This window comes from Mesorhizobium sp. CC13, from assembly GCF_039907765.1.
GTDB lineage: Bacteria > Pseudomonadota > Alphaproteobacteria > Rhizobiales > Rhizobiaceae > Aminobacter.
Genome location: NZ_JARDJI010000013.1, coordinates 1 through 115,343, shown reverse-complemented (window position 1 = coordinate 115,343; position 115,343 = coordinate 1). Strand labels below are relative to the sequence as shown.

Annotated in this window: 101 protein-coding genes; 53 read left to right on the top strand and 48 right to left on the bottom strand. The window is 65.4% G+C overall.

What is annotated here, in order from left to right; translation table 11 throughout:
- The first annotated feature begins 258 nt into the window (after positions 1-258).
- The 16 genes from PV773_RS17460 to PV773_RS17385 all read left to right on the top strand — a co-directional run bounded on the left by PV773_RS17460 (position 259) and on the right by PV773_RS17385 (position 19,434).
- Entirely contained in the window at positions 259-936 is a 678-nt protein-coding gene (locus tag PV773_RS17460) for a sugar transferase (protein WP_347967579.1), read from the top strand.
- 98 nt (positions 937-1,034) lie between these two features.
- Positions 1,035-2,294 (top strand): polysaccharide biosynthesis/export family protein, encoded by a 1,260-nt coding sequence (locus tag PV773_RS17455; RefSeq protein ID WP_347967578.1) that lies wholly within the window; start codon positions 1,035-1,037, stop codon positions 2,292-2,294.
- 22 nt (positions 2,295-2,316) lie between these two features.
- Positions 2,317-3,603, top strand: coding sequence for an O-antigen ligase (locus PV773_RS17450; RefSeq protein WP_347967577.1), 1,287 nt, complete (start codon positions 2,317-2,319; stop codon positions 3,601-3,603).
- Positions 3,604-3,714: 111 nt separating this feature from the next.
- Positions 3,715-3,957 (top strand): hypothetical protein, encoded by a 243-nt coding sequence (locus PV773_RS17445; protein WP_347967576.1) that lies wholly within the window; start codon positions 3,715-3,717, stop codon positions 3,955-3,957.
- An 8-nt stretch (positions 3,958-3,965) separates the two neighbouring features.
- Positions 3,966-6,422, top strand: coding sequence for a DNA ligase D (gene ligD / locus PV773_RS17440; RefSeq protein WP_347967575.1), 2,457 nt, complete (start codon positions 3,966-3,968; stop codon positions 6,420-6,422).
- Between the two features lie 25 nt (positions 6,423-6,447).
- Positions 6,448-7,317 carry a Ku protein gene (locus PV773_RS17435; protein WP_347967574.1) on the top strand — a complete coding sequence of 290 codons (870 nt, stop codon included), beginning with the start codon at positions 6,448-6,450 and terminating at the stop codon, positions 7,315-7,317.
- Positions 7,314-8,399, top strand: coding sequence for a tetratricopeptide repeat protein (locus PV773_RS17430; protein ID WP_347967573.1), 1,086 nt, complete (start codon positions 7,314-7,316; stop codon positions 8,397-8,399). The genes PV773_RS17435 and PV773_RS17430 overlap by 4 nt, the downstream gene beginning before the upstream one ends.
- The gene (locus tag PV773_RS17425; protein ID WP_347967572.1) at positions 8,400-9,041 is read left to right on the top strand and encodes an alpha/beta family hydrolase; all 642 of its coding nucleotides are present in this window, start codon (positions 8,400-8,402) and stop codon (positions 9,039-9,041) included.
- Between the two features lie 9 nt (positions 9,042-9,050).
- Positions 9,051-9,821 carry an exodeoxyribonuclease III gene (locus PV773_RS17420; RefSeq protein ID WP_347967571.1) on the top strand — a complete coding sequence of 257 codons (771 nt, stop codon included), beginning with the start codon at positions 9,051-9,053 and terminating at the stop codon, positions 9,819-9,821.
- Between the two features lie 105 nt (positions 9,822-9,926).
- Positions 9,927-10,415, top strand: a complete 489-nt coding sequence (locus PV773_RS17415) for a peptide deformylase (protein WP_347967601.1) — start codon at positions 9,927-9,929, stop codon at positions 10,413-10,415.
- 80 nt (positions 10,416-10,495) lie between these two features.
- Positions 10,496-11,092, top strand: a complete 597-nt coding sequence (locus PV773_RS17410; RefSeq protein WP_347967570.1) for an ANTAR domain-containing response regulator — start codon at positions 10,496-10,498, stop codon at positions 11,090-11,092.
- Positions 11,089-12,324, top strand: a complete 1,236-nt coding sequence (locus tag PV773_RS17405; protein ID WP_347967569.1) for a CmpA/NrtA family ABC transporter substrate-binding protein — start codon at positions 11,089-11,091, stop codon at positions 12,322-12,324. The genes PV773_RS17410 and PV773_RS17405 overlap by 4 nt, the downstream gene beginning before the upstream one ends.
- A 344-nt stretch (positions 12,325-12,668) precedes the next feature.
- Positions 12,669-13,958 carry a nitrate/nitrite transporter gene (locus PV773_RS17400; RefSeq protein WP_347967568.1) on the top strand — a complete coding sequence of 430 codons (1,290 nt, stop codon included), beginning with the start codon at positions 12,669-12,671 and terminating at the stop codon, positions 13,956-13,958.
- 18 nt (positions 13,959-13,976) lie between these two features.
- On the top strand, positions 13,977-16,427 hold the full coding sequence (nirB, locus tag PV773_RS17395; RefSeq protein ID WP_347967567.1) for a nitrite reductase large subunit NirB: 2,451 nt from the start codon (positions 13,977-13,979) through the stop codon (positions 16,425-16,427).
- Positions 16,424-16,762, top strand: a complete 339-nt coding sequence (gene nirD / locus PV773_RS17390; RefSeq protein WP_347967566.1) for a nitrite reductase small subunit NirD — start codon at positions 16,424-16,426, stop codon at positions 16,760-16,762. Before nirB ends, nirD begins: the two co-directional genes overlap by 4 nt.
- A 2-nt stretch (positions 16,763-16,764) precedes the next feature.
- Positions 16,765-19,434 carry a molybdopterin-dependent oxidoreductase gene (locus PV773_RS17385; RefSeq protein ID WP_347967565.1) on the top strand — a complete coding sequence of 890 codons (2,670 nt, stop codon included), beginning with the start codon at positions 16,765-16,767 and terminating at the stop codon, positions 19,432-19,434.
- 31 nt (positions 19,435-19,465) lie between these two features.
- Here PV773_RS17385 and nagA read toward each other — a convergent pair whose 3' ends face one another.
- From nagA to PV773_RS17340, 9 genes are all read right to left on the bottom strand, one after another.
- Positions 19,466-20,659, bottom strand: coding sequence for an N-acetylglucosamine-6-phosphate deacetylase (gene nagA / locus PV773_RS17380; RefSeq protein ID WP_347967564.1), 1,194 nt, complete (start codon positions 20,657-20,659; stop codon positions 19,466-19,468).
- Positions 20,656-21,948 (bottom strand): class II D-tagatose-bisphosphate aldolase, non-catalytic subunit, encoded by a 1,293-nt coding sequence (locus PV773_RS17375; protein ID WP_347967563.1) that lies wholly within the window; start codon positions 21,946-21,948, stop codon positions 20,656-20,658. Before PV773_RS17375 ends, nagA begins: the two co-directional genes overlap by 4 nt.
- The gene (locus PV773_RS17370) at positions 21,945-24,011 is read right to left on the bottom strand and encodes an ROK family protein (protein WP_347967562.1); all 2,067 of its coding nucleotides are present in this window, start codon (positions 24,009-24,011) and stop codon (positions 21,945-21,947) included. Before PV773_RS17370 ends, PV773_RS17375 begins: the two co-directional genes overlap by 4 nt.
- A complete protein-coding gene (locus PV773_RS17365) occupies positions 24,008-24,877 on the bottom strand; it encodes a transcriptional regulator (protein ID WP_347967561.1) in 870 nt (289 codons plus the stop codon). Before PV773_RS17365 ends, PV773_RS17370 begins: the two co-directional genes overlap by 4 nt.
- Positions 24,878-24,992: 115 nt before the next feature.
- A complete protein-coding gene (locus PV773_RS17360) occupies positions 24,993-26,093 on the bottom strand; it encodes an ABC transporter ATP-binding protein (protein ID WP_347967560.1) in 1,101 nt (366 codons plus the stop codon).
- Positions 26,094-28,130 (bottom strand): DUF5107 domain-containing protein, encoded by a 2,037-nt coding sequence (locus tag PV773_RS17355; protein ID WP_347967559.1) that lies wholly within the window; start codon positions 28,128-28,130, stop codon positions 26,094-26,096.
- On the bottom strand, positions 28,127-28,972 hold the full coding sequence (locus PV773_RS17350; RefSeq protein ID WP_347967558.1) for a carbohydrate ABC transporter permease: 846 nt from the start codon (positions 28,970-28,972) through the stop codon (positions 28,127-28,129). The genes PV773_RS17355 and PV773_RS17350 overlap by 4 nt, the downstream gene beginning before the upstream one ends.
- Before the next feature lie 2 nt (positions 28,973-28,974).
- Entirely contained in the window at positions 28,975-29,844 is an 870-nt protein-coding gene (locus tag PV773_RS17345) for a sugar ABC transporter permease (protein ID WP_347967557.1), read from the bottom strand.
- 121 nt (positions 29,845-29,965) lie between these two features.
- A complete protein-coding gene (locus PV773_RS17340; RefSeq protein WP_347967556.1) occupies positions 29,966-31,243 on the bottom strand; it encodes an ABC transporter substrate-binding protein in 1,278 nt (425 codons plus the stop codon).
- A 206-nt stretch (positions 31,244-31,449) separates the two neighbouring features.
- Here PV773_RS17340 and PV773_RS17335 point away from each other — a divergent pair, with 206 nt between their 5' ends.
- The 6 genes from PV773_RS17335 to ugpC all read left to right on the top strand — a co-directional run bounded on the left by PV773_RS17335 (position 31,450) and on the right by ugpC (position 37,700).
- On the top strand, positions 31,450-32,178 hold the full coding sequence (locus PV773_RS17335) for a FadR/GntR family transcriptional regulator (RefSeq protein WP_347967555.1): 729 nt from the start codon (positions 31,450-31,452) through the stop codon (positions 32,176-32,178).
- A complete protein-coding gene (locus PV773_RS17330; RefSeq protein WP_347967554.1) occupies positions 32,175-33,362 on the top strand; it encodes a PLP-dependent transferase in 1,188 nt (395 codons plus the stop codon). Before PV773_RS17335 ends, PV773_RS17330 begins: the two co-directional genes overlap by 4 nt.
- A gap of 36 nt (positions 33,363-33,398) precedes the next feature.
- Positions 33,399-34,676, top strand: coding sequence for a sugar ABC transporter substrate-binding protein (locus PV773_RS17325; protein WP_347967553.1), 1,278 nt, complete (start codon positions 33,399-33,401; stop codon positions 34,674-34,676).
- Positions 34,677-34,853: 177 nt separating this feature from the next.
- Complete coding sequence (locus PV773_RS17320) at positions 34,854-35,777, top strand: sugar ABC transporter permease (protein ID WP_347967552.1); 924 nt, start codon at positions 34,854-34,856, stop codon at positions 35,775-35,777.
- A complete protein-coding gene (locus tag PV773_RS17315; protein WP_347967600.1) occupies positions 35,777-36,625 on the top strand; it encodes a carbohydrate ABC transporter permease in 849 nt (282 codons plus the stop codon). Before PV773_RS17320 ends, PV773_RS17315 begins: the two co-directional genes overlap by 1 nt.
- 4 nt (positions 36,626-36,629) lie before the next feature.
- Positions 36,630-37,700: a sn-glycerol-3-phosphate ABC transporter ATP-binding protein UgpC gene (ugpC, locus tag PV773_RS17310; RefSeq protein WP_347967551.1), complete on the top strand. Its 1,071-nt coding sequence runs from the start codon at positions 36,630-36,632 to the stop codon at positions 37,698-37,700.
- 69 nt (positions 37,701-37,769) lie between these two features.
- Here the strand turns inward: ugpC and PV773_RS17305 are convergent, their stop codons facing one another.
- Positions 37,770-38,687 carry a LysR substrate-binding domain-containing protein gene (locus PV773_RS17305; RefSeq protein ID WP_347967599.1) on the bottom strand — a complete coding sequence of 306 codons (918 nt, stop codon included), beginning with the start codon at positions 38,685-38,687 and terminating at the stop codon, positions 37,770-37,772.
- Between the two features lie 142 nt (positions 38,688-38,829).
- Here PV773_RS17305 and PV773_RS17300 point away from each other — a divergent pair, with 142 nt between their 5' ends.
- The 8 genes from PV773_RS17300 (at position 38,830) to PV773_RS17265 (ending at position 48,002) form a co-directional block, all read left to right on the top strand.
- Positions 38,830-39,870, top strand: a complete 1,041-nt coding sequence (locus PV773_RS17300) for an aromatic ring-hydroxylating dioxygenase subunit alpha (RefSeq protein ID WP_347967550.1) — start codon at positions 38,830-38,832, stop codon at positions 39,868-39,870.
- Complete coding sequence (locus PV773_RS17295; RefSeq protein WP_347967549.1) at positions 39,867-40,988, top strand: 2Fe-2S iron-sulfur cluster-binding protein; 1,122 nt, start codon at positions 39,867-39,869, stop codon at positions 40,986-40,988. The genes PV773_RS17300 and PV773_RS17295 overlap by 4 nt, the downstream gene beginning before the upstream one ends.
- A 90-nt stretch (positions 40,989-41,078) precedes the next feature.
- Complete coding sequence (gene hisC / locus PV773_RS17290) at positions 41,079-42,179, top strand: histidinol-phosphate transaminase (protein ID WP_347967598.1); 1,101 nt, start codon at positions 41,079-41,081, stop codon at positions 42,177-42,179.
- Complete coding sequence (locus PV773_RS17285) at positions 42,176-43,666, top strand: FAD-binding oxidoreductase (RefSeq protein ID WP_347967548.1); 1,491 nt, start codon at positions 42,176-42,178, stop codon at positions 43,664-43,666. Before hisC ends, PV773_RS17285 begins: the two co-directional genes overlap by 4 nt.
- Positions 43,659-45,617, top strand: coding sequence for a DUF2817 domain-containing protein (locus PV773_RS17280; RefSeq protein ID WP_347967547.1), 1,959 nt, complete (start codon positions 43,659-43,661; stop codon positions 45,615-45,617). The genes PV773_RS17285 and PV773_RS17280 overlap by 8 nt, the downstream gene beginning before the upstream one ends.
- Positions 45,618-45,695: 78 nt before the next feature.
- Positions 45,696-46,493 (top strand): transporter substrate-binding domain-containing protein, encoded by a 798-nt coding sequence (locus PV773_RS17275; RefSeq protein ID WP_347967546.1) that lies wholly within the window; start codon positions 45,696-45,698, stop codon positions 46,491-46,493.
- A 110-nt stretch (positions 46,494-46,603) separates the two neighbouring features.
- Positions 46,604-47,311 (top strand): ABC transporter permease subunit, encoded by a 708-nt coding sequence (locus tag PV773_RS17270; RefSeq protein ID WP_347967545.1) that lies wholly within the window; start codon positions 46,604-46,606, stop codon positions 47,309-47,311.
- A gap of 4 nt (positions 47,312-47,315) precedes the next feature.
- Positions 47,316-48,002 (top strand): ABC transporter permease, encoded by a 687-nt coding sequence (locus tag PV773_RS17265; protein WP_347967544.1) that lies wholly within the window; start codon positions 47,316-47,318, stop codon positions 48,000-48,002.
- Positions 48,003-48,022: 20 nt separating this feature from the next.
- On the opposite strand, the gene PV773_RS17260 is transcribed toward PV773_RS17265, so the two are convergent.
- The 7 genes from PV773_RS17260 to PV773_RS17230 form a co-directional block, all read right to left on the bottom strand.
- Positions 48,023-48,943 (bottom strand): dihydrodipicolinate synthase family protein, encoded by a 921-nt coding sequence (locus PV773_RS17260; protein WP_347967543.1) that lies wholly within the window; start codon positions 48,941-48,943, stop codon positions 48,023-48,025.
- Positions 48,944-48,951: 8 nt separating this feature from the next.
- Positions 48,952-50,667 carry an L-arabinonate dehydratase gene (gene araD, locus PV773_RS17255; protein ID WP_347967542.1) on the bottom strand — a complete coding sequence of 572 codons (1,716 nt, stop codon included), beginning with the start codon at positions 50,665-50,667 and terminating at the stop codon, positions 48,952-48,954.
- A 31-nt stretch (positions 50,668-50,698) separates the two neighbouring features.
- The gene (locus tag PV773_RS17250) at positions 50,699-51,478 is read right to left on the bottom strand and encodes an SDR family oxidoreductase (protein WP_347967541.1); all 780 of its coding nucleotides are present in this window, start codon (positions 51,476-51,478) and stop codon (positions 50,699-50,701) included.
- Complete coding sequence (locus PV773_RS17245; RefSeq protein WP_347967540.1) at positions 51,475-52,353, bottom strand: aldose 1-epimerase; 879 nt, start codon at positions 52,351-52,353, stop codon at positions 51,475-51,477. The genes PV773_RS17250 and PV773_RS17245 overlap by 4 nt, the downstream gene beginning before the upstream one ends.
- Position 52,354: 1 nt before the next feature.
- Positions 52,355-53,305, bottom strand: coding sequence for an L-arabinose ABC transporter permease AraH (araH, locus tag PV773_RS17240; RefSeq protein WP_347967539.1), 951 nt, complete (start codon positions 53,303-53,305; stop codon positions 52,355-52,357).
- A gap of 11 nt (positions 53,306-53,316) precedes the next feature.
- Positions 53,317-54,828, bottom strand: a complete 1,512-nt coding sequence (araG, locus tag PV773_RS17235; RefSeq protein WP_347967538.1) for an L-arabinose ABC transporter ATP-binding protein AraG — start codon at positions 54,826-54,828, stop codon at positions 53,317-53,319.
- Between the two features lie 69 nt (positions 54,829-54,897).
- Positions 54,898-55,890, bottom strand: a complete 993-nt coding sequence (locus PV773_RS17230) for an arabinose ABC transporter substrate-binding protein (RefSeq protein ID WP_347967537.1) — start codon at positions 55,888-55,890, stop codon at positions 54,898-54,900.
- Positions 55,891-56,098: 208 nt separating this feature from the next.
- On the opposite strand from PV773_RS17230, the gene PV773_RS17225 reads away from it, so the two are divergent.
- From PV773_RS17225 to PV773_RS17205, 5 genes are all read left to right on the top strand, one after another.
- On the top strand, positions 56,099-56,848 hold the full coding sequence (locus PV773_RS17225; protein WP_347967536.1) for a FadR/GntR family transcriptional regulator: 750 nt from the start codon (positions 56,099-56,101) through the stop codon (positions 56,846-56,848).
- Between the two features lie 35 nt (positions 56,849-56,883).
- Positions 56,884-58,032: a galactonate dehydratase gene (dgoD, locus tag PV773_RS17220; protein WP_347967535.1), complete on the top strand. Its 1,149-nt coding sequence runs from the start codon at positions 56,884-56,886 to the stop codon at positions 58,030-58,032.
- A 111-nt stretch (positions 58,033-58,143) separates the two neighbouring features.
- Positions 58,144-59,112: a helix-turn-helix domain-containing protein gene (locus PV773_RS17215; RefSeq protein WP_347967534.1), complete on the top strand. Its 969-nt coding sequence runs from the start codon at positions 58,144-58,146 to the stop codon at positions 59,110-59,112.
- 137 nt (positions 59,113-59,249) lie between these two features.
- Positions 59,250-60,767 (top strand): aldehyde dehydrogenase, encoded by a 1,518-nt coding sequence (adh, locus tag PV773_RS17210; RefSeq protein WP_347967533.1) that lies wholly within the window; start codon positions 59,250-59,252, stop codon positions 60,765-60,767.
- Between the two features lie 157 nt (positions 60,768-60,924).
- Complete coding sequence (locus PV773_RS17205; RefSeq protein ID WP_347967532.1) at positions 60,925-61,281, top strand: DUF779 domain-containing protein; 357 nt, start codon at positions 60,925-60,927, stop codon at positions 61,279-61,281.
- Between the two features lie 18 nt (positions 61,282-61,299).
- On the opposite strand, the gene PV773_RS17200 is transcribed toward PV773_RS17205, so the two are convergent.
- Both PV773_RS17200 and PV773_RS17195 read right to left on the bottom strand, forming a co-directional pair.
- Positions 61,300-61,818: an RES domain-containing protein gene (locus PV773_RS17200; protein WP_347967531.1), complete on the bottom strand. Its 519-nt coding sequence runs from the start codon at positions 61,816-61,818 to the stop codon at positions 61,300-61,302.
- Positions 61,811-62,182, bottom strand: coding sequence for an antitoxin Xre-like helix-turn-helix domain-containing protein (locus PV773_RS17195; protein ID WP_347967530.1), 372 nt, complete (start codon positions 62,180-62,182; stop codon positions 61,811-61,813). Before PV773_RS17195 ends, PV773_RS17200 begins: the two co-directional genes overlap by 8 nt.
- A gap of 307 nt (positions 62,183-62,489) precedes the next feature.
- Here PV773_RS17195 and PV773_RS17190 point away from each other — a divergent pair, with 307 nt between their 5' ends.
- The 8 genes from PV773_RS17190 (at position 62,490) to PV773_RS17155 (ending at position 72,355) form a co-directional block, all read left to right on the top strand.
- The gene (locus tag PV773_RS17190; RefSeq protein ID WP_347967529.1) at positions 62,490-64,055 is read left to right on the top strand and encodes an ABC transporter substrate-binding protein; all 1,566 of its coding nucleotides are present in this window, start codon (positions 62,490-62,492) and stop codon (positions 64,053-64,055) included.
- Between the two features lie 89 nt (positions 64,056-64,144).
- Entirely contained in the window at positions 64,145-65,704 is a 1,560-nt protein-coding gene (locus PV773_RS17185) for an ABC transporter substrate-binding protein (protein WP_347967528.1), read from the top strand.
- A 59-nt stretch (positions 65,705-65,763) separates the two neighbouring features.
- Positions 65,764-66,732, top strand: a complete 969-nt coding sequence (locus tag PV773_RS17180; protein ID WP_347967527.1) for an ABC transporter permease — start codon at positions 65,764-65,766, stop codon at positions 66,730-66,732.
- Between the two features lie 19 nt (positions 66,733-66,751).
- Complete coding sequence (locus PV773_RS17175; RefSeq protein WP_347967526.1) at positions 66,752-67,711, top strand: ABC transporter permease; 960 nt, start codon at positions 66,752-66,754, stop codon at positions 67,709-67,711.
- Between the two features lie 7 nt (positions 67,712-67,718).
- Complete coding sequence (locus PV773_RS17170; RefSeq protein ID WP_347967525.1) at positions 67,719-68,912, top strand: amidohydrolase family protein; 1,194 nt, start codon at positions 67,719-67,721, stop codon at positions 68,910-68,912.
- Entirely contained in the window at positions 68,909-70,405 is a 1,497-nt protein-coding gene (locus PV773_RS17165) for an amidohydrolase family protein (RefSeq protein WP_347967524.1), read from the top strand. The genes PV773_RS17170 and PV773_RS17165 overlap by 4 nt, the downstream gene beginning before the upstream one ends.
- Positions 70,398-71,381, top strand: coding sequence for an ABC transporter ATP-binding protein (locus tag PV773_RS17160; RefSeq protein WP_347967523.1), 984 nt, complete (start codon positions 70,398-70,400; stop codon positions 71,379-71,381). The genes PV773_RS17165 and PV773_RS17160 overlap by 8 nt, the downstream gene beginning before the upstream one ends.
- A complete protein-coding gene (locus PV773_RS17155) occupies positions 71,378-72,355 on the top strand; it encodes an oligopeptide/dipeptide ABC transporter ATP-binding protein (protein ID WP_347967522.1) in 978 nt (325 codons plus the stop codon). Before PV773_RS17160 ends, PV773_RS17155 begins: the two co-directional genes overlap by 4 nt.
- A 19-nt stretch (positions 72,356-72,374) precedes the next feature.
- Here PV773_RS17155 and PV773_RS17150 read toward each other — a convergent pair whose 3' ends face one another.
- Positions 72,375-73,052 carry a GntR family transcriptional regulator gene (locus PV773_RS17150; RefSeq protein WP_347967521.1) on the bottom strand — a complete coding sequence of 226 codons (678 nt, stop codon included), beginning with the start codon at positions 73,050-73,052 and terminating at the stop codon, positions 72,375-72,377.
- Positions 73,053-73,197: 145 nt separating this feature from the next.
- On the opposite strand from PV773_RS17150, the gene PV773_RS17145 reads away from it, so the two are divergent.
- A complete protein-coding gene (locus PV773_RS17145; protein WP_347967520.1) occupies positions 73,198-73,929 on the top strand; it encodes an aspartate/glutamate racemase family protein in 732 nt (243 codons plus the stop codon).
- A gap of 82 nt (positions 73,930-74,011) precedes the next feature.
- Here the strand turns inward: PV773_RS17145 and PV773_RS17140 are convergent, their stop codons facing one another.
- The 21 genes from PV773_RS17140 to PV773_RS17040 form a co-directional block, all read right to left on the bottom strand.
- Positions 74,012-75,619 carry a GMC family oxidoreductase gene (locus PV773_RS17140; RefSeq protein ID WP_347967519.1) on the bottom strand — a complete coding sequence of 536 codons (1,608 nt, stop codon included), beginning with the start codon at positions 75,617-75,619 and terminating at the stop codon, positions 74,012-74,014.
- Positions 75,616-77,130, bottom strand: a complete 1,515-nt coding sequence (locus PV773_RS17135) for an FGGY-family carbohydrate kinase (protein ID WP_347967518.1) — start codon at positions 77,128-77,130, stop codon at positions 75,616-75,618. The genes PV773_RS17140 and PV773_RS17135 overlap by 4 nt, the downstream gene beginning before the upstream one ends.
- Positions 77,131-77,242: 112 nt before the next feature.
- Positions 77,243-78,088 carry an aldolase gene (locus PV773_RS17130; RefSeq protein WP_347967517.1) on the bottom strand — a complete coding sequence of 282 codons (846 nt, stop codon included), beginning with the start codon at positions 78,086-78,088 and terminating at the stop codon, positions 77,243-77,245.
- Positions 78,061-79,788, bottom strand: a complete 1,728-nt coding sequence (locus PV773_RS17125) for a glycerol-3-phosphate dehydrogenase/oxidase (protein ID WP_347967516.1) — start codon at positions 79,786-79,788, stop codon at positions 78,061-78,063. The genes PV773_RS17130 and PV773_RS17125 overlap by 28 nt, the downstream gene beginning before the upstream one ends.
- 21 nt (positions 79,789-79,809) lie before the next feature.
- Positions 79,810-80,799: an aldo/keto reductase gene (locus PV773_RS17120; protein ID WP_347967515.1), complete on the bottom strand. Its 990-nt coding sequence runs from the start codon at positions 80,797-80,799 to the stop codon at positions 79,810-79,812.
- Positions 80,796-81,776, bottom strand: a complete 981-nt coding sequence (locus tag PV773_RS17115; RefSeq protein WP_347967514.1) for a sugar-binding transcriptional regulator — start codon at positions 81,774-81,776, stop codon at positions 80,796-80,798. Before PV773_RS17115 ends, PV773_RS17120 begins: the two co-directional genes overlap by 4 nt.
- Positions 81,777-81,787: 11 nt before the next feature.
- Positions 81,788-82,774: an ABC transporter permease gene (locus PV773_RS17110; protein ID WP_347967513.1), complete on the bottom strand. Its 987-nt coding sequence runs from the start codon at positions 82,772-82,774 to the stop codon at positions 81,788-81,790.
- Positions 82,775-82,793: 19 nt separating this feature from the next.
- A complete protein-coding gene (locus PV773_RS17105) occupies positions 82,794-84,344 on the bottom strand; it encodes a sugar ABC transporter ATP-binding protein (RefSeq protein ID WP_347967512.1) in 1,551 nt (516 codons plus the stop codon).
- Between the two features lie 91 nt (positions 84,345-84,435).
- The gene (locus tag PV773_RS17100) at positions 84,436-85,464 is read right to left on the bottom strand and encodes a substrate-binding domain-containing protein (protein WP_347967511.1); all 1,029 of its coding nucleotides are present in this window, start codon (positions 85,462-85,464) and stop codon (positions 84,436-84,438) included.
- A gap of 248 nt (positions 85,465-85,712) precedes the next feature.
- Positions 85,713-86,396 carry a class II aldolase/adducin family protein gene (locus PV773_RS17095; RefSeq protein WP_347967510.1) on the bottom strand — a complete coding sequence of 228 codons (684 nt, stop codon included), beginning with the start codon at positions 86,394-86,396 and terminating at the stop codon, positions 85,713-85,715.
- A 3-nt stretch (positions 86,397-86,399) separates the two neighbouring features.
- Positions 86,400-86,717, bottom strand: a complete 318-nt coding sequence (gene rhaM, locus PV773_RS17090) for an L-rhamnose mutarotase (protein WP_347967509.1) — start codon at positions 86,715-86,717, stop codon at positions 86,400-86,402.
- Positions 86,718-86,731: 14 nt separating this feature from the next.
- Positions 86,732-88,021 (bottom strand): L-rhamnose catabolism isomerase, encoded by a 1,290-nt coding sequence (gene rhaI, locus PV773_RS17085; RefSeq protein WP_347967508.1) that lies wholly within the window; start codon positions 88,019-88,021, stop codon positions 86,732-86,734.
- 22 nt (positions 88,022-88,043) lie between these two features.
- On the bottom strand, positions 88,044-88,877 hold the full coding sequence (locus tag PV773_RS17080) for a TIGR01459 family HAD-type hydrolase (RefSeq protein ID WP_347967507.1): 834 nt from the start codon (positions 88,875-88,877) through the stop codon (positions 88,044-88,046).
- Positions 88,877-90,151, bottom strand: a complete 1,275-nt coding sequence (locus tag PV773_RS17075) for an FGGY-family carbohydrate kinase (RefSeq protein WP_347967506.1) — start codon at positions 90,149-90,151, stop codon at positions 88,877-88,879. The genes PV773_RS17080 and PV773_RS17075 overlap by 1 nt, the downstream gene beginning before the upstream one ends.
- A 211-nt stretch (positions 90,152-90,362) precedes the next feature.
- Positions 90,363-91,424, bottom strand: coding sequence for a class II aldolase/adducin family protein (locus PV773_RS17070; RefSeq protein ID WP_347967505.1), 1,062 nt, complete (start codon positions 91,422-91,424; stop codon positions 90,363-90,365).
- Positions 91,425-91,526: 102 nt separating this feature from the next.
- The gene (locus tag PV773_RS17065; RefSeq protein WP_347967504.1) at positions 91,527-92,633 is read right to left on the bottom strand and encodes a substrate-binding domain-containing protein; all 1,107 of its coding nucleotides are present in this window, start codon (positions 92,631-92,633) and stop codon (positions 91,527-91,529) included.
- Positions 92,634-92,692: 59 nt separating this feature from the next.
- Complete coding sequence (locus PV773_RS17060) at positions 92,693-93,640, bottom strand: ABC transporter permease (RefSeq protein WP_347967503.1); 948 nt, start codon at positions 93,638-93,640, stop codon at positions 92,693-92,695.
- 10 nt (positions 93,641-93,650) lie between these two features.
- Positions 93,651-94,649, bottom strand: a complete 999-nt coding sequence (locus PV773_RS17055; RefSeq protein WP_347967502.1) for an ABC transporter permease — start codon at positions 94,647-94,649, stop codon at positions 93,651-93,653.
- The gene (locus PV773_RS17050) at positions 94,649-96,163 is read right to left on the bottom strand and encodes a sugar ABC transporter ATP-binding protein (RefSeq protein ID WP_347967501.1); all 1,515 of its coding nucleotides are present in this window, start codon (positions 96,161-96,163) and stop codon (positions 94,649-94,651) included. Before PV773_RS17050 ends, PV773_RS17055 begins: the two co-directional genes overlap by 1 nt.
- Entirely contained in the window at positions 96,160-97,569 is a 1,410-nt protein-coding gene (locus PV773_RS17045) for a carbohydrate kinase (protein WP_347967500.1), read from the bottom strand. Before PV773_RS17045 ends, PV773_RS17050 begins: the two co-directional genes overlap by 4 nt.
- Positions 97,566-98,342 carry a DeoR/GlpR family DNA-binding transcription regulator gene (locus PV773_RS17040; protein WP_347967499.1) on the bottom strand — a complete coding sequence of 259 codons (777 nt, stop codon included), beginning with the start codon at positions 98,340-98,342 and terminating at the stop codon, positions 97,566-97,568. The genes PV773_RS17045 and PV773_RS17040 overlap by 4 nt, the downstream gene beginning before the upstream one ends.
- A 236-nt stretch (positions 98,343-98,578) precedes the next feature.
- Here PV773_RS17040 and PV773_RS17035 point away from each other — a divergent pair, with 236 nt between their 5' ends.
- Both PV773_RS17035 and PV773_RS17030 read left to right on the top strand, forming a co-directional pair.
- A complete protein-coding gene (locus tag PV773_RS17035; RefSeq protein WP_347967498.1) occupies positions 98,579-100,681 on the top strand; it encodes a bifunctional rhamnulose-1-phosphate aldolase/short-chain dehydrogenase in 2,103 nt (700 codons plus the stop codon).
- Between the two features lie 169 nt (positions 100,682-100,850).
- A complete protein-coding gene (locus PV773_RS17030) occupies positions 100,851-101,342 on the top strand; it encodes an acyl-CoA thioesterase (RefSeq protein ID WP_347967497.1) in 492 nt (163 codons plus the stop codon).
- A gap of 20 nt (positions 101,343-101,362) precedes the next feature.
- Here PV773_RS17030 and PV773_RS17025 read toward each other — a convergent pair whose 3' ends face one another.
- Entirely contained in the window at positions 101,363-102,295 is a 933-nt protein-coding gene (locus PV773_RS17025) for a LysR substrate-binding domain-containing protein (RefSeq protein WP_347967496.1), read from the bottom strand.
- A gap of 301 nt (positions 102,296-102,596) precedes the next feature.
- Here PV773_RS17025 and katG point away from each other — a divergent pair, with 301 nt between their 5' ends.
- Positions 102,597-104,789, top strand: coding sequence for a catalase/peroxidase HPI (gene katG, locus PV773_RS17020; RefSeq protein ID WP_347967495.1), 2,193 nt, complete (start codon positions 102,597-102,599; stop codon positions 104,787-104,789).
- A gap of 119 nt (positions 104,790-104,908) precedes the next feature.
- Here katG and PV773_RS17015 read toward each other — a convergent pair whose 3' ends face one another.
- A complete protein-coding gene (locus PV773_RS17015) occupies positions 104,909-105,211 on the bottom strand; it encodes a hypothetical protein (protein WP_340037083.1) in 303 nt (100 codons plus the stop codon).
- Between the two features lie 295 nt (positions 105,212-105,506).
- On the opposite strand from PV773_RS17015, the gene PV773_RS17010 reads away from it, so the two are divergent.
- A complete protein-coding gene (locus PV773_RS17010) occupies positions 105,507-105,941 on the top strand; it encodes a MucR family transcriptional regulator (RefSeq protein ID WP_347967494.1) in 435 nt (144 codons plus the stop codon).
- Positions 105,942-106,069: 128 nt separating this feature from the next.
- Here PV773_RS17010 and PV773_RS17005 read toward each other — a convergent pair whose 3' ends face one another.
- A complete protein-coding gene (locus PV773_RS17005) occupies positions 106,070-107,380 on the bottom strand; it encodes a helix-turn-helix domain-containing protein (protein WP_347967493.1) in 1,311 nt (436 codons plus the stop codon).
- Between the two features lie 122 nt (positions 107,381-107,502).
- On the opposite strand from PV773_RS17005, the gene PV773_RS17000 reads away from it, so the two are divergent.
- Positions 107,503-107,970: a hypothetical protein gene (locus PV773_RS17000; protein ID WP_347967492.1), complete on the top strand. Its 468-nt coding sequence runs from the start codon at positions 107,503-107,505 to the stop codon at positions 107,968-107,970.
- A gap of 133 nt (positions 107,971-108,103) precedes the next feature.
- On the opposite strand, the gene PV773_RS16995 is transcribed toward PV773_RS17000, so the two are convergent.
- Positions 108,104-108,382, bottom strand: a complete 279-nt coding sequence (locus PV773_RS16995) for a hypothetical protein (protein WP_347967491.1) — start codon at positions 108,380-108,382, stop codon at positions 108,104-108,106.
- Positions 108,379-109,173 carry a DUF899 domain-containing protein gene (locus PV773_RS16990; RefSeq protein WP_347967490.1) on the bottom strand — a complete coding sequence of 265 codons (795 nt, stop codon included), beginning with the start codon at positions 109,171-109,173 and terminating at the stop codon, positions 108,379-108,381. Before PV773_RS16990 ends, PV773_RS16995 begins: the two co-directional genes overlap by 4 nt.
- A gap of 151 nt (positions 109,174-109,324) precedes the next feature.
- Between PV773_RS16990 and PV773_RS16985 the strand changes: the two genes are divergently transcribed.
- The gene (locus PV773_RS16985) at positions 109,325-110,545 is read left to right on the top strand and encodes a helix-turn-helix domain-containing protein (protein ID WP_347967489.1); all 1,221 of its coding nucleotides are present in this window, start codon (positions 109,325-109,327) and stop codon (positions 110,543-110,545) included.
- Positions 110,546-110,582: 37 nt separating this feature from the next.
- On the top strand, positions 110,583-111,224 hold the full coding sequence (locus tag PV773_RS16980; protein ID WP_347967488.1) for a glutamine cyclotransferase: 642 nt from the start codon (positions 110,583-110,585) through the stop codon (positions 111,222-111,224).
- Positions 111,225-111,297: 73 nt separating this feature from the next.
- Here PV773_RS16980 and PV773_RS16975 read toward each other — a convergent pair whose 3' ends face one another.
- A complete protein-coding gene (locus tag PV773_RS16975) occupies positions 111,298-112,248 on the bottom strand; it encodes an alpha/beta hydrolase (protein ID WP_347967487.1) in 951 nt (316 codons plus the stop codon).
- A 221-nt stretch (positions 112,249-112,469) separates the two neighbouring features.
- Between PV773_RS16975 and PV773_RS16970 the strand changes: the two genes are divergently transcribed.
- Complete coding sequence (locus PV773_RS16970) at positions 112,470-113,618, top strand: LLM class flavin-dependent oxidoreductase (protein ID WP_347967486.1); 1,149 nt, start codon at positions 112,470-112,472, stop codon at positions 113,616-113,618.
- Positions 113,619-113,889: 271 nt separating this feature from the next.
- On the top strand, positions 113,890-114,525 hold the full coding sequence (locus PV773_RS16965) for an outer membrane protein (RefSeq protein ID WP_347967485.1): 636 nt from the start codon (positions 113,890-113,892) through the stop codon (positions 114,523-114,525).
- Positions 114,526-114,680: 155 nt separating this feature from the next.
- Here the strand turns inward: PV773_RS16965 and PV773_RS16960 are convergent, their stop codons facing one another.
- Entirely contained in the window at positions 114,681-115,178 is a 498-nt protein-coding gene (locus PV773_RS16960; RefSeq protein ID WP_347967484.1) for a flavin reductase family protein, read from the bottom strand.
- Between the last annotated feature and the right edge of the window lie 165 nt (positions 115,179-115,343).

Sequence of the window (115,343 nt, the reverse complement as noted above, 5' to 3'; positions counted from 1 at the left end):
TCAATCCAGACCGTCGTGCCAAATATCTCGTATATATTCTTAAAAAGCCATCGTGCCTGTCGCCATATAAGACGTTTCTTAAATGTTTTGTTATTGGCCACAAAACTGTCACATTGCGCATTATTTGTGCACGCCATGGTCAACATGCCGTTGTTGATCGGCGCTATTGTTTCAAACGCCAAGAAATCGTGTGTTGCGACGCAACATAACGTTGGTATCGTCGCCCGCGGCAATTCATCGGCCAACTGGAGTTGCAGCATGAGGGATACAGCCAAGTCGACCAGCTTGGACCTCCAATATATGGACGCGGAGACAGCACCTCCCCTGGGTGGTGCCATCAAACGCGCATTCGACATCGCCTGCGCCGCGGCTGCGATCATCATCCTCGGCCCGCTGTTCCTGCTGATAGCACTGCTGGTGAAGGTCTCGGACGGCGGGGCGGTCCTTTACGGCCACCGGCGCGTCGGGCGCGGCGGAAGCGTCTTCCACTGCCTGAAGTTCCGGACCATGGTGCCTGACGGCGATGCGGTGCTCGCCGCGCACTTCCGCGACAACCCCGACGCCAGGAGCGAATGGGAAGCGACCCGCAAGCTCAAGGACGACCCGCGCGTCACGCGGGTCGGAACGGTGCTGCGCAAGCTGAGCCTCGACGAGCTGCCGCAGATCATCAATATCCTGCTCGGCGACATGAGCATCGTCGGGCCGAGGCCCGTGGTGCGCGACGAACTCGAATATTACGGCAAGGCCGCCGTCTTCTACCTGAAGTCTCGGCCCGGCCTCACCGGCCTGTGGCAGGTCAGCGGCCGCAATGACGTGTCATACGACAGCCGCGTGGCGTTCGACCGCCACTATGTGGAGAACTGGTCCCTGGTCCAGGACATCCGCATCATCCTGAAGACGGTTCCGGCCGTCTGCCTGTCCCGCGGCAGCTACTGAGCCGCGGCGCTAGAAGTCGTGCCCTGGGTTGGGGGCTGGCACGGCATTCCCCACCCCGCCACGGTCCAGGCGACCGGGCAAAGGAACGGACGAACGACTTGATTTCGCACCACATCACCCGCCGCCGCTTCGCGGCGAAAGTCCCGGCTTGGCTCGGCGGCGTCCTCGCTGCAGCGCTGCTTGCCTCCCCTGCTCTCGCCGCGGAATACCTGCTTGGCAGTCAGGACAAGCTTACGATCCGCGTCGTCGAATGGCAGACGGTAGAGGGTGCGTTCCGTGACTGGTCCTCGGTCAGCGGCGACTACACGGTCGGGCCGACAGGCAACCTTTCGCTGCCGTTCGTCGGCGAAACGGCGGCCGCCGGCAAGACGACAGCCGACATCGCCGAGACCATCGGCAAGACGCTGCAGGAAAAATTCGGCCTTCCCGACCGGCCCGAGGCATCGGTCGAGGTGGCACAGTTCCGCCCGTTCTACATCTCCGGTGACATCCAGACGCCCGGCCAGTACGCCTACGCGCCGGACCTTACCGTACTCAAGGCGATCAGCATTGCCGGCGGCCTGCGCCGCGCCGCCGACGCCGGCGCCCGCATCGAGCGCGACGTCATCGCCGCCAGGGGCAGCTACGACGTGCTGACCGACGAGCAGCTGCGGCTGCTGGTGACAAAGGCGCGGATCGAAGCCGAGCTCGCCGGCAAGGCCGAGGTCTTCGCGCCCGAGGACATCGCGTCCAACCCTCTGGTGCCGGCGATGATCGCCGACGAAACGGCGATCATGACCGCCCGGCAGAAGAAGGTTTCGCTCAGGCTCGCGGCGCTCGACAACCTCAAGAAGCTGCTGCAGAGCGAGATCGAATCCCTCGGGCAGAAGTCGGAGACCCAGAAGCGCCAGGTCGAATTGGCCAAGAAGGAACTCAGTGGTATCGGGTCGCTCGCCCAGAAGGGCCTTGTCGTGAACACGCGCGTGCTTTCCACCGAGCGTTCCATTGCCGAGATGGAGGGCAAGATCCTCGACCTGGAAACGGCAGCGCTGCGCGCCAAGCAGGATATCAGCAAGGCGGAGCAGGACGCGATCGATCTCCGCAACGATACCGAGTCGGAGTTGGCGGTCGAGCGGCAGAAAGTGGTGGCGGAACTCAACGCCGTGACGCTCAAGGCGCGCATGCAGAAAGGCCTGATTTCCGAAGCGGTTGGCCTCGCGCCTGCCGCCGTGACGGCCGCAGGCGGCGAGCAGTCCATATCCTATGTGCTTGTCCGCAACGAGGGCGGCAAGGCAAAGGAGGTCACCGCGGCGGAGGACACCCCCGTCCTGCCGGGCGACGTGGTGAAGGTGCAGCGCGTCGACGTACCGGTGCGCTAGGCCAGCGCGATCGGCGCCCCAGATGCGCATCAGAAAATCATTCCTGATCCGGCCCGGCGACAACACGCTCTATGGGGCCCTTGCGGTCGCCGTGTCGCTGTTCGTCTTCGCCTACTCCTTCCGCCTCGGCCAGGTTTCGATTCTGGCCTATTACGCAGTGTGGCTGCCGCTGATCCTGGTCGACTACCGCTTCACGCTCGACAGACTGGTCCGCTCCCCGCAGTTGCTGGCATTTTCGCTCATCGCCTGCCTGTCCTACTTCTGGTCGGACGCGCCGGACGTGACCGCTCGCGCCGCGGTGCAATACCTGACGCATGTCGTCTGTGCGGTGATCGCCGCTCGCGTCATCGACGCACGCACGCTCGCCATCGGCGCGCTGGCGGGTATCGCGATCGTCCTCGTCTATTCGATCCTGTTCGGCGGGTCGGTCTACGATGCCCTGGACGGCACCTACAGCTTCGTCGGCGCCTTCGGCTCCAAGAACCAGCTCGGCTTCTACGCGTCGCTGGGCATCGTCTTCGGCTGTTACTTCGCGATCTTCCTGACACGCGGCCGCGCGGCCCGTCTCGGCGCACTCGGTGTTGTCGTGCTCTCGGCCGTGCTCCTGGTCATGTCGCAGTCGGCAACGTCGATGCTCGCCACGCCGGCGGTCGTAGCCATGATCGTCGCGCTGGCCGGGCTGGACGCCTTTTCGCCTACCCACCGCAAGGTCTTCTTCGCCGCCGGGACGGCGATAGGGCTGGCAGCAGCAATGGTCGCGCTGAATGCCGGTGCCGTCGACATGGTGCTTGGCGCCTTCGGCAAGGATTCGACCCTGACGGGCCGGACGTATCTTTGGCAGGAGGGCCTGAAGGCAGCGGCCTTCGCCCCCTATCTCGGCGTGGGCTACCAAGCCTACTGGGTGCAGGGTTTTTCGGAAGCCGAGCGGCTGTGGAGCGAATTTTACATCGCTTCGCGCACCGGCTTCCACTTCCACAACACCTATGTCGAAGCGCTGGTCGAACTCGGCTATGTCGGGGCGGCGGCAATCGTCCTGCCGCTGCTCGCGATCCTGCGCCTCTGCATCCAGCGGCTGCTCGGCGAGCGCGACCGGACGGAAGCGCTGCTGCAGACGGGGCTGCTCGCGCTGCTTGTGATCCGGTCCTTCTTCGAGGTCGACATCCTGCAGCCCTACGCCATCGGCTCGTTCCTTTTGTACTACTGCTGGGCCCGCGCCAAGGAATCCGCGGCGAGGCCGAGGATTCCGGCGGGCCGCGGCACGTCACGGGACGAAGCGACAACCAGAAAACTCTACGCCACGGGACGGTAAGGTCCCCCGAACCGGCATGAAAGCCGCCGGCCGAAATCCGGCAGTATTGCGCATTGATCCCGGGCATGGATTGAACGATAGTTTCCCAGCGTTGTTGAGGACCGCTGGACTATGCGTACACGGGTCGCCGACCAAATCAGGAAACGCAAGGCGGTCGCTGCGGCGCTCGACCGCCAGAAGGTGTTCATCAGTTCCAGACGGTTCCGCGGCGACGGCCAGCCCATTTCGCGGGTGCTGGTCTCCGGCCAGTATTATGATGTCGGCGACGACCTGCTCGAGCGTCTCATGGCGGGTGCAACGCCGAAAGACCTGGAGCTCGAGAGGGTTGCGGACGACACCACGGGTCCGCGTTAGTTCGGGCCATGGCGGCTGAAAAACTCCGCAGCTACCGGCAGAAACGGGATTTCTCGAAGACGAGCGAACCCCGCGGCCGCGCGGAAGCGACGCAAGGCAACCGTTTCGTCGTGCACAAGCATCACGCCACGGCCGATCACTATGATCTGCGCCTCGAACTCGACGGCGTGCTCAAAAGCTGGGCGGTGCCGCGCGGCCCCTCGCTCAACCCTGCCGACCGGCGACTCGCAGTCGAGACCGAGGATCATCCGCTCGAATACATCGACTTCGAAGGCCTGATCCCCGAGGGCGAGTATGGCGGCGGGCCGATGATCGTCTGGGACACTGGCACCTGGGCCCCCATGGAGGAGGCCCATCCGGCACTGGAAAAGGGCGCCTTCAAGTTCCGGCTGTGGGGCGAGAAGCTGAGGGGCGGCTGGATGCTCGCCCGGCTCAAGCCGCGGGCCGACGAGGAGAAGCGCAACTGGCTGCTGTTCAAGGAGCACGACCCGGCTGCCGATGCCGAACTCGATGTCCTCGCCTCAAGGCCGGAAAGCGTGAAGTCGGGCCGGCTGATCGAGGAGCTTGCCCCATCCCGCAAACCGCCGACGAAGCCAGAGGACCTGAAACCCGAAAAGCTCGCCGGCGCGGTCCGCTCGGCCATGCCCGTCCGCATCGAGCCGCAGCTCGCGACCGCAATCGAAAGTCCGGTCTCCAGCACGGACTGGCTGCACGAGATCAAGCTGGACGGCTACCGGACCATGGCGCATGTCGCCGACGGCGCGACCAGGCTGATCACCCGCAGCGGGCTGGACTGGACCAAGCGCTACGGCAAGCTGCCGATGGCCTTCCGCCGCCTGCCATGCAGCGAAGCCATCATCGACGGCGAGATCGTGGTCCTCGACGACCGCGGCATCAGCCGCTTCGCCGCTCTTCAGGACGCGCTCGCGAGCGGCCATGACAGGCAGCTGGTGTTCTATGCCTTCGATCTCCTCTATCTCAACGGCTGGGACCTGACGAAAGTCCAGCTCGACCAGCGCAAGACGCTTCTGGAAAGGCTGCTCGCCGGCCACGTCGATGCGCGCAGCGCCCTGCAATTCAGCGACCACGTCATCGGCGACGGCAAGGCACTCTATGACAGGGTCACTGAGATGGGGCTGGAGGGCATAGTCTCCAAGCGTCTGGCCGCCCAATATGTTTCCGGACGGACGCACAGCTGGACGAAGACCAAGGCGCTGCAGCGCGGCGACTTCGTCATCGCCGGCTACACGACATCCCAAGCGGCCGAGGGGCTGGCAGCGCTGGCGCTCGGGGAGTGGGTGGACGGCGAACTCCAATATCGCGGAAAGGTGGGAACCGGCTTCGACGCCGGGACGTTGGAAACCCTGCTGCACCGGCTCGAAGGTCTCCGCGAGGGCGCGGCGAAGCTCGACGGGGCGCCAAAGGAGGTCATTCCCGTGCGGCCAGTGCTTAACGCCCGCATCCACTATGCGAACCGCACCACGGACAACGCGTTGCGCCATGCCGTGTTCAAGGGGCTGCGCGAGGCGGAGCTCACCGCTTCGCCACAGGTCGAGCGCAAGCGGCTCATCACCGACGCGGACCTCGCGGGCATAACGATCACCAATCCGGAGCGTCGGATCCTCGGCAAGTCCGGGCCCACCAAGCTCGACATCGCCGTTTACTACGCGGCGGTCGGCGATTTCATGTTGCCGCACATCCTCGGCCGGCCGGTATCGCTGTTCCGTTGCCCGAGCGTGAGGCTGCAGGACTGCTTTTTCCAGCGCCACGCATTCTCCGGCATGCCGCCGACCATCGCCTCCTTCGACACCAAGAATTCAGACGACGAGACAAAGACCTACATATCGGTCGAGGATGCCAAGGCTTACCTGGCGCTCGCCCAGTTCGGCGTGGTCGAATTCCATGTCTGGGGCGCCCTGCGCAAACATCTCGACAAGCCGGACAGGATCGTCTTCGACCTCGACCCCGGCGAGGGCATCGCCTGGCGCGATGTGGTCGAGGCCGCCCTGCATGTGAGGGGCGAACTCGAAAAGCTCGGCCTCGTCTCCTTCGCCAAGACCTCGGGAGGCCGCGGCATCCATGTCGTGGCACCGCTCAAGCGCAAGCTCGGCTGGAAACAGGTACACCAGGCGACGAGCGCCATCTCTTCGCAGATCGCCGCCACCGCGCCCTCGACCTTCACCACGGTGATGGGCAAGGAGAACCGCAAGAAGCGCATCTTCATCGACTTCCATCGCAACGCCCGCAGTGCCACGGCGGCGGCGCCCTATTCGCTGCGGGCGCGGACCGGAATGCCGGCCTCGACGCCGCTGAGCTGGAGCGATCTCGAGTCCATCGACGCTCCGGAAGATTTGAACTATTCTTCGCTGCCGGGTCTTTTGGCCAAGTCCGGCGATCCCTGGGCAGATATCGCAGACCATGCCCGAGATGTTCCGGCCTCGGTCAGTGCCAGAAGTCAGTCTTGATCATGTAATCGCGTAGGAGACGAGCATGGCCCCCAGGGCGACTTGGAAAGGATACCTGAAGCTGAGCCTGGTGAGTTGCCCGGTTCGGCTATACCCCGCCGCCAGTTCGAGCGAGCGCATCAGCTTCAACCAGCTGCACAAGGACACCCACAACCGGATCAACATGAAACCCGTCGATCCGGAAATCGGGCTTGTCGACCGCTCCGACCTCGTCAAGGGCTATGAATACGAGGACAAGAAGTACGTCATCATCGAGGAAACAGACCTCGAAAGCGTGCGCATCGAGTCCAATCACACGATGAACATCGAGGCATTCGTCGACGAAGACGACGTCGACGTCATCTACCAGGACTCGCCCTACTATCTCGCACCCGACGGGGCGATGGCCGAAGAGACCTTCATCGTGCTGCGCGAGGCCATGCGCAAGTCCGGCAAGCTCGCCATCGCGAGGCTGGTGCTGTCGAGCCGCGAGAGGGTGGTGACCATCGGCTCGCGCGACAACGGCATGTTCGTCTGCACGCTGCGTAATCCGAGCGAGGTGCGGGGCACAGCCGAATATTTCGGCAACATTCCCGCCGGCAAGCCGGAGCCTGAAATGCTCCAGCTCGCCGAGGCGCTCATCAAGCAGAAGCTCACCAAATTCGATCCGAAGAACTACGAGGATCGCTACGAGATCGCCTTGATGAAGATGATCAAGGAGAAGCTGAAGGGCCACAAGCCGATCATCGCGGCAGCACCCGAGCGTGGCAACGTCATCAACCTGATGGACGCGCTGAAGGCGAGCCTCGGCCAGTCGAAGCCGCCGGCCAAGAGCAAGGCCAAGACCGAGGCGACCGAGAAACCGGCGGCGAAGCTGACCGCGGTCGCGGGCGGTAAATCGAAAGCCAAGAAGTGACGGCAGCCGCTGGCCAGGTCTTCGGGCTCGTCGGCGCGCTCGCCGCATTTCCGCGTCGCCTCGCCGCGCGCGAGGTCGAGCGGCAGGGCGGCGAATTGCAGCACGGCTCGACGCGGCGCACCACCCATGTCGTGTTCGGGCGGCGGTTGCTCGACAGGGCGAGCGAGGCCAAGCTCGAAACGCGCCTCGACATGCTGGCGGCGGGCGTGACGCCGCTCAGCGAAAACGGCTTCCTGCGCATGCTCGGGCTGCTCGGTGCGCCGGAACAGTCGGCGATGACCCGGCAGTCGCTGATCGAGCAGTCGAAGATCCCGCCGCGCGCGCTCGACATGCTTTCGCTGTTCGACGCCTTCGAGCACCAGGCCGAGCCCTACTCGTTTCGCGACCTGATCCTGGCGCGCAAATATACAGGGCTGCTCGCATCCGGCGCCGGCTGGAGCGCCATCGCGCGCTCTGTCCATCGTTCCGGTGCGGTCGCCTCGCTGACGGCTTTGTCGCTGCACGCGGATGGCCGGGACGCCATCTATGCCCGGCTCGGCGAAGGCCTGTCCGAGCTCGACGGGCAAGGACTTCTGCCGCTCGGCCGGGCGGAAGACGTCGAGGCAGACGAGTTGTTCGCCCTTGCCGAGGATGCCGAGGAGGACGGCCACTTCACCGAAGCGGCAGCGCTCTACGGCCGTTGCCTCGCGGCCGACCCGGTTGACAGCGTGGCCGCGTTCAACCGCGCCAACTGCCTGCGCGCCGACGGCCTGGAGGCGGAAGCCGCGCAGGGCTATATGCGGGCGATCAAGCTCGATCCCAGGTTCATCGAAGCCTGGTTCAACCTTGCGGGCCTGCTTGCAGCGCAAGGCAAGGCGGGTGCTGCCCGCCGCCACCTCCGCAAGGCGATTACGCTCGACCCCACTTATGCCGACGCGATGTTCAATCTCGCCAAGCTGGAATACGAGGCGGACAATCTGCTCGAAGCGCGCCGCTGGTGGTCGGCCTATCTTGAACTCGACGCCACCTCCGAATGGGCCCAGACCGCCGCCCGGGGCGTGCAGTATGCCGACCTTCATCTCAAGCAACGCACGGCAGGCTGAATGAGCACCGCATTCCTCTACGATGGCGCCGAGGATGCCCGAGCCACCATCCTGCTCGCACATGGCGCAGGCGCGCCGATGGACTCCGCTTCTATGGCCGCCGCCGCAAAGGCCCTGGCGGGCGCCGGTTTCCGCGTCGCCCGCTTTGAGTTCGGCTACATGGCGGCGCGGCGCACGGAGCGCGCGCGCAAGCCGCCGCCCCGCGCCGAAACTCTCAATCCCGAATACCGGGCGGTAGTGGAACAGCTCGGCGCCAAGGGCCCGCTAGTCATCGGCGGCAAGTCGATGGGCGGTCGTGTCGCCAGCATGGTCGCCGACGATCTTCTCGCGCAAGGCAAGATCGCCGGCCTGCTCTGCCTGGGATATCCGTTCCATCCGCCGGCGAAGCCGGAGCAACTCCGCACCAGGCATCTCGCCACGCTGCAGACGCCGACGCTCATCGTCCAGGGTACGCGCGACGAATTCGGTACGCGCGAGGAGGTAGAAGGCTACGCGCTCTCCGAGCGCATCGAGCTGCTCTGGCTGGAAGACGGCGACCACGACCTCAAGCCGCGCAAGACGATCTCCGGCTTCTCCGCCGCCGATCACCTCAAGACCATGGCCGAGAAGGTCGCGGCGTGGGCGGACGCCCTGTCGCGCTAGGATGCCGGCGTGAAGATCGCGACCTTCAACATCAACAACATCAAGCGGCGGCTGCCGAACCTGCTCGACTGGCTGGGCGACGCGAAACCGGACATCGTCTGCCTTCAGGAACTCAAGGCACCCGATGCGGATTTCCCGATATCCGCCATCGAAGGCGCGGGCTACGGCGCAGCCTGGCGCGGACAGTCCACCTGGAACGGAGTGGCGATCCTCGCGCGCGACACCGAGCCGATCGTAACCCGTTGGGATCTACCCGGCGGCGACGACGATCGCCAGGCACGCTACATCGAAGCGGCCGTCGGCGGCGTGTTGATCGCCTCGCTCTATGCGCCGAACGGCAACCCACAGCCTGGTCCAAAATTCGACTACAAGCTTGCCTGGCATGAGCGGCTCAACGCCCATGCCCAGGGCCTCCTCGCTGCCGGCGTGCCGGTCGTCCTCGCCGGCGACTACAATGTCGCTCCCGAGCCGCGCGACGTGTACGAGACCCATTCCTACGACGACAATGCGCTGGTGCAGCCTGAAAGCCGCGCCAGTTTCCGCCAACTGCTCGACCAGGGTTGGACGGACGCCGTGCGCGAGGCGTTTCCGCAGGATGGGGTCTACACATTCTGGGACTATCGCCGAAACCGGTGGCAACGCAATGCCGGCCTCAGGCTCGACCACCTGCTGCTCGACCGCCAGATGGCGAAGCGTCTGCGGGGCGTCGGCGTCGACCGTGACGTGCGCGGCCGCGACGACGCCAGCGATCACGCACCGGTGTGGGTAGAGGTCGAGTGATCGGCCAGGACGGCAGCCGGCGGGCCGAGCATCTCCCGATGACCCTTGCCTGACGGCGCATGGCATGTGATCCGCTCCAAGCGAACGTTCTATATGGGGGAAAAAGTGGCGGTCCGGCAGATTGTGAAATTTCCCGATGTGCGCCTGCGCGCGGTGGCCGAGCCCGTGGTCGCGTTCGACGACGGCTTGCGCGCTCTGGCCAGCGATCTCATCGACACGATGCGGGCCGCGCCCGGGGTCGGCATCACCGCTCCGCATATTGGAGTTGCCAGGCGGCTCGTCGTGCTCGAACTGTCGCCGCAGGACGTCCGCATCTACGTCAATCCGAGGATCACCTGGGCGTCGCAGGAGAAGATCCGGCATACGGAAGGCAGCGTTTCGATGCCCGGCGTCGTCGAGGAGGTCGAGCGCCACGCCGGCGTCGAGATCACTTACCAGGACATGCACGGCCGGTGGCAAACGGAAATGGCCGACGGGTTCCTGGCTGTCTGCCACCAGCATGAGATCGACCAGCTGGACGGCATCTTCTGGATCCATCGGCTCTCCAAGCTGAAGCGCGACCGACTGATCAAGCGCTACGGAAAAATCGGCTGACGACCCGCAGCCACGTGCTGAGCGACGAAATTCGCTCTGCTGCATTGCACAATGCGCGGATGCGCGCAAAATAGCGGGCGATGACCGCCAAGCCACTCGCCGTGCTCGTGATCGATGAAAACCGAATCCGCGCCTCGATCATCGAGGCCGGGCTGCGGGAGGCCGGGCATGAGGACGTGACGCTGGTGCACGACGTCTCCGGCATCGCCAGGCGTATCGCCGAGATCAATCCCGACGTCATCGTCATCGACCTGGAAAACCCCAATCGCGACATGCTGGAGAACATGTTCCAGCTGTCGCGCGCGGTGAAGCGGCCGATCGCCATGTTCGTTGACCGCTCCGACAGCGCCTCGATCGAGGCGGCGGTCGAGGCCGGCGTTTCGGCCTATATCGTCGACGGCCTCAAGCGCGAGCGGGTCAAGCCGATCCTCGACATGGCGGTGAGCCGCTTCAATGCCTTTGCGCGGCTGACGCGCGAACTCGAGGCGGCGCGCAGCGAACTCGAGGACCGCAAGCTCATCGATCGCGCCAAGGGCATATTGATGAAGTCGCGCGGACTCACCGAGGCGGATGCATATGCGCTCTTGCGCAAGACCGCGATGAACCAGAACCGCAAGCTCGCCGAAATCGCACAGAGCCTGGTGACCGCGGCGGGCCTGCTGGGAGACGACGCATGACCGACGCCCGCTTCGAGATTTCCGCCGGCTTCCTGCCATTGCTCGATAGCGCGCTGCTGGTCGCCTCCAGGGAGAAGGGCTTTGCCGCAGCCGAGGGCATCGAACTAACCCTGGTGCGCGAGACATCGTGGGCCAGCGTCCGCGACCGGCTCGCGGTCGGGCATTTCCAGGTGGCGCACATGCTGGCGCCGATGCCGATCGCCTGCAACCTCGGGCTGACGCCGCTGGCAGCCACCACCATAGTGCCCATGGCGCTGGGCCTCGGCGGCAACGCCGTCACCGTGTCGAATGCATTGTGGGAAAAGATGGCGGCGCACGGCGCCACCGGCGACCTCTCGCCGCGCACGGCAGGCGACGCGCTTCGAGCTGTCGTGGCGGAGAGAGCCCGCACCAGCCAGCCGCCGCTGCGTTTTGCGGTGGTGCATCCACATTCGGGGCATAACTACGAACTGCGCTACTGGCTTGCTGCTTGCGGCATCGATCCCGACCGCGAGGCAGAGATCGTGATCGTGCCGCCGCCACTGATGGCCGATGCGCTCGGCTCGGGCGCTCTCGACGGCTACTGCGCCGGGGAGCCGTGGAATACAGCCGCCGTCAAGCTCGGCCATGGCCGCATCGCCACCGTGAAGGCAAAGATCTGGCGGTCCAGCCCGGAAAAGGTGCTGGGCGCCGATGCCCGATGGGCCGAAGCAAACGGCGACGCGCTGGCGGCTCTGCTGCGCGCCGTCCATCACGCCGCGCAGTGGTGCGCCTCGCCAGCCAATCACGCCGAGCTGGCAGGCATCATGTCGGCTCCCGCCTATGTCGGGCGTCCGGCCGACTGGATGCTGCCGGCGCTTTCGGGCCAGCTCGGGACGTCGTCGGACAGTTCCGTCGAGGTCGATGACTTCTTCGTGCCCCAGGCTCGGGCGGCGACCTTCCCGTGGAAAAGCCACGCGCTGTGGTTCTACAGCCAGATGGCGCGTTGGGGACAAGCTGGGCATTCGTCGGAAAATGCTGCGATCGCCCGCGAAACCTACCGGCCCGATCTCTACCGTGCCGCGCTTAAGCCGCTGGGCGCGGCCCTGCCGGGCGCGAACGCCAAGGTCGAGGGTGCGCTGCCCGCGCCAACTCCGGTCGGCTCGGCGGGTGCCAGTCTCGTGCTCGGGCCGGACGGGTTCTTCGACGGCGGCCTGTTCGATCCCGACGATCTCGATGGCTACATTGCCGCCCAGCGGGACCTCGGCAACTGACTGCTGTTAATTTTTGTGCACTGCACATTAAATAGGCAGAGACCGACGCCGGCTGATCGTCCTTTGTCCGCTGGCACTGGGGCGGCGCGCATCGCCCCCCTATATAAGTATCTGAAAATAAACGAAATCCAAACGACATGCCGAACTGGCACGGTTTGTGCGTTGCAATAGACGAGGCCGAAAGGTCAGACATATCGGCGTCCAAAGACGGGCGCCCCAGGCGAAGCTGCTGATCAGACGACCGCGATCCCGGATGTACGGACGCGCGACCCTGGTCGGCAGCTTTCTTGTTTTAGCGATCCAACTCAGCGCGGCGCCTCCCACGCCGCCCCATGGAGCCGACGATGAACGCAACCACCCCTCCCGCCCCCAGCCAGGACAATGGTCCGAAGCGGGCGCTTGCCATGTCCACCATCGCCTTCACCGTGTGCTTTGCCGTGTGGACGATCTTTTCGATCATCGGCGTGCGCATCAAGCAGGAGCTCGGGCTTTCCGAAACCGAGTTCGGCCTGCTGGTAGGCACGCCCATCCTCACCGGTTCGCTGGTGCGCATCGTGCTCGGCGTCTGGACCGACCGCTTCGGCGGACGGCTCGTCTACACGGCGACCATGCTGGCGGCGGCCGCCGCCACCTTCCTGCTCGCCTTCGCCCAGACCTACACGCAGATGCTGGTCGCAGCTCTCGGCGTCGGCCTTGCCGGCGGCTCGTTCGCCGTCGGCGTCGCCTATGTCTCGCGCTTCTTTCCGGCCGACAGGCAGGGCACCGCGCTCGGAATCTTCGGCGTCGGCAACGTCGGTGCCGCCGTCACCAAGTTCGCCGCCCCCTTCGTGCTCGTCGCCGCCGGCTGGCAGGAAGTGGCGCTGATCTGGGCGGCCGCGCTCGGCTTCATGGCCTTCATCTTCTGGTTCGGCACCGAGGACGACCCGGTCATCCGCGAACGCCGCATCCATGGCGGCCAGCCCAAGGAATTCTGGAGCGAGTTCGCGCCGCTCAAGAACGTCCAGGTCTGGCGCTTCGGCCTCTACTACTTCTTCTCCTTCGGCGCCTTCGTCGCGCTTGCGCTGTGGCTGCCGCGCTACCTGATCGGCGTCTACGGTTTCGATATCGCGACCGCAGGCATGATCGGCGCTGCCTATTCGATCCCGGCGAGCATCTTCCGAGCCTATGGCGGCGTTCTGTCCGACCGCGTCGGCGCCCGCACCGTGATGTACTGGACCTTCGGCGTCTCGGCCGTCGCCACCCTGATCCTGGCGCTGCCGGCCGCCGACTATGTCGTGCGCGGCATCAGCGGGCCGATGTCCTTCCACTTCGAGGTCGGACCGATCGCCTTCATGGTCATTGCCTTCGTTCTCGGCTTCTTCATGAGCCTGGGCAAGGCCGCCGTCTACAAGCATATCCCCGTCTACTACCCGCAGAATGTCGGCGCGGTCGGCGGCCTGGTCGGCATGATCGGCGGCCTCGGCGGCTTCGTCCTGCCCATCGCCTTCGGCGCGCTCAACGACCTTACCGGCCTGTGGACGAGCTGCTTCATGCTGCTCTTCGCCATCGTCGTCGCCTCGCTCGTCTGGATGCACCTGTCGATCCGCAGGATGTCGCGGACCGAGATCGAGCCGCTGGCGGTCGCCGCGCAGTAAGGGACAAGGACCATCACCATGACCGAAAGGCTCATCATCATCGGCAACGGCATGGCCCCCGGGCGCATGCTGGAGCACCTGCTGGAGGCGGCACCGGACCGCTACCAGGTCACCATCTTCAACGCCGAGCCGCGCGTGAACTACGACCGCATCATGCTGTCGCCGGTTCTGTCGGGCGAGAAGGCCTACGAAGAGATCATCATCCACGGCGACGGCTGGTACATCAAGCACGGCATCGCCCTCTACAAGGGCCACAAGATCGTCGCCATCGACCGGCAAGCGAAGACCGTGACCTCCGACCGCGGCGTGACCGAGCCCTATGACAAGCTGGTCATCGCCACCGGTTCGGTGCCGTTCATCATCCCGGTGCCCGGCAGCGACATGGCCGGCGTGCTCACCTACCGCGACCTCGACGACGTCAACGCCATGCTACTGGCCGCCCAGTCGCGCGCCAAGGCCGTGGTGATCGGCGGGGGCCTGCTCGGGCTGGAGGCCGCAGCGGGCCTCAGCCTGCGCGGCATGGACGTCACCGTGCTGCATGTCATGCCGACGCTGATGGAGCGCCAGCTCGATCCGGCCGCCGGCTACCTGCTGCAGCGCGCCGTGGAGGCGCGCGGCATCAAGGTCGTGACCAAGGCCAACACCAAGGCCATCGTCGGCAACGGCAAGGCCGAAGGCATCGAACTGGCAGACGGAACGACGGTCCCTGCCGACCTCGTCGTGATGGCGGTCGGCATCCGCCCCAATGCGGGACTGGCAAGGGAAGCCGGCATCGAGACCAATCGCGGCATCGTCGTCGACCACGGCATGCGCACCTCCGATCCCGACATCCTTGCGCTCGGCGAATGCGCCGAGGTTGGCGGCCAGGTCTACGGCTTGGTGGCTCCACTCTACGAGATGGCGCGCGTCGCAGCCGCCCGGCTGGCCGGCGACGCTACGGCGGCCTTCGTCCATTCCGACACCCCGACCAAGCTCAAGGTCACCGGCATCGACCTCTATTCGCTCGGCGACTTCGCCGACGGCGACGACCGCGAGGAGATCGTGCTGCGCGACGCCGCAGCCGGCGTCTACAAGCGACTGGTGCTCAAGGACAATCGCATTATCGGCACCGTGCTCTACGGCGAGACCTCCGACGGCGCGTGGTTCAACGACCTCAAGAAGAAGCAGACCGACATCTCGGCGATGCGCGACACCCTGATCTTCGGCCAGGCCTATCAGGGAGGATCGCCGCTGGACCCTATGGCGGCCGTTGCAGCACTGCCGGATGACGCGGAAATCTGCGGCTGCAACGGCGTCTGCAAGGGCAAGATCACCGGCACCATCACCGCCAAGGGCCTGACCTCGCTCGACGACGTGCGTGCCCACACCAAGGCGTCCGCTTCCTGCGGCTCCTGCACCGGGCTGGTCGAGCAGCTTATGTCGCTCACCCTTGGCGACCACTACAATCCGGCTGCCGTCCAACCCATGTGCACTTGCATCGATCTCGGCCACGACGACGTACGCAGGTTGATCAAGGTCAAAGGGTTGAAGACGATTCCTGCAGTGATGCAGGAACTTCAATGGAAGACCTCCTGCGGCTGCGCCAAGTGCCGGCCGGCACTCAACTACTACCTCGTCTGCGACCGGCCGGACGAATATGCCGACGACTACCAGTCGCGCTTCATCAATGAGCGCGTCCACGCCAACATCCAGAAGGACGGTACCTATTCGGTGGTGCCGCGCATGTGGGGTGGGGTGACAAATTCGAACGAACTCCGCGCCATCGCCGATGTCGTCGACAAGTTCGAAATCCCGCTGGTCAAGGTCACCGGCGGCCAGCGTATCGACATGCTCGGTATCCGAAAGGAAGACCTGCCGGCGGTCTGGGCCGACCTGGGAAAGGCCGGATTCGTCTCGGGTCACGCCTATGCCAAGGGCCTGCGCACGGTGAAGACCTGCGTCGGCTCCGACTGGTGCCGGTTCGGCACCCAGGATTCGACCGGTCTCGGCATCCGCATCGAGAAGTTCATGTGGGGTTCGTGGACCCCGGCCAAGGTCAAGATGGCGGTGTCGGGCTGCCCGCGCAACTGCGCCGAGGCGACCTGCAAGGACGTCGGCGTGATCTGCGTCGATTCCGGCTACGAGATCCATTTCGCCGGTGCCGCCGGACTCGACATCAAGGGCACCGAGGTGCTCGGCCTGGTGAAGAGCGAGGACGAGGCGCTGGAAGCGATCGTGGCGCTCACGCAGATGTATCGCGAGCAGGCCCGCTATCTCGAGCGCATCTACAAATGGGCCAAGCGCGTCGGCGTGGCCGAGATCAAGCGCCAGATCCTCGACGATGCCGGGAAGCGCAAGGCCTATTACGACCGCTTCGTCTTCAGCCAGAAATTCGCCCAGGTCGATCCCTGGTCGGAGCGCGTCTCCGGCAAGGACAAGCATGAATTCCGGCCGATGGCCTCGGTCGGTTTCGCGGAGGCTGCGGAATGAACACGCTCAACTGGATCGCGATCGGTACCATCGCCGAAATCCCCCTGCGCGGCGCGCGCTGCGTGAACACGCCTCAGGGCAAGATCGGCGTGTTCCGCACCGCCGACGACCGGGTCTTCGCCATCGAGGACCACTGCCCGCACAAGGGCGGCCCGTTGAGCCAGGGCATCGTCCACGGCGCATCGGTGACCTGCCCCCTGCACAACTGGGTGTTCTCGCTCGAGACGGGCGAAGCGCTCGGCGCCGACGAAGGCTCGGTCAGGACCATTCCGCTCAAGGTCGAGGACGGGCGGCTGTTCATCGCCCTCGACGTCCTGGCTTCGAAGGCTGCCTGACGATGACGGATGCGCGCGAGGTGAGGACCGCCTGCCCCTATTGCGGCGTAGGATGCGGCGTGCAGGCGCGGGTCGCTGCGGATGGTAAAGCGTCCGTGCGCGGCGACCCCGCACATCCGGCCAATTTCGGCAAGCTTTGCTCCAAGGGATCGGCGCTCGGCGAGACGCTCGGTCTCGATGGCCGGCTGCTCCATCCCGAGATCGCCGGTCGCCGCGCCGACTGGAACGACGCCCTCGATCTGGTGGCAAGGCGACTCTCCGAGACCATCGCCGAACACGGGCCGGATTCGGTCGCCTTCTACGTCTCCGGGCAACTGCTCACCGAGGACTATTACGTCGCCAACAAGCTGATGAAGGGTTTTGTCGGCTCGGCCAATATCGATACCAACTCGCGGCTCTGCATGGCCTCGTCGGTCGCCGGCCACAAGCGCGCCTTCGGCGAGGACATCGTGCCGGGCACCTACGAGGACTTCGAACAGGCGGACCTCGTCGTGCTGGTCGGCTCCAACACCGCCTGGTGCCACCCGATCCTCTACCAGCGCCTGCTCGCCGCCCGGGCCACGCGCGGCACCAGGATCGTCGTCGTCGATCCGCGCCGCACCGCGACCGCAGCGGAATGCGACCTGCACCTGCAGCTCAAGCCGGGCACGGACGTGCTCCTGTTCACCGGCCTGCTCGCCCATCTCGCGCGCAGCGGTGCCGTCGACCAGCCTTACGTGGCGGCGCATACGATCGGCTTCGATGCGGCACTCAGCTTGGCTGCGGCCGACGCGCCCTCGGTCAGGCGGATCGTCGAAACCTGCGATCTGGACCCGACCGCTATAGCCGCCTTCTACGACTGGTTCGCGTCGACGGAGCGTACGGTCACCGTCTACAGCCAGGGCGTCAACCAGTCGGCGCATGGTACCGACAAGGTCAATGCCATCCTCAACTGCCATCTCGCCACCGGCCGCATCGGCAGGCCGGGCATGGGACCGTTTTCGGTCACCGGCCAGCCCAATGCCATGGGCGGCCGCGAGGTCGGCGGCCTCGCCAACCAGCTCGCCGCGCATATGGGCTTCGAGGATCCGTCCGCGCCCGACCGCGTCGGCCGCTTCTGGGGCGCACAGCAAATCGCCCGCCGGGCCGGCCTCAAGGCGGTCGACATGTTCGAGGCTGTGGCCAACGGGCGCGTCAAGGCGCTGTGGGTGATGGGCACCAACCCCGCGGTCAGCATGCCAGACGCCACGCGGGTGCGGGCGGCGCTCAAGGCTTGCGATTTCGTCGTGGTTTCCGACGTGACCTCGACCGACACGACCCGCTTCGCCGATGTGCTTCTGCCCGCCGCCGCCTGGGGCGAGAAGGACGGCACGGTGACCAATTCCGAACGCCGCATCTCACGGCAGCGACCGTTCATGCCCTTGCCCGGCGAGGCGCGGCCGGATTGGTGGATCGTCACCGAAGTCGCCCGCCGCATGGGCTTTGCCGACGCCTTCGCCTATGCCAATCCGGTCGAGATCTTCCGTGAGCACGCAGCCCTTTCCACCTTCGAGAATGACGGTGCAAGGCTGTTCGACATCGGTGGCCTCGCCAACATTTCGGACAAACAATACGAGGCACTTTCGCCTGTCCATTGGCCTCGGCGTCGTGGGTCGCCCACAAATGAGCGAATGCTGGCCGACGGGCGCTTTCCCACCGCCGACGGCCGCGCCCGCTTCGTGGCCGTGCGCCAGGAAGGCGCGGCGCTACCGGTCGATGCCGCCTACCCGCTCGCCCTGAATACTGGCCGGTTGCGCGACCAGTGGCACACCATGACCCGCACTGGCCGGGTGCCGCGACTGATGGCCAATGCGCCCGAGCCTGCGCTGGAGTTGAACCCCGCCGATGCAGCAGCGCTCGACCTCGCCGATGGCGACCTGGCACGGGTCGAAAGCCGCTACGGCAGCGGCCGCGCCAAGGTGCGCGTGAGCGGTGGCCAGCGTCGGGGCGAGGCCTTCCTGCCGATGCACTGGAGCGGACGCTTTGCCGCCAACGCCGCAGCCGGGTCGCTGTCGGCGCCGGTCACCGATCCCTTCTCCGGCCAGCCGGAGCTCAAGCACGTGCCGGTGCGCATCTCTCGTGAAGCGGTCGAATGGGTCGGCGTCCTGATGACACGCCGCGACCTGAGGCCGACAGGCTTCGTCCACTGGAGCCGCGCTGCCGTCGACGGCGGCTGGGTCTACGAGCTTGCCGGAACGGAGCCGCCCGAACAGGGCATCCTGCTCGCCCGCAGGCTGATCGACGTCGTGCCGTCGGACCATTTGCTCGAATATACCGACCGGCGAAGCTCGACTTTCCGGGCCGCGGCCGCCGATCCGCAGGGACGACTTGCCGAGGCGCTGCTGGTCGCCCCACGCGGCATGCTGCCCGAACGCGACTGGCTGTTGTCCCTGCTCGCCTCGAGCGAACCGCTGACGCCGCTCGACCGCCGCGCGCTTCTCTCGGGCCGGGCGCCGGTGCCGATGGCTTCGGTGGGGCGCATCGTCTGTTCGTGCTTCAACGTCGGCGCCAACCAGCTTGCCGGCGCCATCGCCGGCGGCTGCACCACGCTTGCCGATGTCGGCAAGGCAACGAATGCCGGCACCAATTGCGGCTCCTGCCGGTCGGAGATCAAGGCGATGCTCGATGACGGCGCGTTGCGGCTGGCCGGATGACGCCCGCCGACGCAGCAGACCGGCGCGCCGGCTAAAGGTTGTTCCGCAAAGCGGCGCCGGCGAGCACCACCCGTGGCGCGAGGTCGCTACCAAGCAGCACGATGTCGGCACGGGCGCCTTCCACCAGCCGGCCGATCTCCTGCGACAGCCCCATCAGCGCCGCAGGCACTGCCGTGGCCGAGGCAAGCGCCTGGTCGAGCGGCAGCCCGACATGTTCGACCAGGCGCCTGACGGACGAAGCCATGTCGATGTGGACACCGGCAAGCGAGCCCAGGCGATTGACCAGCTTGCCATCGACCGCGCGGATCGTTTCGCCGTAGAGCTCGAATTGATCCGGCCCGTTCCAGGTGGGCATCGCATCCGAGACCAGCACCATGCGGTCAGGGCGGGAGCGCGAGCGGATGGCGAGGCGCAGCACCGTGTCGTCGATGTGGTGGCCGTCGGCGATGAAGCCGCAATAGAGGTCGCTGTCGAGCGCCGCCCCCACCACGCCTGGCGCGCGCGAGGTCATCGGCGTCATGCCGTTGAACAGGTGCGTGACGGCCGAGGCCCCTTCGGCGATGGCCGACCTGACGGTGGCCGCATCGGCCGCGGTGTGCCCCAGCGACACGACCGCGCCCATGGCGCAAAGCCGCGCGATCGCACCTTGCGGAACGCATTCCGGCGCCAGCGTGAGCAGCACCGGCAATCCGGCGCGCCGCAGCCTTTCGATCACGGCAAAAGTCCGCTCGTCGATAGGCCGGATGAAGGCCGGATCGTGGGCGCCCTTGCGCTCGACACTGATATGCGGTCCCTCGAGGTGGATGCCGGCGACGCCGAACCTGCCGAAGGCGGCGATGGCAGCGTCCGCCGCCCGGTCCATCAGGTCAGCCGCGTCGGTTATCAGCGTCGGCAGAAACGCCGTCGTGCCGGTTGCGCGATGGGCGGCGCCGATCCTTTCCAGGCCCTCGACGGTAGGCGTCGTGTTGAACAGCACCCCGCCGCCGCCATTGATCTGGACGTCGAAGAAACCCGGTACCGCGATACAGGTCGAGCGCCACACCGGTGCACCGTCAACTCCCGCTTCGCTCCCTGGGCGGACGGCGGCGATCCGCCCAGCCTCGATGCGCAGCGCAATTCCGTTGCGCAACGTGGAGCCGTCGAAAAGCCGCTCGGGCGACAGCCACCAGGCATCAGCCGTTTCCAGGTCGAAAGGAAGTCGGTCCGTCGACGACAGCAGCGTCACCGCTTTGCCCCATGGCAGGCAAAGTAAGGCGCCAGCGCTTCCTGGATCTGGGCGTAGATGAGCGCCCGCGACCAGTTGCTCACGGTCGGCTCCAGCCCCTCGGCGCGGTCGATCACCACAGGCGCGAAATACTGTTCCAGGACGCTCCGCGGCGGACGGCGCGCCCCGAGATCGGCCAGCAGCCGCGCCACCGTCGCAGCGGCTTCTGGTTGCGCCCAATAGTAGCGGATGCGGTCGGCATAGCTGAAATGACGCAGCAGATGCTGCTCAACCGCGTCTCCCGCATAGTGTTTTGCCCAATTGCCGGGCTTCTCCAGCATCAGCCGTTCCATGACCGACGCGACCGGCGCGCGGTCCGAGCCAGGCGCGACCCAGCCCGCCACCGCGTCGAGCGCATAGATCGCCTGGCGGTAGGCATAGGTCAAAGCGGGACCGACCTTGAGCACCGCGAAATGGCGCCGCGCCAGTTCGGGGAACACGTCCGGCGCCTGATAGTCGGTCGAATGCGCCTCGAAAGACAGGCCGGGTCGGTCTGCGAGGACCGACGTGAGCCTGTCCGGTATAGCCATGTCGAAGCGATGGACATGATCCGGCGCGAACTCCAGCCCCGGCTGCACCACCAGCCCGACTGCGCGTGCCCAGGCGGTCTGCTCGAGGCCGCGTGCGGCAAATGCCTGGCGATGCGCCTCGATCGTCGCAAGCGCACTTTCGGGCGCCGTGGGCACGATGCCATGCGAGCCATCGTCGGCGCGCGCGCCGCCTGGCGGCGGCACTTCGGTGCCATACATGTAGCTCAACGCATCGGGGTTGCCTGCAGCAATCTCGCAGACGGCGGCAAGGTCGGCGGCGCGTTCGGCGCTGACCTTATCGCCGACCTGCGGCAGCTCTCCTGCACAACCCTCGGAGCAGTCGAGATGGATCTTGGTGAAGCCGGCCTGCACGTAGGCTGACACGAGGTCGCGGGCGTGTCCCATCGCCACCTCGGCTGGCTGGTCGCGCCATGCCTGGGGGCCGAGATGGTCGCCACCAAACAGAATGCGTTCGGGCGAGGCGCCGATGTCGTCGCAGATGCGCCGCACGAAGCCGACGAAGTCGACGGGCTTCATCCCCGTATAGCCGCCGAACTGGTTGACCTGGTTGCTGGTCGCCTCGATCAGAAGCGGTACGTCCGCCTCCTCGGCGAGCAGCACCGAGGCGGCCACGACATCTGGGTGAGCCGAGCAGACCGACGGCATGGCTTCGCCCGAACCCGCGCGGTTGCGGGCGATCAATTCCCTCAATTGCCTCATCGCACGGAGTTTCCTTCCACAGTTGCGCGCGCCAGCATCGCCGCGCCGCGCACGCCGCTCGCGTCGCCGAACCTGGCGACTTCGAAGACCGGGCTACGCACGCCCGGCAGCTTGTGACCGGCAAAGACGCCGGTGAGCTTGCCGGCAACGCCTTCGATGCGCGACAGGCCGCCGCCGAGCACCACGCAATCGGCATCCACGGTGAGCTGGATCGTGTGGACCAGCTCGGCCAGCAGGTCGAGCCAGGCGTCGAGCACTTCGCCCATCGCGGGGTCGCCGGCCGCCGCCTGCGCGGCGATCTCTTCCGGCTTCGCCGCCCGGCCCGTCATGTGTTCGCAGAGCCGGCTCATGCCCGGTCCGGAAACCAGCGTTTCGCAACAGCCGACGCGGCCGCAGCCGCAGGCGACGAGCGGCAGCTTGCGCCGGTCGACTGTGGCCGCGGGCAGACCGAAGTGACCGACCTCGCCGGGCAGTCCGTTGAGCCCTGTCACCAGCCGGCCGTTGACGCAGACGCCGCCGCCGACCCCGGTTCCGAGGATGAGGCCGAAGACGGTGCGATGGCCGGCACCCGCCCCGCCATTGGCCTCCGACAGGGCGAAGCACTTGCAGTCGTTCTCCACCGGCGTCGAGCGGCCGAGCCGCGCGCCGAGATCGGCGCTCAGCGTGTGGCCGGTCGCGGGCAGGTTGGCGGTCGTCGAGCGGCCCGTGACCGGATCGATGAGGCCGGGAATGCCGATGCCGATCGGCAGTCCTACGCCGGCTTCCCTTTCGAGCCAGCGCACCTCCTCGACAACGGCCTCGACGAGCCGTTCATAGCTTTCCTTTTGCGTCGGGCTCCTGCGCCTCGCCACCGGCTCGAGCCGGTCGTCGAACAGGCAGGCCTCGATCTTGGTGCCGCCGAGATCGAGCGCGCCGAACAGTCGGGGTCCGGCTTTCGGCAACTGGTAGAGCTTAACGCCCGCGACCACGCGGGTCAGGTTGCCGCCGCTGAACGGGTTGTCGACGTTGATGCCGAGCCTGTCCGACCAGATCACCGCCAGCATCTGCGCCACCAGCACATAGAGCGGCGAGGACCAGGCATCGTTGCCGACCACCGGGATTTCGATGTCGGCGCCGTCGGCGACGCTGCCGAGCCGCACGACACGATCGGCGCCGAACTGGGCGGCAACCTCCGCCGCCAGGTCCAAGTCGTAGGCACGCGTGAACGGATCGGAGGATTGCAGCACGAAGACGCGCGTTCCATCGTTCACCACCGCCTTGGGTCCGTGGCGGAAGCCGAGAGCGGAATCCCACGACGTCGGTATATTGCCGGCCGCGAGCTCCAGCACCTTGAGCGCGCATTCCCGTGCCGAGCCTGTCAACGGACCGGAACCGAGGAAGACCGCGCGCTCGGGCATGGGCAGCGCCGGCAGCTTCTCGAAGCCGTGCCTGATTGCCGTCTCGGCCGCAGATGCCAGCTCGTCAAACAGTGCTGCGACCGGATGCGGCGGCGCAGGATCGAAGCAGGCGAGCGCCGACAACAGCATTGTCGTGTAGCTCGACGTCATGGCAAAGCCGCGATCGTCGGTCTCGGGCGGCAGCACGATGGTACGCAGTTCGCCCGGTCCGGGATGGTTTTGGCGCGCGAGCGCGCTGTCGCCGTTGCAGGTGATGTGCAGCCTGTCGGCCTCGGGCGCATGCGTCGAAAGCAGGTCGAGCGTGGCGATGCTTTCCGAGCTGTTGCCGCTGCGACCGAAGGAAACGACGAGGAGCTTCACGCCCGGCCGAATGAAGTTCCGCGGGCACGCCACCAGGTCGGTGGTGGGCACCGCGCGGAAGCGCGCAGGCCCCGCGGCCCGATTGAGATGGGCGGCGAGCGTTTCGCCGATGAAGGCGGAAGTGCCGGCTCCGCAGAACCAGATCTCGTCATGCGCGCGCCCGTGCAGCCAATGGCGGATGTCGCCGGAGATCGCGTCGATCCTCGGCCCCCAGCTCCGCCACACCGACGGCTGCTGGGCGATCTCGCGCGTCGTAGCCCAGCGGTCCAGTCCAGCCGAGATGTCAGCCGCCTTTCTTGCGGTCATTGGGTACTCCCGTCATTTGGATCGATGCGATGGACCGTCACCCCTCGCGCCTCGATCATCTCGGCGACTTCGTCCGGCAGGCCGGTGTCCGTGACGATCGAATGGATGCGATCGAGTTCGCAGAAGCGATGCAGTGCCGGCGCCCTAAACTTGGTGGAATCGGCGAGCACCACGACGCGCTGGCAGACGTTGATCATCGCCGTGTTCTGATGCGCCTCGTCCTCGTTGAAGGTGCTGAGGCCGAATTCCGGATCGATGGCGTCGGCGCCCAGATAGACCGTGTCGAAGCGCATGCTGGCCAGTGTGTTCTCGACCAGACGGCCCGATACCGACCGCGATTCGAAACGCACCGTGCCGCCCGGCAGCATGACCGTGTGCTGGCTGGCATCGCGCAGGGCGTCGACGATATTGAGGGCGGTGGTCATGATGACGAGGCCGGCGGCATCGCGAAGACTTTCGGCAAACAGCTGTGCCGTCGAGCCGGAATCGACGATGATCGAGCGGTCGGTCCCGACAAGGGTCCGTGCGAAGCGGGCGATCGCCTTCTTCTGTGCCAGATTGACAACCGCCTTGTCGGTGATCCTGGGCTCGAGATAGGAACTGCGCTCATTGCCGCGCGCCAGCGCCATCGCCAGCGCGATGCGGAAATCCGGGAGCCCCTTGAAGCCATAACGGCGGCAGAAGCGCACGACGCTCGGCTCGCTGACCTCGGCGGCCAGGGCAATCTCCTGCACAGGCTTGTGCATGAAGCCATCCGGCGCCGACAGCAGGTACTGCCCGACGCGCCTGAAGGTCTTGTTCAGTTCGGGCAGGTCGTTCGAGATGAGCTCGATCAGCGACTGGCCGGACTGGTGAGGGATTTGCATTGCGGGCTCCTTGTCGGGCCGTGCCGCGGCCGCCGCCGGAGGGACGTCGCCTCCGCCACGGCCGACCTGATCGGCATCGAGCCAACGCCTCTGGACAGGCGCTTCCGGCCATTCCTTAGCCCGCATTCGCCATGCTCCGGAAGCGGATGTTGCGGCCCCCGGCCTCGAAAACGTGAAGCCGTTCGGCGTTCACCCGGAACGCGAGCCGATCGCCCGCTCCGACGCCGGCCTGTCCCGGCAGCTTGGCGATCAGCGGCTGCCCGTCTGCCAGCCGTCCATAGACGATGGTCTCGCCGCCGAGCTGCTCGACCACCTCGACGACGATTGCGATCTCGCCCTTGTCGTCGATGGTCATGTCTTCCGGCCTGATGCCAAGCTCGACGCCGTCGAGGGCGAAGTCATTGGCGACCGTCAGGTCGAGCGCGATGCTTCCGTCGCCCGGCAGACCGAGTTCAACAGTGCCGTCCTTGGGGCGCGTGGCGGACACCTTGACGAAGTTCATCGGCGGCTGACCGAGAAAACCTGCAACGAACTTGTTGACGGGATTGTTGAACAGTTCGAGCGGCGTGCCGACCTGCTCGACGACGCCGTTGCGCATCACCACCATACGATCGGCCAGCGTCATGGCCTCGACCTGGTCGTGGGTGACGTAGATCATGGTGTTGCCGAGCCCGGCATGGAGCTTGGCGAGTTCGACCCGCATTTCCGCACGTAGCGACGCATCGAGGTTTGACAGCGGCTCGTCGAACAGGAAGATGCGCGGCTTGCGCGCGAGCGCGCGGCCGATTGCGACGCGCTGGCGCTGGCCGCCCGACAGGGCCTTGGGCTTGCGCTCGAGCAGCTGGTCGAGCTTGAGCAGCCTGGCCACCTCGACCACGCGCGCGTCGATCTCGGGTTTCGGCGCGCCGGCGATCTTGAGCCCGAAGCCGATGTTTTCGGCCACCGTCATGTGCGGATAGAGCGCATAGGACTGGAACACCATCGCAATGCCGCGCTCGACCGGATCTGCCTTGGTCATGTCGACGCCGTCGATGATCAGCTGCCCGGCGGTCATCTGCTCCAGTCCGGCGATGCAGCGCAGCAGCGTGGACTTGCCGCAGCCGGAAGGGCCGACAAGCACGACGAACTCGCCTTCCTCGATATCGAGATCGGCACTCCGGATGACATCGACCGATCCGAACGACTTGCGGATATCGCGCAGTTCCACGCGGGCCATTTAGTTCTCCTCGATTTCGGACGCGACGTGCATGCGGAAGTCCAGATGCTCGGGCAAGGGGTGAAGCTTGAGCCGATCGCTCAGCTCGGACGGGGTAGCCGGCCGACCCAGCGCCGCCTCGAGACGCCCTTTCTGCAATGCGTTCCAGAGATCCTCGGGCAAGGTCTCGCCTTCGCGGATCGTCGCGAACTGCCGCCCCAGCAGCGCCTTGAGTTCGTCCATGTCGTTGCGCCGGGCCGCAAGCAGCGCCCGGGACAGGACGATGCGCTCCTGCTCCTGCACCTTGGCGGGCAGGCCGGAGACAAACTCGCCAAGCGTTTCGAGCCGGCCATCGTCCAGCAGGAAGCGGACGATCTCCACGGCAAGCGAGGCCGGCGCGCCACCGGCAGCCCAGGCCGCGAGATAGGCCTGTTCGGCCGCGTCCTTGTCGGCCGCCACCAAAGCCCGCTGGCGGAAACCCAGCCATGTCCGCTTCAGCGCCAGCGACCGCTCGAACAGGTCGTGCGCCTCGGCCATTTCGTCGCGGTCGAGAGCCGCGATACCGAGCAGCAGCGCATGCAACCAAGTCTCGCCGCTTGAGGCGTTGCTTTGCTCGAGGGCTGCAACCCAGCTCTCCGACACTGCGAATTCAACCGGGACCACGGACAGGCTCGCTTCCGAGAAGACCCCCTCGTCAAGTAGGTCGTCCCAGCAGTCCTTCGGCGCTGCAGTCGAAAAATCGAGCCCGGCAGCAAGAACCCGTCCCGTCAGGCGCTCGTGGCGACCGCCCCATGCCACGCCTTCCGCGATCCTACGGCCCACCGGCTGGCGCGACACGCGCGTCAAGAAGGCATCGATATCTTCAAGCTCGCTCTCCGGGAAACGCTGGTCGACAGCCTCTGCGGCCGCAGCGACCGCCGCTTGGTAGTCCTCGTCATGAGCGGAGGCAGGCGCAACGGACAACGCGCCGTAGGCCTCGGTCCAGTGGATCTCGCCACCCGCCGGCAGCTCGAAGCGCTGGTTCTGCGTCGGCGCGATGCCGCTCTGGATCTCGATGTAGTCGCCTTCGCCCGGAAGGGACAGGTAGTCCATCCAGTGCTGGCCGCCCGGAGCGGTGCCGAAATAGAAGAACTTGCGGCCGCGCATGGCTCCCGTCGCCGTCTGCGCCAGACCCGTTCCCTGCTGGTCGAGCGCGGCGATGAACAGCCGCTTCGCCTGCGGCTGGCGGAAGAAGACCGAGGTCGCATCGCGCCAGTTGCCGGGATAGGAGCCGTCGAAGCGCACCGGATCGGGGAAGGCAAAACGTTCGAGCTGGTTGCCCGGCAGGACATGCTCGATGGCGTAATCGGCGGGGCTCAGGACGCGCATGCCGGGCGCCGTGGGTACCGCCACGTTGGTCCACCAGTAGGCGAGCTTGGCCCGAGGGTCGGAATTGACGATACGGCCATGCACGAAGAGACGGTCGTCGTCATCGGGCAGGAAGAGATCGATCTGCCAGGTCGCCTCGACGATGCGGTCGAACTCGTAGAGTCTGAGCACCGGTCCGCGCTCGGTCTCGGTGATGCCGGCGAAGACCGGGGCGCAGGTGAAGGGCGTGTGGCCGGGGATCAGGCCGTTCCATTCGATACCGCCCGAAAACCATGCGTTGAGCGCGGCTAGGTTCGCCGGCTGGAAGACCGGATTGTGGAACACCAGGTCGCGGCCGAGCGCCAGGTCGTGCAATTCCATCAGCCGGCCGCCATATTGCGGTGCCACAGAAACGCGCAGGCGGCCGTTGGTGAGCGTCACCAGCGGCATTTCGCCAGGCTGCGGCGCACGATCGTAATCGTCGTAGACGCAATAGGGCAGGATCGAGTCCTCGCCCCAGGCAAAGGGATGGGCGCTCTCCTCGGCATCCAGCCCGACATTGGGTGGCGTCTCCTTGTTGGGGATGGGCTGCTGCCAGCGGAAGCGCGGCAGGCCGCTCGGCCCGCCAAGGCGCGACATCGGAATGCGGACCGTGGTCTCCTCGACGCGGGCCACATGGTCCCCGCGCCTTGCCTTGAGCACGCTGGTCACTTCACGCCTCCCATGGTGATGCCGCTGATCATCCGCTCCGACAGGATGACGAAGAGCGCGATGGTGGGCACCATCACGATGGTGACACCGGCGAACAGCCCGGCCCAGTCGCCGCCCGAATATTGCATCGAGGTGATCAGCGAATAGATGCCAAGCGACAGCGTCCGGTTTTCCGGGCTGTTGATGAGGACGAGCGACAGCTGGTACTCGTTCCACAGGCCGACGAAATTGAGGATGGCGACGGTTGCGATGCCCGGCACGGCGAGCGGCAGCATGACGTACCGGAACACCTGGAAGTCCGAGCAACCGTCGATGATCGCGGCCGACTCCAGCTCCGACGGCAGCGACGAGAAGAAGCCTTCGAGCACATAGATCGTGAACGGGATCGACAGCGCGACATAGACGATCGTGAGCCCGGTCAGCGTGTCGGCGAGCCTGAGCGTCGCCATGATCACGAACAGCGGCACGAAAAGCAGCGGGATCGGCACGCCCATGCCGAAGGCGAGGAAACTCGACAGCGCCTCGCGGCCGCGGAACCTACCGCGGCTAAGGACATAAGCCGCCGGCACCGAGACAAGCAGCAGTGCCGCGACCGAGACCGAAACCACGAGCAGGCTGTTGAGGAAATAGTCGCCGAAACGGCTCGCCACCCAGGTCTTCACATAGTTGCCGAAGGCGGGCTCGGCCGGAAAGGTCCAGGGCGAACCGAACAGGTCGCGGTTCTTCTTCAGCGAGGCGAGGATCACCCACAGGACGAAGAACACCGAGAAGGCCGACCAGCCGCCGACAAACAGATAGGCGATCGCGCGCTTGAGCGGGGCAGGAAACCGGGATCGGGTCATGATCAGAACTCCACCCGCTCGCGACGGAACACGAGCCGCAGGAACAGGATGGTCACGATGGTGAGGACGAAGAGCACGACGCCGATGGCGGTGGCGTAGCCGAGCGCGTAGACCGGCTCGCGCTGGCCGAAGCCCATGATGTAGAGATAGATCGACGGCGTGTAGAGGTTCTGGTCGATGTTCGGCCCGCCGAAGGCGTATGGAAATTCCATGATCTTGATCGCCTGGATCGACCACAGCACGAGCGTGATCAGCACGACATCCCAGATCATCGGCAGCGTCACATGGCGGAAGACCTGGAAGGTGCTGGCCCCCTCGAGACGGGCCGCCTCGTACATGTCGGCCGGGACCTTGTCGGCGCCAGCGAGGATCAGGATGGTGAAGAATCCGGTCGAGATCCAGATCAGGCCGACCATCATGGCGTAGAACACGTTCTCGGGCGCCGTCCAGGCAACGCCGGCGAGGCTCGTCAGCCCGATCTGCTTGAGGAAATTGGTGAGCAGGCCGTAGCGTGGCATGAACACGAACGACCAGAAGGTCGTGATCGCAACCACGGCGATGATGTTGGGCATGAAGATCAAGGCGCGGAACAGCTTCTTGCCCCAGAGCCCGGAGTTCAGCAGCATCGTGAACAGGAATGCGAGGCCGAAGATCGCGATGCCGCCGACCAACAGGATCAGCGCCATGTTACGCAACGAGCGCCAGAAGATCGGATCGCCGAGCAGCGTGGCGTAGTTACCGAGGCCGACCCAGACCGGCTCGCTGCCGAAGCCGGACGTCCTGTAGAAGCTGAGATAGAACGCCTGGATCGCGGGAAGCACCAGGAAGCCGAGATACAACGCCAGGGCGGGCGCCAGGAACGCTATGACCATTCGTCGCCGCATCATCGCGCCGCCCTTCCCTGGTTGTCAGGCACAAACATCAGGCGGTCGAAACGTCCGCCGCCGTGGGCGGCATGGGTAGCGTCGCGGCTGCCCATGCCTGCTGGTCCGGTTACTTGTTGGCGGCCCAGAATTCCTTGGTCTTGGCGACCAGGGTTTCGACGAACTGTTCCGGGGTCGTCTCGCCGAGGAACATCTTGTTGTATTCCGGATTGAGCACCTGCGACGTGAAGTCCGGATAGGCAACGTTCAGGCCACCGCCGAAGGGTGAAAGGGCGGTTGCCGCGGATGCGGACTGGTAGGCATCGCCCAGGACGGCAGGCCATTCCACGCCCTTGCGGGTGACACCCACGCCGGCATCCTCCACCAGGATCTTCTGCGCTTCCTCGCTCATGACGTATTTGAGGAAGCCGGCAGCCTCCTTGGCGTTCGGCGAGTCCTTTAGCACGATGAAGGACAGCAGGCCGACCTGAAGATCCGTCGCCTTGCCGGCGCCGCCCTTGACGGTCGGGAAGTTGAACGCACCCCAGGGGAAGTCCTTGCCGGCACTTTCGGCGAGTTCGGTGGGCAACCAGGAGCCGACGAGTTCGCCCATGGTATCGCCCAGCGCGATAGTCTGCTGTCCGGCCGGATACTGGAAGCCGCGCGCGTCGTCGGCGAAGCAGCCGGCATCCCACAGTGCCCGGCTCGCCTTGGCCGCCTCGAGCACCGCCGGGTCCGACCAGCCGGCGCCCGACCTGTCCTCGAAGGCCTTGATCAGCGCGCCCGAGCCCTTGGCCCGCTCGAGATGATTGGCGAAATAGAGGATGTTGTAGAAGGCGACGTTGCCTTCGATGACCAGCGCTTGCTTGCCTGCGTTCTTGACGGCGCCACACAAAGCAAGAAGTTCGTCAAAGGTCTGTGGAACGGAGCCGCCGGCCTCCTTCATCATGTCCTTGTTGTACCAGAAGTTGACCGTGTTGTAGACGTACGGCACCTGGTAGTACTTGCCGGCATCGGCATAGACGTCGAGCACGCCCGGCAGGAAGGCGCCCTTGGCATCGGCATCGAGGTCGGCCGAAAGATCGTAGGCTAGGCCTTCCTTTTGCAGGCCGCCGGCCAGCTGGTCGCTGTCCTGGTCCATGAAGTCGACCTGGGTGCCCGCCTGCAGGGCGCCGCGCAGCTTGGTCTGGTTCTGGCGGCCGTTCCAGACGACCTTGAAGGTCACGTCCGGGTTTGCCTTGGTGTAATTGTCCATGATCTTGCGCAGGGCCGCCGCCTGCGGCTCCGGCTCATTCCACATCGACCAGAAGACCAGCTCCTTGGCCGAAGCCGTGCCTGCGCCAGCGGCAAGGCCGGCAGTTGTAAGGGCAAATGCGGCCAGTGCGCGCCGCGAGACCTCCGAAACCATCTAACTCCTCCCTCTTTCAGGACAGTCGCGCCGTTCGCGGGCGGGTCCAGGCGGCTAGGGTTAGCGACAGCCTGAAATTTTGCAACAAGATTCTATTGTTTTCCTACATTTTTGTAATTTTCCTACAAATCTAAATGAGAACCTTGACAAGCCCGCGCTCAATCGGCACAAATTGGCACAATGGTCTGACCAATTTCGAGGTGCGAATGTCGACCCTTCAGTCGATAAGGCCTACTGCGCGCGACGATGCCGTGCTCAACGTGCTGGCGGATTTCGTCACCGTCGAGGGGCTGCAGCCGGGCGACCGCCTGCCCACCGAGCGCGTCCTCTCGGAGCGCCTGAAGGTCAGCCGGACGACGGTACGCGAGGCCCTGACGCGCTGGGAAGGACTAGGTCTCGTCGAGCGCCGCCAGGGCAGCGGCACCTACCTCAAGGCGGCCGTGTCGCGCGACATGTTCCACCTGCCGCTGACCTTCGCCTCGGGCAACGACTTCGAAAGCCTGATGCAGACGCTGGAGATCCGCCGGGCGCTGGAGGCCGAGGCCGCAGCGCTCTGCGCCCAGCGCGCCGGCCCCAAGGAGATCGCCTTCATCCGCGAAAAGCTCGACGTGATGGAGGAGTCCTTCCATGCCCACGCCGGCATGTCATCCGAGGAAGACTGGGACTTCCACCTCGCCATCTACAGCGTCTCGGGCAATCCCCTGTTCGGACAGATCATCTCGGCCATGCACGAGGCGTTCCACCGCTTCTGGGAACATCCCCTTGGCGTGCGCGATTTCGGCCATGCCAGCTTTCCCTACCACCGCACGCTCTACGATCGGATCGTCGCGCATGACGCCGAAGGCGCGCGCGCCGAAGCGCTGAAACTCATTGCCACCGTCGAGGACGACCTCCGGCGCGGTGCGGCCAATCTCAAACTTGCGGACATCAGATGAACGACCGGACGAGCGATTTCGACAGGGACTACATCGCCGAAGCGGCGACGCTTCTGGCGCACGACGATCCCTTCCCTGGCGGGGCAGTGGTGCCGCCGATCTACCAGACGTCGCTCTTCACCTTCGACAACTATGCCGACATGGCCGACACCTTCGCCGGCCGCAGCACCCGCCCGATCTATTCGCGCGGCAACAACCCGACCGTCATGGAGTTCGAGAGCCGCATCGCGGCGCTCGAGGGCGCGGAAGCCGCGCGTGGCTTCTCCAGCGGCATGGCGGCGATCAGCTCCACCGTGCTCGCCTTCGTCGGCAGCGGCCAGCGCATCGTCGCCATACGCAACTGCTACGGCGATGCCTACCGCCTGTTCGAGCGGCTTCTGCCGCATCTCGGCATCAAGGTGGATTATGTCGACGGCTCCGATGCGGACGCGGTCGCCGCCGCGCTGCCGGGTGCTGCGATGCTCTACCTCGAAAGCCCGACCTCGATGATGTTCGAGCTGCAGGACCTCGAATTGCTGACCGGTATGGGGCGCGAGCGCGGCATAATCACCGTCGTCGACAATTCCTGGGCGACGCCGCTGTTCCAGAAGCCGATCCTGCACGGCGTCGACCTGGTCATGCACTCCGCCTCCAAATATCTCGGCGGCCACAGCGATACCGTCGCGGGCGTGGTTGCCGGCTCGGCCGAGCACATACGCCGCATCAACGAGCGCACCTATCCCTATCTCGGCGCAAAGCTTTCGCCCTTCGAGGCCTGGCTGCTGCTGCGCGGCCTGCGCACGCTGCCGCTGCGGCTGCCGCACCACATGAAGAGCGCGCTCACCATCGCCGAGCGGCTGAAGGGCCATGCCCATGTCGAGCGCGTCAACCACCCCGCCTACTCCAACCATCCGGGCAAGCGTACGCTTGCGGGCTTCTCGGGCCTGTTCTCCTTCGAGGTGACCGACGACGTCGACGTGCCTAGCTTCGTCGACGCGCTCGAGCTGTTCCGCATCGGTGTCAGCTGGGGCGGGCACGAAAGCCTGGTGGTGCCTGCGCTCGCGTCGTTGCAGCAGACGCCGGATGCCAATTCGATCGGCCGGTTCGGGGTCAGCCCGCGGACCATCAGGCTGAATGTCGGGCTGGAAAACGTGGAGGATCTCTGGGCCGACATTGGTCGGGCCTTCGAGGCGGCAAAGAAATAACAGCTTCAAAAACAGAGCTAAATGGGAGTGACTGTAATGACGAAGTACGGAGTGTTGTTCGCGACGGCCATCGGCCTCGCCCTGTCGGCCGGCACGGCGCTGGCGGACTCGACGATCAAGATGGTCGAGGTCATCACCAGCCCGCCGCGCACCGAATTCCTGAAGAAGCAGATCGCCGAGTTCGAGGCGGCCAATCCGGGCGTCAAGGTCGAGCTGGTATCGCTGCCCTGGGGCCAGGCCTTCGAAAAGTTCCTGACCATGGTGCAGGCGGGCGACACCCCCGACATCGTGGAGATGCCTGAGCGCTGGCTCGGCCTCTACGGCACCAACGGCCAGCTCGAGGATCTCGGACCCTACATGGCCAAGTGGGGCGATGCCGCGACCCTTGGCGACCGCGCCAAGCAGTTCGGCTCGGTGGTCGACGGCAAGCAGTACATGATCCCCTACGGCTACTATCTCCGGGCCATGTTCTGGAACAAGAAGCTGTTCAAGGAGGCAGGCCTCGACAAGGCCCCGACGACGCTCGACGAGTTCATGGAGGCCAACAAGAAGATCTCGGCGCTGGACGGCAAGTATGGCTACTGCCTGCGCGGCGGGCCCGGCGGCTTCAACGGCGTGCAGATGTTCATGAACATCGCCAACGGCAAGGGCGGCTACTTCAACCAGGACGGCACCTCGACCATCAACGAGGAAGGTTCCGTCAAGGGCCTGCAGATGCTGGCCGATATCTACAAGAACGGCTACGCACCGAAGGACAGCGTCAGTTGGGGCTTCAACGAGATCGTGACCGGCTTCTACTCCGGCACATGCGCGATGCTCGACCAGGATCCGGATGCGCTGATCGGCATCGCCGAGAAGATGAAGCCGGAGGACTTCGCGGTGGCACCCATGCCGGCCGGCCCCTCCGGCAAATCCTATCCGACGCTCGGCTATGCCGGCTGGTCGATGTTCGCCAATTCCGACGTCAAGGAAGACGCCTGGAAGCTGATGTCGACGCTGCTTTCGCCCGCAAACAATATCGGTTGGGCGAAGGAAGTGGGCGTGCTGCCGATCCACAACAGCGCCGCCGACGATCCGCACTTCAAGACCGAGCAGTTCAAGGGCTGGTTCGAGGAGCTGAACAGCCCCGACAAGTTCGAGTTCGTGACGCCGCCGGTCCATCTCGAAAATCTCGGCAACTTCTATGACCAGGTCTCGGTCAAGAACTTCCAGGAGGTGCTGCTCGGCCAGCGCCCGGCCAAGGACATCGCCGACGAGTGGGCTGCGTTCCTGACCAAGGAGCAGCAGGACTGGATGGCCAAGAACAAGAAGTAGGCGGCCACGTCGGGGCGTTCGCGCCTCGCACTCCTTGCCGTCCCCACGCCCCGAATTGCATCGTCGCCTTCCCGCTGCGGTGAAGGCTCCGGCATCGCTGCCAAGCCCCTCCTCCCTTGTCACGCGAGGCCGGGCGGGGCGTGGGACGGCTCCTTTGGACATGACGAGAGTATCGCCATGACATATGCAGTCTCCGAAATCGGAACCGCCGAGAAGGCCCGGCGCAGAGGACGCTCCCTGCCTGCACTCGAGCCCTGGCTCTATCTCGGCCCGGCCCTGATCCTGCTGGGCACGGTGCTGCTCGTGCCGCTGATCATCGGCATCAGCTATTCGCTGCGCAAATTCTCGGCCTTCAGGTCCGAATATGTCGGCCTTGGCCAGTACCAGGCGCTGTTCTCCGATCCGCTGCTCGCCCAGGCGCTGATGAACACGCTGTGGTGGACGGTCGGCAGCCTGTTCTTCCAGTTCTTCCTCGGCCTCGGGCTGGCGCTTCTGCTCGACCGGCCGTTTTATGGCCGCAAGGTGGTGCAGGCGGTGGTGTTTCTGCCCTGGGCTGTGCCGTCGTTCCTGTCCGGCCTCACCTGGGCCTGGCTGTTCAACCCCATCGTCGGGCCGCTGCCGCACTGGCTTTATGCCATGGGCATCATGGCCGAGCCGAGCAACATCCTGGCCGATCCCAAGATCGCCATGTGGGGGCCGATCATCGCCAATGTCTGGTTCGGCATCCCGTTCTTCGCCATCACGCTTCTGGCGGCGCTGAAGTCAATCCCGTCGGAGCTGCACGAGGCGGCCGCCATCGACGGCGCGACGCCGTGGCAGCGCTTTTCCAAGGTGACGCTGCCGTTCCTGGCGCCGACCATCGCCATCACCGTGATGCTGCGCACGATCTGGATCGCGACCTTCGCCGACCTGATCTTCGTCATGACCTCAGGCGGGCCGGCCGGCTCCACCAACACGGTCGCGACCTACATCTATGTCAGCGCCTTCAAGTCGCTCGACAAGGGCTATGCCTCGGCAGTCGCCGTGCTGCTGCTCGTGCTCCTCATCCTCTACGCCGTGGTGCTGATCGGCATCCGCCGCTCGCTTGCGAGGTATTCGTGATGATCGCCGGACGTTCTACTTCCTCGCGCATCCTCGGCGGCATCGGCCTCTATTCGGCCATCGGCGCCTATGTCATCTTCGCGCTGTTCCCTATCTACTGGACCTTCAAGATCTCGGTCACGCCGCAGTCGCTGCTCTATTCCGAGGGCATCACGCTGTGGCCGTCGGCGACGACCTTCGAGAACTATGCCACGGTGCTGAGGGCGAGCGACTTCCCGCTCTATTTCCTCAACAGCGTCATCGTGTCGGTGACCACGGCACTCGTCGTCACCGTCATCGCTTCGGCTGCGGGCTACGCCATGTCGCGCTTCTCGTTCCGCGGCAAGACGACGGTGGCGATCGCTCTGCTGCTCACGCAGACCTTCCCGCTGGTGATGGTGATCCCGCCGATCTACCGCATCATGGGCGAGATCGGGCTGACCAACAGCCTGACCGGCCTGATCATCATCTACACGGCCTTCAACACCGCCTTCGCCACCTTCCTCATGCAGTCCTTCTTCGACGGCATTCCGAAGGACCTGGAAGAGGCTGCGATGATCGACGGCTGCACCCGCGCCCAGGCGCTGCGCCGCGTCATCATCCCGCTGACGCTGCCCGGCATGGGGGCGACGCTCGGCTTCGTCTTCACCGCCGCCTGGAGCGAACTGCTGTTCGCCCTGATGCTGATCTCCAGCGAAGGCCAGAAGACCTTCGCCGTCGGCCTGCTCACCTTCATTGGCAAGTTCGCCGTCGACTGGGGGCAGATGATGGCCGCCTCGATCCTGGCGCTCATCCCGGTCTGCATCTTCTTCGCATTCCTGCAACGCTATCTCGTGACCGGCCTTACTGCCGGCGCCGTCAAAGGGTAAGCCGATGGCATCCGTTTCGCTCGACAGGGTTCAGAAGAATTACGGCGCGCTCAACGTGCTGCAGGCGGTCGACCTGGAGATCTCGGACGGCGAGTTCGTGGTGCTCGTCGGCCCCTCCGGCTGCGGCAAGTCCACGCTGCTCCGGATGATCGCCGGGCTGGAAGAGGTCTCGGCCGGCGAGATCCGCATCGGCGAGCGCGTCGTCAACGACGTCGCGCCGAAGGACCGCGACATCGCCATGGTGTTCCAGTCCTACGCGCTCTACCCGCACATGGACGTCTCGGCCAACATGGGCTTCAGTTTGGCGCTCAGAAAGACCGACAAGGGCGCCATCGACAACCGCGTGTCTAGCGCCGCCGACCGGCTCGGCCTCGACAAGCTGCTCAAGCGGCTGCCGCGCCAGCTGTCGGGCGGCCAGCGCCAGCGCGTCGCCATGGGCCGCGCCATCGTGCGCGATCCAAAAGTGTTCCTGTTCGACGAGCCACTGTCCAATCTCGACGCCAAGCTGCGCGTGCATATGCGCACCGAGATCAAGGCGCTGCACCAGCAGCTCAAGACAACGTCGGTCTATGTCACCCACGACCAGGTCGAGGCGATGACCATGGCCGACCGCATCGTCGTCATGCATGACGGGGTGGTCCAGCAAGTGGGGGCGCCGCTCGAACTCTACGACCGGCCGGCCAACAGCTTCGTCGCCGGCTTCATCGGCTCGCCGGGCATGAACTTCCTGCCGGCGACAGTGGAGCGCTCGGGGGGGCAGGCCATCGCGGTGCTTGCCGACGGCCAGAAGCTGGCAGTGCCTGCCGAGTTGCCGCTGACGGCCGGCGACAAGATTTCGATGGGCATCCGGCCGGAGCATCTGCGCGTCCAGGCGGACGGGCCGCTGGCAGCCCAAGTCGAGGTGGTCGAGCCGCTGGGCATGTCGACGCAATTCTACGCGCGCATGGCCGGCCAGCAGATCTGCGTATTCGCCATGGGGCGCGTTTCGGTGAAGCCCGGCGACACGGTGCGGCTCGCGGCCAGCCCGGAAAGCCTGCACCTGTTCGATCCCGGGACCGGCCGGCGCATGGGCTGAGGCCTGGAACACAGGGCCTCTTGCTCGAGGCGCACGTCTCGCTGCGTTCGAACGAAAGCACCTAAGGCATCAGCGCCGCCGCTGGTGCAAATGCGCGTAGCGGGCGTCCTGCCGGTTGGCGACCAGCACGATCCAGGCGCGCAGTTCGGCCCCGTTCGGCTTTTGCAGCGCCGAACGGTCCCAGGCGAGGAAATAGGGATCCGGCAGGCGCAGCGGCAGGTCGAACGGCACGACCAGGCGACCTGCGGCAATGTCTTCGGCAGCCATGGAAAGTTGCGCGAGCACGAAGCCTCGACCGCTGATTGCGGCATCGATTGCCGCGCTCGACAGCGAAAACGCGACCTCGCCGGCGTTTCGCCGATATTTCTGGCCGATGCTCGACGCCCACTCGGCCCAGGTCGGCGGCGAACGGTGGTCACGCGCCCATTCGATGCCGAGCAGCGGCCGTTCGAGGATGTCGGCCGGCGTCCGCAGCGGCAGTCGCTCCAGCAGAGCAGGCGAGCAGGCGGGCACCACCCAGTCCGTGAACAGTTCGGCATAGTGGTCGTAGTCGCGAATCTTGGCGCCGTAGGAAATGCGGAAGTCGACCTGATCCTCGCCGAAGCGGACTTCGGGCTCGGCGCCGATCAGCCGAAGCGTCGCGCCGGCATGATACGCCTGCCAGTCGAAGAGCTGCGGCGCCAGCCACTTGCTGGCGAGCGAGGGCAGGCACGACACGGTGAGCGTGCTTTCCGACCGTGTTCGCTCGAGCAGGTCGGCTGCCTCACGGATGCGATCGAAGCCCGCCGACACGGCCGAGTGGTACATCCGTCCCCAGGAGGTCATCGTGACCGTCCTGCCGCGCCGCTCGAGAAGCAAAACGCCAAGCGCCTCTTCCGCCTTGCGGATCTGCTGGCTGATCGCACCGGGCGACACGCCGAGTTCGTCGGCCGCGCCGGTGACGCTGCCGAGCCGGCCAAAGGCCTCGAAGGCCTGTATCGCGCGCAAGGGCGGGGATTTCTTCACGTATCTGATCCAGCCTGTTTGTTTTAGTTTTTCTAAAATAGAACACAGCTGCAAGCTCTTTTTACGCGGATACCCCCGCGCTAGCCTCCTTCCCGAAAGACAAGGTCTCACGGAGGAAGCGGCCATGTTTCTGAGAAATTGCTGGTATGTCGCCGCGTGGGACCACGAGGTCGGCCGAAACGAGCTGAAGCCGGTCAAGCTGCTGGGTGAGGAGATCGTCCTCTACCGCAAGACGGACGGCGTCGTCGCAGCGCTGGAAGATGCCTGCCCGCACCGCAAGCTGCCGCTGTCGATGGGCCGCATCAAGGGCGACAACGTCGAGTGCGGCTATCACGGCCTGACCTTCGACTGCACCGGCACCTGCACCCGCGTCCCTGGCGCAGAAAAGATTCCGCACGTTGCCCAGGTGCGCAGCTATCCCATCGCCGAACGCTATGGCCTGCTCTGGGTGTGGATGGGCGACGCGGCCCAGGCCGACCCGGCCAGGATCTTCGAGGTGGAGCATTGGGGCGATCCCGCCTGGGGCGTGAACCGCGGCGAGTCGATGACACTCGACTGCAACTACCTCTACATGACCGACAACCTGCTGGACCCCTCGCATGTCGCCTGGGTGCATCAGAGTTCGTTCGGGAATTCGGCCGCCGAGGCGGCGCCGCTTGAGACCACCGTCGGCAAGGACGGCGTCACCGTCTGGCGCTGGATGATCGACGTCGAGCCGGCGCCGTTCTATGCGCCCTATCTCAAGTTCGCCGGCAACTGCGACCGCAAGCAGCACTACGAGGTACGCTATCCGAGCAACGCCATCATCAAGGCGATCTTCGTGCCGGCCAACACCGGCGGCGAAGGCAAGCCCCTCCACGAGGACGTCTTCCTCATGGACAGCTACAACTTCATGACGCCCGTCGACGAGAACCACACCAAATATTACTGGTTCCAGATGCGCAACTTTGCGCCGGACGACGAAGAGATCTCGCGCCAGTTCGCCAAGTCGGTGCGCGGGGCCTTCGACGAGGACCGAGTGGTGCTCAATGCCGTGCACAAGGGCATGGCCAACAAGCGCTCCCCCAATCTCGATCTCAAGATCGACGTCGGCCCGCTCCGCTTCCGCCGCAATCTGGCCAAGCTGATCGCAGCCGAGGAACAGCAGCTGGCGGCCGCCGAATGAATGCCTTCGCCGCTCCCGTCAGCACACGCAGGAACGGGTTCCGCGACCTGAAGGTGGTGGCGAAGCTGCGCGAGAGCAGCAACATCACCTCCTTCCACCTCGAACCAGCGGAGCCGGAAGGCTGGCGCGGCTTCGAGCCCGGGCAGTTCCTGGTGTTCCGAATTCCGACGGCAGGCGGCAGCGACTTCGTGCTGCGCAACTACAGCGTCTCCTGTTCGCCCGCGCAGCCAGGCCGCTACCGCATCACGGTCAAGCGCGAGGCAGCCCCCTCCCCCAGCGTCCCCGACGGGCTGAGCTCCTGTTTCCTGCACGACCAGATAGAGGTCGGTGACGTGCTCGTGGCCGAAGGTCCGCGCGGCGATTTCGTGCTGGACGGCAATAGCCGGCGACCGGTGGTGCTGCTGAGCGGCGGGGTCGGGCTCACGCCTCTGGTGTCGATGCTACACGCGCTCACGACGACCGACAGGCGGGTGCTGTTCGTCCATGCTTGCGACAATGGCGACGTGCATGCGCTGCGCGACGAGGTCGAGGCGCTCGCCGCGTCGCGACCCGGGGTGACGGTGCATTTCTGCTACCGCTTTCCGACGGAACGGGACCGGGCCGCCGGCCGCCATCACAGCGAAGGCGTGGTGACGCGCGAGCTGCTGCAGGGCCTGCTGCCGATCGACGACTACGACTTCTATCTGTGCGGCCCCTCACCTTTCATGCAGGCCGTGCACGGCATCCTGCGCGGCTTCGGCGTGCCGAGACAGCGCATCGCCTACGAGTTCTTCGGCCCCGCGACTCTGCTGGAGCCCGCTCCGGCATCGACGCCTGCGGTCGCGTCGAGACCCGAGCCCGCGTTTGCCCCCGCACCTGCAGATGCGACCATGGTCGAATTCCGCAGGTCGGGTCGCACGGCCATATGGGACGCGACGGCCGAGTCGCTGCTTGCCTTCGCCGAGGACCAGGGCCTTGCACCGGAATTCAGCTGCCGCGCCGGCATCTGCGGCACGTGCAAGTCGCAACTGGTCTCCGGCGACGTCGCCTATTTCGAGGAGCCGCTCGACGAACTTGGCCCCGGCGAGGTGTTGTTGTGCTGCTCCAAGCCGCAAGGATCGATCGTTTTGGACCTATGACAGGGCGCGCGCCCAACATCGGTACGAACTCCAGGTAGAACCCCCGAGAACGGAAGCATTGGCGTGGATAACCCACTCGAAAATACCTCGATGGCCAGCCTGGCGATCAATCCGAATGTCGCCGCCCTGCCGCCCTATAATGCCGGCATGAACGTGGCAGTTGCCCGCTCGATCTCGGGCCGCGACGACATCGCCCGCCTAGCCAGCAACGAAAACCCGGACGGGTGTTCGCCGGCAGTTCTCGCGGCCCTTGCTTCGCCAACGCTGGAACCGTGGCGTTACGCCGATCCGGCATGCACCGCCCTGCGTGCCGCCCTCGGACGGAAGCTTGCAGTCGATCCGGAAACAATCGTCGTCGGCAACGGCTCCGAAGAGATGATCGCCGCGATCTCGCGTGCCGCGCTCCTGCCAGGCGCTTCGGTCGTCACGGTCGTTCCGAGCTTCGGCCTGCACGAGATCGAACCACTGGCGCAGGGTGCTGCGGTCGCCAAGGTGGCGATGACCGACGATCTCGGTTTCGACATCGCGGCGCTCGAAGGAGCCATCGCCGCCGGACCCAACCTCGTATTCCTATCCTCGCCGTGGAACCCTGTCGGTCCGGCGCTCGACGCAGCGTCGCTCGAGCGGCTGCTTACGGCGATCCGGCCCGGCACGCTGTTTGTCCTCGATGAGGCCTATTTCGAATTCGCCGACGGCTCCAGCCCCGACGGGCTTGAGATGCTGCGCGGCAGCGGTGTCGCCTACATCGTGCTGCGCACCTTTTCCAAGGCCTATGGACTTGCCGGACTGCGCGTCGGCTACGCCGTCTGCTCCGACGCCGCGCTGGCGAGGCTTGTGGCAGCAGCCAAGACGCCGTTCAACGTCAACGCCGCGGCCCAGGCGGCAGCCATCGCGGCGCTTGGTGACGAAGCCTGGATGCAGGCCTCGGTCGCCCGGCTGCGCGAAAAGCGTATTCGTGTAGCAGCCGCGCTCGAAAGGCTGGGATTCAAGGTTGCGCCTTCCCAGACCAACTTCCTGTTCTTCGACTGCGGCACCGACAGTTCCGCCGTCGCCGCTGCCCTTCTCAAGGAAGGAATCATCGTCAAGGCCTGGCGCGAGAAGGGCTATGAGCGCTATCTGCGCGTGACGATCGGCTCGTCCGGCGACAACGACCGACTGATCCGCGCCCTCGAAGGGATGGCACGTCGATGAAGGGCTCGCAGGCGAACCCCGCCAATCATGAAGCCCCTGACCTGGCCGAGGTTCCGCACGACCTGATCGGCAGCCTTCGCACGATCGTCGGAGTCAAAAACGTGCGCACCGGCGCGGGAGCGGACGTCGATCCGGGCCAGCACCCGGACAATCTGGGCGCCGGCATCATCGTTTCGCCTGGTTCGACCGAAGAGGTCGCGGCCGTGGTACAGCTTTGCCGTCGGCATGGCGTTCCGGTCGTCGCCCATGGCGGGCGAACGGGACTGGTCGGTGGCGGCATCTCGCGGCCCGGCGAAATCGTTCTGTCGCTCGCTAGGATGAGCCGCATCGAACGGCTCGATCCGGTCGAACGCACGGCTGTCGTCCAGGCGGGCGTGAGCCTCGAAGCCTTGCAGGTGGCCGCGCTGGAGCACCGGCTGGAACCGGGCATCGATCTCGCTGCGCGCGGCAGCGCCACCATAGGCGGCATGGTCTCGACCAATGCCGGCGGCGTCATGGCCTTCCGCAACGGCGTCATGCGCCACCGGGTGCTCGGTCTCGAAGCGGTGCTGGCCGACGGCACGGTCTACTCCGACATGACGCGGGTGGTGAAGAATGCCGCCGGCTACGACCTGAAGCACCTGTTCATCGGTGCGGAAGGCACGCTCGGCATCGTCACCAGGGTGGTGGTCAAGCTCGACCCCACGCCGCGGGCCACCGCGACGGCGCTGTTCGGCCTGCCTTCGGTGGGGGCTGCGCTCGAACTCATCCGGCTGGCGCTCGACAGCGAGGGCGGCCAGTTGCGGGCGGCCGAGGCCATGTGGCGACCCTATATCGGGCTGGCCGCCTCGGCACATGGCTGGGCGGAGCCCGGCTTCGACCTCGACCTGCCGGTCTATCTGCTCCTGGCGTTCGGCGGCGCACGCGAGGAGATACTGCGGGCCGAGTTCGAGAGGCTGTTCGTCGAACTCCTCGAACGCCACCCCGAGACCATAGGCATCGTCGCCGGGTCGAAGCGCCAGGAAGAGGTCTTGTGGCAGCTGCGCGAGGACACCGACGTGATCTATCGGGCGTATGAAGCAGCGCCTTCGTATGACGTGTCGGTGCCGTTGTCGGAAATCGATACCTATGTCGAAAGGATCCTCGCAGGGCTGTCCGCCATCGACGACGACCTGGAACCTTACGTCTTCGGCCATCTCGCCGACGGCAACCTTCACATCATTCTCAACCGGCAGGGTCCGCTGCCGCAGCCTGTCGCCGAGGCAATCGAAGCAGTTCTCTACGCCGATCTCGCAGCCCTCGGGGGTTCGTTCTCGGCCGAACACGGGGTCGGCTCCAAGCGCATCCGGTCGCTGCTCGCCACGGCCGATCCGGGCAAGCTGAACCTGATGATGCACGTCAAGGACACTCTCGACGGCCTGAAACTGATGAATCCAGGAAAGGTCCTGCCCCTTGCTCCACTTCCTGCCAAAGACAGCAACGAGCGCGGAAACCCGTCCGATGCGTGACACCCCAGCAAGCCGATCCTACTCCGTCGATTACGCGGAGCTCCGCCAGCGATTCCGCGCCGCTGCCGCGCGTGCAGGCGCTGAGCTCACGGAATACCTGCACCCCCTCCATGGACCGGCCGGAGAGGCGCTCGCCACGGACGTCGCCTACCTTGGCCGTCGCAACGCCGCGAAACTGATGGTGCTGATCTCCGGCACCCATGGCGTCGAAGGCCAGTTCGGTTCAGCTTGCCAGACTGCGTGGCTCGAGGAGAACTCGCCCCGGCGATTGCCGGAAGACACGGCCGTGCTCGCCATCCACCTCATCAACCCATGGGGAACAGCCTGGTCGCGGCGCGTTAACGAGGACAATGTCGACCTCAACCGCAACTTCATCGACTGGCAGGCGGGCGCGCCGAAGAACGACAGATACGCAACCCTGCACGAGGCCCTGGTCTGCCACGAGTGGGAGGGCCCGGATCGCAACAAGGCCGACGAGGCCTTGGCGGCGGCAAAGCAAAGGCTCGGCGGCCACGCCGGCCTGGCCCCCATCGTCGAAGCCGGACAGTACGATTTTCCCGACGGGCTGTTCTACGGCGGCGCTGGACCGGTCTGGTCGAACCGCACGCTCGGCGACATCCTCACTACGTTTGCGGGCCAGGCGCATCACGTCGTGGTCTTTGACCTGCACACCGGCGCCGGCCCCTATGGCTACCCGGCCCTGCTGTCGGTCGCAGAAACCGAACATGGCGGGCTTGCATGGGGCAAGTCGATCTTCGGTCCGGCCCTCTCCGCGGTACTCACCGGCAGAGACGCCACGACCGACACCGGAATAGCCGCCACTGCCACCGGCTACGTTTCGGCCGCGGTCCGAAGAGCCATGCCCGAGGCCCGCGTTCTGCCTCTGGTCGTCGAGTGCGGCACGCTCGACGGACCGACCGTCATGGACGCGGTGCAGGCCGACAACTGGCTGCATGTCTTCGGCAAGGTCGACTCTCCGCTCGGCCAGCGCATCAAGGCCAATCTGCGGGCGGCCTTCATCCCGGAGGACCCGGACTGGCAGTGGAACTGCCTGAACACGAGCCTGCGCTATTTCGACCGCGCATTCGCCGACCTCAAGGCGATCGATGGTGAGCTGGAGAACAAGCCGCTATCAGCGCCGAAGCCCGCGACCGCAACCATCGTGCAGCCGCATCCGGCGAGCCGGCAGACGGCCGCGGTCGAGGTGCTCGACCTGCACAAGCGTTTCGGCCAGCTGGAAGTGCTGAGCGGCGTCGACCTGTCAGCCAGGGCCGGCGAGGTGGTGTCGATGATCGGCTCGTCCGGGTCGGGCAAGAGCACCTTCCTGCGCTGCATCAACCTGCTCGAGCAGCCCAATGGTGGCCGCATTATCGTCGACGGCGAAGAAATCCGGATGAAGGCAGCGTCGGACGGGAGCATCCATCCCGCCGACATGCGTCAGGTCGAGCGAATCCGCGCCCGCGTCGGCATGGTGTTCCAGAGCTTCAACCTCTGGCCGCATTTGACCGTGCTCGAGAACATCATCGAGGCCCCGGTGCATGTCCTGAAGGAACGGCGCGACGAAGCCGCCGAGCGCGCGCACGCGCTGCTCAAGAAGGTCGGGCTTTCCGACAAGCACGCCCAGTATCCCGGCCAGCTGTCGGGCGGCCAGCAGCAACGGGCGGCCATCGCCCGCACGCTTGCGATGCGGCCCAAGGTCATCCTGCTCGACGAGCCGACTTCCGCGCTCGACCCAGAACTCGTCGGCGAGGTGCTGCGCGTCATCCGCCAGCTCGCCGAGGAAGGCAACACCATGATCCTCGTGACGCACGAGATGCAGTTCGCGCGCGAGGTGTCGCACAAGATCCTCTTCCTCCACCGCGGCAAGGTGGAGGAGGAGGGAGCGCCGGCGGAGCTTTTCGCCAATCCGCGTTCGGAGCGCCTGCGCCAGTTCCTGGCAAGGACGCTCTGACGGCCCGGCGCGACGACGGAGCAACAGGGCGCCCAGCCCGCTGCAACCCAACAAATGTCCAACAATGGGGAACTGAAGATGAAATTGAAGGTCCTGTCCCTGCTCGCCTGCTTCGCCGCAGGAATGGGCAACGCATTCGCCAACGAGGGTGAGCTGTCGATCGGCACCGAAGGCGCCTACCCGCCCTGGAGCATGGCCGATGCCGCCGGCAACGTCACCGGCTTCGACGCCGACGTCGGCGCCTTGCTCTGTGCCAAGCTGAACACCAAGTGCCACTTCGTCGTCCAGGCCTTCGACGGCCTGATCCCGGCGCTCAAGGCCAAGCGCTTCGACATCATCATCTCGGGCATGTCGATCACCGCCGACCGCAAGAAGGAGATCAACTTCTCCGTCGGCTATGCCGAGCTTGCCAACATGTTTGTGGCGCCGAAGGACTCCGACCTCGCCGGCATCAAGGACATCGACACGCTGCTCAAGTCGCTCGACGGCAAGAAGGTCGGCGTCCAGGCAGGCACCACGCATGCGCATTTCCTCGAAAAGCGCGTGCCGAATGCCGATCTCAAGACCTACGACACGCTCGACCAGATGCAGATCGACCTCGCCACCGGCCGCATCGACACCACCTTCGCCGACGCCTCGGCGCTGCAGGATTTCCTCGACAAGCCGGACGGCAAGACCTTCCAGTTCGTCGACGTGAAGATCCAGAGCACCTTCGACCCGTCGCTCGGCGAAGGCATCGGCGTGGGCATTGCGCAGGAGAACACCGCGCTCAAGGCCGACATCGACAAGGCGCTCTGCGAACTGGTCGCTGACGGTTCCATCGGCAAGGCGAGCCAGAAATGGTTCAAGACGGACATCTCTCGTCCCTGCCAGTAGCGCTCTGAGGCCACCGGCGCAGCAGCTTTGTCCTGTCGCTATGAAAACCCGGAAGGCGCCATCCCGGCTGCCTTCCGGGTATGACCATCATCAAACATCAGGCGGGTCCGATGGAATTCGGTCTTTGGCAGGTATGGGAAGGCGGCTGGATCGGCGCCATCTTGCGCGGCGCTGCGATCACCATCGCGGTTGCGGTCGCCAGCATGATCGGCGGTTTCGTCGTCGGCACGATCTGCGGCATGATCAAGTGGGGTCGCGTCCGCCCGCTGAACTATCTCGTCGACGGCTACACCGCACTGGTCCGCGGCGTGCCGGAACTGCTCATCATCTACCTGCTCTTCTTCAGCTCCGTCGAATTCGTCACCCGGGTGGCCACGGCCTTCGGCTATGCCGGCCTGGCCGAAAGCGGCTATGCCTTCGTCATCGCCGTCATCGCCATCGGCGCGATATCGGGCGCCTATTCGACCGAAGTCGTGCGCGGAGCGCTCGCCGCCATTCCGCAGGGCCACATCGAGGCCGCCCGGGCGCTGGGCATCCCGAGCCTGCGCATCTTCCGCCGCATCATCGCCCCGCAGATGCTGCGCATCGCCGTTCCCGGCATGAACAATGTCTGGCAGGTCACCATCAAGGACACCGCGCTGGTATCGGTGGTCGGCCTGCAGGAGCTGATGCGGACGGCATTCATCGGCTCCAACACGACCCGGAACCCGTTCATCTTCTATCTCATCGCAGCGGTGGTCTATCTGGTGATCGCGCTGGTCAGCCAGGCCGGCATCGACTGGGCCGAACGCCTGCTCAGGCTCCGTTCAAGGAAATAGTCCGATGGATCTCGAACTCATCGGGCAGGCGCTGCCCGTGCTCCTCAAGGGCCTCAAGGTCACGGCGGTACTCACCTTCCTGTCCGTCCTGATCGGCTTCAACCTCGGCCTCGGGCTCGCCATCATGCGGCTCTCGCCAAACCGGGCGATCGCCGGCTTCGCAAAGTATTACAGTACCGTCTTTCGCGGTACGCCGCTGCTGGTGCAGATATTCCTGTTCTACTACGGGCTCGGGCAGCTCTCCTTCGTCAAGGACAACGCCGCGCTGTGGTGGGTGGTCAGCGACGGCGCTCGCTGCGCCGTACTGGCGTTGGCGCTGAACACCGCCGCATACACGTCAGAGATCCTGCGCGGGGGGTTGATGTCGGTGCCGGCGGGCCTCGTCGAGGCGTCCCAGGCCTGCGGCATGTCGCGCTTCCTGCGCTTCCGCCGCATCGAGTTTCCGCTCGCCATCCGCCAGGCGCTGCCGGCCTACGGCAACGAGCTCGTGCTGACGGTCAAGGGTACGAGCCTCGCTTCCACCATCACCGTGCTCGAGATCACCGGCTACGCCAAGCGGCTGATGAGCCAGACCTATGCGGTCTTCGAGGTGTTCGCCATCGCGGGTGCGCTGTATCTGGCGACCAACCTCATCCTGATCACTCTGGTGCGCCTGCTGGAGAGGCATCTGACACGCCACCAGGCGCGGTGACACCGCGCACCCTGGGCGGGTCAGCGGCCGGCCGTCCTCCGCTCGAGCGGTCCCATCTCGGCGGCAAAGCGCTCGACCATGGCGAGCCCGGTCGCGTTGGGGCGCAGAGCCGGCGCGCGATCATGGACGGTAAGCCCGGCGCGCAGCGCGAACAGCCGCTTGCCGTAGCACATCAGGTGCTCGATGCCCTGCATGGTCGAAACGACGGCCGGCAGCATGGTGCGGTAGTGCACCATGGCCCCCTCTTCGTCGCCGGCGGCGAAGGCCTCGTAGACGGCGACCGCATGGTCGATGCAGTCGGGCGCCAGGATCAGGCCAGGGCAGCCGATGCGCAGGTTGTCGATCAGTTCGAGCCCGCCGCGGCCGTTGAAGATCGGCAGCTTGCCGCCGGTCGCCTCGACCAGGCCGACAATGTCGGTCACCGGTCCCTCGCCCTTGATCAGCTGGATGTTCGGATGCTGGCGCACGAGGTCGGCGATCTCCTGCGAGCTCAGCCCGCGCCCCATGAAGGCAGGCGCATTCTGGATCGCGACCGGCAGGTCGGTGGCTTGGGCCACGCGGCCGAAGAAGCGGATGTATTCGGCTGCTGAGAACTGCCCCACCATGGGCGGCTGCAGGATCAGCCAGTCGGCGCCGACGCTCTCGGCATGACGCACCTGCGCCACCTGCTCGGCGACGGACGCGCCGAAAATGGTCAGCGCCAGCGGCACCCGGCCGCCCGTGTCTTCCGCGATCCAGTCCATGACCGTGCGGCGCTCGGCCTCGCTCAGCTTCGAAGCCTCTGTGGCAAGCCCGAGGGCTGCCATGCCGTGTACGCCGACCGCGAGGCAGATTTCGACCTGGCGCCGCATCGCTGCGCGGTCGAGGCGTTCGTGTTCGTCGAACAGCGCGTAGAGGATGGCATGGATGCCGTGCATGTCGGCTGCGGGGAAACGCGGCATGATGGACCTCAGTGGCTCTCGCGCGGCACGTCGTGGCCGCGGCAACCGACCAGGAAGTCGAGGTCGGCGCCCTTGTCGGCCTGCATAACACGTTCGACATAAAGGCTCTGGTAGCCGCCCTGCATCGGCTGCGCCGGCGCCTTCCAGCGCACCCGGCGCCGCGCCAGCTCCTCGTCCGGGACTTCGAGGTTCAGCCGGCGGGCCTCGACGTCGAGCTCGATCATGTCGCCGTCCTCGACCAGCGCCAGCGGCCCGCCGACGGCGGCCTCGGGTGCGGCGTGCAGGACCACGGTGCCAAAGGCGGTGCCGGACATGCGCGCATCCGAAATCCGCACCATGTCGCGTACGCCCTTGGCCAGCAGCTTCTGCGGCAGCGCCATGTTGCCGACCTCGGCCATGCCGGGATAGCCCTTGGGCCCGCAGTTCTTGAGCACCATCACGCAGGTCTCGTCGATGTCGAGCGCGGGATCGTCGACGCGCGCCTTGTAGTGCTCGATGCTCTCGAACACGACGGCACGGCCGCGATGGCGCATCAGCTCCGGCGAGGCGGCCGACGGCTTCAGGATCGCCCCGTCGGGCGCAAGATTGCCGCGCAGCACGGCGATGCCGCCTTGCGCCGTCAGCGCCTTGTCGCGCGGCAGGATCACCTCGTCGTTGAAGTTCTCGGCTCCGGCGATGTTGTCGCCCACCGTCCTGCCGGTCACCGTCAGCGCGTCGAGATCGAGCAGATCGGCGATCTGCTTCATCACGGCAGGCAGGCCGCCGGCATAGCAGAACTCCTCCATCAGGAATTTTCCCGACGGCATCAGGTTCAGGATGGTCGGCACGTCGCGGCCGAAGCGGTCCCAGTCGTCGAGGGTCAGCTTGGTGTCGGTGCGGCCGGCAATCGCCAGCAGATGCACGACCGCATTGGTCGAACCGCCGATGGCGCCGTTGACGCGGATGGCGTTGGCGAAGGCCTTGCGGGTAAGGATCCGGGACAGCCGCAGGTCTTCCCTGACCATCTCGACGATGCGCCGGCCAGACAGCCGCGCGAGCCGGGCACGGTGGGCATCGACAGCCGGATAGGCGGCGTTGCCCGGCAGGGCGAGGCCGAGCGACTCCACCATCGAGGCCATGGTCGAGGCCGTGCCCATGGTCATGCAATGGCCCGGCGATCGCGACATCGCGCTTTCGGCGGCGGCGAACTCCTGTTCGCTCATCAAACCGGCGCGCACGTCCTCGGAGAATTTCCAGACATCAGTGCCCGAACCGATAGCGTTGCCTCGGAAGCGGCCGTTGAGCATCGGCCCGCCCGAGACGACGATCGCCGGCACGTCGCAGGAAGCAGCCCCCATCACCAGCGACGGCGTGGTCTTGTCGCAGCCGGCCATCAGCACGACGCCGTCCATCGGGTTGCCGCGGATCGCCTCCTCGACATCCATCGAGGCGAGGTTGCGGAACAGCATCGCGGTCGGCCGCAGGTTGGATTCGCCGCACGAGAAGACCGGGAACTCCAGCGGCAGGCCGCCGGCTTCGAGCACACCCGCCTTCACATGCTCGACCAGCCCGCGGAAATGGGCGTTGCAGGGCGTGAGTTCGGAGAAGGTGTTGCAGATGCCGATGACCGGGCGTCCGTCGAAGGCATCGTCGGGCAGGCCGTTGTTCTTCATCCAGCTGCGGTGGATGAAGGCATCCTTGCCGAAGCCGCCGAACCAGGCCTGGGAGCGCAGTTTCCGTGTCACGTGCTGTACCTCTGTCAGAGTCAGGGCGGGTTCAGACCGCGTGCTGCAGCACGCTGAGGCCACCGTCGACGACCAGCGTTGCGGCGTTCATGAACGGACACTCGTCCGAGATCATGAACACGGCTGCCTTGGCGATCTCGGTCGTGGTGGCGATGCGCTTGCCCGGGTGCAGCGCCAGTGTCTCGGCCTTGGCCTTCACCGGATCGGGAAAGCTGTTCCAGTAGTCGATGTTCTTCTGCGTCTCGACATAGCCGGGCGCCAGCGCGTTCACCCGGACGCCGGCCCCGACATATTCCAGCGCCAGGGACTTGGTCAGGCCGAGCAGCGCGTGCTTGGCCAGGGGATAGGGGAATGTGTGCGGGATGATGGTGAAGGAATGCGTCGAGGCGATGTTGAGGATCGCCCCGCCGCCGGCCGCGATCATGCCCGGCAGCGCCGCCTTGCAGCAGTTCCACGCGCCCTTGAGGTTGACGTCGAAGCAGCGTTGCCATTCCTCGTCGGTGGTCTCGAGCGGCAGGCTGAAGACGTTGATGCCGGCATTGTTGATCAGCGCATTGACCGGCCCGATCTCCTTGGCGGCCTGGGCCATGGCGGCGGCTATTGCAGCGGCGTCGGAGATATCGGCTTCGGCATGGCCGAGCATGCCCTCGCCCGCACCGAGCTTTTTCACCGTCTCGCGCAGCAGCGCCCCGTCGCGGTCGACGACGAACAGCTTCGCGCCTTCCTTCAGGCACTGCTCGGCGATAGCCAGCCCGATGCCCTGGGCGGCGCCGGTGAGAAAGATGCGCTTGCCGGCAAGACGGTCGCTCATTGGAATTCCTCGCAATCGGAAACGGTGATCGAAAACGCGCCTGACAGCGTGTCACCAGGCGCAAGAAGATGGAGGGCGTCAGGCCCCGAGACCGCCAGCGCATTGGGCGTGTGCGACATCGGTCCGAGACAGAAGAAGCCCCTGTCGTCCTCCGGCGCGTAGAGCATGTAGCGCGAGAACACCGGATCGGCCTCGATGTCGGCGGCAAGCCGAGTCTCGGGCCAGACGATGCGCGCCCGCCCGCTCCAGCCTTCGAAGCAATTGTTCAGCCTGCGCCGGGGCAGCTCGCGCAGTGTCGAGAAGTCCGCGCTCTCAGGGATCGGCGTGCGCAGGCCGGGCAGGAGACCGTCGCGCTCGGTCCACCAGCCTTCGGCCGAGGCCATCAGCCTGGTGCCATCAGTGCGCGGAAAATAGGGGTGGAACCCGATGCCGAAGGGCATCGTCCCGCGACCCCGGTTCGTCACCTTGAGCTCCAGCCGCACCGTCGCGCCATCAAGCGTGATGATCTGCACCGCTCGATAGACGTGCGGCGACTTTTCCGGCAGCGCCTGCTCGAAGGCGAGTTTCACGCCCAAGGCCGACGATTCCTTCACCGTCCAGTCGGCCAGCCAGCCGTCGCCGTGAATGTAGTAGGGTTCGGCCGTGTTGGGCATGAAGCGATAGTGCCCGTCGCCAAGCTCGAAGCCGTTGCCTTCGACTCGATTGCCGACAGGAACCAGCGGGAAGCAGGCCGAGCGCAGCACGTCGAAGCCGCCGTCCCCGAAGGACCGAAGGAACGGTCGGCCGTCACGGGTGGAGCCGTCGACGACAGCCCCACCCCGTGGGCTGACACGCAACGACAGGCGGTCGTTTTCGAGCCTGACAAACGCTGGCATCTCACCGGCGTCCGAGCGCACTGGACCTCAGATTGTCGAGCAGCACGGCCAAGAGCAGGATCACGCCGCGGACGATGTACTGGTAGAAAGCCGGGATGTTCAAAAGGTTCATGACGTTTTCGGCGATGCCCATGATCATCACGCCGACGATGACGCCGGCAATCGCCGCGCGGCCGCCGGCCAGCGACACGCCGCCGAGCACGCAGGCCGAGATGACCGACAGCTCGAGCCCGATGGCCGCATTCGGCTGGCCCGAGGTGATGCGCGAGGCGAGCAATATGCCGGCGATGGCACAGACCACGCCCTGCAGCGTGAAGATCCAGATGCGGGTGCGGTCGACATTGACGCCGGCGAGCCGCGACGCCTCCGGATTGCCGCCGATGGCGAGTGTGTTCTTGCCGAAGACGGTGCGGTTGAGCACGAAGCCGAACACGGCGAACAGTACCAGGAGCACCCAGATCGGGGTCGGCACGCCGAACAGCTTCGACAGCGCCAGCTGATAGAAATTCGGGTCGTTGATGCCGACCGCGCGCCCGTCGGACGAGATCAGCGCCAGGCCGCGCACGATCTGCATGGTGGCAAGCGTGGTGATCAGCGCGTTGATACGGAACTTGGCGATGACTACGCCATTGACCAGTCCGACCACTGCGCCGCAGAGCAGCGCCGCCAGGATGCCGACCATGATCGACCCGGTGGCATTGGAGGCCATGACCGCCACCATGCCGGCAAAGGCGACGATGGAGCCGACCGACAGGTCGAAGTCGCGCGCCGCCAGGCAGAACATCATGGTGCAGGCGACGATGCCGACTGTGACGACCGACTGCAAAAGGCCCAGCATGTTGCGCTCGGTCAGGAAGTTCGGGACGAAGATCGACACCAGCGCGAAGGCCAGCACGAAGATCACGACCAGGCCCTGGTCGCCGAGCAGTACGTTCTTGAAAGATCTCGTCATGCTCCGTTCCCTTAAGATGCGATTGCGGCTGGCGTCTTCTTGTCGGGGAGCGCTGCCGCCAGGATCGCACGCTCGCTGAATTGTTCACGGTCGAGATGCGCCGAGATGCGCCCGCCGCACATGACCAGGATGCGGTCGCAGATGCCCATCACCTCGGGCAGCTCGCTCGACACGACGACGATCGCCATGCCCTGCTCTGCGAGCTGGTATAGGATGTCGTAGATTTCCGACTTGGCGCCTACGTCGATGCCGCGCGTCGGCTCGTCGACGATCAGCACGCGCACGCCCTCTTCCGACAGCCAGCGCCCGAGGATCACCTTCTGCTGGTTGCCGCCGGACAGGTTGACGATGTCCTGCTTGCGCGACGGCGTCCTGACCTTGAGCTTCCTGATGAAGGTCTCGGCGACCTCCACCTCCTTGCGCGGGTTGAGGATGCCGAAGCGCGTGTGGTGGCGCCGCGAGGAGATGTTGATGTTCTCCTCCAGCGAGCGCCCCTGGATGATGCCGTCATGCTTGCGGTCTTCCGAGCACAGCACGATGCCGGCACGGATGGCCTGATGCGGGTCGGCGGGATGGATCGCCTTGCCGTCCATGGCGATCGCGCCACCCGAGCGCGGATCGGCGGCATAGACCAGCCGCATCAGCTCGGAGCGACCGGCGCCGATCAGCCCGAAGAAGCCGAGGATCTCGCCGGCGCGAACCTCGAAGCTCGCGGGCTGGCCGAGCTTGTCGCCCGAAATGCCGTCGACCTTGAGCCTGACGTCGCCGATGGCGCGCGGCCGCCAGCCCCAGACATTGGCGATCTCGCGGCCGACCATTTCGGCGACCACCTGTTCGCGGGTGACGTTTTCGAGGCTCGGATGGTGGGCGGCCAGCTTGCCGTCGCGCAGCACCGTCAGGCTGTCGCAGAGGCGGAACACCTCGTCGAGCCGGTGGGAAATGTAGAGTATGACCTTGCCCTCGGCGCGCAGGCGCTCGATCAGGGCAAACAGGATTTCGCTTTCGCGCGACGACAGCGACGAGGTCGGCTCGTCAAGCGCGATGACGCGGGCGTCGAGCATGATCGCCTTGGCGACCTCGACCATCTGGCGTTCGCCGATGGACAGCGTCTTCACCTTGCGGCGCGGGTCGATGTCGATGCCGGCCGACTTCAGCTTTTCGCCGACCTCCGCAAACATCTGGCGCGACTGGATCACGCCGGCATTGGCCGGGAAACGCCCGAGCCTGAGATTTTCGGCGACTGTCAGCTCCGGAACGAGCTGCAGTTCCTGATGGATGACGATGACGCCGGCATGGAAGGCGTCGCGCGTCGAGGCGTATTTCTGGACCTGGCCGTCGATGACGATGTCGCCATAGTCGGCATGCTGGTCTCCCGACAGCACACGGATCATGGTCGACTTGCCGGCGCCGTTCTCGCCCATCAGGCCATGCACGGCCCCCTTCTCGACGGTGAAGGAAACGTCCGACAGCGCCTGGACGCCCGGATAGGATTTCGAGATGCGGGAAAATTCCAGATATGACATCGACGGTCCTCCTGAATATCCGGCGGCGGGACCAAGGCTCCGCCGCCGGACACCGTTCAATGTTGCAGCTTACTCGATGCCGAGTTCCTGGCGGACCTTCTGGTAGTCGTCGCGCTTGGCAAGGGCACCGGCGGTCAGGATCAGCTTTTCCGGCTCCTTGTTGTTGGCGATCCACTCATACATGTTGAGCGCGGTTTCGTAGCCATGGCGCTTCGGCGAGATAATCACCGAACCGATGAACCCGGTGGCCGACGGCTTCTTGAACTCGTTGATTGCCGAATCCGCGCCGCCAATGCCGACACCGATCATGCCGTCAGCCGCAATGCCGACGCTTTCCGAGGCGCGCACGGCGCCCAGGACCGCCTCGTCGTTGAGGCCGAAGGCGACCCACTTCTTGATGTCGGCATGCTTGTTCAGCACCACGGTCGCGGCGTTCAGTGCGGCTTCCGTATCGGTCTTGGCCTGCGGCGCATCGAAGATATTCTCAGCCTTGAAGCCGTTCGCCTTGAGCACGGAGATCGCACCCTCGACGCGGTCGACGGCGGTCGGCAGCTGGTCGTAGGAAACGCGGATCGCGCCGACCTCTTCGGGCTTCCAGCCGCGCGCCTTCATCTCGTCGACGATGGCCTGGCCGACAGCCTCGCCGATCTTGGTGGCGGAGATGCCCATGTGCGGCACGTCTTCAAGCGGCTTGCCATCGGCGCCGACCAGGCGGTCATCGACGGTCATCAGCTTGAGATTGTTGGCGGCGGCCTTGGCGACGATGCCCGGTCCGAGCTTCACGTCGGGCGTGCAGACGATGAACCCCTGTGCGCCCTGGGCACCGAGATTGTCGATTGCCGACATCAGCTTCTCGCCGTCCTCGGCGCCGATCTTGACCAGCGTGAAGCCCTTTTCCTTGGCCGCCTGATCGGCGAACTTCCACTCGTCCTGGAACCACGGCTCCTCGGGCTGCTTCACGATGAAGCCGATCTTGGTCTCCTGCGCATATGCAGAAACGATGGTGGTGGCAGATAGGACGGCAAGGGCGCCCGCGACGAGCGCCGTCTTCAACAATCGCATGATTTCCTCCCAGAACATGCCGGGGCTCGGCCCGGATGACCAACGCTATCCGCTTTTATCATACCAGTCAATTGCGCTGGTATGATAAATGAGCTAGGCTCCGTTTCGTGGTGATGCGCGGGCTGCGGAAATAAGGCCGCAACCAGCATTGTCCGGCATGCGGCGCGCACATAAGAACGAGAATAGAATGCCGGGGGAGGAATAGACGATGGCCAATGCTACGGCCGAAATTGCAGTTCCAGCGCCAAAGTCGCGCCGACCGCGCGTCCTGCCCGACGTGGTCCGGGCGATCGCCTCCGAAATCCTGTCCGGCAGCTACCCTGTCGGCTCGACGCTCCCCAGCGAAAACGATCTCTGCGCCGAGCATGGCGTCAGCCGCACCGTCATCCGCGAAGCGCTGAAGACGCTGGCCGCCAAGGGCCTGGTGCTCAGCCGCCCGCGAATCGGCACAGTCGTCTGCGAGCGCGACAACTGGAACATCATCGACCCGCAGGTGCTCGAGTGGCACGCACCGAACAGCATCGATCCGGCACTGTTCGACTCTATCCTCGAGACGCGCCGCGCCATCGAGCCGCTGGTCGCCGAACTCGCCGCGAGCCGCGCCTCGCTGCAGGAGATCGCCGACCTCGAAGCCGCCTGGAAAGGCATGGAGGCCGCCGGCAGCGACGTCGGTCGCTTCGCCCGCTCCGACGCTGTCTTCCACCAGGTGCTCTACGGCGCCTGCCACAACCCGATCTTCCGCCAGATCGGCGGCCTGATCGAGACCGCTCTCAACTTCGCGCTCGAAGCGACCGCCAATTCCGTCGACCGCCGCGACGAAGCGGTGAAGGTGCATTTCGGCGTGGTCGAGGCGCTGCGCATGCGCGACGGCGCGGCGGCGCGCAAGGCCGCCAACGAGATCCTCGATCTCGCTGCCCGCGATCTCGCCCGCGCCAAGAACCAGCACAAGCAAGACTGAACGGGCACAAGCCCCTCCGGAGTAGTGCCGACATCATGAAGATCACTGCGCTCAAGACCTACATCGTCCCGCCACGCTGGCTGTTCCTCAAGATCGAGACCGACGAAGGTGTCAACGGCTGGGGCGAGCCCGTGGTCGAAGGTCGCGCGCATACCGTCGAGGCGGCCGTGCACGAGCTCGCCGACTACCTCGTCGGCAAGGATCCGCGCCTGATCGAGGATCACTGGAACGTCATGTATCGCGGCGGCTTCTACCGCGGCGGCCCGATCCTGATGAGTGCCATCGCCGGAATCGACCAGGCGCTGTGGGACATCAAGGGCAGGGCGCTGGGCGTGCCGGTGCACGAATTGCTCGGCGGCAAGTGCCGCGACCGCATCAAGGTCTATTCCTGGATCGGCGGCGACCGCCCCTCCGACGTCGCCGACGGCGCGAAGGACGTGGTGGCGCGCGGCTTCACCGCCCTCAAGATGAACGGCACCGAGGAACTGCAGATCGTCGACAGCCACGACAAGATCGACGCCGCCGTCGAGCGCGTCGCCATGGTGCGCGAGGCCGTCGGCCCGCATGTTGGGATCGCCGTCGATTTCCACGGCCGCGTCCACCGGCCGATGGCGCGCGTTCTGGTCAAGGAGCTCGAGCCCTACCGGCTGATGTTCATAGAGGAGCCGGTGCTGAGCGAGAACCGCGAGGCGCTGAAGGAGATCGCCGCGCTATCGTCCGCGCCAATTGCACTCGGCGAACGCCTCTACAGCCGCTGGGACTTCAAGAGCGTATTCGAGGAAGGCGTGGTCGACATCATCCAGCCCGACCTGTCGCACGCCGGCGGCATCACCGAATGCCGCAAGATCGCGGCCATGGCCGAGGCCTATGACGTCGCGGTTGCGCCACATTGCCCGCTCGGCCCCGTTGCGCTCGCCGCCTGCCTGCAGCTCGACGCCGTTACCTATAACGCCTTCATGCAGGAACAGAGCCTCGGCATCCACTACAACAAGGCCAACGACCTGATCGACTACGCCAAAAACAAGGACGTGTTTCGCTACGACGACGGTTTCGTCGCCATCCCCGACGGTCCCGGCCTCGGGGTCGAAGTCGACGAGGACTATGTCGTGGAGCGTGCCAAGGAAGGCCACCGCTGGCGCAACCCCGTCTGGCGCCACGCCGACGGCTCCTTCGCCGAGTGGTGAGGGCCCCATCGTTGGTCTAAGGACCAATTGACCCGACGCTGCCGCCCCATGCAATTTGGCCGCCGGCCTTGAGCCGGACAGGCTATGCAGGCAACGCCTTGGGAGGGGCGCATGAACGCGAGCGTTGTCGTCGAGCATGTGGACAGGATCCAGGCCGCGCTCCGCTCCAGCGAGGCGGCCCGGTCCGCGCTCGTGGCCTCATGGAGCCGGTCGTCGTCCCTGCACCGGCTGGACCCGGCGCATCGCAACCCGCCGCGCCGCCTGACCGATTCAGAGCTTTCGGCCGCACGTGAGCGTATCGGGCGGCTTGTCGCCGCCGCGCAGACGAGCCTCGACCGGCTATATCTCGCCGTGGGCGGCGTCGGCTGCTGCGTGCTCCTCGCCGACCGCGACGGCGTGCCGGTCGAGCGGCGGGGAGCGGCAGCCGACGACGAGACCTTCGAGGATTGGGGGTTGTGGACCGGCACGGTGTGGAGTGAAGAATGCGAAGGCACCAACGGCATCGGCACCTGCCTGATCGAGCAGCGCGCGCTGACCATTCATCGCGACCAGCATTTCCTGAGCCGCAACACGCTGCTCTCCTGCACGACGGCGCCGATCTACGATCATGAGGGCCAACTCGCCGCCGCACTCGACGTGTCGTCGTGCCGTGCGGACCAGACCGACGGCTTCGTCAGTCTGATCTCGATGGCGGTGGGCGACGCCGTGCGTCGTATCGAGGCCGAGAACTTCCGCCTGTGCTTCCCGACAGCGCGCATCCTGGTCGCGCCGAACCCCGACACCTCGCCCGCGGCCCTGCTTGCAGTGGACGACGACGACCTGGTGATCGGCGCGACGCGGGCGGCGCGGCAGGCGCTCGGCCTGACGCCGCAGATGATGGCCAGGCCGATGCCCGCCGCGGACCTGCTCGGAACCCACGCGGCCGCGTCGAAAGATCTGGCCGGGGCAGAGCGCAGCGTGGTCCAGCGCGCCTTGGCGCGATCCGGCGGCAACGTCTCCGCCGCGGCCGAGGCGCTCGGCATTTCACGCGCGACCTTGCACCGCAAGCTCGCCCGCCTCGGGCTGCAGCGGCCGCACTGATCTTTCCCCGCTCCATGTGTCGCAGATCTGCGACAGATGACCTCCACCTCCTGCCAGGCCCCGGCTGACATCGGCCGGCAACTTGGCACTCTCCTCTCGGGCGCCGCATCCCGCGGTGCGATCTTCGGGAGGAAAAGATGAACAAGGTGGAATTCTCGCGCACGGCCAAGATCCCCTTCGCCAAGCGCTACGACAACTTCATCGGCGGCGCGTGGGTGGCGCCCAAGGCCGGCCGGTACTTCGAAAACATCTCGCCGGTCACCGGCCGGCCACTGGGCGAGATCGCCCGCTCCGACGCCGCCGACATCGAGGCGGCGCTCGACGCAGCCCACAAGGCCAAGGACGCCTGGGGCAAGACGGCGCCGGCAACACGCGCGCTGATCCTCAACCGCATCGCCGACCGCATGGAGGAAAACCTCGACCTCCTGGCGCTGGCCGAGACCTGGGACAACGGCAAGCCGATCCGCGAGACGACCGCTGCCGACGTGCCGCTCGCCATCGACCATTTCCGCTATTTCGCCGGCGTGCTGCGCGGCCAGGAAGGCTCGATCTCCGAGATCGACCACGACACCGTCGCCTATCATTTCCATGAGCCGCTCGGCGTCGTCGGCCAGATCATCCCGTGGAATTTCCCGCTGCTCATGGCCTGCTGGAAGCTGGCGCCGGCACTGGCCGCCGGCAACTGCGTGGTGCTGAAACCGGCCGAGCAGACGCCCGCCACCATCATGCTGTGGGCCGACCTGATCGGCGACCTGCTGCCTGCAGGCGTGCTCAACATCGTCAACGGTTTCGGCCTCGAGGCCGGCAAGCCGCTCGCATCCAGCCCGCGCATCGCCAAGATCGCCTTCACCGGCGAGACGACCACTGGCCGGCTGATCATGCAATACGCCTCGCAGAACCTGATACCGGTGACACTCGAGCTCGGCGGCAAGTCGCCCAACATCTTCTTCCAGGACGTGACGTCGGAAGACGACGACTTCTTCGACAAGGCCATCGAAGGCTTCGTCATGTTCGCGCTCAACCAGGGCGAGGTCTGCACCTGCCCGAGCCGGGCGCTGGTGCACGAAAAGATCTACGACAAGTTCATGGAGCGCGCGCTGAAACGCGTCGAGGCGATCGTCCAGGGCGATCCGCTCGACCCCGCCACCATGATCGGCGCGCAGGCCTCGTCGGAGCAGATGGAGAAGATCCTGTCATATGTGGACATCGGTCGTCAGGAAGGCGCCGAGCTCCTGACCGGCGGCGAGCGCGCCAACCTGCCGGGCGATCTTACCGGCGGCTACTACGTCAAGCCGACGGTGTTCAGGGGCCACAACAAGATGCGCATCTTCCAGGAGGAGATCTTCGGACCGGTGGTCTCGGTCACCACCTTCAAGGACGACGACGAGGCGCTGTCGATCGCCAACGACACGCTCTACGGCCTCGGTGCGGGCATCTGGAGCCGCGACGCCAACCGGCTCTATCGCTTCGGCCGGGCCATCCAGGCCGGCCGCGTCTGGACCAATTGCTACCACGCCTATCCGGCGCACGCCGCCTTCGGCGGCTACAAGCAGTCGGGCATCGGCCGCGAGACGCACAAGATGATGCTCGACCACTACCAGCAGACCAAGAACATGCTGGTCAGCTACAGCCCGAAGAAGCTTGGGTTCTTCTGAGGGTGACGAGTTCTCCTCTCCCCGCTCGCGGGAAGAGGACGCCGGCAGGCAGGTGAGGGGCAGGGCCTACCTGACCGCGCCCGCGCTGCCCCTCATCCGTCACTTCGTGACACCTTCTCCCCGCAGGCGGGGAGAAGGAAGAACCGGAACCCGCGCCATGTCCTCGCATCCTCCCCTCGACAAGGTCTCCGCCACGCCGGCGGCCATCGCCCTGCTCGACGAGATCACTGCCGACCACGGGCCGGTGCTGTTCCATCAGTCCGGCGGCTGCTGCGATGGTTCCTCGCCGATGTGCTATCCGCGCTCGGACTTCATCGTCGGCGACCTCGACGTGTTGTTGGGTACGATCGGCGACACGCCGGTCTACATCAGCGCCTCGCAATACGAAGCGTGGAAGCACACCGACCTGATCATCGACGTGGTGCCCGGGCGCGGCGGCATGTTCTCGCTCGACAACGGCCGCGAGAAGCGCTTCCTGACGCGCTCGACCATATGCGTCCCCGCCGCTCGGTGACAGCACCGGGCCGACTGACTACACCCAGGACGCGGGCGTCTTGGGCAGGCGTTGCTCGGGGTCGATGACCTTCACCGACGGCTTTCCCGAACCGTTCCAGTGCCATAGCGCGACGCAACTGCCGCCAGGCGACATGAAGGACGGGTAGACGACCCCGTCGTAGCCCTCCCCGAGCAGCCGCTGGCGAAGCGAATGCGTTTCGGGCACCCGGCCTTCGTCGAGATCGGCCCGCCACTCGCAACGATGGATCGCCGCATCGATGCCGAGTTCGGCAAGCACGGCGGCCTCCGTCAGATCGGCAAGTGTGGCGTCGCTCAGTTCAAGCTGCGCGATCAACGCCGGGTGCTGCACGAAACCCTGATTGTATTCGGCCCATGCGGTGGAGAGCTCGCAGGCCGCATAGAGCGTCGGCGCGCCGACCGGGTTCCAGCGTCCGCCGAAACGCGCCGCCCCCTCCCCGGAAAGCGGCAGATAGGCCCAGCGCGGCACGAAGGCCCGCCACAAGGTCCGGCTTTTCGGCCACGCCTTGTCAGGCATAGACGCCGGAGCGCACCGCCTCCAGATAGGCCAGGACCTTGTCCGCCTTGCCCTCGCCGACCAGGTCGTAGGCCGTCTTGCCGGCCCAGCCCGGGATCGGCTGATGCTTGAACCAGATCACCGCACGATGCTCGTCGCCGGCCATCTCGGACGCCATCGCCAGGATACGCACCACCGGGCTCAGCGCTTGGTCGACCTTGCGCGCGCCGGAGCGTGCAGCCAGCGTGTTGCGGGCCACCCCGACGAGGCGGGCGAGTTCCGACTGCGTCACGCCGAGCTGCTCGGACACCCGTCGAGCCGACAGGAACGGCGTGCGGCTGTCGCCGAAATGGGCCGCCGAAACGCCGAGGCTCTGAGCAGTCATCGCACACTCCCAGTGCAAGATTTGAACTTCATTGGGTCAATATGTGCTCATTGCCTGCTCATTTCAAGCGCAGCCGGGTCCCGGACGATCACACGTCCCTCTTCGGCGCCCCTGCCGGACCAGTGATCCCGGGGGCACGGCCAAACGCAACGTCGGCGCGCCTCCCCGAGCCGGTCGGCAAGGGATTTAAAACTGTCTACAAAAATCTAAAAAATAGTACCCATGATTGTAGACAATTTGGTTGACACTGCGTCGATGCGTAAACAAACTGACCACTGCGAGCACAAAGCTAGGGAGGAGCAGTGTGATGCGGCGACTTTGGAAGACCATCGCGACTGCGGTAACCCTGGGGCTTCTGGCCACGGCCGCGCATGCGAACACGCTGCGCTGGGCTGGCCAGCGCGACATTTTCTCGCTCGACCCCTATTCCTACGGTTCCACGTCGAACCTGGCCTTCCTCAATCACATCTATGAAGGCCTGGTGCGCTACACGCCCGAATTCGAAGTGGTGCCGGCCCTGGCCACCGAATGGCAGCTGATCGACAACAAGATCTGGCGCTTCAAGCTGCGCCAGGGCGTCAAGTTCCACAACGGCGCCGAGTTCACCGCCGACGACGTGATCGCGTCGCTGAAACGCGTCAGCGATCCGACATCGCCGTTGCGCGGCAACATCCCGCTCTATGTCGGCTCGAAGAAGATCGACGACTACACGGTCGAGATCGAGGTTTCCTCGCCGTCGGCCCTGTTCCTCAACGACATGACGAACATCTTCATGTTCGATGCTCAATGGCTCGTCGACAACAACAGCGAGAAACCGACCGACGTCGGCGCGAAGGTCGAGGGCTACGCAACCTACAACACCAACGGTACGGGGCCGTTCAAGCTCGAGAGCCGCGTGCCGGACAGCAAGACGGTGCTGGTCGTCAACGACGGCTGGTGGGACGAGAAGAAGCACAACCTCACCCGCATCGAATTCACCCCGATCGGATCGCCGGCGACCCGCGTGGCGGCACTGCTTTCGGGCGAGGTCGATCTTGTCGATTCCGCCCCGATCCAGGATCTGCCGCGCCTCGAGGCCGCACCCGGCATCAAGGTCGACAAGCGCTCAGACCTGCGCACGGTCTCTATCGCGTTCAACCGCCGCGACAAGCTGGAGGACGGCAGGAACAACCCCTTCAACGACCTCCGGGTCCGCCAAGCCTTCGACCACGCCATCGACCGCGAGCTCATCAACAAGAAGGTCATGCGCGGCCTCGCGCACCCGGCCGGCACCCTGGTGGCGCCGGAGATCCCGGGCTACAGCGCCGAACTCGACAAGCCGTCGGCCTACGACCCCGAACTGTCGCGCAAGCTGCTGGCCGACGCCGGCCAGTCGGATCTCGCCTTCACCTATCTCTGCATGAACGACGAAAGCGTGAACGAGGAGGATGTTTGCGCCGGCGTCGTCAACATGCTGACGCGCGCAGGCTTCAAGCCGAATGTCGACATCGGGCCGCGCGCCGCCCAGGCGCCCAAGCGCTCCAGCGGCAAGTCCGACGTCTACATGATCGGCTGGGCCAACGAGCCGACGCTGGATGCCTATTCGATCCTCGTGCAGGTCCTCTCGACCCGCAGCGGCGCGGCGGGTGTCGCCAACTACGGCGGCTGGTCCTATCCCGAGCTGGACAAGATGGTCGATCAGGCGGCCAAGGAGCCCGACCGCGAAAAGCGCCTGGCGATCGAAACGGCGGCACTCAAGCTCGCCAAGGACGAGTTGATCATGATCCCGCTGCACCAGCAGCCGATGGCCTGGGCGATGTCCGAACGGGTCGAGCAGGTCGTGATCCGCGCCGACAACAAGCCGCGCCACTGGCTGACCCGCCTCGGCGAATAGCCGGACGGCCCTCGGGCCGTCCCTGCCCTTCAAAAAGAAGAAGAACCCCGCCACGGGGGAACGATGACCTCTAAAGGGAGAACTGCAGAATGCTGAAGAAACTGACCCTCGCGGCCTTCATGGCGGCCGCGCTGTCCACGGCTGGCCAGGCGGCGACGCTCAAATGGGGCGCATCGCGCGACATCTATTCGCTCGACCCCTATTCCTATGGCGACAGCTACACGCTTGCCTTCCTCAACCACGTCTATGAAGGCCTGGTGCGCTACGACGCCAATCTCAAGATCGAGCCGGCGCTGGCGGCATCCTGGGAGAACGTGGCGGACAACGTCTGGAGGTTCCACCTGCGCCAGGGCGTGAAGTTCCACAACGGCGCTGAATTCACCGCGGACGACGTGATCGCTTCGCTCACCCGGGTCAGCGATCCGGTGTCTCCGCTGCGCGGCAACCTTCCGGCCTACAAGTCCGCGAAGAAGGTGGACGATTACACCATCGACATCGAGTTGGTCGGCCCCTATCCCCTGCTGCTCAACGACCTGACCAACATCCACATATTCGACGCCACCTGGCTGAAGGACAACAACTCGGAGAAGCCCACCGACGTCGGCAAGAAGATCGAGGGATACGCGACCTACAACACCAACGGGACCGGGCCGTACAAGCTCGAGAGCCGTGTACCGGACAGCAAGACGGTGCTCGTCAAGAACTCCGACTGGTGGGACAAGTCGCAGTCCAATATCGACCGCATCGAGTTCACGCCGATCACCTCGGCGGCGACACGCGTCGCGGCACTGCTGTCGGGCGAGATCAACTTCACCGAAAACGCGCCGGCACAGGACCTGCCGCGCCTTGTCGCGCAACCTGAGCTGAAGGTGATGGAGCGCACCGACCTGCGCACCGTCATGGTCGGCTTCAACCGCAAGCCCAAGCTGGCGAATGGCACCGACAACAAGTTCAACGACCTGCGCGTCCGCCAGGCATTCGCCTACGCGCTGGACAAGGAGCTGATCCAGAAGCGCGTCATGCGCGGCAAGTCGAGGACCGCAGGCGCGATCATCGCTCCGGAGATCCCGGGCTACTCCGAGGCGCTGGACACCGTCGTTCCGTTCGACCCCGATATGTCGAAGAAGCTGCTTGCCGAAGCCGGCGCCAGCGACCTCCCCTTCACCCTCGTCTGCACCAACGAGGCCTATGTCAACGAAGAGGAGCTTTGCCAGGGCATCGTCAACATGCTGAGCCGCGCCGGCTTCAAGCCGCAGCTCGACATCGCTCCGACGGCCGCGCAGGCGCCCAAGCGCACCGGCGGGCTGTCCGACGCCTACCTCATCGGCTGGGCGAACGAACCGATGCTCGACAGCTATTCGATCCTGCTGCAGATGATCGAGACCAAGAGCGACAAGGCCGGCGTCTTCAATTGGGGCGGCTGGAGCTATCCGGAGATCGACAAGCTGATCATCCAGGCTTCGACCGAGATGGACCGGACAAAGCGTCTCGAGCTGCAGACCAAGGCGCTCCAGATGGCCAAGGACGAGATGATCATGCTGCCTCTGCACCAGCAGCCGATGGCCTGGGTCATGAGCAAGAAGATCGACCGGATCGCGCAGCTGGCTGACAACAAGCCGCGTCACTGGCTGACCAATTACGCGGAATGACCCTGGTGTGGAGCCGGAGCCCATGCGCTCCGGCTCCCGCACAGCTTGCGAGGCTTGACATGCTGGTCTTCATCATCACCCGCATCGCCAATGCGATCATGGTCATGCTCGCCGTTGCGATGCTGGCTTTCCTGATCTTCCGTCTTGCGGGCGATCCGGTGGAGCTGATGGCCAACGAGCAGATGACCCAGGCCGACCGCGACAGTCTGCGGGAACGGTTGGGCCTGAACGACGGCATCCCCACGCAGTTCGCCCGCTTCGTCGTGAATGCGGCGCAGGGCGACTTCGGCATCTCCTACCGCAACGGCCAGGACGTGCTGACCCTGATCGCCGACCGCTTCCCGGCGACGCTCGAGCTGGTGCTGGTCGCCACGCTGATCTCGCTCGTGGTGGGCATTCCGCTGGGTGTCCTCACAGCGATAAAACGCGGCAAGTGGTACACAGAGACACTGCAATTCGTTTCGATCGTCGGCGTATCGCTGCCCAGCTTCGTCGTCGGCATCCTTCTCATCCTTGCGTTCTCGGTCAGTCTCGGCTGGCTGCCGGCCTTCGGCCGTGGCGACGTCGTCCAGATCGGCTGGTGGTCAACCGGGCTGCTCACACCGTCCGGCCGGGCGGCGCTGCTCCTGCCGGCGGTCGCGCTCTCGCTCTACCAGATCACCCTAATCATGCGCCTGGTGCGCGCCGAAATGCTGGAAGTGCTGCGCTCCGACTATGTGAAGTTTGCCCGCGCCAGGGGCATTCCGCGTTGGCGCATCCATTTCCGCCATGCGCTCAGGAACTGCCTGATGCCCGTGGTGACGATGACCGCGATGAACGTCGGTTCGCTGATCGCCTTCGCCCTCATCACCGAGACGGTCTTCCAGTGGCCTGGCATGGGCATGCTGTTCATCCAGGCCGTGACCTTCATCGACATACCGGTGATGGCCGCCTACCTGTGCATCATTTCCTTCATCTTCGTCGCGCTGAACACGCTGGTCGACATCACCTATGCGGTGATCGACCCGCGCCTGCGCAACGCCCGCTGATCGCCGGAAGGACAAGTCCATGACGATCGAAACGCCGAAGTCCCAGACGGGCGCAATCGCACCGCGGCGGACGATGTTGCAACGCATGCGCAACAGCGATGTCTGGTGGTCGTTCACGCATAGCAAGACGGCGATGGTTGCCGCGGCGATCCTCGCCGTGCTCATCGTCACCGCAGCCTTTGCGCCGCTATTTGCCGCCCAGAACCCGTATGATGCAGCCCAGCTCGACATGTGGAAGGCGGAGTTGCCGCCGGTCTGGCAGGAAGGTGGCGAGTGGCCCTATCTGCTCGGCACCGACACGCAAGGCCGCGACATGCTCTCGGCCATCCTCTACGGCACGCGGATATCGATCGTGATCGGCCTCTCCTCGGTGGCTCTGTCGCTCCTGATCGGCATGACTGCCGGGCTGGTCGCCGGCTTCTTCGGCGGCTTCGTCGACAACGTGCTGATGCGCTTCGGCGACATCACCCTGTCCATCCCGACCATCCTGATCGCGATCCTCGTTTCGACGGTGGTGCGACAGCTGCTTCCCGCCGATTTGCGCGAGATTGGCGCCTCGGCCGTGCTGGTGCTGGCGATCGCCCTTTCGGCATGGGTGCAATACGCACGTACGGTGCGCGCGCAGACGATCGTGGAGCGCAGCAAGGAATACGTCCAGGCCGCCAAGCTCCTGAAAGTGCCGGCCCGCCGCGTCCTGGCACACCACATCCTACCCAACACGCTGACGCCGGTGCTGGTCGCCGCCACGCTGAACTTCGGCATGGCCATCCTGACCGAGGCGACGCTGTCGTTCCTGGGCATCGGCATGCCGCCGGGCCAGCCGTCGCTCGGCACGCTGATCCGCATCGGCAACCAGTATCTGTTCTCGGGCTCGTGGTGGATCGTCCTGTTTCCGGTGATCCAGCTCTGCCTGCTCGTCGTCGTCGTCAATCTTCTCGGCGACTGGCTGCGCGACGTGCTCAATCCGAAACTGAGGTAAAGTGCCCATGAACGACCTGCTGCTCCGCAATGTCCGGCCTTTCGGGGAGGCGGCGAGCGATCTGCTGATCCGCGACGGCCGGATCGCCGGCATCGGCCATTTCGAGCCGGATGCAGGCATGGCGGTCGAGGACGGCGGCGGCGCCATTGCCATTCCCGGCCTCATCGACGCGCACACGCATCTCGACAAGACCACCTGGGGCATGCCCTGGCATGAAAACAACCGGCGTGCGGTGCTGCGCGAACGCATCGACTACGAGCGGGAGAACCGCAGCGCCATCGGCATCGATCCGCATCGACAGTCGATGCGCCACGCCATCGGCCTGGCCGCGCATGGCACGACCCACATCCGCAGTCACGTCGACATCGACCCGGTCCACGGCCTCTCCATCGTCGATGGCGTGATGGAAACCCGCGAAAAGCTCAAGGGCATCATCGACATCGAGATCGTCGCCTTCCCGCAGTCGGGCGTCATGGTGATGCCGGGAACGCTGGAACTGCTCGACGCGGCGCTGGCGCAGGGTTGCGAAGTCCTTGGCGGCATCGATCCATGCGGCATCGACCGCGATCCGAAAGGCCAACTCGATGCCATCTTCTCGCTGGCGGTGAAGCACCAATGCCCGATCGACATCCATCTGCATGAGGCCGGCGACCTCGGCGCCTTCACGATGGAGCTCATCTTCGAGCGCATCCGCGCCAATGGCATGCAGGGCAAGGTCGCCATCAGCCATGCCTTTGCGCTCGGCATGAACGACTATCTGCGCGTCGGCCAGCTCGTCGACGAGATCGCGGCGCTGGACGTGGCCATCCTGACGACGGGCGCACCGTCCGCGACGGTGCCTTCAGTGATGCGTCTCAAGCAGGCCGGCGTCCGCGTCGGCGCCGGCTGCGATGGCATCCGCGACACCTGGGGCCCCTGGGGCCAACCCGACATGATCGACCGCGCCAAGGTCATCGGAATGAAGAACGGCCTGCGCTCGGACCGCGAGCTGGAACATATGCTGCACATCGTCTCGCAGGGCGGCGCGGACGTGATGCGCATCGACGGCTACGGCCTGGCCGAGGGCTGCCATGCCGACCTCACCTTGCTCAGCGGCGAGACGCTCGCGCATGCCGTCGTCGATGTCGACCCGCGCCCTCTCGTCATCAAGGCCGGCCGCGTCACCGCGCGCGGCGGCGTTGCAATGGTGGAAATGCCATGACCCGTCAGGTGCTCGACTCGCTTCCGCTCGGCAAACGCCCCGAAGGGCGGACGCTGATCACCGCCGCCTGGGTGCTCGGTCACCGCGACGGCTCACATCGGCTCGTCCCGAATGGCGAGCTCGTGATCGACGGCGGCCAAGTCGTCTTCGTCGGCACAGAGTTCCCCGGCGAGGTGGCCCGGCGGATCGATTTCGGCAACGCGCTCGTCAGCCCAGGCTTCGTCGATCTCGACGCGCTGTCGGACCTGGATACGACCATCCTCGGCATCGACCATCACCCCGGCTGGGCCAAAGGCCGGGTATGGCCGCGCTCCTATGTCGAAGCCGGCCCCTATGAGATGTATTCGCAGGAAGAGCTGGCGTTCCAGAAGCGGTTTGCCTTCGGCCAGCTGCTGCTGAACGGCATCACCACGGCAGCACCCATCGCCTCGCTGTTCTATCGCGAATGGGGCGAAACGGTCGCCGAGTTCGATGCCGCGGCCGATGCCGCCGGCGACCTCGGCCTCCGTATCTATCTGAGCCCTGCCTATCGCGCCGGCGGCATGGTGCTGGATGCGCCCGGCCAGATGGTGCCGGTGTTCGACGAGGAGCGCGGCCTCAAGGGCCTGCGCGACGCCGTCGACTATATCGGCCGGCAGACGGGCCGCTTCGACGATCTGGTGCGCGGCCTGCTCGTGCCGGACCGCGTCGAGACCTGTACGTCGCAACTCTTGCGTCGTACCCAGGCCGCCGCGCGCGACCTTGGCTGCAAGATCCGTCTGCACATGGCGCAGGGCGCCATGGAAGTGGAGACCGTGCGCAAGCTGCACGGCGCGACCGCCCCTGTCTGGCTGGCGCGCGAAGGCCTGCTCAACGACCGGCTGATTGCACCACATGCGACGAACGCAACCGAGGAAGACCTCGGCCTCTATGCCGCCAACGGAGTCTCGATCGTTCACTGCCCGCTGGTTTCGGGGCGCGGCGGCAGCACGCTGAACTCGTTTTCCAAGTGCCGGGAACGCGGCATCAACATTGCTATGGGCACCGACACGACGCCCGCCGACATGCTGATGAACCTCTTGGTTGGCCTCATCACCTGCAGGATCAACGATCGGGCCCCGGACCGCGTCCGATGCGCCGACCTTTTCGACGCCGCCACCCTGGGCGGCGCAACAGCGCTCGGCCGCGACGATCTCGGACGTCTGGCCCCTGGAGCGCGTGCCGACATTGCCGTCTTCGGCCTCGACGACGCCGTGATGGCGCCGTCCATAGACCCGATCACGACGCTGGTCACGGGAGGCTCGGGCAAGGTCACGCAGGCGGTGTTCGTCGACGGCCGGCTGTCGATGCGCTTCGGGGAGGTCGCCGGCATCGACATGAAGGCGGCACGGCTGCGGGCACAGAAACAGTTCGACGGGCTCGTCACGAAATATCCCGAGCGCAGTTGGGCCCATCCGCCTGTGTCGGAGATCTTCCCTCCAAGCTATCCTGTCGAGGTCAATCCCAATGGCTGAGACCGAGAAGCCGGTGCTTGAGGTCCGCGACCTCAAGGTGGAATTTCCGGGTCGTCATGGCGTTGCCACCGCCCTTTCCAATGTGAGCCTGTCGATCCAGCCGGGCGAGATACTCGGCGTCGTCGGCGAATCCGGCGCAGGCAAGTCGATGACGGGCCTGGCCATACAGGGCCTGCTCGAGCGGCCGGGCCGCATCGCCGAGGGCGAGATCTGGCTCGGCGATCGCCGCATCGACAACCTGGCCGACCGTGAGATGGAAAAGATCCGCGGGCGCGAGATCGGTGCCATCTTCCAGGACCCGCTGACCTCGCTCAATCCGCTGTTCACGGTCGGCGCGCAGTTGACCGAGACGATCAGCCAGCATCTCGGCATGGGCAAGGCCGAAGCCAGGGCGCGGGCCGTAGCACTTCTGAAGGACGTCGGAATTCCCTCGCCGGAGGAACGCGTCAATCAGTATCCGCACCAGTTCTCGGGCGGCATGCGGCAACGCGTGGTCATTGCGCTTGCGCTCGCCGCCTCGCCGAAGCTCATCATCGCCGACGAACCGACCACGGCACTCGACGTCTCGATCCAGGCGCAGATCACATCGCTGCTGCGCAGGCTGTGCAAGGAAAAGCGGACGGCGGTGATGCTGGTGACGCACGACATGGGCGTCATTGCCGAAACCGCCGACAGGATCGCGGTGATGTATGCCGGCCGCCTGGTCGAAATCGGGCCGGTCGACAAGGTTTTGCACGAGCCGATGCATCCCTATACGCGCGGGCTCATGGCATCGATCCCGGCGCTTGGCGCGCGGGTCAAGCATCTCAACCAGATCGACGGATCGATGCCGCGGCTCGATGCGATCCCGCCGGGCTGTGCCTTCAATCCGCGCTGCAAGCAGGCCGGACCACGCTGCATGCGCGAGCGACCCAGCCTGCTGCCGGCCGGAGCAGGAGCCAGCGCCTGCTGGCTGAATGCAGGAGGAACCGCATGACTGCCATGCCCGCAAGACCGCCGGCCCTGAAAGTCGATCGTCTCTTCAAGACATTCGACGTTTCCGCGCCCTGGCTCAACCGCGTGATCGAACGCAAGCCCAGGCAGTTGCTCCAGGCCGTCAACGACGTGAGTTTTGCCGTGCCGATGGGCGGCTGCCTGAGCCTCGTCGGCGAAAGCGGCTGCGGCAAGTCCACCGTGGCGCGGCTCGTCACCGGCCTCTACAGGCCGGACAGCGGCGAGATGCGTTTCGCGTCCGGCCAGGACGGCAAGCCGCTGTCGGCGCAGATGATCTTCCAGGATCCATATGCGTCGCTCAACCCGCGCTGGCGAGTCAAGAACATCATCGCCGAGCCCTTGCGCGAGATGAAGCTGCGCAAATCTTCGGCCGAGATCACCGAACGCGTGGAGGAACTGCTGCGCACGGTCGGCCTGTCGGCGTCCGACGGCGACAAGTTCCCGCACGAATTCTCCGGCGGGCAGCGGCAACGCATCTCGATCGCGCGCGCATTGGCAAGCGAGCCGCGCTTCCTGGTCTGCGATGAGCCGACCTCGGCACTCGACGTGTCCGTGCAGGCGCAGGTGCTCAACCTGATGCGCCGCCTGCAGGACGAGTTCGGGCTGACCTACCTGTTCATCAGCCACGACATGAGCGTGGTGCGGCACATGTCCGACCGCATCGCGGTGATGTATCTCGGCCGCATCGTCGAAGAGGGCGAGACCGAGGAGCTGTTCGCCCGGCCGCGCCATCCCTATACGCAGCTGCTGCTCCAGACGATCCCGAACATCCAGCATCCGCATCGCGACAGGACAGTGGCTGCGGGCGAGGTGCCGAGCCCGCTCAAGCCGCCGTCAGGCTGCCCGTTCCATCCGCGCTGCCCGATGGCGACCGCCCGTTGCTCAGCGGAACTCCCCAAGTTGCGCACGCTCGGCAACGGAACGCACGTCGCCTGCCATCTGGTGGGGGACGAATGATCGAGCCGCGGATATGGGGCTACGCCAGCGCGGCCTTCAGGTCATGGGACAGGTCGCGCACTTCCCGCAGGTCGAGCTCGGATTCGACATGCTCGAGATGATGCTCCATCAGCCGCGAAGCCTTCCCGACATCGCCGACGGAGATCGCCTCGACGATCTCTGCATGTTCGTCCGGGCCGCAGTTGAAGCGTGCAGTGTTGCGATACACGGCGGTGATGAGCGAGGTCCGCGAGATCAGGTCGCGCATCATGCCGAAGAGGAAATCGGAGCCCGAGATCTCGGCCAGGAGCAGGTGGAAGCCGCCCGACAGCTTGATGATGTCGGTGGTCACATCCTTCGCGTTGGCGACGCGTTCGCTCGCGACATGGCTGCGCAGCCTGTCGATGTCAGCCTTCGCGGCCAACTTGCCGATGCGCTCGACGACGCACCGCTCCACCGAGCGGCGAACAGCGAAAACGTCGTGGGCGTCATCGACGGAGGGCTGGCAGACGAAGGCGCCCCGGTTCGGGATGATGGTCACGAGACCTTCACGCTCGAGCGCCGAAAGCGCCTGGCGGATGCGGGCGCGGCTGACGTCGAATATGGTCGCCAGCTGGCCTTCCTTCAGTTGAACGCCCGGCCGCAACCTGCGTTCGGCGATCGAAAGCCAGACCTTTTCGACAATGTGCTGCGTAGAAATGCCCGTCTGATCTGCCATGCACCTGACCCTGCCACGGCCATGGACATTCGGCATGGGTAGAAAAATGTCAACCGCCGTCACGCCAGACCGCCAAGCCGCATCGCAGGCGCGGGCCCTTCAGCATTTGTCGCGGCTCTAGAAACTGCGCATTAGGAAACTCGACGTGCATATACGCCTGATCAACCCTAACTCGACAGCCTCCATGACAGCCCAGGCGCTCGAAAGCGCCTTGCGCGTGGCCAATCAGGACACGCAGGTTACCGCCGTCAACCCGAGCGCCACGCCCGTCAGCATCGAAGGCGCCTTCGACGAGGCTTTGGCGGTGCCGGGCATGCTGTCGGAAATTCGCCGCGGCGAGGCTGAGGGCGTGGATGCCTATGTCATCGCCTGCTTCGACGATCCCGGGCTGCACGCGGCGCGAGAAATCGCCAAGGGACCGGTGATCGGCATTTGCCAGGCGGCCGTGCAGGTCGCAATGACCATCAGCCGCCGCTTTTCCGTCGTCACCACCCTTCCCCGCTCGGTGCCGATCATCGAAGACATCGTGCAGACCTATGGCGCCGGGCATCATTGCCGCGCCGTCCGCGCCATCGACCTGCCGGTCCTGGGCCTGGAGGAAGAGCCGGAAAAGGCGGAACGCCTGCTGATCGACGAGATCGAACTCGCAAAGACGCAGGACCGCGCCGAGGCGATCATCCTCGGCTGCGCGGGCATGTCGCGACTGTGCGAGCGGTTGACGGCACGGACGGGAGTGCCCGTCATCGACGGCGTCACGGCGGCCGTGAAGATAGCGGAGGCGCTGGTGGGCGCAGGCTACCTGACGTCCAAGGCCAATGGCTACGACTTCCCGAGGCAGAAGGCAGCGCCGAACGGCGCGGCGGCAATGCCGTCCTGAGGTGCGGGAAAGCTCCTCGCGTGCTGGTTGTCGGCGAGGCGATTGTCGAGTTGACGGCCAGCTTGCCGAGGACCCGAGGCCGTTAGGCAGCATCCGCGAGGATCATCTCCGATGCCTTTTCGGCGATCATGATGACGGGCGAATTGGTGTTGCCCGAGACGATCGACGGCATGATCGAGGCATCGACGACGCGCAGGCCGGCGAGGCCGTGGACGCGGAGCCGGTCATCGACCACCGACAGGGCATCGGAGCCCATCTTGCAGGTGCCGACGGGGTGGAAGATCGTGGTGGCGATGTCGCCGACCTTTTTCAGCACGTCAGCGTCGCTGGCGACCGCCGGCCCGGGCAGGATCTCCTCGGGCGCGAAACGCTCGATGGCCTTCGTCGACATCAGCTTGCGGACATGGCGGATGGACGCCACCGCGACCTCGCGGTCGCCTTCGGTGGACAGGTAGTTCGGACGGATCGCCGCCGCCTTGGCCGGGTCGGCTGAGGTGGCATGCACGTTGCCGCGGCTTTCGGGCCTCAGATTGCAGACCGAGACCGTGACCGCCGGGAAGCGGTGCAGCGGCTCGCCCAGCCGGTCGGTACTGAGCGGCTGGACGTGGTATTCGAGGTCGGGCGTTTCGAGCCGCGGATCGCTGCGCGCGAAGATACCGAGCTGGCTCGGCGCCATCGACAGCGGGCCGGATCGCCTCAGCGCATATTCGATGCCCATCGCCGCGCGGCTGAAAAGGTTGTGATAGCGCTGGTTGAGCGTCGCGGCATTGTGGACCTTGAAAACCGTGCGGATCTGCAGATGGTCCTGCAGGTTTTCGCCGACACCGTCGAGCCGATGGCTGACATCGATGCCGAGGCTGGCGAGCACATCCGGGCGGCCGATGCCCGACAGCTCCATGATCTTGGGCGAGTTGATGGCGCCTGCGGCGAGGATCGTCTCGCCTGCCTTCGCCTCATGCAGCTTGCCATCGAGGCGGAAGACGACGCCGCGCACGTGCCGCCCCTCGAGCACCAGCCGCTCGGTCTCGGCGCCGGTGACGACACGCAGGTTGGGCCGGTTGAGGATCGGGCGCAGGAAGGCCTTCGACGTGTTCCAGCGCACGCCCTTCTTCTGGTTGACCTCGAAATAGCCGGAGCCCTCGTTGGTGCCCTGGTTGAAGTCGTCGGTGCGGGGAACGCCGGTCTCCTCCGCAGCGTCGCGGAAAGCGTCGAGGATCGGCCAGGACAGGCGCTGGCGTTCGACGCGCCATTCGCCGCCTTTGCCATGCCCGGCGGAGGCCGTGCCGTGATAGTCCTCCGACTTCAGGAAATAGGGCAGCACGTCGTCCCAACCCCAACCGACATTGCCGGCCTGGCGCCAGCCGTCATAGTCGGCGGCCTGGCCGCGCATGTAGATCATGCCGTTGATCGACGAGCAGCCGCCCAGCACCTTGCCCCGGGGATAGTTCAGCGCGCGGCCGTTCAGCCCCGGCTCGGCCTCGGTCTTCATCAGCCAGTCGGTGCGCGGATTGCCCATGCAGTAGAGATAGCCGATCGGAATATCGACCCAGTGGTAACGGTCGCTGCCGCCGGCCTCGATCAGCAGCACGCGATTGGCAGGATTGGCCGACAGGCGATTGGCCAGCACGCAGCCAGCCGAACCGGCGCCGACCACGATGAAGTCATATGTGCCGAAATCGCTTGCGGTCATGCCTCGACCTGTTCGCTCGCCATGCTCTGCCACAAGGGCCCCATCGCCTTGTTGATTTCGCCATAAAGGCGGTAGCGCCGTCCATAGGCCTGCGCCACCCCGTCATTGGGCTGATAGTGGCGCGCCGCTGCCGTCATGGCCCGGGCACCCTCGGCGAAATCCCTGAACACGCCGACGCCTGTCGCGGCAGCGATGGCCGCCCCTAACGCGCCGGTCTCACGGCTGCGCGCCACCGTCACCGGCAGGCCGAGCACGTCGGCGAAGATCTGCGGCCAGATGGCGCTGCGCGAACCGCCGCCCGACAGCACCGCCTCGTCGACCGCAGCGCCGGCGGCACGCAGCGTCTCGACATGGCGGCGATGCTCGAACACCACGCCTTCGAACAGCGCCCGGAGCAGATGGGCGCGGCTGTGCCAGCCGGCGATGCCGTAGAAGCCGGCGCGCGCCTGGCCATTGGCCTGGGCACCATAGAGATAGGGGTGGTAGATCGGGACATCACTGGTCGGGTCGACCGAGGCGACCAGTTCGCCGCAGGTTTCGAACGGCGACCGGCCGGCCTCGTGTTCGTGCTCGAAGAACTCGCGCACGATCCATTCGAGATTGGCGGCCGAGGTGGCGCTGGATTCGATCGCGAGATAACGCTCGGGATCGTAGGTCGACAGCATGAAGATGCTGGGATCGCGGATCGGCTCGTCGGTGATGACCTGGTTGATGCTCCAGGTTCCGGCGATGATCGAGGCCGCCCCCGTGCGGGTGACGCCCGAGCCGATGGCGCTGGCGACCACGTCGAACAGGCCGGCAATAACGGGCGTACCCTCGGCGAGGCCGGTAAGGCCGGCGACCTCGGGCGAGATGCGCCCGGCGATTTCGGCCGATTCCAGCACCGGCGGCAGCATCCCGCCGCAATCCTCGAGGCCATAGGCGGCCAGCAGCTCAGGCTCGTAGCGGCGGCCCGGCATGGTGAGCAGGCCGCAGCCTGACATGTCGGTTGTATCGGTCGAGCGGGCACCGGTCAGCCGGTTGACGACGAAGTCCTTGCACAGGAACACGGTGCCGATGCGGCCGTAGAGCGCAGGGTCATGGCGTTTCAGCCAGGCCAGCAGCGTCGGCGTCTGGGCGGCCCAGGGCTTCTGCAGGCAGTGCGGATAGGTGCGCTCGCCGACGCCCCCGCCTTGCCACTGCGAGACCAGTTGCGCAGCACGCGTGTCGAGCGACTGGATGCCGACGAGCGGCTCGCCGTCGCGGTCGAGCGCGTAGAGCCCGTTGCCATGGCCCGCGCATCCGACGGCAAGGATGTCGGATGCGGCGACGCCCGATCGCGCGATGCACTGGCTGATGACCTCGACGGCATTGCGCCACAGTTCGCCCAGATCGCGCTCGACATGACCGGGCCTGGGCATGCTCGAACGGCCATCCTTGGCGGCAAGTGCCAGCTCGCGGCCTTCGAGGTCGAACAGCACGGCCTTGATGACGGTGTTGCCGGCATCGAGGCCGAGAATGCATCCTCCCATAAACCCCTCCCAGGGCTTCGAGCCTATGCCATTCCGACCGATGCGGAACGGGGCTCTGTCTGATTGATCGGCCCGAACCGGCAAGCCCCTTCCCGGCTTGCGGAGCCGGGCGCTAGCTCGCCTTGGTGTAGCGGTCCCAGGCGGTGGCGCCGTCGGCGCCTTCATGGATGATCGCCATCAGGCCTGCGACGACGGCGCTCGGATTGGCGTGCTGGTAGATGTTGCGGCCATAGACCATGCCGTGCGCGCCCTGCGCCATCAGCGCCGCCGATTTGTCGAACACCAAGCGCAGGTCTTCCTTGCCGCCGCCGCGCACCAGCACGGGGCAGCGCGCAGCCTCGACGACGCCGTGGAAATCGGCGGCCGCGGTGGTCGGATCGGCCTTGACGACGTCGGCGCCCATCTCGCGGGCCAGCCGGGTCAGCGTCACGATCTTCTCGGCATCGCCGTCGACCATGTACCCTCCGCGTTCGGAGTTGGGCAGCATCGCCAGCGGTTCGATCATCAGCGGCATGCCGTACTTGTCGCAGTCGGCGCGGACGCGCGCAATGTTCTGCACGCACTGGCGGAACAGGTCTGGCTCGTCGGGCAGCATGAACAGGTTGACCACGACGCAGGCCGCATCCATGGCCAGCGCGCCGATCAGCGGCTCGTGCTCGTTCTGCAGCACGGCCCACATGTGGCGATGGCGGGTCTTGTTGTAGGGATTGCCCATGTCGATGCGCATGACCAGCGCCGGCTTGTCCTTGCCCGGACGCTCCTGCAGCAGGTCGGCCTGGCCGAAATTCATCTGGATGGCATCGGGACGGGCCGCGACCAGCTGGTCGACGACGCCGGCTACATCCTCCAGCCCGTCGAGAAAGGACGGTTCGTTGCAGACGCCGTGATCGATGGCGACGTCGAGGCAACGCCCGTTGGCGAACAGGCGGTTCATGCGGACTTTAGGGCTGATGCGCATTCTGCGCTCCTTTCGGATCTTGCTGGGAGTTTCGTGGCATCGAGCCCGTGCCGGCTTTCGAGCAGGGCGAGGAATTCATGGTGTTCGCGGGCGCCGCGGGCTGCGTCCCAGCCCTTGGCCTCGGCCAGGATGTCGAGCGCCTGGGCAATGAGTCCGGACGAGAGCTTGCCGGTCACCCCGATGGTGGTGCGCCGGAGCAGCAGGTCGTCGAGCTTCTCGACATGTTCCAGCGCGATCAGGTGTCGGAGTTCGCCGATGGAATAGCTGCAGCCCGGCAGCATCTTGTCATCGCCAAGGCCCCTGGCAATCGTCGCAGCATCCGTGCCGTAGCGCTCGAAAAGATCGCGCATGCGCGGCAAGGATAGGCCCGAAAGGGCCGCCTTCTTGGCGACCCAGCGCTCGACATCGGCGGGGAAGTCGCGGCCGCCGCCAATAGCCAGGTCTTCGGTGTCCCGTACCCGCCCCAGGCCCAGCCGCTCCAGCGCCATGTCGGCTGCCAGCGCCCCGAACGAACGGAAGGTGGTCCACTTGCCGCCGATCATGCACAGCATTTCGGGCAGCGCGCCGCTGGCCGGCACCGCCTCGCAGAAATGGTCGCGCGGGATGCGGCCGGTGAAGCTGTCGTCGCTGGCCGGCAGCGGACGAACGCCGGCGAACTGGAAGACGATTTCCTCCGGTGCGAGGCGGATGCCGGGAAAGACGAAGGCAAGCGACTGGAGGATATAGACGCGCTCGTCGGCCTCGCAGCGCACCTGGTCGGGGTCGTCGACGCGGATGTCGGTCGAGCCCACCAGCACGTTGCCGAGATAAGGGAACAGGATGCAGATGCGCCCGTCCTCGTTCTCGTAATAGATCATGTGGCCGGCAAGGGCGTCATGCAGCTCACGGCTGGCGATGATCAGATGCGAGCCCTTGGTGCCGCCCATCATCCTGGGCGCGTGAGCGCCGAGACCCGAGTTGGTCAGGTCGATCCATCCGCCCGTGGCGTTGACGATCAGCTTCGGCGCGAGCCGGATCGTGTCGCCTGTCAGCGTGTCGACCAGCTTCACGCCCTCGGCATCGCCGCCGACATGGACATGGTTCAGCGCCCGCGCCGCCGGGTTGGCGGCAAGCGCGTCGTTGAGCATCTCGACGCCCAACCGCTCGGGCCGGCTGACCCAGGCGTCATAATAGGTCGCAGAGTTGCGGATGTCGGGATTGATCCCCGGCCAGGTCCTCAGCGTTTCGGTCCGGCTACGGAAGATGTGCCTGGGCATCAGCCGGCGGCTGGCGGTGAGGATGTCGTAGACGGCGAGGCCGGCCTTGATGACCACGGCCCCCCGCCGGCTCGGCCGGCGGGTCAGGCCGAGGAAGCGGAAGGCGCCGTTGGTGATGCCCGAGAAGACGTCGAAGATCGGCACCGTCGTCGGCAGGGGGGCCACGAAATGCGGGGCGTTCTTGAGCAGCCGGTCGCGCTCCAGCAAGGACTCGCGCACAAGCTTGAACTCGCCGTTCTCGAGGTAGCGCAGGCCGCCATGCACCATGCGCGACAGAGCGGAGCTGGCACCCGAGCAATAGTCGCCCTTCTCGGCCAGCAATACGTCGACACCCTGGAGCGCCAGCTCGCGGAAGACACTGATGCCGTTGATGCCACCCCCGATCACGAGCACGGCGGGGCCGTTCCGGCCCTTGAGGCCGGCTATGGTTTCGCTGCGATTCATGATGCGGATGGCTTCCTTCGATCAGGCGTCCATGGCGACGAGATGCCTGGAGATGGCCGCGTCGAGCACGGCCAGATCCGCGGCGTCGAGCCTGATCTGGCCGGCCCGCGCATTGTCGAGCGCCTGCGCCGGATTGCGCGCGCCGCAGAGCGCAAAGGTGATGCCGGGCTGGGCCAAAGTCCAAGCGATCACCACCTGCGCCATGCTCGCCTTGTGACGATCAATGACAGGCGCGATGGCAGCCTTCAGCGCCGCGACCTTCTGCCGGTTGGCCTCGGAGAAGCGCGGATTGTCCTTGCGCTGGTCGTCGCCGCCGAACTGGCGGGACGGATCGATGGCGCCGGAGAGCAGGCCGAGCGCCAGCGACGAGTAGCTGAGCGTGGCCACGTCATTGGCCCGCGTGATCGGCAGCAGCGTGTCTTCGATCTCGCGGTCGAGCATCGAATAGCGCTCCTGGATGGCGTCGAGCTGGCCGGCGGCGATGTAGGCCTCCAACTCCCCGGCATTGACGTTGCTCACGCCAATGGCGCCGATCTTGCCCTGCTCCTTCAGGCGCAGCAGCGTCTCCATCGTCTCGGCGACCGGCGTCGTCGGGTCCTGCCAATGGGTGATGTAGAGGTCGATGCGGTCGGTGCCGAGGCGGCGCAGGCTCTGCTCGACTTCATGGGCGATGCCGTCGGCGCCGAGATAGCGGTGCACGGGAAGCCCGTCCTGATCGAAGAAATGGTTGCCCTTGCCCGAGTGCCAGTTGAGCCCGCATTTGGTGGCGATCACCACCTTGTCGCGCCGGCCGTGGATGGCCTTGCCGACGATCTCCTCGCTGCGGCCGAGGCCATAGGCGGGTGCGGTGTCGATCAGCGACACGCCGGCGTCGATGGATGCCTGTATCGCGCCGATCGAGGCATCCTCGTCGGTGCCGCCCCACATCCAGCCGCCGATGGCCCAGGTGCCCAGGCCGACGCCGGAGGCCGAAATGCCTGAACGGCCGATGTTGCGCACAAGCTGGGTCATGGTCTCTTTCCTTCGGCGAGTGTCAGGACCTGGAGGGCCGTGGCTTCGTCGGTGACGATCGTTTCGAGGTGATTGCCGCGCATGGCGCTGAGGATGGGTGCCACCTTGCTGGCGCCGCTGGCGACGCCGATGGTGCGCGGGATGGTGGCGAATTCTTCGAGCGTCAGCGACACCAGGCAACGGTTGAGGCTGTAGTCGCAGACCTTGCCCTGGGCATCGACGAGATGGGCAAGCAACTCGCCCGCCGCGCCCGAGCGCTCGATGGCCTGGCGATCCGTGCTCGACGACGGATGCAGGTCGTAGTAGCTGGAATCGTCGGTCAGGATCGAGCCGATGCCGACCACTGCGACATTGGCCTCGCGTGCCTTGCGGAACACGTCGGAGACGGAACTCACCCCCATCAGCATGTTGCGCTGCTCGGGGCTGTCGGCAAACAGCGGCGCATGCACCTGGTAGGCGCGGCCGCCGAGCTTGTCTGCCATCAGCGACGCCACGTGGTTGACGTCGGTGTAGTGCTTGCCCTGCACCAGCCCGGTCGCCGGAATGACCTCGACCTTGACCTGGCGGCCCCCGTTGAGGCCAGCGACCACGGCGGAAACGCCCTTGCCGCCGGTGATGGAGATGGTGTCCCCGTCCTTGATCGTGTCCTGCAGCAGCGTCGCCGCCGCCTCGCCGACACGCTGCAGCGCGGTCTGCGGATTGTCGCCGAGCGAGGGCACGACCACTGCACGCTTGAGCCCGCCGAGCGCCACCAGCCGGCTTTCGATGTCGACCAGATGCTCGATCGGCGACTTGATCCTGATTTCGACCAGCCCCATCTGGTGGCCGCGCTTGATCAGTCGGTTGACGGTGGCATGCGAGATGCCGAGCTCGTGGGCGATCTCCGCCTGGGTCTTGCCTTCCATGTAGTGGAGCACGAGCGCCTGGTGCATCTGGCGGGCGCTGGCGATTTCGTCGCGTGAGTTGCCGTTGGCCATGGTCGGTCTCCTCATGCCTTCCTGCGGTGAAGCAGGTGGTCGATGGAGACGGCGGCGAGAAGGATGCAGCCTTTGATCATGTCTTGCCAGTAGACGGAGATGTCGAGCAGGATCAGCGAGCTGGTGACCACCGACAGCAGCGCCATGCCGAGGATGGCGCCAAAGATGGTGCCCGAGCCACCGTTGAGGGATGCCCCGCCGATGACGGCGGCGGCGATGATATTGAGCTCCATGCCGGCGCCGAAGGTGGGCGTGGCTGCGCCGAAGCGGGACATGTAGATGATGCCGGCAAAGCCCGCCAGCGTCGAGCTCAGCACCGTCACCCAGAACTTCACCTGCCTGGTGCGGATGCCCGAGTACTGCGCCGCCTTCTCGTTGGAACCGGTGTAGAAGACTTTTCGGAACGCGGTCGCCCGGCGCAGCAGGAAGTCGAAGATCGCAACCACCACCACGAAGATGATGATGACATAGGGCACGCCATGGAAGCTGCCTTGGCCGATCGCCTTGAAAGCCGGCGGCAGGGTGAACAGCGACAGCGGCGTGCCCTTGGTGACGATCAGGCACAGGCCGCGCACGATCACCATCGCCGCAAGCGAGGTGATGAAGTGGTTGAGCCCGACAACGGTGACGAAGAAGCCCATCACCGCGCCGATCAGCGCGCTGACGGCGATGCCGATCAGGCTCGCGGTCCACGGATCGAGACCGGCCAGGAACAGCGCACCCGACACCACCATCGAGAAGGCGACGACCGAACCGACGGACAGGTCGATGCCACCGACGATGAGCAGGATGGTCATGCCGACCACGACGATGCCCTCGATGGAGAAGCTCATCAGCATGGCGCGGAAGTTGCCCCATGTCAGGAAATGCGGCGAGGCGAACGACATGGCGATGCACAGCGCCAGGATGATGACGATCAACCCCGCCTCGCGCATCGAGCCCAGCCGCGCGAGGTTCCACCGCGCGCCCTGGCTTTCGGTCTTGATCTGAGCCGTCATGATCGGTGCTTCCGCTTCCCTAGGCGACATTTCGGGCCTGCCTGGCGTTGCCTGAATTGGGGTGTGAACTGGGCTGCACGCCGGAGGCGAGCATGATGATGGCTTCCTCGCCGAGTTCGTCGGCCGCGAGCTCGCCGGCGATCCGGCCCTCGCGCACCACCAGCACGCGGTCGCACAGGCCGATCAGCTCGGGCATCTCGGAGGAAATGACGATGATACCGACCCCGCGGCGGGCAAGCTTGCGCAGCAGGCGATGGATCTCGGCCTTGGCGCCGACGTCGATACCGCGCGTCGGCTCGTCCATGATCATCACCTTGGGACCGACCGACAGCTGCTTGGCAATCGCCACCTTCTGCTGGTTGCCGCCGCTGAGCGTCGACACCGCAGCACCGACGCCGGCCATACGCACGCCGAGGCGCCTGGCCAGTTCGGTCGCCTGCTCGGTTTCGGCGCGACGGTCGAGCAGGCCGAGGCTGCCGGTGAGCTTGCCGAGATCGAGCGCTGACACATTGGCGGCGATCGACATGTCGAGGAACACGCCCGAGCCCTTGCGGTCCTCGGAGAGATAGACGAGCCCGGCCTTCACCGCCTGGGCGTAGCCGGAAACCTTGAGGGGCTGGCCATCGATCTCGACACCACCTGAAACCGCAGGCCGCAGGCCGCACAGCGTCTGGGCGATTTCGCTGCGGCCGGAGCCGATCAGCCCGCCGATGCCGAGGATTTCGCCGGCGCGCAGCTCGAGGCCGACGCCGAAGCAGCGCTCGCCATCCGACAGGTCGGAGACCTCGAGCAATGTGCGGCCCGGCGCCTCGCCCGGCCCGAGCTTTTCGGGATAGAGCTGGGCGATCTCGCGGCCGACCATCTTGCGCACCACCTCGTCGGGCGAGGTCGCCGCAATCTCGTCGGTGGCGACGTAACGGCCGTCGCGGAACACCGTCACCCTGTCGCAGAGCGAGAAGATCTCGGCCATGCGGTGGCTGATGTAGATGATGGAGATGCCGCGCGACTTGAGTTCGCGGACAATGGCGAACAGGCGTTGCGCTTCCGGCTCGGTCAGCGCCGCGGTCGGCTCGTCGAGGATCAAAACGCGGCAGTCGAGCGTCAGCGCCTTGGCGATCTCGACCAGCTGCTGGTTGGAAATGGAAAGGTCGCCGACCTTGGTGCGCACCGGGATCGAGGCCAAAAGATCCATCACCTTCTGCGCCTCGGCCTGCAAGCTGCGGAAATTCATCAGCGGCGCGCGGCGGGTATTGATGGCGGACATGAAGATGTTCTCGGCGACCGTCGCATCCGGGCAGAGCGCGATCTCCTGGTGGACGAGCGCGATGCCGAGCTTCTGCGCCACTGCCGGCGAGGCGATGACGACGTTTTCGCCGCCGATGCGGATGTCGCCCTCGTCAGGCTGCAGGACACCGGCGATGATGTTCATCAGCGTCGACTTGCCGGCGCCGTTCTCGCCGCAGAGCGCATGCACCTCGCCCGGCGCCAGCGAGAAGTCGATGCCGGTCAACGCCTTGATGGCGCCGAACGACTTCGAAACTCCAGAAATCTCGAGAATGGGCGTCGACATCTGTCAACTTTCGCTGTGTTCGGGGTCCGGTAGATGCCGGGGCGAGAACGCCCCGGCGATCTTCAAGCAAGGCATGAATGCCCGGGGAAATCTATTCCTCGATGCCCTTGGTGCCGCGACGCTTGAGGTACTTGTCCCAGTAGAAGTCGTCGGCGTTGTCGGCCGTCACGATCGAGAAGCCGTTGTCGACGAAGGGCACGCTCATGGGGTTGAAGCCCGAGCGCTTGGCGTCGTTCATCGGGTCGATCAACCCGGGGTGCTTGGCCATCCAGAGCAGCATGAAGCCCATGTAGCCCTGCATGCCCTGATTCGGGTTGACCGAGCCGAAGATCTCGCCGGCCTTGATCATGTCGAGGATCTTGGCGTTGACGTCGGCCAGCATGACCTTGATCTTGCCGCCGCCTTCCTTGGCCGCCTGGGCGGCGCCGATGGCCGAATTGGCTTCCGGCATGAACACGGCGCCGAGGTCGGGATGCGCCTGCGCCAGGCTGAGCACGGCCTGGTAGGCCTTGGTCGGGTCCTGGTTCGAAGCGGCGCGGCCGACCAGCTTCATGTCCGGCCACTTGGCCTGCATGCGGGCGACGAAGGCGTTGACGCGCTTGTCGTGGTTGTCCTGACCTGGGTTTTCCAGAACGGCATATTCGCCCTTGCCATCCATCGCCTTGGCCACCGCGTCAGCGGCGTAGGTGCCTTCGGCGACGTTGTCGGAGGTGATGTAGGAGACGCGCTTGGAGTTGGGCGAGTCGGCGGCGAAGGTGACGACGGCGGTGCCCTGCTCGATGGCGCGGTCGATCGGCTCGATGAACGGATCGGAATTCATCGGATGCACCAGGATGCCAGCCGGCTTCTGCGCCAGCGCCTGGTCGAAGGTCGCGATCTGCTTGTTGACGTCATATTCCGGCGTGCCGGTGTAGGCCGTCTCGCAGCCGAACTGCTGGCCGGCCTGCTTGAACATCTCGTAGACCGGGAACCAGTATTCGACGCCCGACACCATGACGTTCATGACGTATTTTTCGCCGGGCGCGCATTTGAACGGGTTTTCGGCCGACTGGGCATGGCCCGCGGCGAGAATGGTCGAGACCGCGGCTGCGGCCGCGAAAGTGCTGAGAAATCTACGCAAGTTCCCTCCCTTGGCCGAAGCCAGATCAACAACCGTTGCCGGCACCCTGGGCGCCGCGCCATTTGGATTGATTTGCACCGAACTTCCTCCCGAAGTCCGATGCGCAGAGAATTGCAGCCTTGAATCGATATGTCAATAAAATTCACATGATGAAATATATTTCACAACTTGGCGACGGCGACAAGGGAGAGTCCTGAAAATTATTGCAGGTGCGCGATGGCGGTCGCGCCACCCAGCTTTGACAGGTTTCAAGAATGGCGCGGACGCGCCGCGTCATTCGTGCCTTCCGCATCAGGTGCAAGGCCATAGCTCATGCGGCGCATCTGTTCGATGACGCGCTCCATCTCCTCGTCGGGCAGGATCGGCGGCTCGCCAAGGGTCAGCGCCTGGACATACATGCGCGACAGCGTCTCCACCTCGATCGCCAGCCACAGCGCGTGCTCGAGGTTGGTGCCGAGCGAGATCTGGCCGTGCTGGCCGAGCAGGCAGGCGAGACGGTCCTTGAGTGCTGCCAGCGCATTGTCCGACAGCGCCTGGGTGCCGAAGGTGGCATAGGCGGCGCAGCGGATGGTGGTGCCGCCGGCAACGCCGGTCATGTAGTGAAAGGACGGAATGGTCTTGTGGTGGCAGGCGAGCGTCGTCGCATAGACCGAGTGGCAGTGCAGCACGACGCTGATGTCCTCGCGCGCCTTGAGGATGTCGCGGTGGAAGCGCCATTCCGACGACGGGCGGCGACCGACATAGGTGCCGTCGAAATCCATCTCGACGATGTCGTCGGGACCCATGGTGTCGTAGGGCATGCCCGACGGCGTGATGAGGAAGCCGCTGCCCGAACGGACCGACAGGTTGCCGGCCGTGCCCTGGTTGATGCCGCTCGAATTCATGCGCCGGCAGATCGACACCATCTCGTCGCGCAGTGCCTTGTCAGTCATTGTCTACTCCAGATGAAAAACCCTCTGCAGCGGCACGACCAGCGGTTGGTTGCGGTCGGTGTACTGCATGATGTCGGCCATGAAGTCCCACCAGCGGCGGTTGACCTCCGTTAGCGGCAGCCTCTCCATGCTGTGGTCGTCGGCGCGGACGAGCGTCGCGAACAGGTGGCTGGTCTCGGGATCGAGCCAGATCGTGTAGTCGGACACGCCGGCCTCGCGCAGCGCCGCACTGAGTTCCGGCCAGATCTCGTCGTGCCGCCTCCTGTATTCGGCGGCCTGACCGGGATTGAGGACCATGCGGAAGGCGATGCGTTCGGGCATGTCCGGCCCTCCCCTCAGACGATGCCGCCGCTGCCGCCGACCGATGCCGGGCGCTCGGCCGCGACCTTCTGGCGGTAGCCGCTGGCCCGATAGGCCGCGACCGGATCGATGGCGCCGCCACCGTTGAGCCGAGCCATGGCGAGGATGGGTTCGACGTCTGTGCGGTAGGCGGCCTTCAGCATCTGCGTCGCCATCAGCGCGTCGTTACCTTCCTGGAAGCCTTCGAGCGCCTTGCGATCGACCAGCAACGCCGCGGCATAAGCCCGTTGCACCTCGACCGCCGACAGCATCAAGCTTTCGATCGGATCGGTGACGTTGTGGCTCTGGTCGAGCATATGGGCAGGATGGAAATCCCCGGCGCCCGAAAGCTCGGCGTCGACAAGTTCGTTGAAGACCAGGAACAGGCGGTAGGGATCGATCGAACCGGCGTCGAGATCGTCGTCGCCATACTTGCTGTCATTGAAGTGGAAGCCGCCCAGCTTGCCGAACTGGATGAGCCGGGAGACGATCATCTCAATGTTGACGTTGGGCGCGTGGTGGCCGAGGTCGACGAGGCAATAGGCCTTGTCGCCCAGTTCCTTCGCGATGATGTAGTTGGTGCCCCAGTCCTGCACGACTGTCGAATAGAAAGCCGGCTCATACATCTTGTGCTCGGTGAACAGCCGCCAGTCGTCGGGCAGCGCCGCATAGATGTCCTTCATCGCATCGAGATAGCGCTCGAAGGCGCGGGCGAAATTCACCTGTCCGGGGAAGTTCGAGCCGTCGCCGATCCACACCGTCAGCGCCTTCGATCCCAACGCCCTGCCGATCTCGATGCATTCGATGTTGTGCTCGACCGCCTGCCGGCGCACGGCTGCGTCGGCGTGGCTGAGCGAGCCGAACTTGTAGGAGTGCTTCTGGTCGCGGGCATCGGAAAAGGTGTTGGAATTCATGGCATCGAAGCCGAGGCCGAAGCGCGCGGCGGTCTGCTTCAGCCGGTTGGCGTTGGCCTTGTCCCAGGGGACGTGCAGCGAAACGGTTGGCGTGGCGCGGGTCAGCTGGTTGATGACGGCGCAGTCCTCGACCTTGTCGAACACGTCGCGCGGCTCGCCCGGGCCGGGAAAGCGGGCAAATCGCGTGCCGCCCGTGCCGACGCCCCAGGACGGGATCGCCACGCCGAACGCCTCGACCTTGCCGAGGATGGCGTCGATGGCGATGCCGCGCCGGTCCAGCTGCTCACCGAGCGCGGCGTAATCGGCGCGCAGGGCTTTCTCGCGGGCGGCGTTGCTTTTCTCGACCGCATCGCCGGCAATCATCGTTTCCATCACATCCTCCTCCAGCGCGGCCTCACCACGCAAATGTCCGCACAAGAAAATCAGGCGTCGCACGATGCTCGGCGAACAGTCTGTCCCGCTCGGCCTGGCTGCTCGTCTCCAGGACCCCGGTCATCACCAGCGCCGTTCGCAGTCCTGCGCCCTGCCCGCCGGCGATGTCGTGCTCGATGCTGTCGCCGACGCAGACCACGCGTGAAGGTTCCGGACGGCCGAGCAAGTCGAGGACTGCCGCATAGATCTCGGGGAACGGCTTACCGATCCAGGCGACCTCGCCGCCCAGTTCGGCATAAAGCTCGGCGATGCGCCCGGCGCCGAAGCGCGGGCCGACCGAGGTCAGCATGATCTTGTCCGGGTTGGTGCAGAGGCACCTGATACCCCGAGCAGCCGCGGGCTGGAGGAGCCGGCGATAGTGGTCGAGGTCGTAGCGGTCGCCCTCGCTGGCCGAGAGCAGCACGATGTCTGCTTCCTCGCCCGTGTCGACCAATGTCAGCGGCAGGCCCTCCACCGCCGAACGGTCGCCGTCACGGGCGATGAGCAGGCAACGCAAGCCCGCTTCATTGCTGAGCTGCTTGCGCAGGCTCTGCCAGGCGACCTCGCCTGAGGACAGGAAATGGTCCCAGCTGCCGGACACGAAACCGAGCTTTGCCAGCCGCGCCTCGTTGGGTGCCGAGCGCTTGCCCGAATTCGACAAGAGCAGCGTGCGCTTGCCGGCCTGCTTAAGCCATACAAGCGCCTCGACAGCGCCCGGGTAAGGAGCCGTGCCGTCGTGTAGCACACCGAACTGGTCGAGAATGAACACGTCGAAGCGCTCGGCCAGGTCGCGGATGCCATCGAGTTGGGTGGACATCACAGATCTCCCACCGCTTCGAGGCCGATCAGCGCCAGCCGCGCCGTTCCGGCCGCCGCTTCCTGGGAGTGCGCAGGCAGGAACGGCACGCCGAGCCGCATCTCTCGGATCGCCGTCCACGCCGGGTTCGTCGCACCGCCGCCGAGGCTGCGCATGGAGCGGAGCGGCGGGGCACCGAGTTCGGCGAGCCTGTCGTAGCCGAGCTTCTCGATGGCCGAAATGCCCTCGAGCATGGCCTTGAGGAAGTCGGCATCATCGGTGGGGCGCGGGTCGAGCCGTGGCGGCCAAGCCGGATCGATCACGGGGAAGCGCTCGCCGGGTTCAATGAGAGGGTAGAAATCGAGGCCGGTCGGAACATTGGCGTCGATCCCCGCGGACAGTCGCGAGATCTCGTCGGTGGAGAAGAAATGCGCCAGCACCTTGCCGCCGCTGTTGGAGGCACCGCCGGCGAGCCAGGTGCCGTTGATGCGATGGCTGTAGATGCCGAAGTCGGGCGCAAAGATCGGCCGGTCGCTGAGCAGCTTGAGCGTCAGCGTCGAGCCGAGCGCAGTAACACCGTCGCCCGGCCTGTCGGCGCCGGTCGCCAGGAACGAAGCGCATCCGTCGGTCGTGCCGGCAATGATTTCGACCTCTTCGCTGAGGCCGAACGCACCGGCCATGTCTGGGGCGATGGTCTCGAGCGGCGTGCCGGGCGCCACCACGCGCGGCAGCAAGGTGGTGCTCAGCCCCGTCGCCGCGATCCAGTCCGGCCAGCGGCGGTCGATCGGGTCGTAGCCCGTTTTCAGCGCATTGTTCTCGTCGGTGGTGCGAAAATGTCCGGCCAGCCGTCCGGCTATCCAGTCGGCTTGATGCAGAACCTTCGCCACGCCAGCCACATCTTGGAAGACCAGCGCCTTGGCGAGACCGGAGGTGGCACCGTGGGCAGCGCTTTCCGCCGGGATGACGGCGGCGATGCGGGCGAGCAGCGCGGCATCGCCCACCTTGTCGTCATACATCAGCGGCTCGGCGAGCGGCGCGCCTTCGGCATCGACGGGCAACAGCGTGCCCGAGGTGGCGTCGACGGCAATTGCATGAACCCAGGTTCGGTCGACCTGCGCAAGCACGGCGTTCAACGCCGCCTCGACCGCCTGCCACCAGATTTTCGGGTCGCGCGGGTTGCCGCCGAAGTCGGAGAGTTTGGCGGCGCCTTGCGCCACGATCTCGAAGTCATGCGTCATCGCCACGGCGCGGGCGCCCGACGTGCCGAGATCGATGCCGATGGCGAGGGGTGTCATTGCCGGGCACCTCGGTGCATGCCGATGTTATGTTGGCAAAGGATACCCCCACCCCTAGCCCCTCCCCACAAGGGGGAGGGGGAGCTGCCGCGCGCCAAATCCCCCTCCCCCTTGTGGGGAGGGGCTAGGGGTGGGGGTGCCTCGGGACGTAACAACACCACCTTCGTGGAAAGGAAACAGCCGTAGTAGGTGAAGGTTTGCGCAGCCATCGTCACGCGATCTTCTTGGCCGCAGCCTTGCGGGCCAGGTCCTGCCGGTATTTCTCGGCGTCCCAGTCGGTCAGCTGGATATGCTCCTCGGCCGTCAGGACGCGCACCGGCGCGTTGTCGGGGATACGGGCAAGGACATCGGCAAGGCAGCGGGCCATGGCATCGGCTCCCGGCGTCGCGTCGTTGCGCATCAGGATACCCGTGCCGGGAAACAGGATCGAGACCGGAGATGCGCCGAGGCGCGCGACCACGCCGGCAACGTCCTCGGCCTCCCGCGCTATCGCCGAGCCGGTTCCTAGAAATATGACATGGTCGGGGTAGAGGCTGCCCTTTGCGGCCAAGGCGATGCTTGCAGCATCGGTCGCGGCGGCATGTGAGGCCTCGGATCGGGGTAGCCTGTAGTCGGTGCCTGCCGCGAGTTGGAGCAGCTTGTCGTTGCGCGCCTCAGGCGCCTTTCGCGGAACAATGCGCAATCTCGCCTTGACGTCATCGAGCAAGGCCTCCGCCTCCCCCACCGTATTGGCGGCGACGACCAGCCCATGATTGGCGAGGATCAGCACGTCGGGCCGCTTGTCGCGATGCTCGGCGATGGCGAGCGCCAGCGGCAGGCCCGGCCGCGCGTAGGGCACATAGGCCCATTTGAGCCCCGCCAGGCGTGGGCCGACCTGCCCGACGCAGTCGCTGCGCACGGCGTAGGCGATTGTATCGACGCAATGGACATGCAGCACGACGCGCTGCGGCATCAGTGCATGCACCGTCGTTTCGATTGACGGGCGCAGGCCCGAGTTGTTGAGGGCGGCAACCGTGAACTGGTGCGCCTGCTCGGCGGCGGGATCGACGGCCTCGACCGCTGCGACCAGCGGCGCCATCTCCACCGGTACCATGATGTCGCGCTCGGCTGCGTGGGCGAGCCACGTGCCTGACGCCTTGATCCACAGCGCGCCGCCGACCTTGAGCGAGGTGTTGCCGCCGGCGCCCTGCGTCAGCAGCGGATCGCCGCCGATGCGGGCCGACACGGCTTTCAGTTGTTCGAGTTCGGCTTGCCAGCCGGCCGCTTCTGGCATGACCACGGTCCTTTCGAGAGCAGGATGAAGTTGGCCGGCAGTCAGGTCGCCGGCCATCTCCGGGAGTGGGGAGATGCGGATACCGCGTCTCCCGCCGCAACCTCAGAAGTCGAAGTTGTTGATGTTGTCCTTGGTGAAGACGGTCGGTGCGCCGAGCAGGATCTCCGAGCCGTTGATGACGGAGAGATCGCCGAGCTTGCCGGCCTTCACCGAGGTAGCACCAGGAACCAGTGTGCCGTCGGCGACAGCGCGCAGCACGTAGGCCGCGGCATAACCAAGATCGACCGGGTTCCACAGCACCACAGACTTGACGCAACCGGCACCGACATAGGGCTTCATCGCGTTCGGCGTGGCGAGTCCGACGACGGCGACGCTGCCGCACTTCTTGGCCTGGGTCACGGCATCGGCGGCGGCCGGCGTTGCCACGCTGGTCATGCCGAAGATGCCCTTGAGCTCGTCGCCATACTTGTTGATGAGCGTGTTCGACTGGTTGAACGACAGGATGTTGTCTTCCTGCGCCTCGACGGTCTCGAGCCACTTCATGTTGGGATGGCACTTGGCTTGGTAAGCAGCCATCTCGGCGATCCAGCGCGCCTGGTTCGGCGTGGTGAAGGTCGAGGTGACGATGGCAAAGGCGCCGTCGTCGCCGATTTCGGCGGCCATCGAATCGACCATAGCCTTGGCGATGCCGTTGAACTCGGCCTGGTTGACGAACCACTGGCGAGCATCGGGCGACGAGTTGGCGTCGTAGCCGACGACGTTGATGCCGGCGCCGAGCGCCTTCTTCAGCACGGGCGCGATGGCGACCGGATCGTTGGCGGCAAACAGGATGCCGTCGACGCCGGAGGTGATGTAGTTGTCGATCAGCGTGATCTGGTCGTCGATGTTGGCCTTGGACGGTCCGTCGGTCTTGGCGTCCATCGTGCCCATTTCCTTGGCTGCGTCGGCGATGCCTTTGGACGTGGCGTTGAAGTAGCCGATGCCGACCAGCTTCGGCACGTCGACGACCTTGATCGTCTTGCCCTTGCGGTCGGGCGCATTGGTCGGCTGGCCGCCGTCATAGGGCTTGGCCGCAGCGGCCGCGGGTGTTGCGTCGCATGCCAGCGGATTGGTGGGCAGGTCGTCGCCGCCCGTCCAGGCGGACTGGGCATGGCTGAGGCTTGTCGAGAAGGACAACGCCAGAAGCGCGGAAAGTACTACGTTACGCATTCCATCCTCCAATTGATCGTCCGGACACTTTAGAGCGGCAGTGAAGGACGTTGCTCTCCTTAGGTTCGAGTGCCGCTCCTCTCGAAGAGATTGCTGGCGAGGATCGCCAGGATAAGGACCGCGCCGATCAGCATGATCGTGCCGTCCCCCTTGATGCCGGCAAGCGACAGGCCGTTCTTCAGCGCCTGGATCAGGCAGAGGCCAATGATGGTGCCGACAACCGTGCCGCGCCCGCCGAAGATCGAGGTGCCACCGAGGACGACGGCCGTGATGGCGTCGAGCTCGATGCCGGTACCCATGTCCGAGCGCGTGGTGGAAACCCGCGAGACGAAGATGACGGCGGCGACCGCCGCGGCGAAGCCCGAGGCTGTGTAGAGCGCGAGCTTGGTCTTCTCGACGGACAGGCCGGAGAAGCGACTGGCGACCTCGTTGGAACCCACCGCATAGACCGTGCGGCCCCAGGTCGTGTAGGCGAGGATGACCGAGGCGACGACGGCCGCGAGCAACAATATCCAGAGTTGCGTCGGCACGCCGAGCACGTCCCGCTGGCCGAGCAGGTAGAACCACTCCGGGTAGCCGCGCACCGAGCGCGCCTGGCTGATGCCCTCGGCAAGCCCACGGTAGAGCGCCAGCGTCGCCAGCGTAGCGATCAGCGGCGGCACGCGGAAGCGCGTGATGATGACGCCGTTGACGAAACCGGCGAAGGTACCGGCCGCGATCGCCGCTGTTGCTGCCACCGGCAGCGGCAGGCCGACATTCTGCCAGAACACGCCGGTCAGGATGGCGGTCAGACCGAGGATCGAGCCGACCGACAGGTCGATGCCGCCGGTGGCGATGACGAAGGTCATGGCAATGGCGATCAGGCCGATCTCTGTCATCAGCCGGCCCTGGTTGAGCAGGTTGTCGACGGTGAAGAAGCGGTCCGACTGGAACGAAAGCACGACCAGCACGACGACAAGCAAAAGGGCCAGGAACGTCTCGTGGCGGATCAGGGACTTCAGCTTCATCTCGTGCCCCTCAGCCTCTGCCGCGCCGGCGCAGCATGTCGGCCAGCACAGTCGCCAGGATCAGCAGGCCGATCACGGCGCGCAGCCAGTAGGCCGAGACGTTGACGAAGATCAGGGCCGATCCGATGGTGGCGAACAGGATGGTCGCCAGCGTCGAGCCGACGACCGTGCCCGACCCGCCGAGGATCGACACGCCCCCGATGACAGCTGCGGTGATGACGGTCAGTTCGAGATTTGGCGGCACCGTCGACTGGATGACCTGCAGCTGGGTGGCGAACAGGATGGTGGCCAGGCCGGCAAAGGCCCCATGGATGACGAAGACGGCGACGGTGCGGCGCGCGATCGGGATGCCGGTAGCAAGTGCCGCCTCGGCATTGCCGCCGATGGCATAGAGCGAACGGCCGAAGGCGGTGTAGCGCATCCAGAAGGCGGCAAGCAGCGTCAGCACGACCATGAACACCAACGGCACTGGCAGGCCGAGAACCTGCTTCTGGGCGATCAGGTAGTCGGGCGGCAGGTCGGTGATCCAGGTACCGCCGGTGACGCTGATCAGGCCGCCGCGCAGGATCGACAGCGCACCGAGCGTCACGACGATGGATGGAATTCGGGCATAGGCAACAAGCACGCCGATGACGGCGTTGACCGCCATGCCGACCAGCACCGGGGCCAGCCATGCGAACCAGATCGGGTAGCCTGCGACCGCAAGCGAGCCCGAAATCGTCGCCAGAACGCCGATCAGCGCACCGACGGAGACGTCGATGTTGCCGGTGACGATGACCATCGCCATGCCGATGGCGGCGACCGCGACATAGGCGTTGCCGGAGAAGATGGTGGTCAGGTTGTTGGCGCTGATGAAACGCGGATTGACCATCGTCACCACGGCGAACAGGGCGACGATGGCGGCGAGCACCACGATCTCCTGGCCGTATTCGGCGAAAAGCCGCTTGAAGAAGCCGGGGCGTGCCGGAATCTGGCGCGCGCGGCTGGTGGCTTCGACTGTCGTCGACATCACGCCGCCTCCCCTGTGCGATGTGCGGTCATGGCAGCGCCGACCCGTTCGGGAGTGGCATCGGTGCGGCCGATCTCGCCGGTGATACGGCCGCCGCTCATCACCAGGACGCGGTCGCTCATGCCGAGCACCTCCGGCAGCTCACTCGAAATCATGATGACGGCGACACCCTGCTTCACCAGCTCTCCCATGATCGTATGGATTTCGGCCTTGGCGCCGACATCGACGCCGCGCGTCGGTTCGTCGAGGATCAGCACCTTCGGCATGGTCTCCAGCCACTTGGCGATGACCACCTTCTGCTGGTTGCCGCCCGACAACTCGCCGACCGGCTGGCCGATGTTGCGGCAGCGGATGCTGAGCCGCTTGACGGCGTCGAGGGCGCGCTGCGCCTCCTCGCCGGCCTTGATGAAGATACCCGAGGACAGCCTCTCGATCGTCGCCATCGACACGTTCTTGCGGATGGCCATGGACTTCACGAGCCCCTGCATGCCGCGGTCCTCCGGCACATAGGCGATGCCGAGATCGCGCGCCTGGCGCGGCGAGCCGATACGGACCGCCCTGCCCTCCATGAATATCTCGCCCGAGGTTGCCGGTGACATGCCGAACAGCGTCAGCGCCAGCTCGGTGCGGCCGCTGCCGACAAGGCCGGCAATGCCGAGGATTTCGCCGCGCCTCAGCTCGAAGGAGATGTCGCGGACATGGCGGCCGTGATTGAGGTTCTTCACCCGGAGCACGATGTCGCCGATCGTTGCTTGCGCCTTCGGGAACAGGCTCTCGATCGAGCGGCCGACCATCATCGAGACGAGTTGGTTCTCATTGACCTCGCCGATGTCCCTCGTCGCGACATGGGCGCCGTCGCGCAGCACCGTCACGCGGTCGGCTAGCGCGAAGATCTCCGGCATGCGATGGCTGACATAGACGATGCCGACGCCGCGCTCGCGCAGTTGCCGTACGATCGCCATAAGCCGCTGCACATCGGACTCGACCAGCGAGGCAGTCGGCTCGTCCATGATCAGGACGCGTGCGTTCTTGCTCAGCGCCTTGGCGATCTCGACGCGCTGGCGCTGCGCGACCGACAGGGTGAGCACCTTCGCGTCGACGTCGAGGTCGAAGGTATCCAGCTGGTCGAGCAGCCCGCGGGTGCGACGCCGCACCTCGGCCCAGTCGATGATGCCGGCGGACGTGCGCGGATAGTTGCCCAGGAACACGTTCTCGGCCACCGACAGCTCAGGAAAGAGCAGGAGCTCCTGGTAGACGGTGGCGATGCCCACGGCAGCAGCGTCCCGGGTCGAGGAGAACTTCACGTCCTTGCCGTCGACCACGATGGTACCGGCGTCGGGCATGTAGAGGCCCGACATCATCTTGATCAGCGTCGACTTGCCGGCGCCGTTTTCGCCGAGGAGCGCATGCACTTCGCCGGGACGAACGTCGAAGCTTACCTCTTTCAGCACCTTTACGCCGCCGAAGGACTTGGACATGCCGGTGAGGCTGACGTAGGCAGTCGAACTGCTCATCGGCTCGCCTCCTTCGCATCAGGCTTCGCCGCCCGGGCAGCGGCTCGCGCGCCCTCGGCCAGTTCGCGCCAACGGGCACGATAGGCGTCGAGACCGCGAATGCGGCTCGCCGTCACCGGCACGGTCTCGTCCTTGAACGGCTGGAGGCCGAGCGCCTTGAAGGCCAGCGCCGCAGCGCCCGTCGCCGAGCCCTCGCTCATCGTCGAGCGCACGATGATCTGCGTTGGACGGAGTTCAGCCAGCATCGCGGTGAACAGGTCGATCTTCGCCAGCCCGCCATCGACGACGAGGAGATTTTCCGACTTGATCAGGTCGAGTGAAAGGTCGGTCATCATGGCGACATAGAGCACGGCTACCGCCGCCCGCTCCTCGCCGCTGACATCGCCGCCGATGATGCGCCCCTTGGTCTCCGGGAAAGGTCCCCCGGCGGCCCAGGACGGCATGGCGAAGATGCCTCGCTCGATCACCCGCTCGACCGCTTCTTGCGAGATCGGCTTGTTCCAGCCGTCGCTGATGAGGTCGTATTCGCGCCCACCCATGAAGCGCAGCGAAGGCGCCGGCTCGCCATTGACGGTGACGTTGGCGATCATGTCGCGCTCCCGGTCGAGCGCACCGAGCGGACAATCGAGATTGATGATGATGACCCAGGTGCCCGTCGAGACCAGGGTGAAATCGCTCAGCCCGGTCATGCGGTAGTAGGCCAGTGCCGCGTTGGAATCGTGCACGCCATTGTGCACGGCAATGGCGCGGGTGCTGCCATCGGCCATGGTCACGCTCGCCTCGCCGACGACGGCACCTGCCGGGGCTATCGCCGGGAACCGGTCGCGCCAGCCGAGACGTTCGACCAGCGAGCTGTAGTCGCGCTTCAGCGGCGCCCAAAGCTGGCTGTGCGCACCGAGATAGGACCATTCCGCGAGCTTTCGGCCGCAGAACCGCCAGACCCAGAATTGCGGATAGCAGAGGATCGCCTCGGTACCGGAGAAGACTTCCGGCTCTTCGGTCTGCAGCCAATAGATGTGACGGGCGATGGAGAAGCCCAAAGGCAGCCACGGCGTATAGGTCTCGGAGAAGTCAGGCAGGATCGGGTCGATCGCACGGGCCACCGTTTCCGGAACCTCCTGCTCATAGTCGAGGATCGGATGCAGCAGTTCGTTGCCGCGCACCAATGCGAACGCGCACCCATGGGCTGATATCATCAGCCGCGTTACGCCATGCGTCACTGCGACTTCGGCCAGTTCGTGGTTCATCCAGCCGAAGAGGCGCTCGTCGTCGAGCACGCTCCGCCCACGAAAATCCCGCCAGACGGGCTTGGTGCGGCGCTCGTCGAGCAAGATGCCGTCTGGCGAAAAAACGAACAGCTTGGAATTGGTCTTGCCGAGATCGAAGACTGCCAGCGCGCCGCTCATGCACCGCCTCCATTGGAGACGATGCGCAGCGCGATACCCGCGCTCTCAAGCATCTTGGCGTGCTGGTCGGAGAGGCCGTCGTCGGTGATGACCATCGCCAGCCGCGTAAGCGGCAGGGCGACATTGCGGGCGTGGATCGAGAACTTGCGGCTGTCGGCAAGTACGACGATCTGGTCGGCGTTGCGGCTGAGCTCCTGGATCGATCGCACCATCAAGGGATGCGATTCTAGCAGGCCGTCAGGACTGATCCCCTGTGCGCCGAGGAAGAATTTCGAGGCATAGAAATTGATCGGCTGCGACGGCGAATAGATCACCCGGGGTTCGCGATGCAGCTCGCCGCCGGCGAGCGTCAGGCTGCACTTCCCATTCTCGCCGAGATAACCGGCCAGCGGCATCGAGTTGGTGAACAGGCGGACATTGCGGTCGGCCAGCTTGACGCCCAGGTGGAAGCAGGTCGAACCGCCATTGACGATGACCGCATCGCCGTCGGCGACCATGGTTGCCGCCAGTTCCGCGATAAGCCGCTTGGGCTCGACGGCGAGGTCCCGGTTTTCGTCATAAGGACGCGCGAAGGCCGTGCCCTGCGCCGCGCCGTCGAGCGCGGAAATACCGCCGTAGACCTTGCGGGCACTGCCCGCCTCATCGATCTTGTCGATATCACGCCGCACGGTGGCAGCGGAGACGCCGAGATGCTCCTGCAGATCGCGCACCGACGCAAAGGGCCGGTCGCGCAAAAGCTCGATGATCTGCCGCTGACGGACCAGGTCGTTCACGAAAACACCTCCCATGGCTTCGCGAAAAGGCTGCGCCATGAGTTAACTTACGCAAATCAGATTCCAGCGCAAGCGATTTGTGATGAAAATTACTCATACCGCGCCGCATCTAAATCATACTGCGACGCACAATGATTGAGTTCAATCTTTTTACGATTGACAAACCGCATGGCTTGGCCTGATTTTACCGCCAAAAGAGAGCGGCGCCCGCTGTTTCGCGCCGGGAGGATTCCGACATGCTCGACACCAACTCCACGCGGCTGGCAAATCTGTGGGACGACGCCAAGGCGGCCGCCATGAGCGAGCCGGAGCGGCTGGTCTATCGCTCCAACATCCTGGGCTCGGACAAGCGCGTCACCAACTATGGTGGCGGCAATACCTCGTCCAAGGTCACGCAAAGGGATCCGCTGACCAGCGCCGAGGTCGAAGTGCTCTGGGTCAAGGGATCGGGCGGGGACAGCGCCTCGATCAAGCTCGACGGTTTCGCCACGCTCTACATGGACAAGCTCAGGGCGCTGAAGGGGCTCTATCGCGGGCTCGCGCATGAGGACGAGATGGTCGGCTACCTGCCGCACTGCACCTTCAACCTCAATCCGCGCGCTGCCTCCATCGACACGCCGCTGCATGCTTATGTGCCAAGGGCTTACGTCGACCACATGCACCCCGACGCGATCATCGCGATCGCGGCTGCGAAGGATTCAAAGGCGCTGACAGCAAGGATCTTCGGCGACGAGATCGGCTGGCTGCCTTGGAAGAGGCCGGGCTTCGAGCTCGGCCTCTGGCTGGAAAAATTCTGCCTGGAGAACCCAGATGCCAAGGGCGTCGTGCTCGAAAGCCACGGCCTGTTCACCTGGGGCGACACGCCCAAGGAGTGCTATGCGACCACGATCGACACCATCAACAAGGCGATCGACTGGTTCGAGCAGGAGACCAAGGGCAAGCCGGCCTTCGGCGGCGCGGCGACGAAGCCGTTGCCGGCAACCGAGCGCCGGGCGATCGCCGCGCGGCTGATGCCCCGCATCCGCGGCATGATCTCGCAGCAGGGCGTGCGCAAGCTCGGTCATTTCGACGACAGCGACACGGTGCTGGAATTCGTCAATTCGCACCGTCTGCGCGACCTCGCGGCACTTGGCACCTCCTGCCCCGACCATTTCCTGCGCACCAAGATCAGGCCGCTGGTGATCGACTTCGATCCTGCAAGGCCTGATGTGGATGCCGTGATTGCGGCGCTGCCCAGGGCGCTGGACGACTACCGCGCCGGCTACCAGGCCTATTACGACCGCTGCAAGCATGCGGATTCGCCTGCCGTGCGCGACCCCAACGCCGTGGTCTACCTGATGCCCGGCGTCGGCATGCTTACGTTCGCCGCCGACAAGGCAACGGCAAGGATTTCAGGCGAATTCTACGTCAACGCCATCAACGTCATGCGCGGTGCGTCTTCGGTGTCGACCTATGTCGGCTTGCCCGAGCAGGAGGCCTTCGACATCGAATACTGGCTGCTCGAGGAAGCCAAGCTGCAGCGCATGCCCAAGCCGAAATCGCTGGCCGGGCAGATCGCCTTCGTCACGGGAGGCGCCGGCGGCATCGGCAAGGCGACGGCCGTCCGCCTCCTGCGCGAGGGCGCGTGCGTTGTCATCGCCGACATCGACGAGGCGGCCCTTGCCACCGCGCACGAGGAACTCGGCAAGGCGTTCGGCAAGGATTTCGTGCGGCCGGTGCGCCTCGACGTCACCGACGAGGCGGGCGTCACCTCGGCCTATGCCGACAGCGCCGTCGAGTTCGGGGGTGTCGATATCCTGGTTTCGAATGCCGGCATCTCGTCGTCGGCGCCGATCGAGGACACGGAACTTTCGATGTGGAACCGCAACATGGACATCCTCGCCAAGGGCTATTTCCTGGTGTCGCGCGAGGCGTTCCGCACCTTCAAGCAGCAGCAACTCGGCGGCAATATCGTTTTCATCGCCTCGAAGAACGGGCTGGCGGCATCGCCCAATGCGGCGGCCTACTGCACCGCCAAGGCGGCAGAAATCCACCTCGCCCGCTGTCTGGCGCTCGAGGGGGCGGACCACCAGATTAGGGTCAATACGGTTAACCCCGACGCCGTGCTGCGCGGCTCGAAGATCTGGACCGGCGAGTGGCGCGAGCAGCGTGCCGCAGCCTATGCGATGCAGCCGGACGAACTCGAAGAGCACTACCGCAAGCGCTCGATGCTGAAGCGCTCGGTCTTCCCGGAAGACATTGCCGAGGCGGTCTACTTCCTCGCTTCCGACATGTCGGCCAAGTCGACCGGCAACATCATCAATGTCGACGCCGGCAACGCCCAGAGCTTCACGCGCTGAGGGGCGAGCATCCCAGCGGAACCTGTCGCCTGCGCATCCGCTCCCACCTCTTCGACTACGTTGTCCGCACGCCCAAAAAGCCCGGTCCCAGCCGGGCTTTTCCTCTACACTGGCCAGGATAGAACCGCCGCTTCGCGGCGGCATTGGCCATTCAGGAGGAGGACAGGACGTGGAAGACAGGGACACGCGGCGGCTCGAAATGGTCGTGCTGATGACGCCGGAAATGGCCAATTTCAGCGGCAAGGTGCATGGCGGCGCCTTGCTCAATCTGCTCGACCGCGTCGCCTTCTCCTGTGCCTCGCGCTATTCGAACAAATACGCGGTAACGCTTTCGGTCGATCAGGTGGTGTTCCGGGAACCGATCAATGTCGGCGAACTGGTCACTTTCCGCGCGTCCGTCAATTTCGCGGGCCGCACCTCGATGGAAATTGGCATCCACGTCGAAGCCGAGAACATCCGCTCCGGCCAGCGGCGCCACACCAATTCCTGCTACTTCACGATGGTGGCCGTGGACGACGACGGCCGCCCTTCGCAAGTGCCGGCCTTCATTCCGTCGACCGACATCGACCGAAGGCGGCATCGCGCAGCCGAGCTGCGCCGTGAACTGCGCAGGGAGTTCGAAGCACGCTTCCGGGCCGCGGCGACGGCCGACCCGAGCTAGCGGTCGGCGAAAACCTGTCGTCAGGTCCAGGATCTGCGCGACATTTCACCGTTCTGCCCGCGCAGCGCCTCGCCGGCCTGGCGCACGACGTCGGAAATCTGCAGCAGCTGCTCGGCCAGCGGGCTCGCCTTGCGCCAGATCATGCCGATGGTGCGCGACGGCTGCGGGCTCTTGAAGCGGGCGACGGAGACCGAGGCCGACAGCGTCTCGACCGGCACCGCCATTTCGGGGATCAGCGTGACGCCGATGCCGGCGCCGACCATCTGCACCAGCGTCGACAGCGAGCTGCCGTCGAGGAGTTCGCGCGGACGGGCCGAATGGAGGTTGCAGAAGGACAGCGCCTGCTCGCGGAAGCAATGGCCTTCCTCGAGCAAAAGCAGCCGCATCTCGCGCAGCATCTCGCGGTCGGGCACCGGCTTGCCGGCGTCCTCGCCGGGGCGGACGAGGACGAAGTTCTCCTCGAACAGCGCGACCTCGGCCAGCGACGGTTCGGACACCGGCAGGGCGACAATCGCCGTGTCGAGCCGGCCCTCCGCCAGCTCGTGGATGAGCTTCTGCGTCTGGGTTTCGCGGACATGGATGTCGAGCCCGTCATGAAGGCGGGTGAGGTTGCCGATGATGGTGGGCAGGAGATAGGGTGCGACCGTAGGGATGACGCCGATGCGCAGCCGCCCGACCAGCCGCTCCCGCGCGGCGCGAGCGAGGTCCTCTAGCTCGTCGACCGAGCGCAGGATGTCGCGGACGCGGGCGGCGAACTGCTCGCCGAAACCGGTGAGGCGAACCTGGCGGGCGCTTCTCTCGAACAGCTCGGACCCTAGATTCTCCTCGAGATCCTTGATCTGCACCGACATGGCCGGCTGGGAGATGGCGCATGCGTCCGCCGCACGGCCGAAATGGCTGTGGCGCGCCAGCGCTTCAAAGTAGCGAAGCTGCTTGAGCGTCAGATTTATCATAACCTTGCCTTATCGCTGCAATCAGGAAATCCAACTTTAGATAATGAAAGGCGTTTGGTACAGATTTGATGTGGAAGGCAAGGAGGAGCCATGTCACGATCCCTGGGCATCGCAAGCATTGGCGGTGCGCGGTTTGCCGATGCCTCGACGGCATCAGGCAAGGCCGCGCCGTTTCGCATGCCTTCCACGGAGGCCTGCAGACGGCAGGACCATTCCACGTAGCCACGTGCGGCCCGAACCCGGCCGCCTCGGACATGCGTGTCCGCCAGTACAACCAACGCAGCCACGACCGGAGACCAAGATGGATACCAAGACTGAGACGAGCGCGGGCAAGTGCCCTGTCGCGCACAAGCCAACCGGCACGGGCAATCGCGACTGGTGGCCGAACCAGCTGGACCTCAGCGTCCTGCACCAGCATTCGAGCCTCTCCGACCCGATGGGCGAGGCCTTCGACTACGCCACGGAATTCGAGAGCCTCGACCTCGACACCGTCATCAAGGACCTGACCGCGCTGATGACGGATTCGCAGGACTGGTGGCCGGCCGACTTCGGCCATTACGGCCCGCTGTTCATCCGCATGGCCTGGCACAGCGCCGGCACCTACCGTATCGGCGACGGGCGCGGCGGCGCGGGCGCGGGCCAGCAGCGCTTTGCCCCGCTCAACAGCTGGCCGGACAACGTCAACCTCGACAAGGCCCGCCGCCTGCTGTGGCCGATCAAGCAGAAATACGGCCGCAAGATCTCCTGGGCCGACCTGATGATCCTGGCCGGCAACGTCGCGCTCGAATCGATGGGCTTCAAGACCTTCGGCTTCGGCGGCGGCCGCGCCGACGTGTGGGAGCCCGAGCAGGATATTTACTGGGGCAAGGAAGGCAAGTGGCTGGCCGACGAGCGCTACAGCGGCGACCGCGAGCTTGAAGGCCCGCTGGCCGCAGTCCAGATGGGCCTGATCTACGTCAACCCCGAGGGCCCGAACGGCAATCCGGACCCGCTCGCCGCCGCACGCGACATCCGCGAGACCTTTGCCCGCATGGCCATGGACGACGAGGAAACCGTCGCCCTGATCGCCGGCGGCCACACCTTCGGCAAGACCCACGGCGCCGGCGACGCTGCCAATGTGGGCGTCGAGCCCGAGGCCGCCGACCTCGAGCTGCAGGGCCTGGGCTGGCACAACAGCTTTGGCACCGGCAAGGGCGACGACACCATCGGTTCGGGCCTGGAAGTGACCTGGACGACGACGCCGACCAAGTGGACGAACAACTTCTTCTGGAACTTGTTCGGCTATGAGTGGGAGCTGACCAAGAGCCCGGCTGGCGCCCACCAGTGGACGCCCAAGCATGGCATGGGCGCCGGCACCGTGCCGGACGCGCATGACGCCTCCAAGCGCCACGCGCCGGCAATGTTGACCACCGACCTGTCGCTGCGCTTCGACCCGGCATACGAGAAGATTTCGCGCCGCTTCCTCGAGAACCCGGACCAGTTCGCCGATGCCTTCGCCCGCGCCTGGTTCAAGCTGACCCACCGTGACATGGGCCCGCTGGCCCGCTACCGCGGCAAGCTGGTGCCGAAGGAAGAGCTGATCTGGCAGGATCCGATCCCGGCCGTCGACCACGAGCTGGCCAGCGACGCCGATATCGCGGCCCTCAAGGCCAAGGTCCTCGGTTCGGGCCTGACCGTGTCGCAGCTGGTCTCGACCGCCTGGGCCTCGGCCTCGACCTTCCGCGGTTCGGACATGCGCGGCGGGGCCAATGGCGCGCGCATCCGCCTTGCGCCGCAGAAGGACTGGGCCGTCAACCGGCCGGCTGAGCTGGCCTCGGTGCTTGAGAAGCTCGAAGCGATCCAGAAGGAGTTCAACGCCTCGCAGTCGGGCAACAAGAAGGTGTCGCTGGCCGACCTGATCGTGCTCGGCGGCGCAGCGGCTGTCGAGAAGGCGGCCAGGGATGCCGGCCACGACGTGAAGGTGCCCTTCACGCCGGGCCGCATGGACGCCTCGCAGGAGCAGACCGATGCATCTTCCTTCGCGCCGCTCGAACCTGCAGCCGATGGCTTCCGCAACTATGCGAGCGGCAGGCAGCGCCTGTCGGCCGAAGAGAACCTCGTCGACCGCGCACAGCTGTTGAAGCTGACCGCACCCGAGCTGACGGTGCTGGTCGGTGGCCTGCGTGTGCTCGGCGCCAACGCGGGCGATACGGCCCACGGCGTCTTCACCGCCCGTCCCGGCACGCTCTCCAACGACTTCTTCGCCAACCTGCTCGACATGGGCACGGAGTGGAAGGCGACGTCGGAGGCCAAGGACGTGTTCGAAGGCCGCGACCGCAAGACCGGAGAGATCAAGTGGACAGCGACCCGCGTCGACCTGCTCTTCGGCTCGCACTCGCAGCTGCGCGCGCTGGCCGAGGTCTACGGCTCGTCCGACGCCGGCGGCAAATTTGCCCGCGACTTCGTGGCGGCGTGGAACAAGGTGATGAACGCAGACCGCTTCGACATCGCCTGACCCCGGTGCAACGGCGCCTGACGCGGCCGCTTCTCGGCCGCGTCAGAACCTCTTGCCCGCCATGCACGGAACCTACCGGCAGACCGAAGTTCGCTCGCCGGCGGCGGCATGGAACGAAGTCACATCTGATCGTTGTACGGTTCCTTCATTTGACCGACTTGACGAGCAAGCGATGAGAACGACGGAACGTTCACTAGCTGGGAGCGATTGGCCAGTTCCAGCAATCTGATCGGAAAGTTGATGGCGTCCCTGTTCGACGGGGACATGCCTTCCGACCGGTCCTCGGCAGTCTCGGTCGCCTCGACCTTTCGCAACGCGACATCGATTTCCGGGCGCGTCAGCACTCCCTTGTCGACAAGCAGGCGATTGATTGCGGCGACGGCCATGAGCAGGCCTTCGAGTTGCAGGTTGGCGACGTTCATTGTGCTTCCTCCTTCGGCCGAGCTGGAAACGCACGACCAGTTGATCCTTGCCCGACCATCCGCTCAATGAAGCTATCCGTAGTGGACCTTGCGAGGAAACCCCCGCCGGTTGGTAGCAACTGGTGCATACGTTGCAGGGCGCACAAAAAGCCACATGCAGGCCTGCCGGTTCCAGCAACTCGCCACTGTGAACAGAGCTGTTGACGCAGCGTCAACATCACTTGCGCCATCGGGTCGGGCCGCTATAGCTTGCCTCCCGGGCAGGCGGCCAGGCAACATATTTTGGGAGAATGTAATGACCGCCACCGAAGCCAATGACGGCTTGGTTGAGCTTACCGCCGATCTTGTGACGGCCTATGTTTCCAACAATCAGATACCGACCACTGTCCTTCCCGATCTGATAAGCGACGTTCACGCCGCTATCGCGCGGCTGCGGGCAAGGAAAAGCGACCCGAACGAGCATTCCGCCGTTTCCGTCGGTAGACCCGCAGTTTCCGTCAACGCGTCCATTCAGCATGATCATCTGGTCTGCCTGGAGGACGGCAAGAAATACAAATCCCTGCGTCGTCACCTACGCGAGGAGCACGGCCTGACATTTGAAGGCTATCGGGAGCGCTGGAATTTGCCGGAGAACTATCCCTCGGTTGCCGCCGCGCATAGTGCAAAGCGATCGGAACTCGCAAAGACGAGTGGACTGGGAAAGAAGCGCAAGACAAAGCAACACAACTGAAAGCCACGCCCATGCGGGCGGGCGCTTGCCTAGCGAGCATGGTCGACGTTCCTGAACTCCGAGAGGTCTGTCGTCGTGCCGGCAGGCCTCTCCCTTGATCTCAGCCCATCCCACCACGGCCAGCACCCTCAGCTGCCGAGTGCCTTGAGCCATTCTTCAAAGGACGAGGCCTTCTCGTGCCTGGCAAGCGAAACAGGGTGGGCAGGAGGCGGCAACAGCGCCGCATTCCGACATTCGCGGGGGCTGTAGCCGAACTCCTTGCTGAAGGCGCGGCTGAAGTTGGCTGCCGAACCGAACCCGACGGCTTCGCCGATGGCGACAATGCGCCGGCTGTCGGTCGGATCGCTGAGCGCCACGTGAGCCGCCATCAGCCGCCGGCCTTGTATGTAGTGGAGAACGCCGCCACTCGGTTCGAACAGCTGGTAGAGGCGCGTGCGCGATACGCCGAGCGCCCGGCACATCGAATCCGGCGTCAGGTTGGCCGCATGCAGATTGTGGTGAACATATCGGCGCGCGCGCTCCATGAGCGCGACACCCGCCAATTGTTCTGCGGCCGCAGCGTGTTCCGCTGGAGGCGCCAGGCAGGCAACGATCATGCTGCGCGTGGCATGCACGATACGGGGCAGGTCTTCCGCCGTGAGACTGCGCAGTCTTGCCTCGATGCTGTTGATGTAGTCGAGCAGGAGATTGGCGAGGTTGCCCGACAGAATGGAATTGTTTTGTGCGTCAAGGGTTGCCGCTGCATCACTGAACAGATCGCGCGGCAAATAGAGAACGAGGCTCCTGGAATCCGTCGCTCGCCCGCGAAACGGGTGACCCAGAGATCTGATCTCCAATCTTTCCGGCGCGCATTCCGCGACCCTGCCATCGACCTCCGTCCACGACTGGCCGGAATGCCGCAAGACAAGATGCCAGTGATCGATCGAACTGGACCGAAGCTTAGCAACAGACCGAAGGTAGCTGTGTGCCGGTGCGCACTGCTGGACGATCAGCATGCTCACGAGGTTCCAGGCTGTGTGGTCGGCCGGGAAACCGTCGCCCGGCGATCTGTCGTCTGGCAGCCTGACTTCGACAAGCGGCGACATATGCGCCTGCCAGGCGGCGAATTGATCTTCTGGGGCCAGTTCACGCGTTGAAAACGACAAAGGTTCAAGCACCGGCGCAAGTGACGGAGCAGCCTCATCGTCACGTTGCACATCGCGTGGCCAGCGACGTCGATCGCCGTCGAGCGGCGGCGCCGGCGTCGCCATTGCCTCGTCTTGCCTTTTGGCGTCCCCGTCGCCTGGTGCCATATCGAGTTCCGGTATGTCCATGCCTTCAAAAGCATGTGGTGCTTCGCGGGCATATGGCAAGACTTTGCGGTTGATATGGCCCATCCGAGAGACCAGGCGCAACGCGCTGCCTGCTAGCCAACCTGTGTCGACCAGGCCGGCGATCACACTGACCTGCGGCGTGAGAAATGCACTCCGGGACAAGTATCCGGATGCAACGCTAACGACTCCCCGAAGTCTTGGGCGTATTCACTCAGGTATGGCGGATGCGTGGCTGAGGAGGTCCCGAAATGAAAGCAAGGATCAAAGGAGAAGCTCGTCGCAAGATCATTCTCGATGGATACGTCAAGAATGAACCCCTGAAGGATATTGCGGCAAGGATCGGATGTTCTCTGGCAAGTCTGAAAGTCAGCGCCAGCAAGCTTGGCTGCACTCGAACCTACAAGGATGCGGCCGCATTTCGGCGCGGCTTCCACGTCCCGGAAGACAAACGAGCTGATTACTATCAACTGATGGTATATGGCGGGTATAGCGCCCATGAGTGCGCGGAGATTTTGGGGTTGTTGACGGCCAAGCTGCCAAGCACGGGAAACACGGGCTGCGAGACTGAGTTCCAGGATTCGAGGGCGCCGAAAGCAGACGCGTGCACGTCGGCATGCACCCCGGGCGCAAGCCGCTCGTTCGACGATGGATCGGTCAGGCGCGGCCGTTCGACCCCAGCCCTGCGCAACGGCTCAGGTGCCACGCGGCATTTTTGATCCGGGAGCTCGTGTCAACTCGATGACGCCGAGCCAGGCTCGATCAATTCCGTATATCATGCGACTTTGATACCGGTTCCGGACATGCGCGACCGGTCATGGCGGACTGTACGCCATGACCGGTCGCGGCCCCTCAGGCGACCGGTGCACGCTCGCGGATCAGCTTCAGCCAGGGGCCCGCGTGGAAGCCGCTCATCAGCAGGTACATCGTGACCATCCCGCTCAACGGCGAAGCGTCCGTGGCCGAGCAGATCATTTCTGCCGCGCTGGCGCTGTGGATGCCGCTCAGCAGCGCCATCATGGCGAAGGTTGGTGCTGCCGCCAGCACCAGGCAATCTGGCAACCCGAAAGCCGAGGGGTCCTGGCTGGGCGCCTCTTCGCCGCCGAACTTGTCGCAACAGGCCCGGCTCATGGCTTCGCGCCCGCGTTCTGCTCTCGGAAGGCTGCCTCTCCGGCATCCGACACCTCGATCCACTTCTTGTCGGGCGCTGCGTCTGCGACGTAGCTGTCGTGCCAGTTCCACCACTTGTAGGTCGGGGTCTGCGGATAACCCTCTGGCGAGTCCTCCCAGACCTCCTGCCGGCCCAGTGGCGTGATGTCCAGGTAGTTCCAGGTGTTCCCCATCTGCTCGTCGCCACGATTGTTGAGGAAGTAGGTGCGGAACACGCGGTCGCCGTCGCGGAAGAACACATTCGTGCCGTGCCACTCATCCACGCCGAAATCGGCATCGAAGCCGTCCGTGATGGTGAACCAAGGGATCTCCCAGCCCATCCGCGCCTTCAACCGCGCGATATCCGCCTGTGGCGCCCGCGAGATAAAGACGAGGGTCGTGTCGCGGGCGTTCAGGTGGGCGACGTGGGCCACCTGGTCGGCCACCATGGAGCAACCACGGCACGCATGGTCGGGCCAGCCGTAGACCCCGGGCTCGAAGAAGGCCCGGTAGACGATCAGCTGGCGCCGGCCGTCGAAGAGGTCGAGCAGGCTGACCTTGCCCGCCGGCCCCTCGAACGCATAGGCCCTCTCAACGGCCATCCATGGCATGCGCCGGCGCTCGGCCGCCAGGGCGTCGCGGGCGTGGCTTTGGGCCTTTTCCTTCACCAGAAGCTGCTTGCGGGCATCTTCCCACGCCTGCGGCGACACGACCGGTGGCGTATGCATGGCAGGCTGTCTGCCTTTCCGTCCGTTCTCGGCTGATGTAGTCATGGCTTTGGACCTCCTGGGTTTAGTCTAGCGATTTCTCGCGCCTCGCGGCTGGAGCGCACTTCCCGTTCGCGCCTCATCGAATTGTCGGCGTCGAGACAGTTCTGGCACCGGAAGTTCGAAGGGTGGGAGTAACAAGTGTGACGGGATTGCCATGGACTCTATGATCACGGCCGCCGCACACTCGCTTGCCGTGGGCGATCCCCTGCTCGCTTTGAAGAGGATCGCGCTGCGCGACGATGCGCCCGCCCTTGCCCTGCGCGGCATCGCAATGGCGCAGCTCGGCGATCTCAATCGAGCGAAGGAGCTTCTCAGACGAGCCACGCGCGCATTCGGGCAGAAGGATTCGGTCGCGCGTGCGCGCTGCGTGGTCGCCGAAGCTGAGATCGCCTTGGTATCGCGCGATCTCACCTGGCCCGCCAACGCGCTCGATGCGGCACGGGCAGTGCTCGAACGACGCGGCGATCGCATCAATGCCGCGCATGCGGGCGTTCTCGCAGCCCGCCGCCTGCTGCTGATCGGCCGTCTCGAAGAGGCCGGACGCCTGCTTTCCGAAGTTGATCCCGCGCCGCTCTCGCCCGCGCTGAGAACAGCCTACGAGCTTGCCGCGGCGGGGATCGCAATCCGGCACCTGAGGATGAAAGAGGCACGTTCAGCACTGCGCAGAGCCGAGTACGAGGCGAAGGCTGCCGGCATTCCGGCATTGATGGCAGAGGTGGAAAGCGTCTCGCTGCTGATGACGCAGCCGGCGGCGCGCGCCATCGCACGCGGAAAGGAACGTTTTCTCATCCTGGAGGAGGTCGAGGCGCTGCTGGCCTCGGGTGCGTTCGTGATAGATGCCTGCCGCAACGTTGTGAGGGGCGGCGGAACAACGGTCTCGCTTGCGACACGCCCGGTGCTGTTTTCCCTTGCACGAGCGCTGGCCGAAGGGTGGCCCGGGGACGTCACCCGGGATGCGCTCGTCAGGCACACCTTCCGGGCGAAGCACGCAGATGAATCGCACCGCGCCCGACTTCGAGTCGAAATAGGGCGGCTACGTGCAGGACTTGGAACGCTTGCTGAGGTGAATGCGACGGACCAGGGCTTCGCACTGTCGCCTCGATCCGCGACCGAGGTCGTCGTGCTGGCCCCAAGCGCCGAAGAGCAGCATGCCGAAGTACTCGCCTTGCTCGCCGACGGAGAGGCTTGGTCGAGCTCGGCCCTGGCGATTGCGCTTGGCATCAGTCCGCGCGGCGCGCAGCGTGCGCTCGAGCAGCTTTCGAACTCAGGCAAGGTGCAGTCCTACGGGCGGGGGCGCGCGCGCCGGTGGATGACGCCGCCCGTGCCCGGGTTCCCGACAACACTGTTACTCCCAGGTCCGCTGCCGAGCGGATAGGTTCAGGGCTGACTTATGGTTCTATGGGTATGAGCACATGAAACACGCCAACGCTGAAATCCTTCAGGAATACGGCCCCTTTCCAGGGGTCGACCATGTGGGTGGCGTCACCTTCGACGGCCGCCACGTCTGGTTTGCATCCGGCAACAGGCTGAACGCCCTCGACCCCACCAGCGGCACGATAGTCCGCACCATCGATGTCGCCGCACACGCGGGAACGGCCTTCGACGGCCGCTACCTGTTTCAGATCGCCGAGGGCCGCATCCACAAGATCGATCCGGAAACCGGCAATGTCCTCTCCAGCATCCCCGCACCAGGAGGCGGTGGCGATTCAGGCCTTGCCTGGGCGGAAGGGACGCTGTGGGTCGGGCAACACCGCGGCCGCAAGATCCATCAGGTCGACCCCGATACGGGCATCGTTCTGCGCACCATCGAGTCCAACCGCTTCGTCACCGGCGTGAGCTGGGTGGACGGCGAAATGTGGCACGCCACCTGGGACGGTGACGGGAGCGATGTGCGGCGGATCGATCCCGACACCGGAAGGGTCCTGGAGATGCTCGATATGCCGCCGGATGTGGGGGTCTCGGGGCTGGAATCCGATGGCGGCGAGCAGTTTTTCTGCGGCGGCGGAAACAGCGGAAGGGTAAGGGCCATCCGGCGTCCGCACGGGACCAGGTAACGGCCGGATCCTTCCCAGGCGCATCACCCGGTCCAGTCTGGTTGGCGTCCGCGCCTCCGCGCGGCCGCTAGTCTCAACGGTCCAGGTGCCCAAACGAAGTACGAAGCCGGGCACCACCATGGTCGATCGCGAGCCGGGCTCTGCCTATCAGCCCGACCATGCTGGCAAAGCCATGGGAAACGCCGTCGTAGCGCCTGGCATCAAGATCGACGCCGGCGACGGTCAGCATTGCGCAGAGCGCCTCGATCTCGTCGCGCAGAGGATCGTATTCCGCAATCGCCACGGTTGCTGGCGGCAAGGTCGCAAGCACGGGCGACCGCGCGATGGCCACCCTCGGGTCGCCTTGCTCCGCCGGCGAGCCGACATACTGGCGCCAGTACCAGCGCATCGTCTCAGCGCTGAGGAAGGGCGTGGCCGGGAAGCGGTCATAGCTCGCGCCCGAGGCGGTCGGATCCAGAGCCGGATAGAAGAGCAGCACGTGCCTGAGCACGGCGTTCGTCGCAGGCGATGCATGCAAGGCTGCCGCCAACGCCAGGTTGCCACCCGCGCTATCGCCGGCGAGCGCCAACCGAGCCGGATCGCATCCCAGTTGCCCGGCATTGGCCGCTGCCCATTCGAGACTTGCGAGCGCATCCTCGAACGCGGCGGGGAACGGGTATTCCGGTGCGAGCCGGTAGTCGATCGAAAGCACCGCGCAGTCGCCGGCCCTGGCCAGCGCGCGGCAGAAGTTGTCGTGCGTGTCGAGTGAGCACAGCACGAAGCCACCGCCATGGAAGAAGACCAGCAAGGGAAGCCCTCGGTCCTGACGGGGCCGATAGACGCGAGCTCCGACCTGGCCTGCGCCGCCCGACACGACGATGTCTTCCACGGCAGCCATTTCTGTGCGTTCGGTCGGCCAGGAAGCCGCGTTGACGGCGGCACGCAAGGCGGCGATGTCGACACGAGCCAGATCAAGCGGCGGGCGCCTGGCGATCACGTCCGCCATTGCCGCCAGGTCGGCATCCAGAACCATGCGATCGCCCATAGACGTTTCTCCGGCAGAGCTTGCTCGGCTTCATTGAGGTCCGGCGTTCCGCCGGATGCATCGTTCGAACGGGTGAGACCGCGCGCCCTATGGCGTGTCCTCCGCGCCGCTTGCAGCCCACCGAAAGCAACTCACCCGATCGAACGATGAAAATCGGGGTGGCCGGATCGAGACTTTACCTACCCGAGAAGGGCATCGTTCTGCAGCGGAGGAGCCTGCCAGTGAAATTTTCCATGATCTACGAGGCGCAGATCGCCGAAACGCATCGCGAGGCCGAACAGCAGGTCTTCCACGAGATGGCCGAGCAGTGCGTGCACTTGGACAAGCACGGCTTCGACGGCGTCTGGTGCGTCGAGCACCATGGGCTGACTCAATATTCGCACATGTCGGCCCCTGAAACCTTCCTGGCCTTTGTCGCCGGCCAGACGAAGAAGCTCGAGATCGGCCACGGTGTCGTCTGCCTGCCGCCGGCGATGAACCACCCGATCAAGGTCGCCGAGCGTATCGCCATGCTCGACATCCTGTCGAACGGCCGCGTCAATTTCGGCGTCGGCAAGGGCGGCAGCCAGCAGGAAGCCGGCGCCTTCGGCTACCAGCTTTCCGAACTGCAGCCGCTGATCGACGAGAGCATGTACCTGATCCCGCGCCTCTTCACCGAAGAGAGCGTCGAGCATGACGGCCAGTACATCAAGTTCCCGGCGCGCCCGGTGCATCCCAAGCCGATGCAGGATCCGCATCCGCACATGTACATGGCCTGCACGCGCTGGGAAGCGGTGGTCACCGCCGGCTCGCGCGGCCTCGGTGCGCTGGTCATGGGTTTCGGTGGCCCGGACGAGATCAAGACCAAGAGCGACGCCTACCGGAAGGCCTTCGCCGAGCGAAAGGCGGAGGACCAGGTCGGCTTCCGCCCGACCGAGCACCTGTCGGCGCTTTGCCCCGCAATCGTCATGCGCGACCGCGACAGGGCGCGCCGCATCGGCCTGCGCGGCCAGCGCTTCTTCGCCGAGGCGCTTTCGCACTGGTACCAGGGCGGCCCGAAGCCCAGGGTCGACGACATGAGCCCGGAGGAGCACCTCGCCGCGCTCGACAAGGTACGCGAGCACAAGTTCGCCAAGCTCGGCGAGGACAAGATCGCCTACAACCCCAAGGTCTACGGCTATCTCGACGACATCAACGACGCCTATGGCACGCCGGAAGACTGCATCCGCTATGTCGAAAGGCTGTTCGAGGCGGGTGCCGACGAGATCATGTTCCTGTCGCAGATGGGCACGGTGCCGCACGAGGCGATCATGGAAACGATCGAACTCATCGGCTCAGAAGTGATCCCCCATTTCCGCGGTAAGAAGCTGCGCGTCGCTGCCGCCGAATAGTCAGGCAATGCGGCCGGTGCTTCAGGCGCCGGCCGCCTTTGGCTGTAGCTCAAACGAACGAAGGGCTGGCATTTTCGCGATGCCGGCCTGGCCGTCTTGAGCGATCGTGGATGTTGGCCGCTACATAGGAAAGGGCTTGCCGCCCGGCCAATTTCGGCATGCCAAATTTGTGCCTTTTTGGTGACAGTCCGAACCTTGCTACAACCACAAGGATGCAAGTTACCTTCCCTCAACTGGAAGGGCGCTCCGTGCATCTCAATGGGGGCTTTCAATGAGGCAGATACTTTGGGCAGCGACCGCGCTGGTTGCATTTGCTACCGCCGCCGCTGCGGCGGACAACGTGGTGATCGAGCCGGGCGCAGCAGCCTATAACTGGTCCGGTGTCTATGTCGGAGGTGCCATCGGTTACAACGAGCTGTCGCTCCAAGACCTGGACTTCGAAGATGACTACCACTCCGGTAGCGGCTTCGCTGGCGCCGTCTACGCGGGATACAATCACCAGGTTGGCAATGTCGTCCTCGGTGTCGAGGCAGATCTGAAATACTCGTCGGCCGACGTGTCCATTGATGACGCGTATATCCCGTACGAGTCACGCTGGGGAGCATCCTTCCGCGGACGCGCCGGATATGCCGTCGGTTCGATCATGCCATACGTTACTGCGGGACTGGCCATTGCGAACTTCCGCGGCGACCATGAAGGCAATGGCGAAGATATTGCGACCGAGACCGTATCCGGATACGTAGTCGGTGGCGGCGTTGAATGGGGGGCAACCCAGAATATCGTCGTTCGTGCCGAATATCTGTACTCCGACTACGGCGCCAACGAGTTCGAGTTCCCCATCAACGACATCCACGATGTTGACATGCGAACCCACGATTTCCGCCTGGGTGTGGCTTACAAGTTCTGATGATTTAAGTAACGTGGACTCGTCTACCCCGGCTCCGGCCGGGGTTTTTTGTCTGAATATCTGCACATACTGTATGTGGTCTTTTCGCTCCTGCACGAGCTGGCAAGCCAAATCTTCCCAGTTGGGCACCGGCTGCAACTGCCGCCAAGAGGCTGTCACATGGCGAGATGGGCGCCGACATAGCGGGCATCGGCATAGATCAGCGGCTCGATGCTGCCAAACAGCGCCACGTCCGTGACCCGGCCGACGAAAACACCGTGGGTGCCGTAGTAGAATTCTCCGTCATTGGCGCAGAAGATGTTGGCCTGGGCGTCGGCGAGATAGGGAATGCCGTCGCGCTCGCGCCAGTCGCCCTCGGCGAAACGCGCCTCGCCCTTGACCTGACCGCCGCAGCGCTTCGCCAGCACTTCGTGCGTGCGCGCGAGGATATTGACGCAGAATGGGGACTTCGCCTCGAACGCCGTGAAGATCGAGGCCGTGCGGTTGACGCAGGCGAGCAGCGACGGCGGCTCTATGCTGAGGCTGTCGACGGCGGTTGCCGCCATGGCCAGGCGCTGCCCTTCGAACCGCGTGGTGAGGATCACCACCGATTTCGCCAAGCGGCGCATGGCCGCCTTGGTGTCGATTGCCAGTTCGTTCGCAGCTTCGGACATTTATCGCTCCTCCTGCCGATGTCCCGATCGGTGACCGGATTATCGCGCTCAAAGCGCAACTCGGCATCGTTCGAACGGGCGAGCTAGCTGTGGAGCCTCAACAGGTTGTCCTCGGTCAAAGCGAGGCGACTGATAGGTGTTTTGGACTTTAGGCTGCCGTGGGGA

Coding starts and splice junctions, on each gene's coding strand:
- PV773_RS17460 (WP_347967579.1), top strand. CDS start 259: ATGAGGGATACAGCCAAGTCGACCAGCTTGGACCTCCAATATATGGAC.
- PV773_RS17450 (WP_347967577.1), top strand. CDS start 2,317: ATGCGCATCAGAAAATCATTCCTGATCCGGCCCGGCGACAACACGCTC.
- PV773_RS17445 (WP_347967576.1), top strand. CDS start 3,715: ATGCGTACACGGGTCGCCGACCAAATCAGGAAACGCAAGGCGGTCGCT.
- ligD (WP_347967575.1), top strand. CDS start 3,966: ATGGCGGCTGAAAAACTCCGCAGCTACCGGCAGAAACGGGATTTCTCG.
- PV773_RS17435 (WP_347967574.1), top strand. CDS start 6,448: ATGGCCCCCAGGGCGACTTGGAAAGGATACCTGAAGCTGAGCCTGGTG.
- PV773_RS17425 (WP_347967572.1), top strand. CDS start 8,400: ATGAGCACCGCATTCCTCTACGATGGCGCCGAGGATGCCCGAGCCACC.
- PV773_RS17410 (WP_347967570.1), top strand. CDS start 10,496: ATGACCGCCAAGCCACTCGCCGTGCTCGTGATCGATGAAAACCGAATC.
- PV773_RS17405 (WP_347967569.1), top strand. CDS start 11,089: ATGACCGACGCCCGCTTCGAGATTTCCGCCGGCTTCCTGCCATTGCTC.
- PV773_RS17400 (WP_347967568.1), top strand. CDS start 12,669: ATGAACGCAACCACCCCTCCCGCCCCCAGCCAGGACAATGGTCCGAAG.
- nirB (WP_347967567.1), top strand. CDS start 13,977: ATGACCGAAAGGCTCATCATCATCGGCAACGGCATGGCCCCCGGGCGC.
- nirD (WP_347967566.1), top strand. CDS start 16,424: ATGAACACGCTCAACTGGATCGCGATCGGTACCATCGCCGAAATCCCC.
- PV773_RS17385 (WP_347967565.1), top strand. CDS start 16,765: ATGACGGATGCGCGCGAGGTGAGGACCGCCTGCCCCTATTGCGGCGTA.
- PV773_RS17375 (WP_347967563.1), bottom strand. CDS start 21,948: ATGAGGCAATTGAGGGAATTGATCGCCCGCAACCGCGCGGGTTCGGGC.
- PV773_RS17370 (WP_347967562.1), bottom strand. CDS start 24,011: ATGACCGCAAGAAAGGCGGCTGACATCTCGGCTGGACTGGACCGCTGG.
- PV773_RS17365 (WP_347967561.1), bottom strand. CDS start 24,877: ATGCAAATCCCTCACCAGTCCGGCCAGTCGCTGATCGAGCTCATCTCG.
- PV773_RS17360 (WP_347967560.1), bottom strand. CDS start 26,093: ATGGCCCGCGTGGAACTGCGCGATATCCGCAAGTCGTTCGGATCGGTC.
- PV773_RS17350 (WP_347967558.1), bottom strand. CDS start 28,972: ATGACCCGATCCCGGTTTCCTGCCCCGCTCAAGCGCGCGATCGCCTAT.
- PV773_RS17345 (WP_347967557.1), bottom strand. CDS start 29,844: ATGGTCATAGCGTTCCTGGCGCCCGCCCTGGCGTTGTATCTCGGCTTC.
- PV773_RS17340 (WP_347967556.1), bottom strand. CDS start 31,243: ATGGTTTCGGAGGTCTCGCGGCGCGCACTGGCCGCATTTGCCCTTACA.
- PV773_RS17335 (WP_347967555.1), top strand. CDS start 31,450: ATGTCGACCCTTCAGTCGATAAGGCCTACTGCGCGCGACGATGCCGTG.
- PV773_RS17330 (WP_347967554.1), top strand. CDS start 32,175: ATGAACGACCGGACGAGCGATTTCGACAGGGACTACATCGCCGAAGCG.
- PV773_RS17325 (WP_347967553.1), top strand. CDS start 33,399: ATGACGAAGTACGGAGTGTTGTTCGCGACGGCCATCGGCCTCGCCCTG.
- PV773_RS17320 (WP_347967552.1), top strand. CDS start 34,854: ATGACATATGCAGTCTCCGAAATCGGAACCGCCGAGAAGGCCCGGCGC.
- PV773_RS17315 (WP_347967600.1), top strand. CDS start 35,777: ATGATCGCCGGACGTTCTACTTCCTCGCGCATCCTCGGCGGCATCGGC.
- ugpC (WP_347967551.1), top strand. CDS start 36,630: ATGGCATCCGTTTCGCTCGACAGGGTTCAGAAGAATTACGGCGCGCTC.
- PV773_RS17300 (WP_347967550.1), top strand. CDS start 38,830: ATGTTTCTGAGAAATTGCTGGTATGTCGCCGCGTGGGACCACGAGGTC.
- PV773_RS17295 (WP_347967549.1), top strand. CDS start 39,867: ATGAATGCCTTCGCCGCTCCCGTCAGCACACGCAGGAACGGGTTCCGC.
- hisC (WP_347967598.1), top strand. CDS start 41,079: ATGGCCAGCCTGGCGATCAATCCGAATGTCGCCGCCCTGCCGCCCTAT.
- PV773_RS17285 (WP_347967548.1), top strand. CDS start 42,176: ATGAAGGGCTCGCAGGCGAACCCCGCCAATCATGAAGCCCCTGACCTG.
- PV773_RS17280 (WP_347967547.1), top strand. CDS start 43,659: ATGCGTGACACCCCAGCAAGCCGATCCTACTCCGTCGATTACGCGGAG.
- PV773_RS17275 (WP_347967546.1), top strand. CDS start 45,696: ATGAAATTGAAGGTCCTGTCCCTGCTCGCCTGCTTCGCCGCAGGAATG.
- PV773_RS17270 (WP_347967545.1), top strand. CDS start 46,604: ATGGAATTCGGTCTTTGGCAGGTATGGGAAGGCGGCTGGATCGGCGCC.
- PV773_RS17265 (WP_347967544.1), top strand. CDS start 47,316: ATGGATCTCGAACTCATCGGGCAGGCGCTGCCCGTGCTCCTCAAGGGC.
- PV773_RS17260 (WP_347967543.1), bottom strand. CDS start 48,943: ATGCCGCGTTTCCCCGCAGCCGACATGCACGGCATCCATGCCATCCTC.
- PV773_RS17250 (WP_347967541.1), bottom strand. CDS start 51,478: ATGAGCGACCGTCTTGCCGGCAAGCGCATCTTTCTCACCGGCGCCGCC.
- PV773_RS17245 (WP_347967540.1), bottom strand. CDS start 52,353: ATGCCAGCGTTTGTCAGGCTCGAAAACGACCGCCTGTCGTTGCGTGTC.
- araH (WP_347967539.1), bottom strand. CDS start 53,305: ATGACGAGATCTTTCAAGAACGTACTGCTCGGCGACCAGGGCCTGGTC.
- araG (WP_347967538.1), bottom strand. CDS start 54,828: ATGTCATATCTGGAATTTTCCCGCATCTCGAAATCCTATCCGGGCGTC.
- PV773_RS17230 (WP_347967537.1), bottom strand. CDS start 55,890: ATGCGATTGTTGAAGACGGCGCTCGTCGCGGGCGCCCTTGCCGTCCTA.
- PV773_RS17225 (WP_347967536.1), top strand. CDS start 56,099: ATGGCCAATGCTACGGCCGAAATTGCAGTTCCAGCGCCAAAGTCGCGC.
- dgoD (WP_347967535.1), top strand. CDS start 56,884: ATGAAGATCACTGCGCTCAAGACCTACATCGTCCCGCCACGCTGGCTG.
- PV773_RS17215 (WP_347967534.1), top strand. CDS start 58,144: ATGAACGCGAGCGTTGTCGTCGAGCATGTGGACAGGATCCAGGCCGCG.
- adh (WP_347967533.1), top strand. CDS start 59,250: ATGAACAAGGTGGAATTCTCGCGCACGGCCAAGATCCCCTTCGCCAAG.
- PV773_RS17205 (WP_347967532.1), top strand. CDS start 60,925: ATGTCCTCGCATCCTCCCCTCGACAAGGTCTCCGCCACGCCGGCGGCC.
- PV773_RS17200 (WP_347967531.1), bottom strand. CDS start 61,818: ATGCCTGACAAGGCGTGGCCGAAAAGCCGGACCTTGTGGCGGGCCTTC.
- PV773_RS17195 (WP_347967530.1), bottom strand. CDS start 62,182: ATGACTGCTCAGAGCCTCGGCGTTTCGGCGGCCCATTTCGGCGACAGC.
- PV773_RS17190 (WP_347967529.1), top strand. CDS start 62,490: ATGCGGCGACTTTGGAAGACCATCGCGACTGCGGTAACCCTGGGGCTT.
- PV773_RS17185 (WP_347967528.1), top strand. CDS start 64,145: ATGCTGAAGAAACTGACCCTCGCGGCCTTCATGGCGGCCGCGCTGTCC.
- PV773_RS17180 (WP_347967527.1), top strand. CDS start 65,764: ATGCTGGTCTTCATCATCACCCGCATCGCCAATGCGATCATGGTCATG.
- PV773_RS17175 (WP_347967526.1), top strand. CDS start 66,752: ATGACGATCGAAACGCCGAAGTCCCAGACGGGCGCAATCGCACCGCGG.
- PV773_RS17170 (WP_347967525.1), top strand. CDS start 67,719: ATGAACGACCTGCTGCTCCGCAATGTCCGGCCTTTCGGGGAGGCGGCG.
- PV773_RS17165 (WP_347967524.1), top strand. CDS start 68,909: ATGACCCGTCAGGTGCTCGACTCGCTTCCGCTCGGCAAACGCCCCGAA.
- PV773_RS17160 (WP_347967523.1), top strand. CDS start 70,398: ATGGCTGAGACCGAGAAGCCGGTGCTTGAGGTCCGCGACCTCAAGGTG.
- PV773_RS17155 (WP_347967522.1), top strand. CDS start 71,378: ATGACTGCCATGCCCGCAAGACCGCCGGCCCTGAAAGTCGATCGTCTC.
- PV773_RS17150 (WP_347967521.1), bottom strand. CDS start 73,052: ATGGCAGATCAGACGGGCATTTCTACGCAGCACATTGTCGAAAAGGTC.
- PV773_RS17140 (WP_347967519.1), bottom strand. CDS start 75,619: ATGACCGCAAGCGATTTCGGCACATATGACTTCATCGTGGTCGGCGCC.
- PV773_RS17135 (WP_347967518.1), bottom strand. CDS start 77,130: ATGGGAGGATGCATTCTCGGCCTCGATGCCGGCAACACCGTCATCAAG.
- PV773_RS17130 (WP_347967517.1), bottom strand. CDS start 78,088: ATGCGCATCAGCCCTAAAGTCCGCATGAACCGCCTGTTCGCCAACGGG.
- PV773_RS17125 (WP_347967516.1), bottom strand. CDS start 79,788: ATGAATCGCAGCGAAACCATAGCCGGCCTCAAGGGCCGGAACGGCCCC.
- PV773_RS17120 (WP_347967515.1), bottom strand. CDS start 80,799: ATGACCCAGCTTGTGCGCAACATCGGCCGTTCAGGCATTTCGGCCTCC.
- PV773_RS17115 (WP_347967514.1), bottom strand. CDS start 81,776: ATGGCCAACGGCAACTCACGCGACGAAATCGCCAGCGCCCGCCAGATG.
- PV773_RS17110 (WP_347967513.1), bottom strand. CDS start 82,774: ATGACGGCTCAGATCAAGACCGAAAGCCAGGGCGCGCGGTGGAACCTC.
- PV773_RS17105 (WP_347967512.1), bottom strand. CDS start 84,344: ATGTCGACGCCCATTCTCGAGATTTCTGGAGTTTCGAAGTCGTTCGGC.
- PV773_RS17095 (WP_347967510.1), bottom strand. CDS start 86,396: ATGACTGACAAGGCACTGCGCGACGAGATGGTGTCGATCTGCCGGCGC.
- rhaM (WP_347967509.1), bottom strand. CDS start 86,717: ATGCCCGAACGCATCGCCTTCCGCATGGTCCTCAATCCCGGTCAGGCC.
- rhaI (WP_347967508.1), bottom strand. CDS start 88,021: ATGGAAACGATGATTGCCGGCGATGCGGTCGAGAAAAGCAACGCCGCC.
- PV773_RS17080 (WP_347967507.1), bottom strand. CDS start 88,877: ATGTCCACCCAACTCGATGGCATCCGCGACCTGGCCGAGCGCTTCGAC.
- PV773_RS17075 (WP_347967506.1), bottom strand. CDS start 90,151: ATGACACCCCTCGCCATCGGCATCGATCTCGGCACGTCGGGCGCCCGC.
- PV773_RS17070 (WP_347967505.1), bottom strand. CDS start 91,424: ATGCCAGAAGCGGCCGGCTGGCAAGCCGAACTCGAACAACTGAAAGCC.
- PV773_RS17065 (WP_347967504.1), bottom strand. CDS start 92,633: ATGCGTAACGTAGTACTTTCCGCGCTTCTGGCGTTGTCCTTCTCGACA.
- PV773_RS17060 (WP_347967503.1), bottom strand. CDS start 93,640: ATGAAGCTGAAGTCCCTGATCCGCCACGAGACGTTCCTGGCCCTTTTG.
- PV773_RS17055 (WP_347967502.1), bottom strand. CDS start 94,649: ATGTCGACGACAGTCGAAGCCACCAGCCGCGCGCGCCAGATTCCGGCA.
- PV773_RS17050 (WP_347967501.1), bottom strand. CDS start 96,163: ATGAGCAGTTCGACTGCCTACGTCAGCCTCACCGGCATGTCCAAGTCC.
- PV773_RS17045 (WP_347967500.1), bottom strand. CDS start 97,569: ATGAGCGGCGCGCTGGCAGTCTTCGATCTCGGCAAGACCAATTCCAAG.
- PV773_RS17035 (WP_347967498.1), top strand. CDS start 98,579: ATGCTCGACACCAACTCCACGCGGCTGGCAAATCTGTGGGACGACGCC.
- PV773_RS17025 (WP_347967496.1), bottom strand. CDS start 102,295: ATGATAAATCTGACGCTCAAGCAGCTTCGCTACTTTGAAGCGCTGGCG.
- katG (WP_347967495.1), top strand. CDS start 102,597: ATGGATACCAAGACTGAGACGAGCGCGGGCAAGTGCCCTGTCGCGCAC.
- PV773_RS17015 (WP_340037083.1), bottom strand. CDS start 105,211: ATGAACGTCGCCAACCTGCAACTCGAAGGCCTGCTCATGGCCGTCGCC.
- PV773_RS17010 (WP_347967494.1), top strand. CDS start 105,507: ATGACCGCCACCGAAGCCAATGACGGCTTGGTTGAGCTTACCGCCGAT.
- PV773_RS17000 (WP_347967492.1), top strand. CDS start 107,503: ATGAAAGCAAGGATCAAAGGAGAAGCTCGTCGCAAGATCATTCTCGAT.
- PV773_RS16995 (WP_347967491.1), bottom strand. CDS start 108,382: ATGAGCCGGGCCTGTTGCGACAAGTTCGGCGGCGAAGAGGCGCCCAGC.
- PV773_RS16990 (WP_347967490.1), bottom strand. CDS start 109,173: ATGACTACATCAGCCGAGAACGGACGGAAAGGCAGACAGCCTGCCATG.
- PV773_RS16985 (WP_347967489.1), top strand. CDS start 109,325: ATGGACTCTATGATCACGGCCGCCGCACACTCGCTTGCCGTGGGCGAT.
- PV773_RS16980 (WP_347967488.1), top strand. CDS start 110,583: ATGAAACACGCCAACGCTGAAATCCTTCAGGAATACGGCCCCTTTCCA.
- PV773_RS16975 (WP_347967487.1), bottom strand. CDS start 112,248: ATGGGCGATCGCATGGTTCTGGATGCCGACCTGGCGGCAATGGCGGAC.
- PV773_RS16965 (WP_347967485.1), top strand. CDS start 113,890: ATGAGGCAGATACTTTGGGCAGCGACCGCGCTGGTTGCATTTGCTACC.
- PV773_RS16960 (WP_347967484.1), bottom strand. CDS start 115,178: ATGTCCGAAGCTGCGAACGAACTGGCAATCGACACCAAGGCGGCCATG.